The 114,385-nt window shown below is 71.4% G+C and carries 102 protein-coding genes, 2 tRNA genes and 1 pseudogene (1 of these 105 cut by a window edge); 43 read left to right on the top strand and 62 right to left on the bottom strand.

The features are described from left to right. From AQI88_RS22080 to AQI88_RS22050, 7 genes are all read right to left on the bottom strand, one after another. Positions 1–1,102, bottom strand: partial view of a cytochrome P450 family protein gene (locus AQI88_RS22080; protein ID WP_067002145.1) — the 5' portion only. It extends 197 nt beyond the left edge of the window; the window shows 1,102 of its 1,299 coding nt (coding positions 1–1,102); it begins with the start codon at positions 1,100–1,102; its stop codon lies off the left edge, out of view. 104 nt (positions 1,103–1,206) lie between these two features. Next, entirely contained in the window at positions 1,207–2,199 is a 993-nt protein-coding gene (locus tag AQI88_RS22075) for a nucleoside triphosphate pyrophosphohydrolase (RefSeq protein ID WP_067002142.1), read from the bottom strand. An 85-nt stretch (positions 2,200–2,284) separates the two neighbouring features. Further along, positions 2,285–2,941, bottom strand: a complete 657-nt coding sequence (locus AQI88_RS22070) for a SurA N-terminal domain-containing protein (RefSeq protein ID WP_067002139.1) — start codon at positions 2,939–2,941, stop codon at positions 2,285–2,287. Positions 2,942–3,090: 149 nt separating this feature from the next. Next, positions 3,091–3,918 (bottom strand): glycoside hydrolase domain-containing protein, encoded by an 828-nt coding sequence (locus AQI88_RS22065; protein WP_067002322.1) that lies wholly within the window; start codon positions 3,916–3,918, stop codon positions 3,091–3,093. A 123-nt stretch (positions 3,919–4,041) separates the two neighbouring features. Next, a complete protein-coding gene (locus AQI88_RS22060) occupies positions 4,042–5,535 on the bottom strand; it encodes a serine/threonine-protein kinase (RefSeq protein ID WP_279616561.1) in 1,494 nt (497 codons plus the stop codon). A 38-nt stretch (positions 5,536–5,573) separates the two neighbouring features. Next, positions 5,574–6,215 (bottom strand): hypothetical protein, encoded by a 642-nt coding sequence (locus tag AQI88_RS22055; RefSeq protein WP_067002133.1) that lies wholly within the window; start codon positions 6,213–6,215, stop codon positions 5,574–5,576. A gap of 151 nt (positions 6,216–6,366) precedes the next feature. Further along, positions 6,367–8,574, bottom strand: coding sequence for an N-6 DNA methylase (locus AQI88_RS22050; RefSeq protein ID WP_067002130.1), 2,208 nt, complete (start codon positions 8,572–8,574; stop codon positions 6,367–6,369). A 189-nt stretch (positions 8,575–8,763) separates the two neighbouring features. Here AQI88_RS22050 and AQI88_RS22045 point away from each other — a divergent pair, with 189 nt between their 5' ends. Together AQI88_RS22045 and AQI88_RS22040 are read left to right on the top strand one after the other, a co-directional pair. Then, the gene (locus AQI88_RS22045; RefSeq protein ID WP_067002126.1) at positions 8,764–9,429 is read left to right on the top strand and encodes an Rv1352/Rv1906c domain-containing protein; all 666 of its coding nucleotides are present in this window, start codon (positions 8,764–8,766) and stop codon (positions 9,427–9,429) included. Positions 9,430–9,579: 150 nt separating this feature from the next. Further along, a complete protein-coding gene (locus tag AQI88_RS22040; protein ID WP_067002123.1) occupies positions 9,580–10,296 on the top strand; it encodes a hypothetical protein in 717 nt (238 codons plus the stop codon). 69 nt (positions 10,297–10,365) lie between these two features. Here the strand turns inward: AQI88_RS22040 and AQI88_RS22035 are convergent, their stop codons facing one another. The 4 genes from AQI88_RS22035 to AQI88_RS22025 all read right to left on the bottom strand — a co-directional run bounded on the left by AQI88_RS22035 (position 10,366) and on the right by AQI88_RS22025 (position 13,155). Then, complete coding sequence (locus tag AQI88_RS22035; protein ID WP_208615860.1) at positions 10,366–11,109, bottom strand: N-acetyltransferase; 744 nt, start codon at positions 11,107–11,109, stop codon at positions 10,366–10,368. A gap of 43 nt (positions 11,110–11,152) precedes the next feature. Beyond that, complete coding sequence (locus tag AQI88_RS46005; RefSeq protein WP_159050374.1) at positions 11,153–11,299, bottom strand: hypothetical protein; 147 nt, start codon at positions 11,297–11,299, stop codon at positions 11,153–11,155. A 34-nt stretch (positions 11,300–11,333) separates the two neighbouring features. Continuing rightward, positions 11,334–12,053 (bottom strand): HNH endonuclease family protein, encoded by a 720-nt coding sequence (locus AQI88_RS22030; protein ID WP_067002118.1) that lies wholly within the window; start codon positions 12,051–12,053, stop codon positions 11,334–11,336. A gap of 187 nt (positions 12,054–12,240) precedes the next feature. After that, positions 12,241–13,155 carry an SCO6745 family protein gene (locus AQI88_RS22025; protein WP_067002115.1) on the bottom strand — a complete coding sequence of 305 codons (915 nt, stop codon included), beginning with the start codon at positions 13,153–13,155 and terminating at the stop codon, positions 12,241–12,243. 162 nt (positions 13,156–13,317) lie between these two features. Here AQI88_RS22025 and AQI88_RS22020 point away from each other — a divergent pair, with 162 nt between their 5' ends. Continuing rightward, positions 13,318–14,079 carry an SDR family NAD(P)-dependent oxidoreductase gene (locus AQI88_RS22020; protein WP_067002112.1) on the top strand — a complete coding sequence of 254 codons (762 nt, stop codon included), beginning with the start codon at positions 13,318–13,320 and terminating at the stop codon, positions 14,077–14,079. Positions 14,080–14,106: 27 nt separating this feature from the next. On the opposite strand, the gene AQI88_RS22015 is transcribed toward AQI88_RS22020, so the two are convergent. The 4 genes from AQI88_RS22015 to AQI88_RS22000 form a co-directional block, all read right to left on the bottom strand. Beyond that, positions 14,107–14,463: a MerR family transcriptional regulator gene (locus tag AQI88_RS22015; protein ID WP_067002109.1), complete on the bottom strand. Its 357-nt coding sequence runs from the start codon at positions 14,461–14,463 to the stop codon at positions 14,107–14,109. 22 nt (positions 14,464–14,485) lie between these two features. After that, positions 14,486–18,019 carry a transcription-repair coupling factor gene (gene mfd / locus AQI88_RS22010; RefSeq protein ID WP_067002106.1) on the bottom strand — a complete coding sequence of 1,178 codons (3,534 nt, stop codon included), beginning with the start codon at positions 18,017–18,019 and terminating at the stop codon, positions 14,486–14,488. Between the two features lie 259 nt (positions 18,020–18,278). After that, a complete protein-coding gene (locus AQI88_RS22005; RefSeq protein ID WP_067002102.1) occupies positions 18,279–20,858 on the bottom strand; it encodes an ABC transporter permease in 2,580 nt (859 codons plus the stop codon). Beyond that, complete coding sequence (locus tag AQI88_RS22000) at positions 20,855–21,643, bottom strand: ABC transporter ATP-binding protein (RefSeq protein WP_067002100.1); 789 nt, start codon at positions 21,641–21,643, stop codon at positions 20,855–20,857. Before AQI88_RS22000 ends, AQI88_RS22005 begins: the two co-directional genes overlap by 4 nt. A gap of 420 nt (positions 21,644–22,063) precedes the next feature. On the opposite strand from AQI88_RS22000, the gene AQI88_RS21995 reads away from it, so the two are divergent. The 3 genes from AQI88_RS21995 (at position 22,064) to AQI88_RS21985 (ending at position 25,808) form a co-directional block, all read left to right on the top strand. Then, a complete protein-coding gene (locus AQI88_RS21995; protein WP_067002097.1) occupies positions 22,064–23,560 on the top strand; it encodes an MFS transporter in 1,497 nt (498 codons plus the stop codon). A 191-nt stretch (positions 23,561–23,751) separates the two neighbouring features. Beyond that, on the top strand, positions 23,752–24,168 hold the full coding sequence (locus tag AQI88_RS21990; RefSeq protein WP_067002094.1) for a DUF485 domain-containing protein: 417 nt from the start codon (positions 23,752–23,754) through the stop codon (positions 24,166–24,168). Further along, positions 24,165–25,808 (top strand): sodium/solute symporter, encoded by a 1,644-nt coding sequence (locus AQI88_RS21985; RefSeq protein ID WP_067002091.1) that lies wholly within the window; start codon positions 24,165–24,167, stop codon positions 25,806–25,808. Before AQI88_RS21990 ends, AQI88_RS21985 begins: the two co-directional genes overlap by 4 nt. A gap of 18 nt (positions 25,809–25,826) precedes the next feature. On the opposite strand, the gene AQI88_RS21980 is transcribed toward AQI88_RS21985, so the two are convergent. The 5 genes and pseudogenes from AQI88_RS21980 to AQI88_RS21960 form a co-directional block, all read right to left on the bottom strand. Then, entirely contained in the window at positions 25,827–26,720 is an 894-nt protein-coding gene (locus AQI88_RS21980; RefSeq protein WP_067002088.1) for a coiled-coil domain-containing protein, read from the bottom strand. Between the two features lie 523 nt (positions 26,721–27,243). After that, positions 27,244–27,564 carry a dihydrofolate reductase family protein gene (locus tag AQI88_RS47820; RefSeq protein ID WP_079057717.1) on the bottom strand — a complete coding sequence of 107 codons (321 nt, stop codon included), beginning with the start codon at positions 27,562–27,564 and terminating at the stop codon, positions 27,244–27,246. A gap of 77 nt (positions 27,565–27,641) precedes the next feature. After that, positions 27,642–28,571, bottom strand: a pseudogene (locus tag AQI88_RS21970) (RNA polymerase subunit sigma-70); the annotation flags it as partial. A gap of 48 nt (positions 28,572–28,619) precedes the next feature. Next, on the bottom strand, positions 28,620–31,781 hold the full coding sequence (locus AQI88_RS43345; RefSeq protein WP_107118623.1) for an SUKH-4 family immunity protein: 3,162 nt from the start codon (positions 31,779–31,781) through the stop codon (positions 28,620–28,622). 8 nt (positions 31,782–31,789) lie between these two features. Next, positions 31,790–32,779, bottom strand: a complete 990-nt coding sequence (locus AQI88_RS21960; RefSeq protein ID WP_079057716.1) for an SMI1/KNR4 family protein — start codon at positions 32,777–32,779, stop codon at positions 31,790–31,792. 285 nt (positions 32,780–33,064) lie between these two features. Between AQI88_RS21960 and AQI88_RS21955 the strand changes: the two genes are divergently transcribed. Both AQI88_RS21955 and AQI88_RS21950 read left to right on the top strand, forming a co-directional pair. Next, complete coding sequence (locus AQI88_RS21955) at positions 33,065–33,580, top strand: YwqJ-related putative deaminase (protein WP_067002079.1); 516 nt, start codon at positions 33,065–33,067, stop codon at positions 33,578–33,580. Positions 33,581–33,629: 49 nt separating this feature from the next. Next, positions 33,630–34,160 (top strand): SUKH-3 domain-containing protein, encoded by a 531-nt coding sequence (locus AQI88_RS21950; RefSeq protein ID WP_067002076.1) that lies wholly within the window; start codon positions 33,630–33,632, stop codon positions 34,158–34,160. A 27-nt stretch (positions 34,161–34,187) separates the two neighbouring features. Here AQI88_RS21950 and AQI88_RS21945 read toward each other — a convergent pair whose 3' ends face one another. Then, positions 34,188–35,501 carry a sensor histidine kinase gene (locus AQI88_RS21945; protein WP_067002075.1) on the bottom strand — a complete coding sequence of 438 codons (1,314 nt, stop codon included), beginning with the start codon at positions 35,499–35,501 and terminating at the stop codon, positions 34,188–34,190. Between the two features lie 160 nt (positions 35,502–35,661). On the opposite strand from AQI88_RS21945, the gene AQI88_RS21940 reads away from it, so the two are divergent. The 8 genes from AQI88_RS21940 (at position 35,662) to AQI88_RS21905 (ending at position 42,319) form a co-directional block, all read left to right on the top strand. Next, positions 35,662–36,552, top strand: a complete 891-nt coding sequence (locus AQI88_RS21940) for a hypothetical protein (protein WP_398698542.1) — start codon at positions 35,662–35,664, stop codon at positions 36,550–36,552. Between the two features lie 6 nt (positions 36,553–36,558). Further along, positions 36,559–36,629: transfer RNA gene (locus AQI88_RS21935), tRNA-Gln, on the top strand. A gap of 124 nt (positions 36,630–36,753) precedes the next feature. Next, positions 36,754–38,202 (top strand): bifunctional UDP-N-acetylglucosamine diphosphorylase/glucosamine-1-phosphate N-acetyltransferase GlmU, encoded by a 1,449-nt coding sequence (gene glmU / locus AQI88_RS21930; protein WP_079057715.1) that lies wholly within the window; start codon positions 36,754–36,756, stop codon positions 38,200–38,202. A gap of 154 nt (positions 38,203–38,356) precedes the next feature. Further along, positions 38,357–39,337: a ribose-phosphate diphosphokinase gene (locus tag AQI88_RS21925; protein ID WP_067002066.1), complete on the top strand. Its 981-nt coding sequence runs from the start codon at positions 38,357–38,359 to the stop codon at positions 39,335–39,337. A 215-nt stretch (positions 39,338–39,552) separates the two neighbouring features. Further along, the gene (locus AQI88_RS21920) at positions 39,553–40,146 is read left to right on the top strand and encodes a 50S ribosomal protein L25/general stress protein Ctc (RefSeq protein ID WP_067002063.1); all 594 of its coding nucleotides are present in this window, start codon (positions 39,553–39,555) and stop codon (positions 40,144–40,146) included. A gap of 191 nt (positions 40,147–40,337) precedes the next feature. Beyond that, complete coding sequence (pth, locus tag AQI88_RS21915) at positions 40,338–40,943, top strand: aminoacyl-tRNA hydrolase (protein WP_067002060.1); 606 nt, start codon at positions 40,338–40,340, stop codon at positions 40,941–40,943. Between the two features lie 52 nt (positions 40,944–40,995). Further along, entirely contained in the window at positions 40,996–41,499 is a 504-nt protein-coding gene (locus tag AQI88_RS21910) for a hypothetical protein (RefSeq protein ID WP_107118622.1), read from the top strand. Between the two features lie 136 nt (positions 41,500–41,635). Then, positions 41,636–42,319 carry an LPXTG cell wall anchor domain-containing protein gene (locus tag AQI88_RS21905; protein WP_067002057.1) on the top strand — a complete coding sequence of 228 codons (684 nt, stop codon included), beginning with the start codon at positions 41,636–41,638 and terminating at the stop codon, positions 42,317–42,319. A gap of 69 nt (positions 42,320–42,388) precedes the next feature. Here AQI88_RS21905 and ppc read toward each other — a convergent pair whose 3' ends face one another. Further along, positions 42,389–45,121, bottom strand: a complete 2,733-nt coding sequence (gene ppc / locus AQI88_RS21900) for a phosphoenolpyruvate carboxylase (RefSeq protein ID WP_067002054.1) — start codon at positions 45,119–45,121, stop codon at positions 42,389–42,391. 308 nt (positions 45,122–45,429) lie between these two features. Here ppc and AQI88_RS21895 point away from each other — a divergent pair, with 308 nt between their 5' ends. The 3 genes from AQI88_RS21895 to AQI88_RS21885 are packed head-to-tail and all read left to right on the top strand — an operon-like array spanning position 45,430 to position 47,623. After that, positions 45,430–46,437, top strand: a complete 1,008-nt coding sequence (locus AQI88_RS21895) for an acyl-CoA desaturase (RefSeq protein ID WP_067002052.1) — start codon at positions 45,430–45,432, stop codon at positions 46,435–46,437. After that, positions 46,434–47,111, top strand: coding sequence for a TetR/AcrR family transcriptional regulator (locus AQI88_RS21890; RefSeq protein WP_067002049.1), 678 nt, complete (start codon positions 46,434–46,436; stop codon positions 47,109–47,111). Before AQI88_RS21895 ends, AQI88_RS21890 begins: the two co-directional genes overlap by 4 nt. Before the next feature lie 29 nt (positions 47,112–47,140). Then, positions 47,141–47,623, top strand: coding sequence for a hypothetical protein (locus AQI88_RS21885; protein WP_159050373.1), 483 nt, complete (start codon positions 47,141–47,143; stop codon positions 47,621–47,623). On the opposite strand, the gene AQI88_RS21880 is transcribed toward AQI88_RS21885, so the two are convergent. Beyond that, complete coding sequence (locus AQI88_RS21880) at positions 47,572–47,931, bottom strand: VOC family protein (RefSeq protein ID WP_067002044.1); 360 nt, start codon at positions 47,929–47,931, stop codon at positions 47,572–47,574. The genes AQI88_RS21885 and AQI88_RS21880 overlap by 52 nt on opposite strands. A gap of 2 nt (positions 47,932–47,933) precedes the next feature. Continuing rightward, entirely contained in the window at positions 47,934–48,746 is an 813-nt protein-coding gene (locus AQI88_RS21875; protein WP_067002041.1) for a trans-aconitate 2-methyltransferase, read from the bottom strand. Between the two features lie 89 nt (positions 48,747–48,835). Here AQI88_RS21875 and tamR point away from each other — a divergent pair, with 89 nt between their 5' ends. Continuing rightward, on the top strand, positions 48,836–49,333 hold the full coding sequence (gene tamR, locus AQI88_RS21870; protein ID WP_053661755.1) for a MarR family transcriptional regulator TamR: 498 nt from the start codon (positions 48,836–48,838) through the stop codon (positions 49,331–49,333). Here the strand turns inward: tamR and AQI88_RS21865 are convergent. Beyond that, positions 49,292–50,059, bottom strand: a complete 768-nt coding sequence (locus AQI88_RS21865) for a LuxR C-terminal-related transcriptional regulator (protein ID WP_067002039.1) — start codon at positions 50,057–50,059, stop codon at positions 49,292–49,294. The genes tamR and AQI88_RS21865 overlap by 42 nt on opposite strands. 263 nt (positions 50,060–50,322) lie before the next feature. Here AQI88_RS21865 and AQI88_RS21860 point away from each other — a divergent pair, with 263 nt between their 5' ends. Then, positions 50,323–50,778 carry a GNAT family N-acetyltransferase gene (locus AQI88_RS21860; protein ID WP_208615859.1) on the top strand — a complete coding sequence of 152 codons (456 nt, stop codon included), beginning with the start codon at positions 50,323–50,325 and terminating at the stop codon, positions 50,776–50,778. A 63-nt stretch (positions 50,779–50,841) separates the two neighbouring features. Here the strand turns inward: AQI88_RS21860 and AQI88_RS21855 are convergent, their stop codons facing one another. The 4 genes from AQI88_RS21855 to galT form a co-directional block, all read right to left on the bottom strand. Next, positions 50,842–51,306, bottom strand: a complete 465-nt coding sequence (locus tag AQI88_RS21855; RefSeq protein WP_067002034.1) for a hypothetical protein — start codon at positions 51,304–51,306, stop codon at positions 50,842–50,844. A 70-nt stretch (positions 51,307–51,376) separates the two neighbouring features. After that, positions 51,377–52,531 carry a galactokinase gene (galK, locus tag AQI88_RS21850; RefSeq protein WP_067002032.1) on the bottom strand — a complete coding sequence of 385 codons (1,155 nt, stop codon included), beginning with the start codon at positions 52,529–52,531 and terminating at the stop codon, positions 51,377–51,379. Next, positions 52,531–53,499 (bottom strand): UDP-glucose 4-epimerase GalE, encoded by a 969-nt coding sequence (gene galE, locus AQI88_RS21845; protein WP_067002030.1) that lies wholly within the window; start codon positions 53,497–53,499, stop codon positions 52,531–52,533. Before galE ends, galK begins: the two co-directional genes overlap by 1 nt. After that, positions 53,496–54,557 (bottom strand): galactose-1-phosphate uridylyltransferase, encoded by a 1,062-nt coding sequence (gene galT, locus AQI88_RS21840; protein WP_067002027.1) that lies wholly within the window; start codon positions 54,555–54,557, stop codon positions 53,496–53,498. The genes galE and galT overlap by 4 nt, the downstream gene beginning before the upstream one ends. A gap of 195 nt (positions 54,558–54,752) precedes the next feature. Here galT and AQI88_RS21835 point away from each other — a divergent pair, with 195 nt between their 5' ends. Both AQI88_RS21835 and AQI88_RS21830 read left to right on the top strand, forming a co-directional pair. Continuing rightward, the gene (locus AQI88_RS21835; protein ID WP_067002024.1) at positions 54,753–56,444 is read left to right on the top strand and encodes a sodium:solute symporter family protein; all 1,692 of its coding nucleotides are present in this window, start codon (positions 54,753–54,755) and stop codon (positions 56,442–56,444) included. 22 nt (positions 56,445–56,466) lie between these two features. Continuing rightward, complete coding sequence (locus AQI88_RS21830; protein ID WP_067002020.1) at positions 56,467–56,796, top strand: hypothetical protein; 330 nt, start codon at positions 56,467–56,469, stop codon at positions 56,794–56,796. 131 nt (positions 56,797–56,927) lie between these two features. On the opposite strand, the gene AQI88_RS21825 is transcribed toward AQI88_RS21830, so the two are convergent. From AQI88_RS21825 to rsmI, 11 genes are all read right to left on the bottom strand, one after another. After that, a complete protein-coding gene (locus AQI88_RS21825; protein ID WP_079057714.1) occupies positions 56,928–57,620 on the bottom strand; it encodes a helix-turn-helix transcriptional regulator in 693 nt (230 codons plus the stop codon). 225 nt (positions 57,621–57,845) lie between these two features. Then, on the bottom strand, positions 57,846–59,633 hold the full coding sequence (locus AQI88_RS21820; protein ID WP_067002014.1) for an outer membrane protein assembly factor BamB family protein: 1,788 nt from the start codon (positions 59,631–59,633) through the stop codon (positions 57,846–57,848). Between the two features lie 67 nt (positions 59,634–59,700). Further along, positions 59,701–61,428, bottom strand: coding sequence for an outer membrane protein assembly factor BamB family protein (locus AQI88_RS21815; protein WP_067002011.1), 1,728 nt, complete (start codon positions 61,426–61,428; stop codon positions 59,701–59,703). Positions 61,429–61,698: 270 nt separating this feature from the next. After that, positions 61,699–63,507: an ABC-F family ATP-binding cassette domain-containing protein gene (locus AQI88_RS21810; RefSeq protein WP_067002008.1), complete on the bottom strand. Its 1,809-nt coding sequence runs from the start codon at positions 63,505–63,507 to the stop codon at positions 61,699–61,701. A gap of 48 nt (positions 63,508–63,555) precedes the next feature. Continuing rightward, on the bottom strand, positions 63,556–64,818 hold the full coding sequence (locus tag AQI88_RS21805) for a hypothetical protein (RefSeq protein ID WP_067002004.1): 1,263 nt from the start codon (positions 64,816–64,818) through the stop codon (positions 63,556–63,558). A 288-nt stretch (positions 64,819–65,106) separates the two neighbouring features. Further along, complete coding sequence (locus AQI88_RS21800) at positions 65,107–66,018, bottom strand: 4-(cytidine 5'-diphospho)-2-C-methyl-D-erythritol kinase (protein ID WP_067002000.1); 912 nt, start codon at positions 66,016–66,018, stop codon at positions 65,107–65,109. Continuing rightward, the gene (gene rsmA, locus AQI88_RS21795) at positions 66,015–66,884 is read right to left on the bottom strand and encodes a 16S rRNA (adenine(1518)-N(6)/adenine(1519)-N(6))-dimethyltransferase RsmA (RefSeq protein ID WP_067001997.1); all 870 of its coding nucleotides are present in this window, start codon (positions 66,882–66,884) and stop codon (positions 66,015–66,017) included. Before rsmA ends, AQI88_RS21800 begins: the two co-directional genes overlap by 4 nt. Before the next feature lie 50 nt (positions 66,885–66,934). Next, positions 66,935–68,452, bottom strand: a complete 1,518-nt coding sequence (locus AQI88_RS21790; RefSeq protein WP_067001994.1) for a resuscitation-promoting factor — start codon at positions 68,450–68,452, stop codon at positions 66,935–66,937. A gap of 155 nt (positions 68,453–68,607) precedes the next feature. Next, the gene (locus AQI88_RS21785) at positions 68,608–69,549 is read right to left on the bottom strand and encodes a TatD family hydrolase (RefSeq protein ID WP_067001991.1); all 942 of its coding nucleotides are present in this window, start codon (positions 69,547–69,549) and stop codon (positions 68,608–68,610) included. A 51-nt stretch (positions 69,550–69,600) separates the two neighbouring features. After that, a complete protein-coding gene (locus tag AQI88_RS21780; RefSeq protein WP_067001989.1) occupies positions 69,601–70,029 on the bottom strand; it encodes a hypothetical protein in 429 nt (142 codons plus the stop codon). Between the two features lie 388 nt (positions 70,030–70,417). Next, positions 70,418–71,266, bottom strand: a complete 849-nt coding sequence (gene rsmI / locus AQI88_RS21775; protein WP_067001986.1) for a 16S rRNA (cytidine(1402)-2'-O)-methyltransferase — start codon at positions 71,264–71,266, stop codon at positions 70,418–70,420. Positions 71,267–71,373: 107 nt separating this feature from the next. Here rsmI and AQI88_RS21770 point away from each other — a divergent pair, with 107 nt between their 5' ends. The 3 genes from AQI88_RS21770 to AQI88_RS21760 all read left to right on the top strand — a co-directional run bounded on the left by AQI88_RS21770 (position 71,374) and on the right by AQI88_RS21760 (position 76,657). Beyond that, positions 71,374–73,122 (top strand): dolichyl-phosphate-mannose--protein mannosyltransferase, encoded by a 1,749-nt coding sequence (locus tag AQI88_RS21770; protein WP_067001983.1) that lies wholly within the window; start codon positions 71,374–71,376, stop codon positions 73,120–73,122. Positions 73,123–73,257: 135 nt separating this feature from the next. Further along, on the top strand, positions 73,258–74,892 hold the full coding sequence (locus tag AQI88_RS21765) for a penicillin-binding transpeptidase domain-containing protein (RefSeq protein ID WP_067001980.1): 1,635 nt from the start codon (positions 73,258–73,260) through the stop codon (positions 74,890–74,892). 97 nt (positions 74,893–74,989) lie between these two features. Further along, a complete protein-coding gene (locus AQI88_RS21760; RefSeq protein ID WP_067001977.1) occupies positions 74,990–76,657 on the top strand; it encodes a penicillin-binding transpeptidase domain-containing protein in 1,668 nt (555 codons plus the stop codon). Between the two features lie 19 nt (positions 76,658–76,676). Here AQI88_RS21760 and AQI88_RS21755 read toward each other — a convergent pair whose 3' ends face one another. Further along, complete coding sequence (locus AQI88_RS21755) at positions 76,677–77,015, bottom strand: SsgA family sporulation/cell division regulator (RefSeq protein WP_067001974.1); 339 nt, start codon at positions 77,013–77,015, stop codon at positions 76,677–76,679. Between the two features lie 149 nt (positions 77,016–77,164). Here AQI88_RS21755 and AQI88_RS21750 point away from each other — a divergent pair, with 149 nt between their 5' ends. From AQI88_RS21750 to AQI88_RS21725, 6 genes are all read left to right on the top strand, one after another. Further along, positions 77,165–78,217, top strand: coding sequence for an energy-coupling factor ABC transporter permease (locus tag AQI88_RS21750; protein WP_067001971.1), 1,053 nt, complete (start codon positions 77,165–77,167; stop codon positions 78,215–78,217). Position 78,218: 1 nt separating this feature from the next. After that, positions 78,219–78,980 (top strand): cobalt ECF transporter T component CbiQ, encoded by a 762-nt coding sequence (gene cbiQ / locus AQI88_RS21745; protein ID WP_067001969.1) that lies wholly within the window; start codon positions 78,219–78,221, stop codon positions 78,978–78,980. After that, positions 78,968–79,729 carry an energy-coupling factor ABC transporter ATP-binding protein gene (locus AQI88_RS21740; protein WP_067001966.1) on the top strand — a complete coding sequence of 254 codons (762 nt, stop codon included), beginning with the start codon at positions 78,968–78,970 and terminating at the stop codon, positions 79,727–79,729. Before cbiQ ends, AQI88_RS21740 begins: the two co-directional genes overlap by 13 nt. Further along, positions 79,726–80,193, top strand: coding sequence for a MarR family winged helix-turn-helix transcriptional regulator (locus AQI88_RS21735; RefSeq protein ID WP_067001965.1), 468 nt, complete (start codon positions 79,726–79,728; stop codon positions 80,191–80,193). The genes AQI88_RS21740 and AQI88_RS21735 overlap by 4 nt, the downstream gene beginning before the upstream one ends. Before the next feature lie 161 nt (positions 80,194–80,354). Beyond that, positions 80,355–80,759 carry an organic hydroperoxide resistance protein gene (locus AQI88_RS21730; RefSeq protein WP_208615867.1) on the top strand — a complete coding sequence of 135 codons (405 nt, stop codon included), beginning with the start codon at positions 80,355–80,357 and terminating at the stop codon, positions 80,757–80,759. A 74-nt stretch (positions 80,760–80,833) separates the two neighbouring features. Continuing rightward, positions 80,834–81,994, top strand: a complete 1,161-nt coding sequence (locus tag AQI88_RS21725; RefSeq protein WP_067001961.1) for a serine hydrolase domain-containing protein — start codon at positions 80,834–80,836, stop codon at positions 81,992–81,994. Positions 81,995–82,025: 31 nt separating this feature from the next. Here AQI88_RS21725 and AQI88_RS21720 read toward each other — a convergent pair whose 3' ends face one another. The 7 genes from AQI88_RS21720 to AQI88_RS21690 form a co-directional block, all read right to left on the bottom strand. Beyond that, on the bottom strand, positions 82,026–82,301 hold the full coding sequence (locus AQI88_RS21720; RefSeq protein ID WP_067002317.1) for a DUF1876 domain-containing protein: 276 nt from the start codon (positions 82,299–82,301) through the stop codon (positions 82,026–82,028). A 67-nt stretch (positions 82,302–82,368) separates the two neighbouring features. Continuing rightward, positions 82,369–83,259 (bottom strand): NAD(P)-dependent oxidoreductase, encoded by an 891-nt coding sequence (locus tag AQI88_RS21715; protein WP_067001959.1) that lies wholly within the window; start codon positions 83,257–83,259, stop codon positions 82,369–82,371. Between the two features lie 43 nt (positions 83,260–83,302). Then, complete coding sequence (locus AQI88_RS21710) at positions 83,303–84,148, bottom strand: DMT family transporter (RefSeq protein ID WP_067001957.1); 846 nt, start codon at positions 84,146–84,148, stop codon at positions 83,303–83,305. Then, positions 84,145–84,660, bottom strand: a complete 516-nt coding sequence (locus tag AQI88_RS21705; protein ID WP_067001955.1) for a YbaK/EbsC family protein — start codon at positions 84,658–84,660, stop codon at positions 84,145–84,147. The genes AQI88_RS21710 and AQI88_RS21705 overlap by 4 nt, the downstream gene beginning before the upstream one ends. 68 nt (positions 84,661–84,728) lie before the next feature. Next, positions 84,729–85,103 (bottom strand): hypothetical protein, encoded by a 375-nt coding sequence (locus AQI88_RS21700; protein WP_067001952.1) that lies wholly within the window; start codon positions 85,101–85,103, stop codon positions 84,729–84,731. Positions 85,104–85,245: 142 nt separating this feature from the next. Then, positions 85,246–87,465 carry an MMPL family transporter gene (locus tag AQI88_RS21695; RefSeq protein WP_067001949.1) on the bottom strand — a complete coding sequence of 740 codons (2,220 nt, stop codon included), beginning with the start codon at positions 87,463–87,465 and terminating at the stop codon, positions 85,246–85,248. Positions 87,466–87,578: 113 nt separating this feature from the next. Continuing rightward, positions 87,579–88,184: a TetR/AcrR family transcriptional regulator gene (locus AQI88_RS21690; RefSeq protein WP_067001946.1), complete on the bottom strand. Its 606-nt coding sequence runs from the start codon at positions 88,182–88,184 to the stop codon at positions 87,579–87,581. A 158-nt stretch (positions 88,185–88,342) separates the two neighbouring features. Here AQI88_RS21690 and AQI88_RS21685 point away from each other — a divergent pair, with 158 nt between their 5' ends. Further along, positions 88,343–91,732: a S41 family peptidase gene (locus AQI88_RS21685; protein ID WP_067001943.1), complete on the top strand. Its 3,390-nt coding sequence runs from the start codon at positions 88,343–88,345 to the stop codon at positions 91,730–91,732. 62 nt (positions 91,733–91,794) lie between these two features. Here AQI88_RS21685 and AQI88_RS21680 read toward each other — a convergent pair whose 3' ends face one another. The 4 genes from AQI88_RS21680 to AQI88_RS21665 all read right to left on the bottom strand — a co-directional run bounded on the left by AQI88_RS21680 (position 91,795) and on the right by AQI88_RS21665 (position 95,462). Next, a complete protein-coding gene (locus AQI88_RS21680; protein ID WP_067001940.1) occupies positions 91,795–92,019 on the bottom strand; it encodes a hypothetical protein in 225 nt (74 codons plus the stop codon). 94 nt (positions 92,020–92,113) lie between these two features. Continuing rightward, a complete protein-coding gene (locus AQI88_RS21675; protein WP_067001937.1) occupies positions 92,114–92,998 on the bottom strand; it encodes an SDR family oxidoreductase in 885 nt (294 codons plus the stop codon). Then, positions 92,995–93,912, bottom strand: coding sequence for an alpha/beta fold hydrolase (locus AQI88_RS21670; protein ID WP_067001935.1), 918 nt, complete (start codon positions 93,910–93,912; stop codon positions 92,995–92,997). Before AQI88_RS21670 ends, AQI88_RS21675 begins: the two co-directional genes overlap by 4 nt. Next, positions 93,909–95,462: a flavin-containing monooxygenase gene (locus AQI88_RS21665; RefSeq protein ID WP_067001932.1), complete on the bottom strand. Its 1,554-nt coding sequence runs from the start codon at positions 95,460–95,462 to the stop codon at positions 93,909–93,911. The genes AQI88_RS21670 and AQI88_RS21665 overlap by 4 nt, the downstream gene beginning before the upstream one ends. Before the next feature lie 201 nt (positions 95,463–95,663). On the opposite strand from AQI88_RS21665, the gene AQI88_RS21660 reads away from it, so the two are divergent. Then, positions 95,664–96,284 carry a MerR family transcriptional regulator gene (locus AQI88_RS21660; protein ID WP_067002315.1) on the top strand — a complete coding sequence of 207 codons (621 nt, stop codon included), beginning with the start codon at positions 95,664–95,666 and terminating at the stop codon, positions 96,282–96,284. A 19-nt stretch (positions 96,285–96,303) separates the two neighbouring features. Here AQI88_RS21660 and AQI88_RS21655 read toward each other — a convergent pair whose 3' ends face one another. Beyond that, positions 96,304–97,146, bottom strand: coding sequence for an exodeoxyribonuclease III (locus AQI88_RS21655; protein WP_208615858.1), 843 nt, complete (start codon positions 97,144–97,146; stop codon positions 96,304–96,306). A gap of 46 nt (positions 97,147–97,192) precedes the next feature. On the opposite strand from AQI88_RS21655, the gene AQI88_RS21650 reads away from it, so the two are divergent. After that, positions 97,193–97,669: a GNAT family N-acetyltransferase gene (locus AQI88_RS21650; RefSeq protein WP_208615857.1), complete on the top strand. Its 477-nt coding sequence runs from the start codon at positions 97,193–97,195 to the stop codon at positions 97,667–97,669. A gap of 48 nt (positions 97,670–97,717) precedes the next feature. Here AQI88_RS21650 and AQI88_RS21645 read toward each other — a convergent pair. The 7 genes from AQI88_RS21645 to galU form a co-directional block, all read right to left on the bottom strand. After that, positions 97,718–97,791 (bottom strand) — tRNA-Ala (locus AQI88_RS21645). Between the two features lie 93 nt (positions 97,792–97,884). Further along, the gene (gene sepX, locus AQI88_RS21640; protein ID WP_208615856.1) at positions 97,885–99,135 is read right to left on the bottom strand and encodes a divisome protein SepX/GlpR; all 1,251 of its coding nucleotides are present in this window, start codon (positions 99,133–99,135) and stop codon (positions 97,885–97,887) included. Between the two features lie 184 nt (positions 99,136–99,319). After that, positions 99,320–99,952: a GNAT family N-acetyltransferase gene (locus tag AQI88_RS21635; protein ID WP_067001923.1), complete on the bottom strand. Its 633-nt coding sequence runs from the start codon at positions 99,950–99,952 to the stop codon at positions 99,320–99,322. 20 nt (positions 99,953–99,972) lie between these two features. Further along, the gene (locus AQI88_RS21630; protein WP_067001920.1) at positions 99,973–100,473 is read right to left on the bottom strand and encodes a MogA/MoaB family molybdenum cofactor biosynthesis protein; all 501 of its coding nucleotides are present in this window, start codon (positions 100,471–100,473) and stop codon (positions 99,973–99,975) included. Then, the gene (gene moaC / locus AQI88_RS21625) at positions 100,470–100,982 is read right to left on the bottom strand and encodes a cyclic pyranopterin monophosphate synthase MoaC (protein ID WP_067001917.1); all 513 of its coding nucleotides are present in this window, start codon (positions 100,980–100,982) and stop codon (positions 100,470–100,472) included. Before moaC ends, AQI88_RS21630 begins: the two co-directional genes overlap by 4 nt. Positions 100,983–101,092: 110 nt before the next feature. Next, positions 101,093–102,415: a molybdotransferase-like divisome protein Glp gene (gene glp / locus AQI88_RS21620; RefSeq protein ID WP_067001914.1), complete on the bottom strand. Its 1,323-nt coding sequence runs from the start codon at positions 102,413–102,415 to the stop codon at positions 101,093–101,095. Next, positions 102,412–103,323, bottom strand: coding sequence for a UTP--glucose-1-phosphate uridylyltransferase GalU (gene galU, locus AQI88_RS21615; protein WP_067001912.1), 912 nt, complete (start codon positions 103,321–103,323; stop codon positions 102,412–102,414). The genes glp and galU overlap by 4 nt, the downstream gene beginning before the upstream one ends. A 133-nt stretch (positions 103,324–103,456) precedes the next feature. On the opposite strand from galU, the gene AQI88_RS21610 reads away from it, so the two are divergent. After that, entirely contained in the window at positions 103,457–104,038 is a 582-nt protein-coding gene (locus AQI88_RS21610) for a 5-formyltetrahydrofolate cyclo-ligase (protein WP_067002311.1), read from the top strand. Positions 104,039–104,123: 85 nt separating this feature from the next. On the opposite strand, the gene AQI88_RS21605 is transcribed toward AQI88_RS21610, so the two are convergent. Beyond that, positions 104,124–106,919 (bottom strand): penicillin acylase family protein, encoded by a 2,796-nt coding sequence (locus AQI88_RS21605; RefSeq protein ID WP_067001909.1) that lies wholly within the window; start codon positions 106,917–106,919, stop codon positions 104,124–104,126. Positions 106,920–107,136: 217 nt separating this feature from the next. On the opposite strand from AQI88_RS21605, the gene AQI88_RS21600 reads away from it, so the two are divergent. From AQI88_RS21600 to mscL, 6 genes are all read left to right on the top strand, one after another. Then, positions 107,137–108,693 carry a potassium/proton antiporter gene (locus AQI88_RS21600; protein WP_067001906.1) on the top strand — a complete coding sequence of 519 codons (1,557 nt, stop codon included), beginning with the start codon at positions 107,137–107,139 and terminating at the stop codon, positions 108,691–108,693. A 286-nt stretch (positions 108,694–108,979) separates the two neighbouring features. Beyond that, positions 108,980–110,275, top strand: a complete 1,296-nt coding sequence (locus AQI88_RS21595; RefSeq protein ID WP_067001904.1) for an MFS transporter — start codon at positions 108,980–108,982, stop codon at positions 110,273–110,275. 205 nt (positions 110,276–110,480) lie between these two features. Next, complete coding sequence (locus AQI88_RS43335) at positions 110,481–110,804, top strand: FmdB family zinc ribbon protein (protein ID WP_079057711.1); 324 nt, start codon at positions 110,481–110,483, stop codon at positions 110,802–110,804. A 99-nt stretch (positions 110,805–110,903) separates the two neighbouring features. Beyond that, on the top strand, positions 110,904–111,737 hold the full coding sequence (locus tag AQI88_RS21590) for an S-methyl-5'-thioadenosine phosphorylase (protein WP_067001900.1): 834 nt from the start codon (positions 110,904–110,906) through the stop codon (positions 111,735–111,737). A gap of 144 nt (positions 111,738–111,881) precedes the next feature. After that, the gene (locus AQI88_RS21585) at positions 111,882–112,463 is read left to right on the top strand and encodes a CpaB family protein (RefSeq protein WP_067001897.1); all 582 of its coding nucleotides are present in this window, start codon (positions 111,882–111,884) and stop codon (positions 112,461–112,463) included. A gap of 138 nt (positions 112,464–112,601) precedes the next feature. Next, positions 112,602–113,060, top strand: a complete 459-nt coding sequence (mscL, locus tag AQI88_RS21580) for a large conductance mechanosensitive channel protein MscL (RefSeq protein WP_067001893.1) — start codon at positions 112,602–112,604, stop codon at positions 113,058–113,060. A 19-nt stretch (positions 113,061–113,079) separates the two neighbouring features. Here mscL and AQI88_RS46700 read toward each other — a convergent pair whose 3' ends face one another. Then, complete coding sequence (locus tag AQI88_RS46700) at positions 113,080–113,256, bottom strand: hypothetical protein (RefSeq protein ID WP_167357470.1); 177 nt, start codon at positions 113,254–113,256, stop codon at positions 113,080–113,082. A gap of 114 nt (positions 113,257–113,370) precedes the next feature. On the opposite strand from AQI88_RS46700, the gene AQI88_RS21575 reads away from it, so the two are divergent. Further along, positions 113,371–114,385 (top strand): low temperature requirement protein A (locus AQI88_RS21575; RefSeq protein WP_067001889.1); only part of this gene is annotated, 1,015 nt, incomplete at its 3' end.

Genomic DNA, 114,385 nt, shown 5'->3' with positions numbered 1-114,385 from the left:
TGCCGTGGCCGTAGCCGAGGTGCTGGTTGTCCCGGCGGGACAGGTCCAGCACATCCGGATCGGCGAACCGCTGCGGGTCGCGGTCGGCGGCGGCGAGTACGACGAGCACCGGGTCCCCGGCGGCGATGTCCTGCCCGCCGATGGTGAGCGGCCGGGTGGCGAACCGCCAGGTCGCCAGCTCCACGGGACCGTCGTACCGCAGGAGTTCCTCGACACCGGTCTCCAGGAGGTCCTTGTCCCCGTCGGCCAGGGACGTCTCCAGCCGGCGCCGCTGCTCGGGGTGGGTGAGCAGGGCGTAGGTGCCGTTGCCGATGAGGTTGACGGTCGTCTCGAAGCCGGCGAAGAGGAGGATGAAGGCCATGGCGGCGGCCTCGTTCTCGGTGAGGTGCTCGCCGTGGTCGGAGGCGCGGATGAGGCCCGAGATCAGGTCCTCGCCGGGGGTGGGCTCCGCGGGCAGCGCCTCGCGCTTGCGGTGGATCAGCTCGGCGAGGTAACCGCGCATCTTCTTGACGGACCGCGCGACCCCGCCCCTCGGTCCTCCCCCGTGCCGGATCATCATGCCCGCCCAGTCCCGGAAGTCGTCCTGGTCCTCGCGCGGGACGCCGAGCAGGTCGCAGATGGCGTAGATGGGCAGCGGGAAGGCGAACTCGTGGATGAGGTCGGCCGAGCCCGTCCTCGCGAACTGGTCGATGAGGTGGTCGGTCAGCTCCTGCACCCGGGGCGCGAACTCGGCGACACGGCGGGGCGTGAACGCCTTGCTGACCAGCCGGCGCAGACGGGTGTGGTCCGGCGGGTCGATGTTGAGCAGATGCGTCATCAGCTCGGCCTTGCGCTCACCGGGGATACCTGTTTTCCCCTTGGCGTGCGCGGGCTCGTCATGATGCGCCGGGTTCTTGCTCAGCCGCTGGTCGGCAAGGGCCTGCTTGGCATCGGCGTACCGCGTGACCAGCCATGCCTCGACCCCACTGGGGAGTTCCGTCCGGTGCACGGGCGCGTGCTCGCGGAGCCAGGCGTAGGCAGGGTAGGGGTTGGCGGCGAACTCCCAGGTGAAGAGGTCGGGGGCGGGAGTGGGGGCCGTCGGGAGGTGGGGCTGGTTGGTCACTCCTTGACGGTATCCGGCTTCCCGGGAGTCCCGCCGAGGGGCCTGCGAGTGGCGGGGCCCCACGTCGGCGGCTCTGCTGTACCAGTTCTTCTGCTCCTGTACTTCTACTCCTGCTGCTCCAGGGCGATTTCGCCCTCCTTCTGCCTGATCGCATCCCGGTACACCCGGCCCGCCGCCCGCAGCGCGGTCTCCGGGTCCACTCCCTGTGCCTCGGCCCGCACCGCGAGCGCCAGCAGTTCGTAGCCGATGCCCTCGCCCTGGGGCAGGGGCACGTCCAGGTCCGCCGTGCGGGCGCGGGAGGCGAGCTTGGCGGCGAGGGCGAGGCCGGGCTGGCCCAGGGGGACGCCCTCGGTGACCGAGGTGCGCCGCTTCTCCTCGGCCTTGGTGCGCCGCCAGTGCTTCTTGACGTCCTCCGGTGTCTCGGCCTTCTCGTCGCCGAAGACGTGCGGGTGGCGGTGGATCAGCTTGGTGACGATGCCGCCGGCCACGTCGTCGATGGAGAACGGCGCATCCGGGTCCTCCTCGGCGATGCGGGAGTGGAAGACGACCTGGAGCAGGACGTCGCCCAGCTCCTCCCGCAGCTCCTCGCGGTCGCCGGCCTCGATCGCCTCGACCAGTTCGTACGCCTCCTCGATGCCGTACTTCGCCAGCCCCTGGTGGGTCTGGCGGGACGACCAGGGGCATTCGGCGCGGATGCGGTCCATGACCTGGACGAGGTCGAGGAGGCGGGCGCCGGGCAGGTCGTAGGAGGCGGGGAGCAGCTCCAGCTCGGGCATGCGGACGCGGCCGGTCCCGGCCAGGCGGGCCAGGCCGTCGGTGAGGGCAGGCTCTCCCTCGCCCGTGGCCACGACCACCACCGTCCGCCCGCCGGCGCAGGCGTCGACCAGCTCCTGAGCGGTGGGGGACGCTTCGGCCACGCCTATCCCGGCCTCACGCAGATACGGCAGCTGCGGATGCGCGCCGTCCGCGCACAGCACGGCGTCGGCGGTGCGCAGCGCCTGCCAGGCGGGCCAGGACAGCAGGCCGGGCGCGACCCGGTGGCTGGTGGTGAGCAGGACGATGCGGCCGGGGGCGGCTTCGGGACTGGTTTCGTTCACGCTCCGAACGTAACCCACGGCGCGCAGGCGGCGGCTCGGTTATCCACAGCACCGAGCGGGTCATGTGATCGTATGACCGGCCTGCCTACGCCGGCTGCTGAATCCCCGTCCCCGTCTCCGCCGTGACCTCCCGCACCCATGGCGTCTTCGCGTCCACACGGCTGCTCTTCTGCACGTCCCAGGAGCCGTAGCGCGGGTTGAGGTCGACGTGGAGTTCCGCGGAGGCCTGGGACAGGGCCTTCCAGAAGGCGGGCTGGGTGGTGTCGGTGCCGAGCTTCGCGGCGAGCTTCTGCGCCTCCAGCTGAAGGCGGAGATTGTCGTCCAGGCGTCCGGGCGCGATGCCGTACTTCTGCAGCCAGGCCGTCTGAAGCCCCTTGGCACCGCCGGTCTGCTGCTCCAGGCCCGTGCGCATCTGGAGGACCTCCTTGCGGGTGACCGAGATGCCCTCGTCCTGCGCGGCGCGGTGCAGCACCCGGTCGAGGACCATGTTGTGCAGGGTGTCGCGGGTGAGGCCGGGGGTGGAGGAGAGGACCTGCTGGTACTGGGTCTCGTCGGACACCGCGGCCCGCTGTGCCTTGCGTACCTCGTTGACCCTGGTCTCCAGCTGGGAGACGGTGATCCGCTGCCCTCCGACGACGGCCGCCGCGCCCGCGTGCGCAGCGCTTTGGCAGGCGGTGAGGAAGGGGGCCGCGGCGGCGATCGCGGCGGAGAGGACGAGCGCGGTGCGACGGCGGCGGTGCAAGGAAACCTCCAGGGGGGAGATTGTGCGACGGTGCACAAAGTCTTGCGGTGATCGATGGTAGGCAGTGGGCAGGCTGGGGCCAACCCATTCGACCAACGATTCGCATGCCCTTCGGGCACCGCCGCGTCCCTGCGGATGGGGCCGCCGGGTCAGCCGGTGATCGCCACCGGCGCGTCCCACGCGTCACGGTCGACGGTGAGCGTGACGCCGCCGTGCGACTCCTTGCTGTTGACCAGGTACTGGTGGGCCCGGCTGTGGTTCGTGAACTGGGTGGAGCCCCACGGCCAGTCCGCGGTCGTGGTGTTCTGCTTGTCCCACAGCGCGTACCAGAGGTTGCCGGGCAGGTCCGTCTTGTCGGACGCGGTGGCGATCGCCTTGGCGCTGGAGCTGGTGAAGCCGTAGTAGCCGGTGCGGTACGTCTTGGCGTGCAGGCCCTTGTCGAAGGCGCGGACGTACGTCAGCACGGCGTCGTTGCACGCCGTGTTCGTGGTGTCGTACGCCTCCATGTCGAGGTAGACCGGGCTGCCCGCCTTCATGCCGAGCGCGGAGGCCTTGGCGACGGCGTCGGAGGCGTCGGCGGCGCCGAGGGAGGCGGCGGTGGAGGCGGTCAGCTTCTCCGGGTTGGAGCCGGACTGGCAGGGCGGCTGGGCGCCGACGTAGAGCGGGATGAGCTTCCAGCCCAGGGCCGTGACGTCCGTGACCCACTTGGAGGTGAGGTTGGGCTGGTTGCAGCCGCGGTTCCTGCCCCCCACGTAGACGGCGGCCGCGCCGTAGAAGCCGGTGTGCCAGGCCTTCATCGCGGCCTCGGAGGGCGCGGTGCAGGTGTCGAAGGCGCGGCCGGTGAAGGTCTTCTGCGCGGGCCAGGTGGTGGCGGCCATGGAGGTCTGCGCGGCGATGCCGGCCCCGGCGACGACGGCCGTCCCGGCCACCGCCCAGGTGACGTACCTGCGCTTCTTCGACTGCCGATGGCCCGCCATGAAACCCCACCCCTGCTCGTACATGCCTGCGAAAAGCGAAGCGCAACCTATCCGGCGCCGCCCCTGCCTTCGGGAAACGCAATCCCCTGAAGATCACAAGAATCTCCCAGGGGACGGCAAAAACTAGCCGCGCACCTGTCCCAGCCACTGCAGGGTGCGACGGATCTCCCCGGCCAGCGGGTGACCGGGGCCCTGGAAGCGCTCCACGTCCATCAGCAGCCGCGCGAGCGTGTCGTGGGCGGCCGGGCGGTCGCCGAGGGCGAGCAGCAGGTGGCCGATGCGGCGGCGCACGTCGTGGGCGAGCTGCGGGTCGCCCGAGACGTACTGGTTCTCGTAGTACGGCAGCAGCGCGCGGTACTCGGCGAGCGCCGCCGCCGGTTCGCCGAGCTGCTCCAGGCACTGGGCGGCCTCGTAGCGGAAGCGCAGGGACTGCGGGTCGGCCTGGCCGGCCTCGGCGGCGCGTTCGTCGCCGAGGCGGCGCAGTTCGGGCAGTGCGCGCCGGTACTGGCCGTCGTCCATGAGGGTGGCCGCGTACTGCTTGCGCAGGGTGCGCACGACCGGGGAGTGCTCGCCGTGCTGTTCGGCCGCGGCGGGCAGGATCGCGCCGAGTATGTCCACGGCCTGGGTGATGCGGCCCTCGCCGAGGAGCCGCTTGACCTCGTCGACGGCGGCGGCGACATCGGGCTTCTCGGTCACCGCCGGCGCGGGTGCGACGGGGGCGGGCTGGGGCGCGGGCGTCCGCGCGCGGTCCGGCCAGGGGGCGTGCGGGCGCAGGAAGGGGCGCGTGGGGTCCAAAGGGGCCCCGGTGGGTATCCCGCGCGCGGGCAGGAGCAGCGCCAGGTCCTCGTACACCTCCTGCGCGGAGGCCGGCCGGTGCTGGGGGTCCTTGGCGAGCAGGCGCAGCACCAGCGCTTCGAGCTCCTCGGGCACCTCGGGGCGGATGCGGCGCACGGGCAGCGGGGGCTCGTACAGGTGCCGGTGCAGCACACCGAGCGCCGTCGAACCGGCGAACGGCACGTCCCCGCTGAGCAGTTCGTGCATCAGCACGCCGAGCGCGTACAGGTCGGTGTACGGGCCGACCGCGCCGCCCATCGCCTGCTCGGGCGCCATGTAGGCGGGCGAGCCGATCGGTGAGCCGGTGTGGGTGAGGCGGGTGGTGTCGGTGTCCATGACCGAGGCCACGCCCAGGTCGAGGACGGTGACCGTGCCGTCCTGCTTCACCATCACGTTGCGCGGCTTGAGGTCGCGGTGCACGATCGGCACGGCGTGCACGGCGCTCAGCACGGCGCACAGTTGGGCTGCCACCGCGACCGCCCACTGCCACGGGTAGGGGTCGTGCTCGGCGAGGTGGTCGGAGAGGTCGGCGCCGTCGACGTACTGCATGACGAGGAACAGCTCCTCGCCCTCGCTGCCCGCGTCGTGCACGGTGACCAGGCCCGGGTGGTCGACCTGCGCCGTCACCCGGCACTCGCGCACGAACCGGCGGCGCAGCTCGTCCGCCTCCTGGCCCGCCACCTTGTCGGGGCGCAGCAGCTTCACCGCCACGCGCCGGTCGAGCCGCTGGTCGTACGCCGTCCAGACCTGGCCCATGCCGCCCTGCCCGATGAGCGTGGACAGTTCGTAGCGGCCGGCGACGACCCGTCCCGTCGCCACGGTCACCGTCCGCCCTCGTGGCCGGTGTCCTGCCCGTCGTCCTGGTGGCCGTCGTGCTTGCGCAGGTAGTCGCTCAGCTCGTCCAGCTCGGCACGCACCTGGTCGATCCGGGCGGGCGCCGGGCGCTGCGGCGGCGGGGTGGCCAGCGGGGGCCGGGGCACGGGCGTGTGCGGCATCGGGGGCACGGTGGGCGGCGCCTGCACGGGCACGGGCGTCTGCGTCACGGTCGTCGCGGTGAACGGCACCGCAGGCCGCGGATAGCCGTACCCGGACAGCGCCGGACCACCCGCGTACGCCTGCCGGAGCTGCTGGAAGTGCCGGATGTCCGCAGCGAGGTAGTACACGAGCGTGCCGGCCAGGGTGCCGAGGAGCAGGGTCAGGCCCAGGTAACCACCGGAGGTGTGGATCTCGTCACCGGGCTCGCTGCCCAGCAGCACGATGCTGAGGATGTCGGCCGCCAGCACCGCCACGAACAGGCCCCAGTCCAGCGACCTGCGCGTGACCACGGCCAGCCGCAGCATCACCGCCCAGGTCAGGAAACCGATGCTGAAGACCCCGACCGCCACGAACAGCACCCGCAGGAAGGCCAGCCACGCAGGGTGCGGCGGCTGCTTCAGCGGCTGTGCGTAGCCGTGGCCTTGCATGGCTGCTCCTGATGCCTGAAATGGGCGTACGTATCCGCCCGGTGTGCTCCGCCGGGCGGACGACACCGCTCGTGCGATGGTCGCTTCGAGCATATGGCCCGGCGCGGACAAGCGGTCCGGGTTGTACCGAACCGTTGTCCGGGCCCGGCGGTCAATCCGGCGCGACGGTACCGTCGGTCAGACCGTCGTACATCCCGCGCACGAGCTGCTCCCCGAGCCGGCTCGCCTGGCGCAGCGTCCGCTCGAACTCGTCCAGTGCGCGAAAGCGCGCGCCGTAGCGCCGTTGTTCGTCGAGCGGGAGCCGGGGCAGCTGGAGGCGGCGCACGTCCAGGCGGGTCGCGGTGGACGCGTAGCTGCTGGCCTGGCGGTTGTTGGCGGTCCCCCGCAGAAACCCGGCGAGGAACCAGGGGTCGAGCGCCGCGGGATCGGGGCGCAGGAGCACAAGACTGCGCCCGAGGGCAGCGCCCCCCGTGGCGTCGTCGATCACGCGCGCCACCGAGCCGCCGCCGAGCACCGGTACGACGACGTCGCCCGGCTCGGTCAGCACAGCCTCCTCGTCGCTCTCGGGAAGCGTCCCGGAAGGTGCCGTTCCGGCGAGCACGTCATGGTCGGTGAGCACGGGCACGCGCGCGTGGCCGCCGTTTCCGCCCGTGCGCAGCACCAGCGCGCCCCCGCGCGCGAGTTCACCGACCGTGGTGAGCGGCCAGCGCGCGGGCGGCACCGGGTCGGCGGGCGGCGGGGTGAGGTCGGCGGTCAGCCGCAGCGTCGCGCCGAGGCGCTCGCGCACCGCCGCGAGCTGCTCCGCGCCGTCGGCGACGGCCGGCGGCGGCAGATGGCGGGCGGGGGCGAGGTCCACGTCGTCGTCGAGCAGCTCGATCACCGGCACGGAACGCGCCAGCCCCGGCCGCTCCGCCAGCCGCCCGGTGCGGTCGAAGGCGCGCCAGGCGTCCAGGACGGCGTCCCTGACCGCCTGCCAGTCCGGGCCGCCGCGCGCCTCGCCCGCGAACCGTCCGGTGTCGGCGAGCAGCACCTCCGGCGCTGCGGGTGTCCGGTCGGGGCGCCGCAGCACCCACACGTGCAGCGGGATGTTGTACGGCGGCGCCGCCCCGACCGGCAGTGCGACCACGGCCCGCAGCGCGCCCCGGCGCAGCAGGTCGGCGCGGATCCGGCGCCCGGAGCGGCGGGAGGCCGCGGCCGGCGGCATGAGCAGCACGGCGGTGCCCGCCTCGGCGAGCCGGGCCAGCGCATGCTGCACCCAGGCCAGCTCGGACTCGGTGCGCGCGGGAAAGCCGTACTCCCAGCGGGGGTCGTAGGCGAGTTCGTCGTGGCCCCAGTTGCGCTCGTTGAACGGCGGGTGGCACAGGACGGCGTCGGCGCGCAGCTCGGGGTAGGCGTCGCCGCGCAGGGTGTCACCCACGGCGCCGCGCACGGTGGCGCGGGCGCCCAGCGCGAGCCGCAGCGCGGTCAGTGCGGCGAGGTCGGGCGCGCTGTCCTGGGCGTACAGCTCCTGGTCGGGGTGGGTGTCGACGGCGCGCAGCAGGGCGCCGGTGCCGCAGGCCGGGTCGAGGACGGTGCGGGCGGGGCCGGCGAGGTCGGCCATGAGGCGGGCGAGTTCGGCCGGGGTGAGCGTGTACTGGCGCGGGTTGGCGTCCAGGTGCCGCCCCAGCAGGAACTCGAAGGTCTGCCGCGCCCCCAGCTCGGCGGCCAGCTCGGCCGCGCCGCGCAGGAGGGGGGCGGAGGGGAGGAGTTGGGGGCCGGTGGGGGTGTGCACCACGGGGGTGGTGTGCGCGGGGGCGTTGTGAGCGACCGGCGGGGTGTTCACAGCCGGGGGGGTGTTCACAGCGGCCGGGGTCTGAGCGGGGACCTGGGTGTGAGCTGGTGCGTCCGGGTTCACAGAAAGCGGCGCGTTCACAGTCGATGAGCCGCCCGCGGCCTTTGCGGTGTGAACACCGCGGCCGTGCAAAGCGCCGAAGCGCGGCCCGAGCACCTGGTCCAGCGCACCGGGCAGCATCGCGGCCAGCCGCTCGTCGGAACCGGCACTCACTTCGAGCCAGACGGTCGGGCGCTCGTGGATGAGCAGCAGGACACAGCCCGCGTGCACCAGCGCGGTGACCGGCCCCTCGGGATGGCCGGCGAGCTGCTGCCAGACACGTTCCCGTAGCGGCACTTCCGCGAGTTTGCCCTGCTTGCGCAGCCACGCCTCCACCTCGGCGAGCGCGAAGGACGGGCTGGTCTCGGTGCCGCCGACCGGCTTGGGGAAGTCGGCGTGGCGGCGACGCCAGTTGCTGACGGCGGCGCGGCCCACTCCGGCGAGCCGTGCGATGCCGGCTGCGGTCACCTCTGTCGCGTTGTCCTGCACCGGCCCCGCTCCCCTCGTCCCGTGTGTGCACCGAGCATACCGGCGTACACAAGATCCATGCATTCACGCTCGTGTACACAGGAGATGCTGTGAACCGTGTTGACTCGGTTCACAGCCTCTGCTCTTATTGGCCCAGCGAACGAGCGACCAGCCGGAGGGGGCGGTCGCCGGCCAGGGGAGGGTCCTGTCATGGGCATGAAGGGCAAGATCGCGCTGAGCGCCGTCGTGGGCGTCGTCGTCATCGGTGTCGTGTCCGCGAACGCCGGCAGCAGCGGCAAGGACTCTTCGGCCTCCGCCGCGCACCAGCCCGGCGGAAAGAAGGACTCGGAGGGCGCCAAGGCGGCCGAGAAGAAGAAGGCCGCCTTCGGCGGCGACGGCGACTTCCGGGTCGGCTCCGACGTCAAGCCCGGCACCTACCGCACCACCGGCAACGCCGACGACCAGTGCTCCTGGGAACGCGCCAAGGACGCCTCGGGCGAGACGGACTCGCTGCTGGCCAACGACAACGTCACCGGCACGAGTTACGTCACCGTCAAGGCCGGCGACAAGCTGTTCAAGTCGAGCGGCTGCAAGGACTGGGAGGCCGTCGACCCGAAGGCCAAGGGCACGCCCGCCTCCTCGATGGACGGCGACGGGGGCATGTTCCGGGTCGGCGCGGACATCGCGCCGGGCACCTACAGGTCGACCGGGAACGCCGACGACTCCTGCTACTGGGAGCGCACCAAGGACGCCGAGCACGGGCTCGACTCGGTCATCGCCAACGACAACGTGACCGGCACCGCCGTCGTCACCATCCGCTCAACAGACGCCTACTTCAAGACGACCGGCTGCGGCGACTGGAAGAAGACGGGCTGACCCGGCAGGCGCTCCGCCCCCGGCCGGCGCGGGATGTTGCACTCACGTCCCGCGCCCCGGCACCCGAGCCCCGCCTCCGGTGCCGCTTCGCACCCCACTGCCTCACACCTACCACCGCACACCAAGTACCGACTCCCCCAAGGAAATTCCATGCGTCTTCCGTCCCGTTTCGTCAAGGTCCTCACCGTCGCCGCGCTGCCGCTGGCCCTGGCCGCCTGCTCCACCGGTTCCTCCGACGCCACCGCGCCGGCCAAGGCGACGAAGGCCAAGGACCCCAACGCCGGCCTGATGACGGGCACCCAGCTGAAGAAGGCTCTGGCACCGGCGTCGGTCTTCCCGTCCCACCTCACCGCCGTCGCGGACGGCGCCGCCGACAGTGGCAGCGAGTTCCTCGCCCCGAGCATCCGTAACACGGCCAGGCCGGACTGCTCCAAGTTCGAGAACACCTCCTGGATCGACGTGACCGGCTTCAAGGGGGGCGTGTCGTTCGCGCAGAACGACTACGCGAACAAGGACCAGACCGAAGAGATGGTCCAGGAGATCGACGCGTTCCAGGGCACTACCGCGACGACGGTGATGAAGGAGGTGCGGAACGCCGCCATCGCGTGCCCCACGTTCACGGACACGGACGCGCACGCCAAGGTGAAGCTCTCCGGCCGCGACACCTCCGGACTCGGTGACGAGGCTTACACCATCACGCTCACCAGCCCTCGCTGGGAGAACGGCACCACCCTGGTGGCCGCCCGCGTGGGCAGCTCCATGGTCACCGTGATGTCCACGGCCGGCAGCGACAACGGCGCCGCCAACGCCACCAAGCTGGTGGGGCACGTCGTCGGCTCCCTGAAGGACGCGGCCGCCAAGTCCTGATCACCGGGACCGACGGCCGAGCCACGCCTCGCACGAGTCAGGCCGAGCACAGGTCACGCCGAGTTCGGGTCAGAGGGGGTGCCGCATCCATACGTTGGGCTCGACGTACACGGCATACCCGCGCTCCGGTTCGCAGCGGACCGGGACCAGCGCGCCGGGCACCTCGACGTCCCCCGGGGTGTCGAAGGGCAGCCCGGTCCAGCGGCGCCACTCCTCCAGGGAGGCGCCCACGGTCATGGAGGCCGGGGCGATCGAGTCGATGGTGGCGCCGGCGCGGGCGTGGACGCGCAGCCACGGGTCCTCGGGCAGGCCGTCCGGGCGGACCCGGTGGGCGTACTCGGTGATCGGGGTGTGCGGTTCACGGTGTTTGGCGTTGGGTCGGACGGGGGCGACGACCTCGCGGAAGCCGTGGGCACGGGCGTTGTCCCGCATCGCCGAGAGCATGACGGCGGACAGGCCGTGGCCCAGGGCGTGCGGGGCGATGACGACGGAGATCGCGCTGACCGTGTCGGGGCGGGTGCCGCGGCGCAGGTCGGCGAAGGCCCAGAGCAGGGTCTGGTCCCAGCCCCGGGCGGGCAGGGTGCCCCGGCCCTCGGCGGCGAGGGAGAAGGGCACGCTGAAGGCGTGCGCGACGACCTCGCCGCGCTCGTCCTCGGCGAAGAGCGCGTACTCCGGCAGTTCGGTGGGGATACGGCCGTAGTGGGCGCTGCCCACGGGGTCGTTGGTCACGAACTCGGGCCAGGTGTCGGCCATTCCGAGCACCGCCGGCAGCCGGTCGGGCCGCTCGGCGAGCGTGCTTGTCTGTACGTCCATGCTGGTCACCGTATGTGGCATGCGCATGGTCGGGACAGCGAATTCAGCCGGTCACCGGGGGCCGGTGGTACGGGTCGGAGCCGGCGAGGAGGAGGACCCGGTCGGCCTTCGGGTCGTACCCGGGCACCGGGTGGCCGTAGGCACCCTCCTGGTCCATCAGCACCGGCTTGCCCAGGCGCCGGCCGGTCACCTGGGCAAGCGGGTTCAGGGCCGATGCCCTCGGCTCACCGCGCCCGGAACCGCTCGGGGGCCTTGGTCGGATTGCCCCCTGTGGGGAGTTTCTGGTCCGGGCAGGCGGCGAGGACCTTCTTCATCGCGGCCTTCTCGGCGTCGGTGACCCACAGGCCGTACTTCTTCTTGACGGCCACCTGGGCGGCCACATAGGTGCAGCGATAGGCCGTGTTGGGCGGGACCCAGGTGGCTGTGTCCCCGTCGCCCTTGCCGCGGTTGGTGCTCGCGTCGACCGCCAGGAGGTTGAGGGGGTCGTTGGCCAGGGCTATGCGCTTGCTGGGATCCCAGTACTTGGCGCCCTTCTGCCAGGCGTCCGAGAGGGCGACGACGTGGTCGATGTCGACCTGGCTGCGGCCGCGCCGGTAGGTGATGTCCTTGCCGGAGTACGGGTCCGGCTCGAGCAGGCCGTAGGTGACCTTGCAGGTGCCGCCGGTGGTCTTCGCCGCCTTCAGGTCGCGTTTGAGTATGTCGTCGCGGGTGTCGCAGGAGTTGGAGTCGGTGTCGGCCCAGGCGGTGCCGAACCGGGCCCGGGAGTAGCCGGTTTTCGGGGCGCGGCCCTTGACGGTCAGTGAGCCGACGGCGGTCAGGGCCGCTCCCCCGCCCCCTGTTCCCGTGGGTCCGGAAGACCCCTTGGTCTGCTCGGCCGTGCAGCCGGCCACGGCGACCGATATGACGACCACGGCGGTGATCGCTCCGCCCCTCAGACGCGTCACTGTGCGTCCCCCTTGCTCACCCTGGTCCGCCCCGGCCCTGCGGGCGAATCGTTCTTGTGCCCCACGGTAACGGGCGTGCGCCGCCCGCCAGATGAGGCCTAAAGGGATGATTCGGGGCAAGCAGGGCTCGACTTGGGGCATGTGGCGCCCAGGAGGGGGAGCCCGGCGGGCGGGTTCGTGCGCCCGCTCACACCTTGCCTATGCCCAGCGTGGACTCCGAGGGCAGCAGTCCGGAGGACAGGACCGCGACCCAGTAGTCGCCGAGGAGATCGGCGAGGCGGTCGGTGGCGGCCCGGCCGAGGGCCTGCCAGGGGCCGGCGGCGAGGCGGTCGGTGTGCTCCTCGACGTCGCGGCGCAGGGCGCGGCCCGCCGGTGTGGCCGTACCGTCCGCCTCGACCAGGCCTCGGGCGGCCAGGCGGGCGCGGGCGGAGGACCACTGCGCGCTGCTCCAGCCGCGGCTCTCGAAGCGCTCGACGGACGCGGCGCCTATCGCGGCGAAGGACACCAGGGACTCGACGGGGTCGAGGTCCGCGAGGAGCAGGGCGGCTATGTGGCCGTCGCCGCGGTGTTCGCGCAGGATCGTGGCCGCCTGCCACAGCTGGAGGTGCGGGGCCTCGGGCCAGTGCAGTTCGGCGTTGGCCGCGGCGAGCGGGCGGCCCGCGGTGCCGGCCGCCTGGGCCGCGCGGCGGGCGAGGGCGGCGGCCTCGGCGAGTTCGGGGCTGTCGACGCGGTCGCCGAGGAGAGTGCGGTAGGTCCGGTCGATGCCTCGCAGGCGCGCGGCCAGTACCTCCCGCGGGCTCGCGATGTTCCACGCCGGGTCGATGTGCTCGGCGACCATGCGGGGGCTGAAGCTGTAGAAGGCGGAGGCCACCCGTTCGGCACCGGCCTCCCCCAACGGGGCGGCGCGCAGCGGGAAGTATCTCGGCCAGCGGTCCGCCGTGTCGTATCCGAGCGCGGCCGCCTGTTCGGAGACCTCGGGCGCGTAGTAGAGCAGCGCGTGGAGGGGTTCCATCAGGTGCCAGAGCCGCCGTACGCGCGCCGGTTCCACGGGCTCCCCGGCCCCTGCTCCCTCTTCCACGGCCTTGCCGACGTGCTCGGACATGACGTGCCCCTCCCCCTTGCCCGGCCCTCACTCGTGACCGCCCAGAAGCTGACACCGACCAGACTGCCCGAACCTGGTCCCGCTCGGCGGACGGTTGAAGGAGAGGCCCTGCCTCGGCGGGACTTGACCCTGACACCGGCGTCAGGGTCCGAGGATCCCGCCATGAGTGAAACCACCCGCCCGCAGGGCCCCCGTACCGTCCTCGTCACCGGCGCCGGCACCGGTATCGGCCGCGCCACCGCACGCGCGTTCGCCGCCGAGGGGGCACAGGTCGTCGCGGTCGGCCGCCGGCCCGGGCCCCTGGCCGAGACCGCCGAAGGACACCCCGGGATCACACCGCTGCCCGCCGACATCACCGCCGAGGACGGGCCCGAGACCGTCGTACGGACCGTTCTGGAGCGGTGCGGCCGTCTCGACGTGCTCGTCCACAACGCGGCGGTCGTCACCACCGATTCCCTGCGCACCTACACCCGCGACGGCGTGCGGCCGCTGCTGGAGACGAACCTGCTCGCTCCCGTCCTGCTCACACAGGCCGCACTTCCTGCGCTGGAGGAGAGCCGGGGTGTCGTGGTGAACGTGACGACCGCCGTCGGCCAGCGCGGCTGGCCCGGCAACTCGCTGTACGCGGCGGGGAAGGCGGCCCTGGAGGTGCTGACCCGCAGCTGGGCGGTCGAACTGGCGCCGCTCGGGATCCGGGTGGTCGCCGTGGCCCCGGGTGCGATCGAGACACCGATCGCCGACCACTCGGGGTACACCCCGGAGCAGCGGGCCACCATCCGCAAGTGGCAGCTCGACCACACTCCGCTCGGCCGGGTCGGCCGCCCCGAGGAGGTCGCCTGGGCCATCACCCGCCTCGCCTCCCCGCAGGCGTCGTTCGTGACCGGCGTGGTGCTGCCGGTGGACGGCGGGGCGGTGGTCGCCTGACCGTCACGTCCTGCCGGGGTCCTCGGGTCAGACCGTCTCGCCCGCCTCCCGCAGTGCCGCCACCAGCCGCTCCCGTACCGCCGTCTGTGCCGCTATCCGTGCGTCCAGGACGGCGAGCCGGTCCCGGGCGATCCGCAGGCCCTTCGCGGGGACGGGAGTGGCGGCGACGTCGCCGTCCAGGCAGGGCAGGAAGGCCCGTACGTCGTCCAGGGTCAGGCCCGCCTCCAGCAGGTGGCGGATGTTGCGGACGCGGACGGCCGTACCGGGGGCGTAGTCGCGATAGCCGTTGGCGGTGCGTGCGGAGGTGATCAGGCCCGCCTGCTCGTAGTGGCGCAGGGCGCGCGGTGTCGCCCCGGTCGCCTGCGCCAGTTCACCGATCCGCACGCCCCGCGCCCCCCGTCGTCACCTATGACCCCAGGATCGAGGCGAGGAACTCCCCGACCCAGCCCAGCAGTTCCCGGCCGACGAGCGGCTTGCCGCCCACCTTCGCTGTCTTGGGGCGTGGGACGAGCACCTGGTGCACGGCCGGCTTGATGACCGTGCCCGGGTACAGCCGCTTGACCCGCAGCTCCTGCGATTCGCGCAACTCCACCGGTGCGAAGCGGATGTTGGTGCCCTGCAGGACGATCTCGCCGACGCCGCACGCGCGCGCGAGCATCCTGAGGCCGGCCACCAGCAGCAGGTTCTCCACCGGCTCGGGCAGCTTGCCGTAGCGGTCGGTGAGTTCCTCGCGGACGGCCTTGATGTCCTCCTCGGAGTTGGCGGAGGCGATGGCCCGGTACGCCTGGAGGCGCAGGCGCTCGCCGGGCGCGTAGTCGTGCGGGACGTGCGCGTCGACGGGCAGCTCGATCTTGACCTCGAGCGGCGGCTCCTCCTCGATCTCGCCGGTCTCCAGCTGGCGCCGGTAGTCGGCGACGGCCTCGCCGACCATGCGCACGTACAGGTCGAAGCCGACGCCGGCGATGTGTCCGGACTGCTCGCCGCCGAGCAGGTTGCCGGCGCCGCGGATCTCCAGGTCCTTCATGGCCACGTACATGCCGGCGCCCATCTCGGTGTGCTGGGCGATCGTGGCGAGGCGCTCGTGGGCCGTCTCGGTCAGCGGCTTCTCCGGCGGGTACAGGAAGTAGGCGTACCCGCGCTCGCGGCCACGGCCGACGCGGCCGCGCAGCTGGTGCAGCTGGGACAGGCCGAAGGTGTCGCCGCGCTCCACGATCAGGGTGTTGGCGTTGGAGATGTCGATGCCGGACTCGACGATCGTGGTCGACACCAGGACGTCGAACTTCTTCTCCCAGAAGTCGACGACCACCTGTTCCAGGGCCGACTCCGACATCTGGCCGTGGGCGGTGGCGATGCGTGCCTCGGGGACGATCTCGCGCAGTCGCGCCGCCGCGCGGTCGATGGACTCGACCCGGTTGTGGATGTAGAAGACCTGGCCCTCGCGCAGCAGTTCGCGGCGGATGGCGGCGCCGATCTGCTTCTCCTCGTACGGCCCGACGAAGGTGAGGACCGGGTGGCGCTCCTCCGGGGGTGTGGTGATCGTGGACATCTCGCGGATGCCGGTGACCGCCATCTCCAGGGTGCGCGGGATCGGGGTCGCGGACATGGTGAGCACGTCGACGTTGGCGCGCAGCTTCTTCAGCTGTTCCTTGTGCTCGACGCCGAAGCGCTGTTCCTCGTCCACGATGACCAGGCCGAGGTCCTTGAACTTCGTCTCGGAGGAGAAGAGGCGGTGGGTGCCGATGACGACGTCCACGGCGCCCTCGTTGAGGCCTTCCAGGACGGCCTTGGCCTCGGTGTCGGTCTGGAAGCGGGACAGGGCCCGGACGTTCACCGGGAACTGCGAGTAGCGCTCGGAGAAGGTGCCGAAGTGCTGCTGCACCAGCAGGGTCGTGGGGACGAGGACGGCGACCTGTTTGCCGTCCTGTACGGCCTTGAAGGCGGCGCGGACCGCGATCTCGGTCTTGCCGTAGCCGACGTCGCCGCAGATCAGGCGGTCCATGGGGACCGACTTCTCCATGTCCTCCTTGACCTCGGCGATGGTGGTGAGCTGGTCGGGGGTCTCCGCGTACGGGAAGGCGTCCTCCAGCTCGCGCTGCCAGGGCGAGTCGCCGCCGAAGGCGTGGCCGGGGGCGGCCATGCGGGCGCTGTAGAGCTTGATCAGGTCGGCGGCGATCTCCTTGACGGCCTTCTTCGCGCGGGCCTTGGTCTTCGTCCAGTCGGCGCCGCCGAGGCGGTGCAGGGTGGGGGCCTCGCCGCCGACGTACTTGGTGATCTGTTCCAGCTGGTCGGTGGGGATGTAGAGGCGGTCGCCGGGCTGGCCGCGCTTGGCGGGGGCGTACTCCACGACGAGGTACTCGCGGGTGGCGCCCTGCACCGTGCGCTGCACCATCTCGATGTAGCGGCCGACGCCGTGCTGTTCGTGGACGATGTAGTCGCCGGGCTCCAGGGTGAGCGGGTCGATGGTCTTGCGGCGGCGGGCCGGCATGCGGGCGCCGTCCTTGCCGGCCGCCTTCTGGCCGGACAGGTCGGTCTCGGTGAGGACGGCGAGCCGGAGCGCGGGGTCCACGAAGCCGTAGTCGATCGAGCCGCAGGAGACGTGCACGACGGAGGGGCTCAGGTCGCCGAGGTCGGCGTCGAGGCGGGCCGCGATGCCCTCGCCGCCGAGTACCTCGACGGTGCGGGCGGCGGGGCCGTGGCCCTCGGTGACGTAGACCGTGCGCCAGCCGTCGGCGAGCCAGCCCTTGGTGTCGGCGAGGGCTTTCGCGGTGTCGCCGCGGTAGGTCTCGGGGGCGTGCATCCCGAATTTGAGGGTGTCTGCGTCCAGCTCTTCGTCGGCCGCGAACGGGGACACCGACCACCACATCACGTCCAGCTCGCGCGCCCGGTCGCGGACGTCGGCGATGGACCACAGGGAGGCCGCGCCGACGTCGATGGGCGCCTCGCCGCCACCCGCGGTGGCCGCCCAGGACGCCTGCAGGAACTCCTGGGAGGTGGCGACGAGGTCGGCGGCACGCGTGCGTACCCGCTCCGGGTCGCACACGACGGCCATGGCGCCCTTGGGCAGGACGTCGAGCAGCAGCTCCATGTCGTCCACCAGGACCGGTGCCAGGGACTCCATGCCCTCCACCGCGATGCCCTCGGCGATCTTGCCGAGGAGTTCGCCCAGCTCCGGGTGCTGTTCGGCGAGGGCACGCGCGCGGGCGCGCACGTCGTCCGTGAGCAGCAGTTCGCGGCAGGGCGGGGCCCACACGCCGTGTTCGGCGACTTCGAGGGAGCGCTGGTCGGCGACCTTGAAGTAGCGGATCTCCTCGACGTCGTCGCCCCAGAACTCGATGCGCAGGGGGTGTTCCTCGGTGGGCGGGAACACGTCCAGGATGCCGCCGCGTACGGCGAACTCGCCGCGCTTCTCCACGAGCTCCACGCGCGCGTAGGCGGCGGCCGCGAGGGCTTCGACGACCTCGTTCAGGTCGGCCGTCTGGCCCGTCTTCAGGGACACCGGTTCCAGGTCGCCGAGGCCCTTGACCTGCGGCTGGAGTACGGAGCGCACGGGTGCGACGACCACGGAGACCGGGCCGGTCTCGGGGTCGTCCGGGCGGGGGTGGGCGAGGCGGCGCAGGACGGCGAGGCGGCGGCCGACGGTGTCGCTGCGCGGGCTGAGGCGCTCGTGCGGGAGGGTCTCCCAGGAGGGGTACTCCACGACGCCCTCGGCGGGCAGCAGCGAGCGCAGGGCGGCGGCCAGGTCCTCGGCCTCCCGGCCCGTCGCCGTGACCGCGAGCACCGGGCGGGCGGCCTCGCGGGCGAGGGCGGCGACCGCGAAGGGGCGGGCCGCCGGGGGGCCGACCAGGTCGATGTGCATGCGGTTGCCGTCCGCGGCCGCGTTGATCGCTTCCGCGAGGGCGGGGTCCTTGACTACGGCGTCGAGCAGACCGTGCAGGCTCATGGGGGGCTTTCCGTCCAGGGGTGGGCAACGCAAAGTGCCCGACGCGGGGAGCGGCCGGGGGTGTCCAGCGTACGACGCTGCGCTTCTCGGCGCCGGGGCTGTGGATAACCTCCGCTGTGCCTTGCCCGGAGCCGTGGCTCGCCCGCCAGCCGACTCGGCCGGCCGAGAAGTGGACGCGCAAAGAGCCCGGTGCCGGGAAGTCCCAAGACTCCCCGGCACCGGGTCTTCCCCCGCAACCCCCGTATGCGGTGGCTGTTGGCTAGTCCGTCGCGATGGCGTTCAGTACGTTCATCCGGCCTGCCCGGAACGCCGGGATCAGGGCGGCGAACAGGCCCACGAAGGCCGAGCCGATGAAGACCGCGGTGATCGTCGGCCAGGGGATCTCCAGGACCTTCATGCCTTCCAGCGCGAGGAGCTTCTGGGCGGTCGCGCCCCAGCCCATGCCGAGGCCGAGGCCCAGCAGGGCGCCGAAGACGGCGATCACCACGGACTCCAGGCGGATCATGCGGCGCAGCTGGCGGCGGGAGAGGCCGATCGCCCGCATGAGGCCGATCTCGCGGGTGCGTTCGACCACCGACAGGGCGAGGGTGTTCACCACACCGAGGATCGCGACGATGATCGCGAGTGCCAGCAGGCCGTAGATCATGCTCAGCAGCTGGCCGATCTGGTCCTTCAGCGCCTTCTTGTAGTCGGTCTGGTCGCGCACGGTCAGCTCGGGGTGGTCGTCGTGCAGGGCCGCCTTCAGCGCCTTGTAGGCGGCAGCCTGCTGCCCGTCCTTGGCGGTGGCGAAGACCATCTGGTCGAGCGGCATCTTGTGCACGTACGTGGCGAGCGTGGCGAGCGAGGTGTACTTGGCGCCCTGGTCGATCACCTCGTCGCTGCTGGTGATCGCGCGGACCGTCAGGTGGGCGGTGGAGCCGTCCTTGAACGCCACGGTGATCTTCGAGCCGAGGTGGATGCCGTGGGCCTTGGCGAACTTCTCGGGGAAGGACATCGAGTCGGGCAGGTAGGCGTCCTTGAGGTTCCCGACGACGGTCTTCTTGTGCAGGTCGGTCGCGTACGTCGGGTCGGCCGCCGTGATGTCGGTGTCCTTGAGCGTCTGGCCGTCCGGGGTGGTGAAGTCGGCCTCCGTCGGCCGGTACTCGGTGACCCGCGCGAGGCCCGGCGTGGCCTTGATGACCTTGACCGCCTGCGCGGTGATGAGACCGTTCTGCGGGTTGTCCGGCTGGATGATGAAGTCGGTGCCGACCGTCTTGTCGAGCTGGTCGGTGGCGGAGGCCACCATGGAGGAGCCGACCACCGACAGGCAGGCCACCAGGGCCAGGCCGATCATCAGGGCGGCGCCGGTGGCGCCGGTGCGGCGCGGGTTGCGCAGGGCGTTGCGCTCGGCCATGCGGCCGACGGGGCCGAAGATCCGCAGTATGACCGCGCCGAGGACGCGGACGAGGCCGCCGGCGAGGAGCGGGCCGATGACGACGAACCCGATCAGGGTGAGGAGCACCCCGAGGCCCAGCCAGGACGAGCCGGCCTTGGCCTTGTCGGCGTTGGCGGCCGCGAACAGGCTCGCGGTGCCGGCGCCGGTGAGGACCAGGCCGATCAGGGCCCGGACGATGCCCGCCTTGGCGTCGGCGGGGGCGCCCGCGTCGCGCAGGGCGGCCATCGGGGAGACCTTGCCGGCGCGCCGGGCCGGCAGGTAGGCCGCCAGGACGGTGACCACAACACCGAGGAGCAGGCCGGTCACCGGGGTGGTCCAGCCGACGGTCAGGTCGTCGGTGGACAGGTGCATGCCCAGGGTGCCCATGAGCTTCATCAGTCCGACGGCGACGCCGATGCCCGCGCCGACGCCGAGCGCGGACCCGATGAAGCCGAGCAGCAGGGCCTCGACGAGCACGGACCGGTTGACCTGGCGGCGGGAGGAGCCGATGGCCCGCATCAGGCCGATCTCCCGGGTGCGCTGGGCGACCAGCATCGAGAAGGTGTTGATGATCAGGAAGATGCCGACCAGGAAGGCGATCCCGGCGAAGCCGAGCATGGCGTACTTCATGACGTCCAGGGAGCTCTTGAGGCTCTTCTGGTTGGCGTCGGCGATTTCCTTGGCGGTCTGCACCTTGTAGCCGTGGCCGAGTTCGGCGACGACGTTCTTCTTCAGCTGCGCGTCGGTGACGCCCTTGGCGGCGGTGATGTTGACGCTGGTGTACACGCCGGTCTCGCCGATCAGGGTCTGCTGGGCGGTCTTCGTGTCCAGGTAGAAGATGGCCGCGCCGGGGTTGGTGACGGTGAAGGTGGCGATGCCGGACACGCGCGCGTGGTGCGTACCGACGGCGTTGATCACACCGATGTCGTCGCCGAGCTTGAGGTGGTGCTTCTTGACGGTGTCCGCGTCGACCATGACCTGGCCGGGGCCCTTGGGCGCCGTACCGGAGGTGATCTTCATGGTGCGGGCGTCGTTGGTGTTCCAGCTGCCGACGATGGTCGGGCCGCTGCCGGAGCCGAGCTTGTCCTTCTGGGCGTCGACGACGGTCGCCGCGGTGGAGAACACCGTGCCCTCGGCCGCCTTCACGCCCTGGGCCTTGCGGATCTCACCGAGCACGGAGGCCGGCATGACCGGCGGCTTGCCGGTGCGCGAGGTGGTCTCCCCGGTGTCGGAGGCTCCCTTGGCGCTGACCTGTACGTCCGACGACGTGGCCTGGAACAGCTTGTCGAAGGTGGTGTTCATCGTGTCGGTGAACACCAGGGTGCCGCAGACGAAGGCGACCGACAGCAGCACCGCGACCGCCGACAGGGCCATGCGGCCCTTGTGCGCGAAGAAGTTGCGCATCGAGGTCTTCAGGACGGTCATGACGTACGCCCCCGGGCGTCGAAGTCCTTCATGCGGTCCAGGACCTGATCGGCCGTCGGCTGGTACATCTCGTCGACGATCCGGCCGTCGGCGAGGTAGAGCACGCGGTCCGCGTAGGAGGCGGCCACCGGGTCGTGGGTGACCATCACGATGGTCTGGCCCAGCTCGTCCACGGACCGCCGCAGGAAGCCGAGCACTTCGGCTCCCGCGCGCGAGTCGAGGTTTCCGGTGGGCTCGTCACCGAAGATGATCTCCGGGCGGGCGGCGAGGGCGCGGGCCACGGCGACGCGCTGCTGCTGGCCGCCGGAGAGCTGGGTGGGCCGGTGCTTGAGCCGTCCGGCGAGCCCGACGGTCTCCACGACCCGGTCCAGCCACGCCCGGTCCGGCTTGCGGCCCGCGATGTCCATGGGCAGCGTGATGTTCTCGAGCGCGTTCAGGGTCGGCAGCAGGTTGAACGCCTGGAAGATGAACCCGATGCGGTCCCGGCGCAGCCGGGTGAGCTTCTTGTCCTTCAGCCCGGTGATCTCGGTCTCGTCCAGGTAGATCTGACCGCCGGTCACGGTGTCGAGCCCGGCGAGGCAGTGCATCAGCGTGGACTTGCCGGACCCCGAGGGGCCCATGATCGCGGTGAACTGACCGCGGGCGATGTCCACGTCGACGTGGTCCAGGGCGACGACACGGGTCTCGCCGGACCCGTACGCCTTGACGACCTGCCGCGCCCGCGCGGCAACGGCCGTACGCCCTCCAGTGCCCCCATGCCTGGGAATGGTCACAGCCGATGTCACGGTATGTCTCCTATATCGGTCGACAGGTCTGCGGTTGCGCCCCGGTGGTCCGGTGCGTCGTCGTGGGTACTCGCCGAGTCTCGCGTGCGGCGGGTGTGCCGCGCGCTGGTGCGAAGCCCCCTCTTGGGCGGGGGAAAACCCCACCCCCGCCGGTTCGGTCAGCCGCCCCCCAGCGGCGTAAAGCCAGGTTAAGGACCGGACCGGGCCCATCTCCTCCTCCGGCGGTACGAACCCTCCCCGGTCCGTAGTACGGAGATACCCCTAGGGGTGGTCCACCGCCGGGTGGAGTGCTTCTCGGGGTCGGCTCCACCCTCCGGCCCAGCAAGGCTCCACCCTTCCGTCGCGTCAGGGTCAAGTTCCCCCTCACATGGGAAGGTGTCGTACCGGAGATAGGTGCAGGGGGCACAGGGAGGGGATCCGGTGGGGAGTACGACACCCGCGATACGCAACGGCGCCACGACGGGGCAGGGCACCCGCACCAGGGGCGCCGTCGTCGCCGCTCTGATGCTCTCGATGGCGCTGGCCGCGCTCGACGCCGCCATCGTCTCCACCGCCGTACCGCAGATCGTCGGCGACCTCGGCGGGTTCTCGGTCTTCTCCTGGCTGTTCTCCGGCTATCTGCTCGCCGTCACCGTCACGCTCCCCGTCTACGGCAAGCTGTCCGACACCTTCGGCCGCAAGCCCGTCCTGGTGGCGGGCGCGGCCGTGTTCCTGCTGGGCTCGCTGCTGTGCGCCGGGGCGTGGAACATGGCGGCGCTGATCGCGTTCCGGATCGTGCAGGGCCTGGGCGGCGGGGCGTTGCAGGGGACGGTGCAGACGCTGGCCGCCGACCTGTACCCGCTGGCCGAGCGCCCGAGGATCCAGGCCAGGCTGTCCACCGTGTGGGCGGTGTCCGCGGTGGCCGGGCCGGGGCTCGGCGGGGTGCTGGCCGCCTACGCCGGCTGGCGCTGGATCTTCCTCGTCAACCTGCCGATCGGCGCCGCCGCGCTGTGGCTGATCGTGCGTCACCTGCACGAGCCCGAACGGGAAAAGGCCGCCCGCGCGCGCGTGGACTGGGCCGGCGCGCTCGCGGTGTTCGCATGCGGCGGGGTGCTGCTGACCGCGCTGGTGCAGGGCGGGGTGGCCTGGCCGTGGCTGTCGGCGCCCTCGCTCGCGCTGCTGGGCACGGGGCTCGCGCTGGTGGGTGTGGTGGTGTGGGTCGAGCGGCGGGCGGCAGAGCCGATCATCCCGGGGTGGGTGTGGCGGCGCCGTACGATCGCGGCCGTCAATCTGGCGTTCGGCGCGCTGGGGCTGCTGATGGTGGCACCGGCGGTGTTCCTGCCGACGTACGCCCAGTCGGTGCTCGGCCTCGGCCCCGCGGCCGCCGGTCTCGTGCTGTGTGTATGGACGTTGACCTGGTCGGGGTCGGCGGCGCTCAGCCAGCACGTGTACCGGCGCATCGGCTTCCGTGACACCGCGCTGATCGGCATCGGGGCGGGCGCGCTGGTCCTGCTCGCGTTCCCGTTCCTGCCCTATCCCGGTTCCTGGTGGCAGCCGATGCTGCTGATGCTGGCGCTGGGCGGGGTGCTGGGGCTGTTCCAGCTGCCGCTGATCATCGGGGTGCAGTCCACGGTGGGCTGGTCGGAGCGGGGCACGACGACCGCCTCGGTGCTGTTCTGCCGGCAGACCGGGCAGACGGTGGGCGCCTCGCTGTTCGGCGCCGTCGCCAACGGGGTGCTGGCCGCGCGACTGGGCGGCTCGGGCGACCTGGAGTCCGTCACGCGCGCGTTGAACTCGGGTACGGCGCCGGAGGCGACGCGGCGGGCGATCGCGGACGCCGTGCACGCGGTGTACCTGGGGGCGTCATGTGCGGCGGCGCTGGCCTTCCTGGTGCTGTTGCTGCTGGCGCCGCGCAGATTCCCCGTGCTCAGGGAATGAGACATCACGATGTGGGTTAACGCGGGTAACACCCCAGGTCGGACGCCGTTTCCGCGCAGTAAGCGCATACCGACCGGCCAGTTCGGGGAAAACCCTGCGCGGGTGTGAACCCGCGAGTAGCGTGCATGGCTCCGCTCCCCACCTCCCTGCGGTCCGCCGCCACGGACCCGAGCCACGCGAGGAGCCCCGGGATGTCCTACAACCCGCCGCACCCACCGCCGTATCCCGCCCGCCCCACCTACCCCTGGCAGCCCCCGCCCCCGCAGCCGCCCCGCCCCCGGCACCAGCCGGCCCGCGCACCCATCGGGCACCACAGCGACCTCCGCCTGCTGCGCAGCGCCTACCGCTGGCAGCGGCGCACCGCCACACTCACCGCGCTCGGCTACTTCACGCTCTTCCTCGTGCTGTCCGCGTTCGCACCGCACGTCATGACGCGCACCGTCGCCGACGGCGTCCCCGCCGGCCTGCTGCTCGCCCTCCTCCAACTCCCGGTCACCTGGCTCGCGATCGCCCTGTACGAGCACACCGCGCGCCGCCACGTCGACCCGCTCGCGGACCGCATCCGCAAGGAGGCCGAACTGGACGCGAGGCGAGGAGCCACCCGATGACCGGCGCCCTCTCCGCGCACCCGGCCGGCTTCACCGCATTCAGCGGCTCGTCCCAGGCCATGTCCCTGGTCGCCTTCTGCGCCGTCGGCACCCTCACCCTGCTGCTGTGCGTGATGACCGGCCCCGACCACGACGACCTCGACGAGTTCTACACCGGCTACGGCTCCCTGTCCCCGCTGCGCAACGGCCTGGCGATCGCCGGCGACTACATCTCCGCGGCCACCGTCCTCGGCACCGGCGGGGTGATCGCCCTGTGCGGCTACGACGGTGTCGTGCTCGCCCTCAGTACGGCGCTGTCGCTGATGCTGCTGATGTTCCTGCTGGCCGAACCGCTGCGCAACGCGGGCCGGTTCACCATGGGCGACGCGCTGGCCCGCCGGCTGCCGGGCCGGAGCGTGCGGATCGCGGCCTGCGCCGTGACGATCGCCGCGCTGCTGCCGCTGATGCTGGTCCAGCTGGCCGGCACCGGGCAGCTGATGGCGTTCATCCTGGGCTTCTCCAACGAGTCGCTGAAGACCGGCTGCGTCGTGGGAGTCGGCGCACTGATGATCAGCTACGCGGCCATCGGGGGCATGAAGGGCACCGCGCTCATCCAGATCCTGAAGATCGTGATGCTGGTCGGTTCGGGCGCCGTGGTCGCCGTACTCATCCTGCGCCACTTCGACTGGGACCCGGGCGCCCTGTTCGACGCGGCGGCACGGCAGAGCGGGGCCGGGCCGGCCTTCCTGCACTCCGGACTCCAGTTCGGCAACCGCCCCGACGCCCGGCTGGACATGATCACTTCCGAGCTGACGATCGTGCTCGGCGGCGCCTGCCTGCCACACATCACCATGCGCATGTACACCGCCTCCAGCGCCCGGCAGGTGCGCCGCTCGCTGTCCTGGGCGGTGTCGATCGTGGCCCTGTTCGTGCTGGTCATCACGGTGATCGGGTTCGGCGCCACCGCCCTGGTCGGACCTGCGACGATCGCGGCGGCCGACCCGCAGGGCAACACGGCCTACCTGCTGGGCTCGCGGGCCGCCTTCGGCACCGACGTGTCGACGGCCGAGACGCTCCTGTTCACCATGGTCACCACGGCGATCTTCCTGACCTTGCTCGCCTCGGTGGCCGGGATGATCCTCGCCTGCGCCAACTCCCTTGCCCACGACGTCTTCGCCGCCCGTGTGCAGGAGATGCCGGCCCGCCGGGAGATGGCCCTGGCCCGGCTCTCGGCGCTCGCCATAGGCGTGCCGACGATCCTGCTGGCCACCCTGGTGCAGCACCACAGTCTCCAGCCCCTGATCACCCTCTCCTTCTGCCTCGGCGCCTCCGCGCTCGCACCCGCCCTGGTGTACGGCCTCTTCTGGCGCCGCTACACCCGAAGCGGCCTGTTGGGCACGCTGATCGGGGGCTCGCTGAGCGTGCTGCTGCTCATGCCGGGCACCAACCTCGTCTCCGGCTCGCCCGCCGCGGCCTTCCCGCACGCCGACTTCAACTGGTTCCCGTTCACCACGACCGGCATCGTCTCCATCCCGGCCGGCTTCTTCTTCGGCTGGCTGGGCACGGTCCTCTCGGGCCGCCGTACGGCGCAGGAACAGCGGCGCCAGTACGAGGCGGTGGAGGGGTGGATCCTGGCGGGCGCGGTCCGCAGGGGGAGATGACGCGGCCCCGGCCGGAGGCTACCGCTCTTCGAGTGCCGCTCTGCCCTGCAGCGTGATCAGGCTGTCGCGCACGTGGTCCATGTGCGCCTGCACGTCGTCCCAGGTCTCGCCGTGCTCGCGCAGCATCTCTTCCGTGTCCCGGGTGATGCGCTCCTCGCGCAGGCGGGCCTCGGCGAGGATTTCCGCGGCACGCGCGTGTGCCTCCTCGTGGCTGCGGCGTGCGGACTCCTCGGCCTCGGCATGCGCACGTTTCGCCTCGGCCAGGGAGGCCTCCGCGCGGGAGACCTGCTCGGCGTGGCGGTCCGCCAGCGCGGCCAGCTGCTCGGCCTCCTCGCGCTCGAGAGCGGCCCACTGCTCGGCGTGCTCCCGGGTCTGCTCGGCGAGCACGACGGTGGTGCGCTGCCGTACGTCGCGCAACTCGGCGAGCGCCGCCGCGCGTCCTTCCTTCGCTTCGCGCCGGCTGCCGATGCGCAGGGCGTCGACTTCGGCGTGCGCCGCAAGGAGGCACTGGCGGGCGTGTTCCTCGGCTTCCGCGCAGAGCGCGTCGGCGGCTTCCTGCGCCGCCTGACGTACGCCGAGGGCCTGGGCTTCGGCCTGCGCGACCTGCTGCTGTGTCTCGCGCCGCGCACGGTCACGGACCTCCGCCGCTTCCTCCAGCGCGAGCTGGAACAGACTCCGTGCGCTCTCCCCGAGCGTCTCGTACGCCTGGGGCGGAAGCTGCGCGACGGCCTCGCGCAGCTGCGCGGCCTCCGCCCTCATGTCCTTGGCGAGCACGGTCAGCCGCGCGGCACGCTCCCACGCGGCATCACGGTCCAGCGACAGTGCCTCCAGGTACGCGTCGACCTGATCGGGGCGGTAGCCGCGCCCCCGGACGGTCGCGAAGCCGTACGGCGTCGCCGATGCGCTGCTCACCCTGGGAACCCCTCTCCGCCGGACGTACTCGACAGCATCATTTCGCGCACATCTTGATGGATCGGATGTAAGCGCGCATAACACGACACTCCGCAGAATGTCACGGTAGGATCCCCGCGGCATGCGCACTTCGCGATCCGTACGGTCTTCGGGGCACTGCACGGGCCGCCCGGAGCACGTCCCCCTCCAGGGTGACGACCATGCTGCGGACGGGCGCCGGACGGCGCCCGGCCGGCCTCTCCTACAGGGCGAGGAAACGGACCGTCATCGCCCGGCCCTCCGGTGCCGGGTGAGGACGACCGCGCCCACCCGTTCGGCCGACAGGCACTCCAGGTCGGCGGAGGGACTCCCCGCCGGGAACAGCCGCCGGCCCTCGCCCAGGACGACCGGGGAAGGTCAGCAGCCGGTACTCGTCGACGAGACGGGCCGTCATCAAGGCGTGCACGACGGCGAGGCTCCCGGTGACGATCACATCCCGCCGCTCGGCCCGTACGGCCTGAAGGAGATCGCCCTCCAGGAGGCTCTAGTTCGACCACGCGGACACGTCGGGCGCGGTGCGCGAGGCGACCAGCTTGGGCACCGCGTTCAGCCGCGCGGCTGGGGGTCCCCCCGCTTGCGGGGGAGGATCGTCCCGCCCCGGCCACAGCCGCGCGAACAGCTCCCAGGTGGTACGGCCCAGCAGCATGACCCCCTCGTCCAGGACACGACCGAGACGGAACTTGTCCCCGGCGACCGCCTCGGGGCCGTGCCTGAAGGCCCACCCTCCGTACGAGGTGCCCGCGGAACCGTCCGGATCGGACACGATCCCGTCCAGGGTGACGAACTCGATGACGACGACGCTCATGGCGCAAGTCCCTTCACTCGGATGCTCACCGGTACCTACCGGCACCACCCGCGGGACTCATCGCTCCCACCGGAACGTCACGGGAAAAGGGCGGGCGGCGCGAACGCGGCCAGCACGCGCGGGTCCGCGAACACCACGTTGCGCGCGATGCGGCCGCCGGTGACCGTCAGCACCTGCACGGTGTGCAGCCGGTGGCCGCCACCGGGCTCCGGCGCGTAAGCGGCGAGCGCCGGTTGCGCGTTGGCCGCCACGCGCCGCACCCGCCAGCCGGTCCCGCGCAACGCGAACACCCGCTCCATGAACCGGCCGTAGTCCCGGCCGCCCCGGTACCAGAGCGGCACCGGCGGCATCTCCAGCACCGCGTCCTCGGTGAGCAGCCGCACCAGCGCCGGCACATCGGCCGCTTCGAAGGCGCGCACATACCGCTGCACCACCGCCCGCGCCTCGGGATCGTCCGGCTCGGCGACCTCGCCCGCGCCGCCCCCGCGCCCGACGGCGGCGCGCGCCCGTTGCAGCGCGCTGTTGACGGCCGCCACCGACGTCCCCAGCCGGCCCGCGACCTCGGCCGCGGAGAACTCCAGCACCTCGCGCAGCACCAGGACGGCCCGTTGCCGCGGGGGCAGCAGCTGCAGCGCCGCCACCAGCGCGAGCCGCAGGTCCGCGCGCGCCTCCACGTCGTACCGCGCCTCGGGAAACGGCTCCAGCCAGGGAACGTCGAGCGCCGGCGCGAGCGGCGCACCCGGATCCTCGCTCGGCGCACCGAGCCCCGACGGCAGCGGGCGGCGCGCGCGGCCCTGAAGTGCGGTCAGACAGACGTTGGTCGCGATCCGGTACAGCCAGGTCCGTACGGACGCCCGCGCGGGGTCGTAGCGGTCCCGGGCCTTCCACGCACGCAGCATCGTCTCCTGCGTCAGGTCCTCGGCCTCGTGGAACGAGCCCACCATGCGGTAGCAGTACGCCACCAGCTCGCCCCGGAACGGCTCGAAGTCCACCCGCCCATCCTGCCCTTCACGCGCGCGTGAAGGGCAGGATCGCTCAGGCTCCGGGGGCGCGGACTACAGCAGTCCGTCCCACATCTGCTCCAGCAGCACCGACCACCAGCTCTCCGGCGAACCGAGCGCCGCCGGGTCCAGGGCCGCCAGCTGGGACTGGAAGTCGACGGTCCAGCGGCCCGCCTGCTCCTGGTTCAGCCCGAACCGCAGCCGCCACATCCGGCCCAGCAGCGCCAGGCACCGCGCGAACTCCGGCAGCCCGGTGTTCACGAACTGCGGCGGCACCGGCGCACCGCCCGGGCCCGCCTCCACCGGCACGGCGACGATGTTCGCCGTCCCGTACTGCACACAGATCGCCCTGCCGAAGTCCGTGCCCATGACGAGGTACGAGCCCGCGTCCGAGGCCGGCTGCACCCCGCGCTCGGCCGCCAGCTCCGCCAGCGTCGGCACCGGACGGCCCGGCTGGGCCTGCGCCCAGAAGAACGGGCCCAGGTCCACCGGCAGCCCGGACACCACCAGCGTGTGCGCCACGACCGGCGGCACACCCTGCCGCGACACCGCCTGCTGCTCGAACCGGAAGATCCCCGGCCCGAACACCGCCGCCAGCTCCTGCGCGACGGCCTCCGGCGGGACCGGCGGCAGCGCCTGCACCGGCGCCAGCGGCGCCCGCACCGGCGCCGGCCGCGCAGGACCGTCCGCCACCTGGTGCAACTCGCCCTGGTGCGCCAGCAACTGCTGCATGCCCTGCTGCCGGCTCGCGTGATCCGTGCCGTACGGCGCGATGCTCGTGATCCGCGCCTGCGGCCACTGATCCCGGATCATCCGCGCGCAGTACGCGCCCGGCAGCGAGCACGACTCCAGCTCGGTGTGCAGCTCCAGCACCTGGTCCGGCGGCACGTTCATCGACCGCAGCTCGTGGAAGATCTGCCACTCCGGGTGCGGCGTACCCGGCGCCGAACGCCGGATCAGCTGCTGCTCCGAACCGTCCTGCGCGCGATAGCGCAGCACGGCCTGGTAGCCCGGGCCCACCGTCGGCTGCCCCTGCTGCGGATAGCCGTACGCCGGAGGCTGCCCCGGCAGGGGCCCGCCCGGCGGCGGCATCGCACCCGGCGGCATCGGCTGCGGGGCTCCCGGCGGCATGCCGGGAGCACCCGGGGCGGGCGGCGGCGGGGGTGCGCCCGGGCCGCCCACAGGCGGCGCGGCCAGCATGGTCTCCGCGTGGTGCACGGCCCCACGCCCACCTCCGGCAGCGCCGGGGGCACCGGGCGCTCCGGGCACACCCGGGGCGCCTGGGGGCTGCGGGGCGCCGGGGGCGCCCGACGGCTGAGGCGCGCCGGGAGCGGGAGGCATGCCCGGGGCGCCCGGAGGCTGCGGCGTGCCCGCTCCCAGCTGACTCGGGTCGGCCAGCATCGTGGCCGCGTGGTGGACGTTGCCCGGGGGCGTGCCACCGGGAGCACCCGGCGCACCAGGCGGATGGGGGGCGCCCGGAGTCTGCGCCGCCTCCGCGCCCACCGGACCACCGGGAGCGCCCGGAATGCCCGGAACGCCCTGTCCCTCAGGCCCCTCGGGCCCAAGCGCGGACACGAGCTGCGTCGGCACATACCCGCCCGGAGGCGCACCCGGCACACCAGGCGCAGGCGGCGCGGGATAGCCCGGGTGCGCGCCCGGCGCACCAGGGGCGCCCGGCGGAGGCGGCGGCGCGCCCGGCCCACCGCGCGCCTTGCGCGGCGGCGGCGCGGCCTTGCTCGTCGCGGCATCCGCGATGTCCCCGGCGTGCGGCGCGAGCGGCCGCCCGGGGCCGGCCGGAGGCTGCGGCGCGTGCGGGGCGCCGCCCGGCGCCTGCGGATAGCCGTAACCGGGAGCAGCCTGCGGACCACCCGGGGCACCCGGCGCGCCCGGACCCTGCGGATAGCCGTACGACTGGGCGCCCGGCGGAGGCGGAGGAGGCGTGCTGCCCAGCGGAGCACCCGGCGCACCAGGGGCCGCGGGCGAGGTACCGGGCGCCGGAGAGTAGACCGGCGCCCCCGGCGGAGGCGTACCAGGTGCCGCCGGACCCTGCGGGTAGCCGTACGGCGGCGCGCCCGGCGGAGGCGTGCTGCCCAACGGAACGCCCGGCGCACCAGGACCAGCAGGGGCCGCAGGCGGAGTGCCAGGCGCCGGAGAATAGACCGGCGCGCCCGGCGGAGGCGTACCAGGTGCCGCCGGACCCTGCGGGTAGCCGTACGGCGGCGCGCCCGGCGGAGGCGTGCTGCCCAACGGAGCACCCGGCGCACCAGGAGCAGCAGGCGCTCCCGGCGCGTTCGAGGCATCGAGCGCCGGCGCGACCGCCGTGGGCGGCAGCTGGCTGCCCCCCGACATCAACGCCGTCTTCGCCTCCGGAGCCGCTGCCGGCGGCCGCGGAGCCTCGCCGCCCCCCTCGCTCAACGGCGGCGCGAACACCGTCGCGGGCAGCGGCACCGAACGGTCCTCACCAGCATCCGCATTCGTGTCCGTACCGGCCCACGGCGTGGCCCCCACGGGCACCTCCGGCGCACTCGGCGCATCCTGCGCCCCACCGGGCGCGCCCACACCCGGCGCACCACCCGGCGCACCGCCCGCCCCGGCCGCCGGCCACGACGCACCGCTCCCAGCCCCACCGGCCGTACCCGCACCACCAGACCCAGCCGGCACACCCGAAGCCGCAGCATCCGCCCCCGCAGGCACCCCGGCCTGCGTCTCGGCAAGCGCCCCGCCCCCGGCGAAACCCCCACCGACCGAACCGCCAACGGCACCGGCACCGGCACCGGCACCGGAATCAGCACCGGCCGGAACCGCAGCGCCCGAGCCCTCCCCCGACCGCCGATCCGGAATGCCCAGCTTGTCCGCCGCCTCCTGCAACCACTCCGGCGGACTCAGCAGGAACGACGTCTGGTTCAGATCCACCCGCGCAGGAGCCGGCGCCGGCACCGCGTCCTCGACCTCGTCGCCCCGGCCGTACTCCTCCTCGTACCGGCGGATCACCTCACCCACCGGCAACGCCGGCCACAGCGTCGCCTCACCACTGTCCCGGGCGATCACCAGCCGCTGCCCGCCCGCATCCGAACGCGGGCCCTCCGCACGGTCCTCACCCCACACCACGAAGCCCAGCTCGAACTCCCGCACCCGCACCTCACGATGCTGGTACGCCGGGACATCCCCGTTGATCCACTCCTCGGCGCGCTCCTGCGCCTGTGCGAACGTCACCATCGCGAAGCTCACTCCCCCGCCGAAGAGACCGGAACGGCACGCGCGAAACCGCCGTCCACCATCAGGTTCGCCACCGTCTCCAACTCCGGCGGACTGCCCGCCAGCCGCGACAGGAAGGCGTCGAAATCGTCACCGCACGGCAGCAGCAGCCGCTCCACCCGCTCGGCCGGCGGCCACGACGGATCCACGTCCCGCGCATCGTCGTACGCACAGAACCACACCGAACCCAGCCGCTCGCCCTTCACCTTCACCGCGAGCAGACCGCCCTGCACAAAGCCGACGCCCAGGTAATCCTTCGTCAGATGGTCGCGCAGGCACTTGTTCACATACACCAGGTCGTTGACCGCCGCCTCGTCCCGCACCGTGAAGAACGGCTGGTCCAGCAGCAGCCCCAGCTCGGCGACGAGCGCCGTACCCACCGGCGCGCTGCCGCCCGCCGCCTTCAGGAACGAGCGATAGGCACCCGGCAACCGGTAGCCCAGGTCCTCCTCGACGCCCTGCACCTGCGACTCCGTCACCGCCACACCCGACTTCGGCAGCCCGAAGTGCGCCGGACGCGTCTCCTGCAACGGCCGCGTCCCCCGCTTGGCGTGGTCCACCCGCGTCGTCGCCACCCCACCGTGATGCCGCAGCAACGCCTTCACCTCGACCGGAACCAGCTCCAGCCGCCGCGAACCCACCACGTGATGCCACGTCCAGCCGTGCGGCGTCGCCACATCCGGCACCGTGTCCCACAACTCGTGCCCCGAAGCCGCGAGCGCCGCGTTCGCCGACACGTAGTCCGTCAGCCGCAACTCGTCGACACCGAAACCCTCCGGCGGATCGGCGATCTGAGCCGCCGCGCGCGCATACGCCGAGAAATCCGGGTAACCACGCTCGTCGACCCGTACTCCTCTCGGGTGACGTGCCGCCCGAACCGGATCCGGGAAGTGCACGACCTGCCCGGCATAGGCCGCGTTCGGCGGCGCGGCTTGCTGCCCGAGCCGACCTGTCGTCATGGCGGTTGCCCCCTGCGGCGTTCTCTCTGGCCTGAACGGCGGTGTCGATCGCGGATGACGACAGCCTATGCGGTACACGAACCCCGGTCACCGGCCCATCACATCCACCGCACCACCCACCCCTCCGATCCCGGCACCACCGCCCCCCACAACCGTGACCAGCCGTCACCCCGCCGTGACAGCCCGCCCAAACCCGGGCGTGTCGCACCGCCCCAGCTTCCCCACCAGCCACGGCATTTGGCACTCTGTGTCCTTCGGGGGACGCCCGGGGAGGGGAAGACGATCATGAATACCTTGCAGACCGGAGGTAACCATGCGCGGGCCGGTGACCCACGCATCGGCTGGAGCGGCACCGACACACCCCCCACCCCCGCCCTCCTGCACCGCCGCGACGGCATCCTGCCCACCATCGCCGCAGCCCTCTCCGTCCGCGGCGCCACCCTCACCGGCACCGCCGCCCGCAGCGACCAGCCCCCGCCCCTGCACCCCCTCGTCCAGGACTTCCTCGACACCCTCACCAGCGCCCAGCGCGACCGCTTCACCGGCCGCTGCGCCGAAACCATCCTCATCTCCCGGCACATAGCCGCCGCCGACACCACCCGCAGCAAACGCGCCGCCCGCAAACCCATGACCAACGGCGAAGGCCGCAAAGCCCTCAAAGGGGCCAAACTCACCGCCCGCCGCATACGCGAGGACGGCGACCCCCTCCACGGCAGCTTCGCCGCCCCCTGCCGCGCCTGCACCGCCCTCAGCGCCCACTTCGGCGTCCGCATCGTCGACCCGACAGCGGCCGACAGCTGAACCCCGGCACCGCCGGCACCACCCAGCAAACACGACGATCGAAGGGCAGATGCACCCCGACCGCACCTCCTCCCCCAGTCTCGACTTCGCTCGACCGGGGGGACCCCCATCGCGCTTCCCCGTACCCGTCGACGCCGCCCTGCGCGCCGCCGGCTGGCAACCCGGACGCTGGGACATAAAGCAGGCGGAAGTCTGGGCCGACACCCTGCGCGAACACACCTCACCCGCCGGACACCGGCACACCGTCTTCCCCGCCGCCGTCGAAGCCTGGGCCGAATTCGGCGGCCTCCGCATCGCACCCACCGGCCCCGGCCGCCAGATCGCCCCCGCCACCCTCCACCTCGACCCCCTGCACGGCCTCCACCTCGCCCGCACCCTCGGCGACCTCGGCCGCGCCCTCGGCACCGAGGTCTGCCCCCTCGGCGAGGAAACCGACACCGCCGCCCTCCTCGCCATCGACGCCGAAGGCCGCATCTACACCCTCGACCACACCGGCGACTGGTACGTCGGCCCCGGCATCGACCACGCCCTGGCCACCCTCATCGCCGGCATGGAACCCGCCCGCCTCACCACCGGCTGACCCCACCCGAACAACGAAAACACCGGCCTACGCCGCCGGAATCACCGCCGACACCCGGAAACCCCCCGCATCCGTCGGCCCCGACACAAACACACCACCCAGCCCCACGACCCGCTCCCGCATCCCCACCAGACCATTGCCCCCCGACGGCAACCGCACCGCCGACGCCGACGCCGGCTCGGGCGGCGGACCGTTCTCCACCTGCATCGCGATCTCCGCCCCCCGATGCGCCAGCCGCACATACGTCTTCGCACCCGCCGCATGCTTGTGGACGTTCGTCAACGCCTCCTGCACCACCCGGTACGCCGTCTGCTCCACCTCCGCCGCATACGCACGCACCTCCCCCTCGACCGACAGATCCACCGCCATCCCCGCCGCGGCCGACTGCCCGACCAACTCCTCCAGCTCCGAAAGACACGGCCCCTCCACCGCACCGTCCTCGTCCGCCACCCGAGACGCCGCCTCCGCAGCAGCCACCCCGACCGCGGCCAACGGCGCCGAAGCCGCACGCCGCCCCACGTCCTCCCCCGCCCGCAACACCCCGAGCATCTCCCGCAACTCGGTCAACGCCTGCCGCCCCATGTCCCCCACCAGCGCCGCGTTCTTCACGGCCTTCTCGGGATCCTTACGCGCAACCGCCTGCAGCGCCGCCGCATGCACCACCATCAGACTCACCCGATGAGCGACCACGTCATGCATCTCACGAGCGATCCGCGTCCGCTCCTCGTTCCGCGCCCACTCGGCCCGCTCCTCCGCCCGCTCCGCCAGCAACTGAAGCTCCCGCTCCAGACTGTCCGCCCGCTCCCGCAGACTCTCCATCAGCCGGCGCCGCGCCCCCACGTACAGCCCGAGCAGCAGCGGCGGAGCCGTCAGCCCCAACGACGTCGTGATCGAAGCGAACGGGACGAACCAGTCCCCCAGTGTCAGATCCCCCCGCGCCATGTCCTGCCGCACCCGCACGAACGTCACGATCATCGTGCCCAGCAACGTCATCCCCGCCAGCGCCACGATGATCCGGCGCGGCAACTCGCACGCCGCCAGCGTGTACAGGCCGACGATGCCCATCAGGAAGCCCATCTGGGCCGGCGTGATCGCGATCGCGACCAGCACGACGGCGATCGGCCACTTCCTGCGCACCAGCAGGACCGATCCGGCAATCAACCCGAACACGATCCCCACCGACACCGGGATCCCCGCATCCCGGGCGAACGGAACCCCCTCCGCACCGCACTCCACGGCCGACACCAGCGCGAGACTCCCGTCGAGCACCGCACTGCGCCACCTGGCCCACCACCAGGGGCCGGTCAGGGCCCTGGCATGCTCTTCCCCCGTCGTGGTCATGCCTCCAGCGTACGGGCGTCACAGGCGGCTTTTCCGGTGACTTTCACCTACTGGCCTGGACCACAGTCCGTAATCGAGCGACCCCAGAACCCACCGATATCCCTCGAACTGCTGAACCACCCCTGTTCGACGCCGGAGGCCCACATTCCGCCCGGACGGTATGCGTATGACGCATTCAGCAGGCAAGAGCGGCAAGTACGAGGACTTCGAGGGGTTGCGGGAGCGAGCGGTGGCGCTGCAGCGGGAGGGACTCAGCCGACGGCAGATCCGGGACCGCCTGCACGTCGACAACAACGACATCCTCAACCGGCTGCTCGAGGGGGAGCCGCCGCCGGAGTGGACGAAGCGGCCGAACGCCAAGGACGACCTCAGGGAGAAGGCACGGGAGCTACGACTTCAGGGCTGGACGTACGACCAGATCCAGGTCGCGTTGGGGTGCTCGAAGAGTTCGATCTCGCTGTGGGTGCGGGATCTGCCGAGGCCGGAACGTCAGAAGCGAACCCGAGAGGAAGCCTCGGCGATCGCGAAGCGGGGCTGGGAGGCCAAGCTCCAGCTGCGCGACGAGGAACGCCAGCGCACCAAACGGACAGCGGCGGCAGAGGTGGGTCAGCCGACCGACCGCGAGCTGTTTCTTGTCGGCGTGGGTCTCTATTGGGCCGAGGGAGCCAAGAGCAAGCCGTACAGCCGACGAGAGCGCGTCACCTTCGTGAACAGCGACCCGGACATGATCGCGGTCTTCCTGGCCTGGCTGAAGCTGCTCCGCGTAGACCCGAGCACCCTCAGGTTTGCCCTGCAGATCCACGAGACGGCGAACGTGGCGGCAGCCGAGAAGTTCTGGGCAGAACACGTTGGCATCGAGACGGCCGAACTACTGAAGACGACCCTCAAGAAGCACAACCCCAGCACCAACCGGAAGAACACCGACGAGAACTACTACGGGTGTCTTCGCGTCGACGTGAGGGACGGAGCCGAGTTGTACCGTCGCATCGAAGGCTGGTGGTACGGCATAGTAGGGGCTGTCACCGCAGCCGATCTCCCAAATCGGACATAGCGGTAATCCCGGGTCGTCTAAGGGCAAGACGTCAGATTTTGGTTCTGATCATGGGGGTTCGAGTCCTCCCCCGGGAGCACATGCTCAGTTCGGGTCCTGACCGATGAATCCACCGTCAGGGCCCGCACTCATATCCCCCCAACCCCACCCCGGTATCCTTCGGCTGACACCCCCACCCATCCAGAGCCGAAGGGCAACCCCGTGAGCGCCATTCGCCCGGCAGCCGTCGTCGTTCTCGCAGCGGGTGAGGGCACCCGTATGAAGTCGGCCACACCGAAGGTCCTCCACCAGATCTGCGGCCGTTCCCTGGTCGGCCATGTGCTCGCCGCCGCCGGTGAGTTGGACCCCGCGAACCTGGTCGTCGTCGTGGGCCACGCCCGCGAGCAGGTCACCGCGCACCTGGCCGAGATCGACCCGAGCGTGCGGACGGCTGTGCAGGAGCGGCAGAACGGCACCGGGCACGCCGTACGGATGGGGCTGGAGGAGCTGGGCGGGGCCGTGGACGGAACCGTGGTCGTCGTCTGCGGGGACACCCCCCTCCTCACCGGCGACACCCTCAAGCAGCTCGCCGAGACCCACCGCGCCGACGGCAACGCCGTGACCGTGCTCACCGCCGAGGTCCCCGACGCGACCGGGTACGGCCGTATCGTGCGGGACGGGGCGACGGGTGCCGTGACCGCGATCGTGGAGCACAAGGACGCCACCGACGCCCAGCGGGCGGTCCGGGAGATCAACAGCGGGGTCTTCGCCTTCGACGGGCAGCTGCTGGCGGACGCGCTGAAGAAGGTGCGGACGGACAACAGCCAGGGTGAGGAGTATCTGACCGACGTCCTCGGGATTCTGCGGGAGGCCGGGCATCGGGTCGGTGCCTCCGTGGCCGGCGACCACCGGGAGATCGCCGGTATCAACAACCGGGTCCAGCTCGCCGAGGCCCGCCGGATCCTCAACGACCGGTTGCTGACCCGCGCGATGCTCGGCGGTGTGACCGTCGTGGACCCGGCGACGACCTGGGTCGACGTCACCGTCACCTTCGAGCAGGACGCCGTCGTACACCCCGGTACGCAGCTCATCGGGTCGACGCACATCGGGGAAGGCGCCGAGGTCGGGCCGAACAGCCGGCTGAAGGACACCCGGGTGGGTGCGGGGGCGCGGGTGGACAACACGGTGTCGGACGGGGCGCGGATCGGTGCGCAGGCGTCCGTGGGGCCGTACGCGTATCTGCGGCCGGGTACCCGTCTCGGGCTCAAGTCCAAGATCGGTACGTACGTGGAGACGAAGAACGCGTCGATCGGTGAGGGGACGAAGGTTCCGCATCTGTCGTATGTGGGTGACGCGACGATCGGTGAGTATTCGAACATCGGTGCGGCGAGTGTGTTCGTGAACTACGACGGTGAGAGCAAGCACCACACGACCGTCGGGTCGCACTGCAAGACGGGTTCGGACAACATGTTTGTGGCGCCTGTCACGGTCGGGGACGGTGCTTACACCGCCGCCGGGTCCGTGATCACGAAGGATGTGCCGCCCGGTTCGCTGGCCGTGGCCCGTGGTCAGCAGCGGAATATCGAGGGTTGGGTGGCTCGGAAGCGTCCTGGGAGTGCGGCCGCGAAGGCGGCCGAGGCGGCGTCCCGGCAGGGCAAGGGCGAGGACTGACGGGAAACGGGTGCGCCAAACACGGCGTACCGTGATAAGTGCACATCCGCACGAGTGCAACCTGCACCCCTACCAGCTGATACGGCCTCTCATGCCCAGCCGAGAGGTCGCCTGAGCAGTCGGCTGGCTGAGACACCTCTGAGGAGACAGTGCTGTGACCGGGATCAAGACGACCGGCGAGAAGAAGATGATGTTCTTCTCCGGCCGCGCCCACCCCGAGCTTGCCGAGGAGGTCGCCCAGCAGCTGGGTGTCGGGGTTGTCCCGACGAAGGCCTTCGACTTCGCGAACGGTGAGATCTACGTCCGCTACCAGGAGTCGGCACGTGGTGCGGACTGCTTCGTGATCCAGAGCCACACGGCTCCGATCAACCAGTGGATCATGGAGCAGCTGATCATGATCGACGCGCTGAAGCGTGCGTCGGCGCGCTCCATCACGGTCATCGTGCCGTTCTACGGTTACGCGCGGCAGGACAAGAAGCACCGGGGTCGTGAACCGATTTCGGCGCGTCTGATCGCGGATCTGATGAAGACCGCGGGTGCGGACCGGATCCTGACGGTGGATCTGCACACGGACCAGATCCAGGGCTTCTTCGACGGTCCGGTGGACCATCTGTTCGCGCTTCCGCTGCTGGCGGACTATGTGGGCGACAAGGTGGACCGGGACAAGCTGACGGTGGTGTCGCCGGACGCGGGTCGTGTGCGGGTGGCGGACCGGTGGTGTGACCGGCTGGGTGCGCCGCTGGCGATCGTGCACAAGCGGCGGGACAAGGACGTCGCGAACCAGGTGACCGTCCACGAGGTCGTGGGTGAGGTCAAGGGCCGGGTGTGTGTGCTGGTCGATGACATGATCGACACGGGTGGCACGATCTGTGCGGCTGCGGATGCGCTGTTCGCGCACGGGGCGGAGGACGTCATCGTGACGGCGACGCACGGTGTGCTGTCGGGTCCGGCTGCGGACCGGTTGAAGAACTCGCGGGTGAGTGAGTTCGTGTTCACGAACACGCTGCCGACGCCGGGTGAGCTGAGTGCAGACCTGGACAAGATCACGGTGCTGTCGATCGCTCCGACGATCGCGAGCGCGGTGCGTGAGGTGTTCGAGGACGGCTCGGTGACCAGCCTCTTCGACGAGCAGTGAGGTTTCTGCGCTAGCGCTCACGCTCACTGTTAGTGCTCGCTGAAGATCCTTTTGGGTGCGGCCTCCCCCTCCGAGTAGACTGCTGCAGTTGCTCGGCGAGGGAGGCCGTAGTCGTGTGTGCGATTACGGCGGTCCGTTATCGACGCGCTCTTCGTAGCAGGCCGTTCGTGGCCGGGTGACCACGTCCGTTCCCAGTTCTGCGAGGAGTGATCAATATGTCCGAGGTGAAGCTCAGCGTCGAGACGCGCACCGAGTTCGGCAAGGGTGCCGCCCGTCGTATCCGTCGTGACAGCAAGGTTCCCGGTGTGCTGTACGGCCACGGTTCCGAGCCGCTGCACCTGACGCTGCCGGGCCACGACCTGCTGCTGGCGCTGCGTACGCCGAACGTCCTGATCTCCCTGGACATCGACGGCAAGACCAACGAGCTGGCGATCCCGAAGGCCGTGCAGCGCGACCCGCTGAAGGGCTTCCTGGAGCACGTCGACCTGCTGCTGGTCAAGCGCGGCGAGAAGGTCACGGTCGAGATTCCGGTGCACGCCGAGGGTGAGCTGGCTGCGGGTGGCAACCTGCTCGAGCACGTCCTGAACGCGCTGCCGGTCGAGGCCGAGGCCACGCACATCCCCGAGGCGCTCACCGTCTCCGTCGAGGGCCTGGAGGCCGGTGCCTCCGTTCTCGCCAAGGACGTCAAGCTGCCGTCCGGTGTGACCCTGGCCGTCGACGAGGACGCGGTCGTCCTTCAGGTCCTGCAGGCGCAGGCCGAGGAGGCTGCGGGCGAAGAGGCTGCGGGCGAAGAGGTCGCGGAGGCCTGAGCCTTGCTGGTTCGGCCGTAGCAGGGGTTCAGCCTGTTTGCCGGGCGCCCGGTGCTGCAGGCTGTGCCCACCCTCCCCCACTCTCGGCTTCGCTCGAGCGGGGGAACCCCCATCGCCCTGCGGAACGACTGCCCGCAGCGGTCTCAGCCGCTGCTTCCCTTGGGGGAGCAGCGGCTGTTGCATAAGGAGACATGGACGACGTGACCACCCCCGCCAACGCCCCCTGGCTCATCGTCGGGCTCGGTAATCCCGGGCCGGAGTACGCCATGAACCGGCACAACGTCGGGTTCATGGTGGCGGATCTGCTCGCGGAACGGATCGGGGGGAAGTTCAAGCGGGCGGGCAAGGCGCAGGCGCAGGTGCTGGAGGGGCGGATCGGTCCGGTCGGGCCGGCGAACCGGCGGGTGATCCTGGCGAAGCCGATGTCGTTCATGAACCTGTCCGGCGGTCCGGTGAACGCGCTGCGGGACTTCTACAAGGTGCCGGTGGCGAACATCGTCGCGGTCCATGACGAGCTGGACATCGACTACGGCACACTGCGGCTGAAGCTGGGCGGCGGTGACAACGGGCACAACGGTCTGAAGTCGATGACGAAGGCGATGGGCGCGGACTACCACCGGGTGCGGTTCGGGATCGGCCGGCCGCCGGGGCGGATGCAGGTCGCGGACTTCGTGCTGAAGGACTTCTCCTCGGCGGAGCGCAAGGAACTGGACTACTTCGCGGACCGTGCGGCGGACGCGGTGGAGTGTCTGGTGATCGAGGGTCTTGAGCGGGCGCAGGGCGCGTACAACTCCTGACTTGTCCTGCCATGCTGCCCGCCGGAGTTGACCGGCCGCCGGGGTATGGCCAATGATCCCGGCCATGCCTGCCACCGCCGCCACCGCTCGTCAGGCCTCCGTGACCGCGCTGCGGTTCGGGCGGGTCGCGACGATGGGTACGCTCGCCGCGCTGATCCTGTTCGCGGGGGTGTGGGGTTCCTGGGGGACCGCGCAGCACGTGATGCTGACCAAGGGGCGCGAGCGCGGCACGATCAGGGTGACGAGCTGTGCGGGGGACACGTGCAGTGGTCCGTTCACGCCGGTGTCCGAGGGAGCGAGGGCACGTGCGAGCGTGGACATCGCCAACTCCGTCGCGGTGCGCAAGGGGCTGACGTACGACGTGGTGGTGAAGCCGGGGACCGGTGAGGTGGTGCGGTCGGGGCCGGTGGGGATCCTGTACGCCTGGGTTCCGCTGGGTGGTGCGTTGCTGCTGGCGTCGGTGGTCGTGGCGGGCGGTCTGCGGTCGACCCGGGCCGCGTGGGTGCTGGCGGGGTCGGGGATCGCGCTGCTGACGGCTGCTTTCGTGACCCTCTGAGGGGTTGGGGCGTTCTTCACGTCTGTGGGGGGCCTGTGTGTTGCCTGTTCGTGATTGACCGGCTGCCTGGCGGGAGCGGAAGCTGTACCGCCCCCTCCACATCTTCCCCGTTCGCCACTCGAAGATGGATCACCTCATGCGTACCCTCATCCGCGCCGGCGCGCTGACCGCCGGTGTTGCGGCGGCGCTCGTGTGCGCCCCTGCCGCCCACGCCAGTGCCCCCGGTGACAACGGCACCGTCAAGATCCATGACGCCAGGACCGGCGAGGAGCTGCGCCGTAACGAGCCGCACGTGTGCAGCTTCTATCTGGACGCCTTCGGTTTCGACGGTGTGCAGCGGGTGGACTGGCACATCGAGGCCTGGGCGCCGACAGCCGCCACGAAGGGTGCCACGGTGAAGTCGGGCGCCCTCACCCTGGACACGGACGGTCACGGCCGTACCGAGGACCTGTCGCTGCCGGACGGCCATTACAAGCTGTTCTGGAACTTCGACGGTGAGAAGGGCGCGGCCAAGCACAAGGTGTTCTGGACGGACTGCGCCGCTTCGCAGGGCGGCGGGGGCGGTGCGGCGACCCCCTCCGGTTCGACGTCGCCGTCGTCGTCCGGTACGACGGCCGGGGCGTCCTCGTCGCCGTCGGGAACCCCGTCGTCGGCTCCGTCGTCGGCTCCGTCCGCTTCTCCCTCCGCCCAGGGCGGCGGCGGTGATCTCGCCGAGACCGGCAACGGTGCCCCGGTGGGTCTGCTGTCGGGCGCCGCTGCCGCGCTGGTCGGTGCGGGCGGTTATCTGGTGGCGCGGCGCCGCAGGGCCCGGCAGGGCTGAGGCGGCCCATCGCACGGGTGCCCCCGAGGTCGTACGGACCTCGGGGGCACCTTCGTGGTGATGTGGCCGTCAGCCGGTGTTGCGCAGGCCTGCTGCCACGCCGTTGACGGTGAGGAGCAGAGCGCGGGCGAGGAGCGGGTCGGGCTCGGCGCCTGCGGCCGCGGCGTCGCGCTGGCGCTTGAGCAGGGTGACCTGGAGGTAGGAGATCGGGTCCAGGTAGGCGTCGCGGACGGTGAAGGTCTGCCGGAGGGCGGGCTGGGCGTCGAGGAGTTCGCTCTCGCCGGTGACGCGCAGCACCTCGCGGACGGTCAGCTCGTGTTCGGCCTTGATGGTGGCGAAGACGTGCTTGAGGTCGTCCGGGACGAGGGTGTCCACGTAGTGCTGGGCGATCCGCAGGTCCGTCTTGGCGAGGGTCATCTCGACGTTGGACATGAAGTTGCGGAAGAAGTGCCACTGCTCGTGCATCTCGTCCAGGACGGTGTCCAGGCCCGCCTCGCGCAGGGCCTTGAGGCCGGAGCCGACGCCGAACCAGCCGGGGACGATCTGCCGGGACTGGGTCCAGCCGAACACCCACGGGATGGCGCGCAGGCCGTCCAGTCCGGCGCCGCTGTCGGGCCTGCGCGAAGGCCGCGATCCGAGGTGCAGGTCCGCGAGCTGGTCCACGGGCGTGGAGGCGAAGAAGTACGCGGGCAGGTCGGGGTCCTCGACCAGGCGGCGGTAGGCGCCGTGGGCGGCGTCGGAGACGACGTCCATGGCCGCGTCCCAGCGGGCGAGGGCCTCGTCGGACTGGCGGGGGGCGGTGTGCAGGGCGGAGGCCTGCAGGGTGGCCGCGACCGTCAGCTCCAGGTTCTCCCGGGCCAGGGACGGGATCAGGTACTTGTCGGAGATGACCTCGCCCTGCTCGGTGACCTTGATCTCGCCCTCCAGGGTGCCCCAGGGCTGGGCGAGGATGGCGTCGTGGGAGGGGCCGCCGCCGCGGCCGACGGTGCCGCCGCGGCCGTGGAAGAGGCGCAGGCGGACGCCGTAGCGGTGGGCGACGTCGCGCAGCCGGCGCTGGGCGCGGTGGATCTCCCACTGGCTGGTGGTGATGCCGCCGAACTTGGAGGAGTCGGAGTAGCCGAGCATGACCTCCTGGACGTCGCCGCGCAGCGCGACCAGGCGCCGGTAGGACGGGTCGGAGAGCATGTCCTCGAGGATGGTGTCGGCGGCGCGCAGCTCGTCGGTGGTCTCCAGCAGCGGCACGATGCCGATCCTGGCCCAGCCGGCGTGCAGGTCGAGGAGGCCGGCTTCGCGGGCGAGGACGGCGGCGGCGAAGACGTCGTCGGCGCCCTGGCACATCGAGATGATGTAGGACTCGATGACCTCGGGGCCGAAGACCTCGAGGGCGCGCTTGACGGTCCCGAAGACGCCGAGGGTCTTGGCGCCGGCCGCGTCGACGGGGGCCGGGGTCGGGGCCAGGGGCCTGCGCGAGCGCAGTTCCTTGGCGAGGAGCTTGGCCCGGTATTCGCGGGGCATGTCGGCGTAGCGCCAGGACTCCTCGCCGAGGCGGTCGAAGAGCTGGCCGAGGGCGTGGTGGTGGGCGTCGGCGTGTTCGCGGACGTCCATGGTGGCGAGCTGGAGGCCGAAGGCGGCGAGGGTGCGGATGGTGCGGCCCATGCGGCCGTCGGCGAAGAGGCCGCCGCGGTGTTCGCGCAGGGAGGTCTGGATGAGCCGCAGGTCCATCAGCAGTTCGCTGGTGCCGAGGTAGTCGCGGCCCTCCTCGTGGGGGGTGCCCTTGGCGAGGCGCTGCTTGGTGTTCTCCAGCTTCTGCCGGATGCAGGTGGCCTTGAGCCGGTAGGGCTCCTCGGAGTTGAGGCGCTTGTAGCGGGGGCTGATCTCGGGCAGCCGCTCCAGGTCGGCCTGGAGGGACTGGAGGAGTTCCTCGGTGGCGCCGGCGTAGCGGATGGAGTTGGAGAGCAGGCCGCGCAGTTCGTCGACCGTCTCCAGGGCGTCGTTGATGCCGTGCTCGTGCTGGAGGATGAGGACGTCCCAGGTGACCTGGGGGGTGACGTTGGGGTTGCCGTCGCGGTCGCCGCCGATCCAGGTGCCGAAGGTGAGGGGGCGGGTGTCGTCGGGGAGCTTGACGCCGACCCGTTCCAGTTCGGCGGTGAGGTCCTCCAGGACGTCGCCGACGGCGTCGGCGTGCAGCTCGTCCAGGTAGTAGATGGCGTTGCGGGCCTCGTCGGCGGGCTCGGGGCGTACGACACGCAGCTCGTCCGTCTGCCACACCAGGTCGATGTTCTCGGCGAGGCGGACGTCGTGGCGGCGGCGGTCGGAGTCGAGGACGGGGGTGTCCAGGAGCGCGGCGATGCGCCGGAGCTTGTTGAGGACGGACCGGCGCGCGGCCTCGGTGGGGTGTGCCGTGAACACCGGGCGAACGTTGAGGTGCTCGACGGTCTGCCTGAGGTGCTCGGGGTCGGCGTCCTTGAGGCGGTCGGCGGTGCGGGCGAGCAGGCCGCCCTCGGCGGCGCGCCGGGCGCGCAGCTCGCGGCCGCGGTGCACCTGCTCGGTGACGTTGGCCAGGTGGAAGTATGTGGAGAAGGCGCGGACCAGCTTGGCGGCGGTCTGCAGCTCGGTGCCGCGCAGCAGCTCGGCGGCGGCCTCGCCGTCCTCTCGGGTGAGGCGGCGGACCTTCTCGACCAGGTCGAGGAGTTCGGGGCCTTCCTGCCGTACGAGGGTCTCGCCGAGGAGGTCACCCAGTCGCCTGATGTCGGCGCGCAGCTCGCTGCTGGTCGTGGTGGTCTGGTCGTCGGCACTGCTCACAGGTGCGGCTCCTTGCAGTGTTGAAGCTCGTCCGGGAGGGAACCCGGGCATCCGTGCACCACGCGGCGGATGCCGCTTACGGCCGGATCGTCCGGGAAATAATCAGAGCGGACCGCGCTGTCCGACCGACTCCCAGGATAGGTGTCCACCCGGACGCGCAGGTTCTCGGGCTCTTGCCGCCGGACGATGCGCTGCCATACTTACGTCGCCGTAGGTTACGGAACCGTAGGGAGGTCCCGTTCCTGTCCCGTCCGGTCCCGCCCGCGCCGCGGCATCTGCTTCCACTCTCGACCCCACAGGGGACGCGCATGACCTCAAGTTCCGATGTGATCGAAGAAGCCCGTCAGGCCACCGACACGCTCACCCCCTCCGCCACGCTGGGCGGCGAGCAGAAGCGTTCGATCGAGCAGATCACGCTGCTCCTGTTCATCACCGTGCCGTTCCTGGCACTCGTGGCGGCCGTGCCGCTGGCCTGGGGCTGGGGGGTGAGCTGGCTCGATCTGGGCCTGCTGGTGTTCTTCTACTTCCTCGGGTGCCACGGCATCACGATCGGTTTCCACCGTTACTTCACCCATGGTTCGTTCAAGGCCAAGCGGCCCCTGCGGATCGCGCTGGCGATCATGGGTTCACTGGCGGTCGAGGGCCCGCTGGTGCGCTGGGTGGCCGACCATCGCAGGCACCACAAGTTCTCCGACGCCGAGGGCGACCCGCACTCGCCGTGGCGGTTCGGGGACACGGTCCCCGCGCTCATGAAGGGCCTGTGGTGGGCGCACATCGGCTGGATGTTCGACGAGGAGCAGACCCCGCAGGAGAAGTACGCGCCGGATCTGGTCAAGGACGGCGCCATCCGGGCGATCTCCCGCCAGTTCGTGCTGTGGACGGCGGTGTCGCTGCTGCTGCCGCCGCTGGTCGGCGGGCTGGTGACGATGTCCTGGTGGGGCGCGTTCACCGCGTTCTTCTGGGGTTCACTCGTACGGGTGGCGCTGTTGCACCATGTGACGTGGTCGATCAACTCGATCTGTCACGCGGTGGGCAAGCGTCCGTTCAAGTCGCGGGACCGTTCGGGCAACGTGTGGTGGCTCGCGGTGCTGTCCTGCGGGGAGTCCTGGCACAACCTGCACCACGCCGACCCGACCTCCGCGCGCCACGGTGTGGAGCGGGGCCAGATCGACTCCTCCGCCCGGTTCATCCGCTGGTTCGAGCTGCTGGGCTGGGCGTATGACGTGCGCTGGCCGTCACGCTCGCGTATCGATTCACGCCGTAACCCCCGGGAAGGCGGCTCCGGGCGCCGGAAGGAGACCGCCGAGGCGGCATGATTGACGCCGTGGCGACCGATTCCAGCAGCAATCCCGGCAATGACAAGCAGCGGCGGACCCGCCGGACCCGTATGACCGGTGCCGAGCGCCGCGCGCAGTTGCTGGAGATCGGTCGCACCCTCTTTGCGGCGAAGGGTTTCGAGGGCACCTCGGTGGAGGAGATCGCGGCGAAGGCCGGGGTGTCCAAGCCGGTGGTGTACGAGCACTTCGGCGGCAAGGAGGGGCTGTACGCGGTGGTGGTGGACCGCGAGATGCGCCGCCTGCTGGACATGGTCACGAGCTCGCTGACGGCCGGCCACCCCCGGGAGCTGTGCGAGCAGGCGGCCTTCGCGCTGCTCGACTACATCGAGGAGTACACGGACGGCTTCCGCATCCTGGTCCGTGACTCCCCGATCCCCCAGTCGACCGGCTCCTTCGCCTCCCTGATCTCGGACATCGCCACCCAGGTGGAGGACATCCTGGGCCGCGAGTTCAAGTCCCGCGGCTTCGACCCGAAGCTCGCCCCCCTGTATGCCCAGGCCCTGGTCGGCATGGTCGCCCTGACCGGCCAGTGGTGGCTGGACGTGCGCCGCCCGAAGAAGGCGGAAGTCGCCGCCCACCTGGTGAATCTTGCGTGGCACGGTCTGGACGGGCTTGAGCAGAAGCCGCGGTTGATAGGGCACCGGAAGGCGTAACGTCCCGGGCGACGGCGTACTATCGCGCGGTGACCAGGCAGCTCAAGGTCCGCACGAGGCGGCATCAGGCGTGGGGGACCGTCGTGTGCGGTGTGATCGCCGCCGGCTTCCTCGCTCTCGGTGTCTATCTGGGTCTTGTGGCCGTGGGGCGCCTGGGCCTGATCGGGCACCCGCTGACCATGCGGGCCGCGACCTGCTACGCGAACGTTCCGGCCACGACCTCGCGCGGCGGGGACTCGCACCCGATGCTCTCCTGCATGGGTCCTGTGGACGGGGGACGGTGGATCACGGCGACCGGCTTCTCCTCCCGTCCCCGGCCCGACGCGTCCGTGGAGGTGGCCCAGGATCCGTGGGGGTCCTGGGTGCCGGTGGACCAGGGCGGCTGGAAGCTGGGCCGCGCGCTCTCCCCGCTGATCCCGCTCGCGTTCGCGTGGGTGTTCGCCAAGTGGACGCTGATGAACTATCGGGGCTGGAGGAACTCCAGCCGGTTGCCGACCGGGTCCTCCGAGTAGAAGCGCAGGTGGCCGGGCAGGTTGTCGTCCCAGGTCACGTCCGCACCGCTCTTCGCGAGCCGGGCCGCGTACGCCTCGATGTCCGTCACCCGCAGTCCGGGGTGAGCCTTGCGCGCCGGGCGGAAGTCGGCCTCGATACCCAGATGGAGCTGCACGGCTCCCGCCCGGAACCAGCACCCGCCGCGCGCCGCCAGTACCGGCGGCTTGGGGATCTCCGTCATGCCGAGGGCGTCGACGTAGTACGCCCGCAGCTCGTCCTCGGAGCCGGGCGGTGCGGCCAGCTGGACGTGGTCGACGGCGACGAGCATCCTCATGCCTCCTTCGCAGCTACCGCGAACAGCCGCCGGAACGGCAGGACCGTGCCGTACGGCGCGCTCGGGTAGGCCTCGCGCAGCAGGTCCCGGTACTCGGTGACGAAGGCGTCGCGGGCCTCGGGATCGTCGGCGAGGGCGGTCAGGGCGGGGCGCAGGCCGGTGCCCTTGACCCAGTCCAGGACCGGGTCCTCGCCGGTCAGGACGTGGAAGTACGTCGTCTGCCACACGTCGGTCGCGCAGCCGAGGCGGGCCAGTCGGTCCAGGTAGACGCCGGGGGTGTGGACGGAGTCCGTGTGGCGCAGGACGTCGGCGAGGCGGGACTTCCAGCGCGGGGTGGCGGCGAGGTCGCGCATCAGGGCGTGCAGCGGGGCGTCGATGTTGTCCGGGACCTGGAAGGCGAAGGTGCCGCCGGGCTTCAGGGCGGCGATCCACTCGGCGAAGCGGTCGGTGTGCCCCGGCACCCAGTGGAGGGTGGCGTTGGAGACGATCAGGTCGCACGGCTCCTCGGGCGTCCAGACGCGGGCGTCGGCGTGGGCGAAGTCGAGGCGGCCGCCGCCGGCCGTGGCGCCCTCGTGGTCGACGTGGGCCTTGTCGAGCATCTCGGGCGAGTTGTCGTAGCCGGTGATGTGCGCGGTGGGCCAGCGTTCGGCGAGCAGGACGGTGACGTTGCCGGGGCCGCAGCCGAGGTCGGCGATGCGGGGGCGGTCCCCCGGGAGTGCGGGGATGCGGGCGAGCAGGTCGGTGAAGGGGCGGGCGCGGTGGCCGGCGTGGCGGAGGTACTGGGCGGGGTCCCAGCTGGGCGTCGTCATGTCCGCCACTTTCCCGCTTCATCTATCTTGATGTCAAGAGACTTGAGATCAAGAGACTTCATGTCGACACAACCACTACACTGATCTCCATGGAGGACGAGGTCGATCGGCTGGTCGCAGCGTGGCGCCGGGAGCGTCCGGACCTCGACGTGGAGCCGCTGGAAGTGCTCAGCCGGGTGAGCAGACTGGCCCGGCACCTGGACCGCGCACGTCGGCTCGCCTTTTCCGAACACCAGCTCGAACCCTGGGAGTTCGACGTGCTGACCGCGCTCAGGCGCGCGGGGACGCCGTACCAGCTCTCCCCCGGGCAGCTGCTGACGCAGACCCTGGTCACCTCGGGCACGATGACCAACCGGATCGACCGGCTCGCGAAGAAGGGCCTGGTGGAGCGGCTGCCCGACCCGAGCGACCGGCGCGGCGTGCTGGTCCGGCTGACCGACACGGGCCGGGACCGCGCGGACCAGGCACTGGCGGGCCTGCTGGAGCAGGAGCGAGCGATCCTCGCCGAGCTGTCCCGCGCCCAGCGCGCCGAACTGGCGGGGCTGCTACGCCAGTTGACCGCCCCGTTCGACAACATCCCCGGCTAGGTCCACCGGGCCCACGCCCGCCCGCCGCGCAAGGGCGACGGCGGCCAGCGTCGAGTGGACGCCCAGCTTGCCGAGGACGTTCTGCATGTGGGTGCGCACGGTGTGCGGGGACAGGTACAGCCGTTCGGCGACGGCCTTGCGGCCGAGGCCCGCGACCATGCAGCGCAGCACCTCCCGCTCGCGCGGGGTCAGCGACTCCACCAGCCGTTCGCTCTCGGTGCGGTGCTTGCGCGCGGCCGTCAGCTCCTTGAGGACGCCGGTGAGCAGCGCGGGCGGCAGATGGGTCTCGTCGCGCAGCACCCCTCGTATCACCGTCAGCAGCCGCGACAGCGAGCAGTCCTTGGCGACCCAGCCGGAGGCGCCGGCCTGCAGCGCGAGGGCCGCGCGCCGGGGGTCGTCCTTCTCGGCGAGGACCACGGTGCGCACCGCGGGCTGCGCCGAGCGGACGCCCGCGACCAGCGAGATCCCGTCGACCAGGCCCTCCTCGTTGCCCTCCTGCACGGACACGGCCGGGCGTATGCCGGGCACGTTGCCGCCCAGGTCGGCGTCGACCAGCAGGACGTCGTAGCGGCGGCCCTCGGCGGCCGCCCGCTCCATGCAGCGCAACGCGGCCGGGCCGCTGCCCGCGGCGGCGACGTCGACGTCGGGCTCGGCGGCCAGGGCCGCGGCCAGCGACTCGGCGAAGATACGGTGGTCGTCGACGACCAGGACTCGGATACGAACCACGAAACCCCCTCCCCCAGGCTCCGCACGGAGCAGGGGATAGCCAAGGTCCGGAGAACGACGACCCGCGCGGGCACGACACCTGAGGAAGGAACGCCGACCGCACGGCCGCCGCCGTTGCGGAAACTGCTACCCCCACCACAGGCGCCGTACCCGCCTGTCTCGCCCCCTGATCAGCACCGGCCCCCACCGGTGCTGCTCCTCAGAGTACGGATGGGAGCACAGAGCGGAAGCCGAATTACAGAACTGGCCGTCCGGGCACGTTTATGGTGTGCCGCATGTTTCGTATTGAGGCGGAAGTCGACAAAGCCCGGCGTGATCTGCTCCGCTCCCGGCTGCGGGACACCAACACGGCGGCGTCCCCGGTCCTGTCGGCACTGCGCGGCACCCCCGGGGAACGCGAAGTCCCCCTGCACGTCTGGGCGCTGGACTCGGCGGGAGACCTGGCCGGCGGCCTGGTCGGCCACACCTGGACGACCTGGCTGCACATCACCTACCTGTGGGTCGACGCCCGCCACCGCGGCACGGGCCTCGGCTCCCGCCTCCTCGCCGAGGCCGAGCACCTCGCCCGCACCGGCCGGGGCTGCACGGCCGCCCGGCTGGAGACCTGGGACTTCCAGGCGCCGGAGTTCTACCGCAAGCAGGGCTACGACGTGGTGTGCGTGATCCCCGACTATCCGCCGGGGATCACGGAGTTCACGCTGACGAAGCAGCTGGGGTGACCGGGACTTGGGGCCTGACCGGCGGATGCTGTCCCAGACGCTGGGTCTGGCGCGCACTTGGCACTAGTCCGACGCCGGCGGTGGCGGCGGGTAGTGCGGCCGGGGCGGGATCCGGGGCCGGGGCGGGCCCACCGGTGGCGGCGGCTGGGGTTCCAGCGAGCGCCGGGGGCGGGGTTGCGGCGGCCGGGGAGTGAGGGGCGGGGCGGGGGCCGGGGGTGGCGGCGGAGGCGGAGCCGACTGGCCGTCCGCCAGCACCGGGCCGCCCGCCCGCAGCCGCTCGATGGTCAGCTCGGCGCGACGGCGGGCCCGGGGGTCGTCGTCGCGCCGGAAGATCAGGCCGAGGCTGCGGGCGGTGCGGTACTCGACAGAGAAAATCTCGACGTTTCTGCCACCCTTGTGCTCGACGGAGACCAACTCGTACCCGAGGGCGTGCGCGATCTCCTCGGCCAGTGCCCGCTTCCCCGTGCCGAGCCGGAGTTCGACCTGCCCCCGGCCGTCGAAGCGGGACCGTATCTCGTCGGCGTCCATCCGGCCACGCCTCCCGTGAAAGACCGTCAGCCCCGCACCGGCGTGCGGGGCTGACGAGGCTAGCGGAAACTCAGACCAGCCGCCGCGCCCCCGCCGAAGGCACCGCCTCGAACACCCGCGGTGCCGTGAAGCCCGCCGCGGCGAAGGCCTCCTCGACGGCCTTCGTCAGGGTGTCGACATCCGTGGCCTCCGCCAGGACGATCGCCGAGCCGCCGAAGCCGCCGCCGGTCATCCGGGCGCCGAGGGCGCCGTTCGCGAGGGCGGTGTCCACGACCAGGTCCAGCTCCGGGCAGGAGATGCGGAAGTCGTCGCGCAGGGAGGTGTGGCCCTCGGTCAGGACCGGGCCGATGGCTCGGGTCTCGCCGGACCGGAGGAGTTCCACGACCCGCTCCACCCGCTGGTCCTCGGTGACGATGTGCCGGACGAGACGGACGACCTCCTCCTCGTCGCCGAGGCGGGCCAGGGCCGCGTCGAGTTCGCCGTAGGGGATGTCCCGGAGGGCGTCGACACCCAGCAGGGCCGCGCCCTTCTCGCAGCCCGCCCGGCGCTTGCCGTACTCGCCGCCGCTGTGGGCGTGCTTGACCTGCGTGTCGACGACCAACAGGCGCAGGCCCTCGGCCGCGAGGTCGAAGGGGATCTGCTGCTGGGACAGGTCGCGGGTGTCGAGGAAGAGCGCGTGGCCCGCCTCGCAGCAGGCCGATGCCGTCTGGTCCATGATGCCGGTCGGCGCGCCGACGTAGACGTTCTCGGCGCGCTGGCACAGGCGGGCCAGCTGCCAGCGCTGGAGGCCGAGGTCGTACAGGTCGCCCAGCGCGAGCGCGATCACGACCTCCACGGACGCCGAGGAGGACAGGCCCGCGCCGGTCGGGACCGTGGAGGAGAGGTGGATGTCGGCACCGGTGACCGAGTGCCCGGCCTCGCGCAGGGCCCAGACCACGCCCGCCGGGTAGGCCGTCCAGTTCTGGTCGCTCTGCGGTGCGAGCTCGTCCAGCCGCAGCTCCACGACCCCGCCCTCGATGTCCGCCGAGTGCAGGCGCAGGACGCCGTCGGTGCGGCGGGAGACCGCCGCCGTCGCCCGGTGCGGCAGCGCGAACGGCATCACGAAGCCGTCGTTGTAGTCGGTGTGCTCGCCGATGAGGTTGACCCGGCCCGGCGCCGCCCACACTCCCTCCGGTTCGGCCCCGTACAGCTCGGCGAAGCGCTCCCGGACCTGCTGTGCCCCCACTACTGCTCCCTTGCTGTGCTGATGTGCCGCGCGAACTCCCACGCGTCCGCGACGATCCCCGCGAGATCCGCGCGGGACGGGTTCCAGCCCAGCTTCTCGCGGGCCGTGTCCGCCGAGGCGACCAGCACCGCCGGGTCGCCGCCGCGGCGCGGGGCCACCACCTCGGGGATCGGGTGCCCGGTGACCGTGCGGACGGTCTCGATGACCTCGCGGACGGAGAAGCCGCTGCCGTTGCCGAGGTTGCAGATCAGGTGCTCGCCCGGCTGCGCGGCCGTCAGGGCCAGCAGGTGGGCCTCGGCCAGGTCCGCGACGTGGATGTAGTCGCGGATGCAGGTGCCGTCGGGGGTCGCGTAGTCGTCGCCGAAGACCGAGATCGCGTCGCGGCGGCCCTGGGCCACCTGGAGGACGAGCGGGATCAGGTGCGACTCGGGGTCGTGGCGCTCGCCGTACGCGCCGTAGGCGCCGGCCACGTTGAAGTAGCGCAGGGAGACCGCGGCCAGGCCGCGGGCGTTCGCCTCGCTGGTGATCATGTGGTCGACGGCGAGCTTGGTGGCGCCGTAGGGGTTGGTCGGCTTCGTCGGGGCGCTCTCCACGATCGGGACCCGCTCCGGCTCGCCGTAGGTGGCCGCCGTGGAGGAGAAGACCAGCTTGCGCACGCCCGCCTCGCGCATGGCGCCGAGCAGGGCCATGCTGCCGGCGACGTTGTTGTCCCAGTACTTCTCCGGCTTCACCACCGACTCGCCGACCTGCGAGGAGGCGGCGAAGTGCAGCACGCCGTCGTAGGAGGAGTCGAGCCATTTGGCGGCGTCGCGGATGTCGCCCTCGACGAAGGCGGCGCCGGCGGGCACGCCCTCACGGAAGCCGGTCGTGAGGTTGTCGAGGACGGTGACCTCGTGGCCGGCCTCCAGCAGGTGCTGGGCCACGACACTGCCGACGTAACCCGCCCCACCCGTCACCAGGTACTTCATGAACTCGCTACCTCTCGCAGTCGCTCGGCCGCGCGCTCCGGCGGCACGTCGTTGATGAACACGTTCATGCCGGACTCGGAACCCGCGAGAAACTTCAGCTTGCCGGAAGTGCGGCGGATGGTGAAAAGCTCGAGGTGGAGCGCGAAGTCGTCCCGTGTCACACCGTCGAACTCCTCCAGCGCGCCGAACGGGGCCTGGTGCCAGGCCGTGATGTACGGCGTCGGAGGCTCACCTTCGCCGAAGATCCGGTCGAAGCGCCTCAAGAGTTCCAGATAGATCTGGGGGAATTCTGTGCGTGCGGCCTCGTCGAGCGCGAGCAGGTCGGGCACCCGGCGCTTCGGGTACAGGTGGACCTCGTAGGGCCAGTGCGCCGCGTAGGGCACGAAGGCCGCCCAGTGTTCACCCTCAAGGACGACCCGCTCTCCGGCGAGTTCCCGCTCCAGGACGGCGTCGAACAGGTTCTCCCCGCCCGTCGCCTCCTTGTGGGCCGCGAGCGACCGGAGCATCAGCGCGGTGCGGGGCGTGGTGAAGGGGTAGGCGTAGATCTGACCGTGCGGGTGACCCAGAGTCACACCGATCTCCGCACCCCGGTTCTCGAAACAGAACACCTGCTCGACGGAGGGCAGATGCGACAGCTCCGACGTCCGGTCCGTCCACGCCTCCAGCACCAGGCGCGCCTGCTCCTCGGTGAGGTCGGCGAAGGACGCGTCGTGGTCGGAGGTGAAGCAGACGACCTCGCAGCGGCCGGAGTCGCCGGCCAGCGAGGGGAAGCGGTTCTCGAAGACGACGACGTCGTACGAGGAGTCCGGGATCTCGCTGAGCCGCTCGCCCTGGGTGGGGCAGAGCGGGCATTCGTCGGCCGGCGGGTGGTAGGTGCGGCCCTGGCGGTGAGAGGCGATGGCGACCTGGTCGCCGAGCAGCACATCACAGCGGACCTCGGACGTGGTGACCGTACGGTCCAGCGGGCGGCGGTCCACCGCGTCCCGCACGGTGTCGTCCCGCAGGTCGTAGTAGATCAGCTCACGACCGTCGGCCAGCCGGGTCGAGGTCTTCTTCACGCCGGACTCCTTGTTCAGCCCCGAGGGGTGTGTCCCGCACCCAATCACTCAACACAATCAAACATAACAGACCACAACCCGACAACACCCAGGACCATCACAATCAAACAAAGAACACCATCACAAGTGTTCAATTACTGAACGCGGAGGCGTAGGTTCCGCTCTGGATCAGTTCGCGCAACGAAGCGAGTACTCATGCAAACCCCCACACAAGCCCCCGCCTACTTGGCGGCGGAGCTACGACTCCCCACCAACTGGCTGGACTACACGATCCTGGCGATCTACTTCGTCGTCGTCCTCGGCATCGGCTTCGCGGCCCGCCGCTCGGTGAAGACCAGCCTCGACTTCTTCCTCTCCGGACGCTCGCTGCCCGCCTGGATCACCGGCCTCGCCTTCATCTCCGCGAACCTGGCAGCCACCGAGATCCTGGGCATGGCCGCGAACAGCGCCCAGTACGGCGCCTACACCGTGCACTGGTACTGGATCGGCGCCATCCCGGCCATGGTCTTCCTGGGCCTGGTGATGATGCCCTTCTACTACGGCAGCAAGGTCCGCTCGGTCCCCGAGTTCCTGCTGCTGCGCTTCGACAGGGGCGCTCACCTGCTCAGTTCGATCCTGTTCGCCTTCGCCGCCATCCTGATCGCCGGCGTCAACCTCTACGCCCTCGCGATCGTCGTCGAGGCCCTGCTCGGCTGGCCGCAGTGGGTGGCCATCGTGGTCGCCGGCGCCTTCGTGCTGGCGTACATCACGCTGGGCGGCCTCTCCTCGGCGATCTACAACGAGGTGCTCCAGTTCTTCGTGATCCTGGCCGCCCTCATCCCGATCACCGTCCTCGGCCTGAAGAAGGTCGGCGGCTGGGGCGGCCTGACCGACAAGCTCACGGCCACCCACGGCCACCACTTCACCACCGCCTGGGGCGGCACCGGCATCGGCAGCGCCAACCCGCTCGGCGCGAACTGGCTGACCATCGTCCTCGGCCTCGGCTTCGTCCTCTCCTTCGGCTACTGGACGACCAACTTCGCCGAGGTGCAGCGCGCCCTGTCCGCGAAGAACCTCTCCGCCGGACAGCGCACCCCGCTGATCGCCGCCTACCCGAAGATCTTCATCGTCTTCCTGGTGATGATCCCGGGCCTGGTCGCCGCCGCCGTCGTCCCGAAGATCGGCACCTCCGGTTCGGGCCTGCAGTACAACGACGCCATCCCCTACCTGATGCAGGAGCTGCTGCCCAACGGCGTGCTCGGCATCGCCGTCACCGGTCTGCTCGCCGCGTTCATGGCCGGCATGGCCGCCAACGTGTCGTCGTTCAACACGGTGTTCACCAACGACATCTGGGCGAAGTACGTCGTGCGGCACCGCGAGGACGAGTACTACGTGCGCTTCGGCCGCCTCATCACAGCGATCGGCGTGGCCGCCTCGGTCGGCACGGCGTTCCTGGCGTCCTCGTTCTCGAACATCATGAGCTACCTGCAGACGCTGTTCTCCTTCTTCAACGTGCCGATGTTCGTCGTCTTCATCGTCGGCATGTTCTGGAAGCGCGCATCCGCCAAGTCCGGCTTCTGGGGCCTGCTCGCCGGCACCGTGACGGCGATGGTCAACTACTTCGTCTTCTACAAGAAGGGCATCATCTCGATCCCCTCCGACCAGGGAGCCAACTTCGTCTCCGCGATCGCGGGCTTCGTCGCCGGCGCGGTCGTCATGGTCGCGGTGTCGCTGTTCACCAAGCCGAAGCCGGCCGAGCAGCTCCAGGGCCTGGTCTACGGCACCCGCTCCCCCGGCATGGCCGAGCCGCCCGCCGCCGGCGACGACGCCTGGTACCGCAAGCCGGCCCTGCTGGGCTGGGGCGCGGTCATCATCGCCGCCGCCTGCTACATCCCGTTCTCGTTCTGACCGCGGGAGAATTGGAAAGACCATGACCGAGAACTCCGAGCACTTCGACTTCTCCGCGTCCTCCGAGGACGAACTCCAGCGGGAAGTCACCGATCTGGAGCACAAGTCCGCGACCGCCGCCCGCATCTTCGACCTGCGCCGCATCATCGGCGGCCTGTTCGTGGTCTACGGCGTCATCGTCACGATCACCGGCATCACCGACTCCCAGGCCGCGATCGACAAGGCCCAGGGCGTCAACATCAACCTGTGGACCGGCATCGGCATGCTGCTGCTGGGCATCTTCTTCCTGGCCTGGCTCAAGCTCCGTCCTACTCCTCCGCCGGTACCTCCGGTGGAGGAGCAGTCGCAGTAGCGCCGTCCGGCTCAGGGCCGTCCGCCGGGTGCGGGTGCGTCGTGGCCGGTCGCGCCCACGCGGCGGAGCCGCATGTCGACACAGCCCCGCGCCCCTTCGGAGCGCGCCTGGCTGCGCCCACCCCGCCCCGGCTACAGCTCCGGCCCCGCTGAATTCGTCAGGGGGCCTGCCCGGTCCAGCAACCCCGTCCGCGCGGCCAGTGCCGCTGCTTCCAGGCGCGAGCCCACGCCGAGCTTCATCAGGACCCGCTGGACGTGGGTGCGGGCCGTGCTGGGGGCGATGCCCATGCCCGCCGCGATCAGCCGGGTGTCCTCGCCGTCGGCCACCCGGACCAGCACCTCCACCTCCCGCGGTGTCAGCATCTGCAACAGCCGCTGCCCCTCGTCATCGGGCTGCGCCGCCGGGTTGAGCAGCTCACCGAAGGCGCCCTGGAGCAGCTGCGGCGCCACCGCCGCCTCCCCCGCCCGGGCCTTCATGATGGCCCGCTCGACCCCCTCGATCCGCTCGTCGTGCCGCACGTACCCCGACGCGCCGGAGGCGAAGGCCGCCGCGATGCCCCGCGGGGACGGCACCGGGCCCAGCACCAGCACCGCCACCTGCGGCCGCTCCCGCTTGATCTTCACCACCGGATCGAAGGCCCCCGGCTCGGCCGGCGCAGCCGTACCCAGCAGACACACCTCCGGCGCCCGCGCGATCACCAGATCCGCCGCGCCCGCGGCCGGCGCAGCCGCAGCCAGCACCCGGTGCCCGCGCAGCTTCAGCGCCGACGCCAGCGCCTCCGCGAGCAGCCGGTGGTCGTCGACGACCATGAGCCGCACTCCCATAGAGCAACCCCCCAGTCCCCCCCATGGATGCCCCACTATGGACGCCCACCGGTCCGCAAGGACAGAGGGCCCCCCGGCACCTCGCCCTTCATGTCCCCGGAAGCTACACGCTTGTTCGACGTCGCGCTGCCCCTGTTGATGAGAAGTGCCCCGGATCGATGAAATCCGGGGCACTTCTCGGAAGTCACCCATTCGGGCGAGACCCGTGACGGCGTCGCGAGGCGGTCAGCCCTTCGTGCCGAACGCCAGCACCAGGTTCTCCGGGCCGGACGACGACATGCCCTTCCGCTTGGCGAAGACCTGCGACATGTACAGGCGGCCGTCGGCGAAGAGGATCTCCGCGTAGTCGGGCAGCATGCTGCCCTCCGCCTGCCGCACGCTCTGCGTGGACGGGTTCTCCAGCAGCTTGGTCTCCTTGAAGGACCCGCCGTCGATGCTGACGATCTGGCCGCCCTTGTTGTACGGCGGCTGCTTGTAGGCGAGCAGGTTGTTGCCGTCCATGCGCAGCGGGGAGAGCGTGTAGCCGTCCCCGGCCTCGGCGCGCTGTCCGGTCGGCTTGCCGGTGTTCAGGTCGAAGGAGACGATCTCGTTGGTCTTGCTGAACTGTCCGGAGCCGTCGTGCTCCTCGGTCGACAGGTACAGCTTGCCGTTGCCCGCGACGATCTGCCTGCAGCCCTCGACGCGGGTGATGCCGTCGCACTTGCCGCCGTAGGTGTCGCCCGGCGCGGAGATGTGGGCGAGCAGTTTGCCGGTCTTGTTGTCGATGGAGAAGTAGTCCCAGGTCCTGGTGCCGTCGCTGGAGCTGTCACCCACTTCGGCGGCCACCACCAGCGGGTCGGTGGAGACGATGGAGGCGTACTCGATGCCCGGGTCCATCGTGTACTCGGAGATCACCTTCCCGGTCTTCGGGTCGAGGGTCTGGATGAGCAGCCGCCCGTTGTCGGAGCCTCCGCAGTTGCGCACGGCGACCAGCTTGGCGCCGCCGCCGTAGCCCACGTCGTAGCAGTCGTCGCCCGGCTTCGGCAGCCACAGCGCCTTGCCCGAGTCGAGGTCGAAGGCGGCACCGCCCTGGCTGTCACCGACCGCGACGGTGTTCTGAGCGACCGTCACATTCTCGTAGCCGACCGGATAGTCACCGGACTTGACCGACTTCGTCCACAGCTTCCTGCCCGCGTCGAGATCGATCGCGGAGATCTGCGTGCACCCGGCGATCGTTTTCTTCGTGTCCCACTTCGGCTGGTAGGTGATCGCGGTCTTGCCGTCGGACGTGACGTGCCCGCTGGCCGCGCAGACCGGGCCGGGCAGCTTGATCGTCCACAGCTTGGTGCCCTTGGCCGGGTCGTAGCCGACGATCTCGGCGACGCCGCTCTTGGCGTACACCTTGTCGGTCAGCCACGAACCCGCGGTGCTGACCACATCGTCCGTGGTGGGCAGCGGGACCTGGAACAGCACACTGGCCGCGGGGTCGGCCGGCGCCTTCTCCTTGCCGCCGCCGCCCGTGCCTCCGGTGCTGCCGCCGTTCTTGCCGCCGCTGGAGGAGGCGGTGTCGTGCTTCTTGCCGTCGTCCCCGGAGGAGTTGGCGTACCAGAAGCCGCCGACGACGATCAGGGCGATGGCGACGACCGCCGCGACGACGACGAACAGCGTGGTGTTGTTCCGCCCGCCGCCGCTCTGTACCGGCTGCTGCTGCATCGGCACGGTCGGCTGGCCCGGATAGCCGTAGCCCGGCTGCGCGGGCTGCGTGTACGGGTGCTGCGGCTGGCCGCCATAGGGCGCGGCAGGCTGCTGGCCGTACGGGCTCTGCTGCCCGCCGGGGTAGCCGTAGCCGGGCTGCGGCGGCTGGGGCGGCGCGGTCTGCGGGTAGCCGTAACCGGGCTGCGGCTGCGGGGCCTGCGGGTAGCCGTAGCCGGGCTGCGGCTGCGGAGGCTGCTGCGGGCTCGGCTGGCCGAAACCAGGCTGCTGCGGAGGCTGGTTGGGCGGCTGGTTCGGCGGCGGAGGGGGCGGCTGGGTCATGACGGGCGTACCTCGGTGGAGCGCTCGGGGCCGGACGGCGGGAGGAGGACGGAAGACGGGCCGGGACTCACTTGCCGAAGGCCATCATCAGCTTCTCCTTCGAGTCGTCGTTGCCGGTCAGCCGGGTGGAGGAGATGAAGAAGCGTCCGTCGGCCCAGGCGACGGCACCGTCGAAGAAGGCGTTCTCGATCTCCGCGCTGCCCGAAGGGTTCTGCAGCAGCTTGGTCGTCGGGTGCGAGCCGCCCGCGGTGGGGATCGACACGATCTGGCCGCCGGCGTCGTACGACGGCTGCACATAGGCGATGAGCTTGCCGCCCTCGGTCTTCACCGGGGACATCGACTCGTCCGTCGGCGACTTGACGCGCCACTTCTCCTTGCCGGTGGCGAGGCTGACGGCGACGATCTCGTTGGCACCGCTCGTCGTGTTCGTGGGCAGGTAGAGCGTGTCGGCGTCGACGGCGACGCCCTGGCAGCCCTGAAGGTCGCGTTCGAGGATCGCCCAGCCACAGCGCGGGGCGAACTTCTCGTTGACCTTGACCTCCGAGCGGAACTTGCCGTCCTTGGTGAAGGTGGAGATGTTCCAGGCCTTCTTGTCCTCGTTGGTCAGATAGACCACGAGCGGATCGAGGGAGTACGTCCGCGCGACCGACCAGCCCTTCTTGACCGGCTGCGTCCACTTGACCTTGCCGGTGGCCGGGTCGAGTTCCTGGAGCTCGTCGTGCTCGTTGCTGCCGCCCGCGCCGCAGGAGGCCACCTGGACCAGCCGGCCGGTGCCACCGGCGTACGCGGCCGGGAAACAGGCCGCGCCGTACTTCTTCTTGTCGAACATCTTGCGGCCGCTGCCGAGGTCGTACGCCGTGCCCGACTCCGAACGGCCCACCATCAGCGTCTTGCCGCTGATGGTCAGCTCGACGTTGAGCGCGCTGTCGAACAGCCCGCCGTCGGCGACCTGGCCGCTCCAGCCCTTGTTGCCGGTGTCCAGGTCGATCTGCTGGAGCTGGTTGCACTTGGCACGGTCGCTGACGCCGTTCATGTACGCCACGACGACCTTGTTGTCGTCCGACTTCTGCGGGGTGACCGCGCAGATCTTCTGCGGGAACGTGATCGGGTCCCAGGCTGCGGTGCCGTTGCCGACGTTGTAGGCGAAGACCTGCTTGTACGCCGCCTTCACCGCCGTCTTGCCGGTGATCCACATGCCGGGCGCGTTCGCGCCGGAACCCGGGGCGTCGGGTGCCGACTTGTACCAGAGCACCTTCGCCTCACCGGGCTTGCGGCCGGCGTTGAGGTTCTCCGGGTCCGCGCCGCCGTTGCCGTTGCCGGGGTCGACCGGCGTGCCGGAGGAGGAGTGCTTGCCGTCGCCGCTCTTCTCGGCGACCGGCTTCTTCTTGCCGCCGCCGTCGTCGCTGGTGACCGCGTAGACGGTGCCGCCGATGACGAGCAGTGCGGCCGCCGCGGCGCCGATGATCAGCGCGGTCTTCCCCTTGGACGCCGGCTTGCCGCCGGGCGGCGTGCCGGGCGCACCCGGGTACTGCGGCTGCCCCGGGTAGCCGTATCCGGGCTGCGGAGCGTACGGGCCGGGCTGCGCGGGCTGGGCGTACGGGCCCGGCTGGGCGTAGGGGCCGGGCTGCTGGGGGTAGCCGTAACCGGGCTGGGGCTGCGGGGGCTGAGCCGGTGCCTGGGGCGGCCCCGCCGGCGGGGGCGGTGTCTGCGGGGCGCCGAATCCGCCACCCTGCGGCGGCTGGCTGGGCGGTGCTCCGAAGCCACCCTGCGGCGGCTGGTTGGGCGGCTGAGTCATCAGCGCTCTTCCCCCTCGTTCACTGATTTTTAGCCACGCCCTGAGGTTCGCTCACGGACCCAAGGTCGTACTCAGAAAGTTCTCAGACGGCTCTTTCTATCACCCGGCACCGACAGCGCACGGGCCCGCATCCGACGCTGTTCCCAAGGGAGAACCGGCCCGTGATGCCGCCGTTATGCGCCTTCACGCCCCCTTCACGCGGCGCACGCAACAGCATTGCGCGCGGCTGGTTCACGCCGCGCACGCCATGTGGTTCGCCGCGTCGGGGCGCTACGCGTCCTCCGCCAGTTCCAGCCAGCGCAGCTCCAGTTCCTCCCGCTCCCCGGCCAGGTCCCGCAACTGGGCGTCCAGTTCGGCGACCTTCGCGAAGTCGGTGGCGTTCTCGGCGATCCGGGCATGCAGCTTGGACTCCTTCTCGGAGACCTTGTCCAACTGGCGCTCGATCTTCTGGAGTTCCTTCTTGGCAGCGCGCTGGTCGGCGGCGCTCTTCTCCGTGGCGGCCCCCTTGGGCGCCGCGGCGGCGGTCTGCGCGGCGACCGCCTCCTCCATGCGCCGGCGCCGCTCCAGGTACTCGTCGATGCCGCGCGGCAGCATCCGCAGGGTGCCGTCGCCGAGGAGGGCGAACACCCGGTCCGTGGTGCGCTCCACGAAGAACCGGTCGTGGGAGATCACGATCATCGAGCCGGGCCAGCCGTCGAGGACGTCCTCGAGCTGGGTGAGGGTCTCGATGTCGAGGTCGTTGGTGGGCTCGTCCAGGAAGAGGACGTTCGGCTCGTCCATGAGGAGGCGCAGCAGCTGCAGGCGCCGCCGCTCGCCACCCGACAGGTCACCGACCGGCGTCCACTGCTTCTCCTTGTTGAAGCCGAACGTCTCGCACAGCTGTCCGGCGGTCATCTCGCGCCCCTTGCCGAGGTCGACGCGCTCACGGACCTGCTGCACGGCCTCCAGGACCCGCAGGGCGGGGTCGAGTTCGGCGACCTCCTGGGAGAGGTAGGCGAGCTTGACGGTCTTGCCGACGGCGACGCGCCCGCCGGCGGGCTGCGCCTCGCCCCCCGTCCGCGCCGCCTGGGCCATGGCCCGCAGCAGGGAGGTCTTGCCGGCGCCGTTGACGCCGACCAGGCCGATGCGGTCGCCGGGGCCGAGCTGCCAGGTGACGTGCTCGAGCAGCACCTTGGGGCCGGCCTGCACGGTGACGTTCTCGAGGTCGAAGACCGTCTTGCCGAGGCGGGAGGAGGCGAACTTCATCAGCTCGCTGCTGTCCCGGGGCGGCGGCACATCCGCGATCAGCTCGTTGGCGGCCTCGACCCGGAAGCGCGGCTTGGAGGTGCGCGCGGGCGCCCCGCGCCGCAGCCAGGCCAGTTCCTTCCTGATCAGGTTCTGGCGCTTGGCCTCTTCGGTGGCGGCGATCCGCTCGCGCTCCGCGCGCGCGAAGACGTAGTCGGAGTAGCCGCCCTCGTACTCGTACACGTCGCCGCGCTGCACGTCCCACATGCGGGTGCAGACCTGGTCGAGGAACCACCGGTCGTGCGTCACGCACACCAGCGCCGAGCGCCGGCCGCGCAGGTGCTCGGCGAGCCAGGCGATGCCCTCGACGTCGAGGTGGTTGGTGGGCTCGTCGAGGACGATGAGGTCCTGGTCCTCGATGAGCAGCTTGGCGAGCGCGATCCGGCGCCGCTCGCCACCGGACAGCGGCCCGATGACGGTGTCCAGGCCCTTGGGGAAGCCCGGCAGGTCGAGCCCGCCGAACAGTCCGGTCAGCACGTCCCGGACCTTGGCGTTGCCGGCCCACTCGTGGTCGGCCATGTCGCCGATGACCTCGTGCCGGACGGTGGCGGCGGGGTCGAGGGAGTCGTGCTGGGTGAGCACGCCGAGCGTCAGCCCGCCGGAGTGGGTGACGCGTCCGGTGTCCGCCTCCTCCAGCTTGGCGAGCATCCGGATGAGGGTGGTCTTGCCGTCGCCGTTGCGGCCCACCACGCCGATCCGATCGCCCTCGGACACGCCGAGCGAGACGCCGTCCAGCAGGGCCCGGGTGCCGTACACCTTGCTGACGTTCTCGACATTGACCAGGTTGACGGCCATTTCACTCCTGCCCCGGGGGATGGATCGACCCTCCAGGGTAGTCGGAGGTCAGCCGTCGCTTCCGCGCTCCTCCTGGCGACGCCGGTAGTGCCAGACCGCCGTCAGCGGCAGCGACTCGTGCGCGTACTCCCCTTCCGCTTCCAAAGGACCGATCCGGCGTTCGGCCTCCACGCAGCGCGGATCGTCGCGCGAGGCCAGCCCCGCGACCGCGTAGGCACGCGTGCGCTGCCGCTCGTCACGGGTGAGTTCCAGCAACACGTCCGCGATCTCCGGCTCGGTGCCCCGGTAGTGCGCGAGCCAGTAGCACGTCCTGCCTCGTACGTCGGCGTCCGGGTCGCGCGCCAGGGCGAGCACCGCGGCCAGGCTCTCGGGGCCGAGCCGGTCCGTGCCGGCGTCCAGCAGGTCCGGTGTCCAGGAGCGGACCCGTGGATCCGGATGCGCGGCGTACGACAGGCCGACCGCCTCTGCCTCGGGGCCGTCGGCCCAGGTCAGCGCGTTGAGCAGGACCTGAAGCACCTCCACGTCCCGCTCCCGTTCGGCCCAGGGGACAAGCTCCTTCGCCCGGTCCGCGAACGGCTGGCGGCCTCGCGCCAGGTCTCCGATGATCAGGGAGAGCAGCACATCGGCGGCGAAGAGACGGTTCAGCGGGTCGGGGTCGCGGCTCAGGCCTTCGGCCGCGGTCCAGGTCTCCTCGTCCACCCGGCAGCCGAGTGCGGACACCGACTGCGACCACACCACGTGGTCCCGGTCCGGGTACGCCAGGGCACGCCGGAGCAGCTCCGCGAAGGGCGTGCGCAGCCGGAGCTTCGCCTCCAGGGCCGTGAGGATCGCCAGGTGCCCGTCGCGCAGCGTCAGCCCGCCGAGGGTGAGCTGCTCGTACCAGCAGCCGGTCTCGTCCTCCAGCCTGGTCCGCTCGACCGGGCCCGGCAGGCCGGTCCGGCGCCGCAGGTCGGCCTCCGGGCCGGTCCGCGCCCGGAGGCGGGCACGGGCCAGCAGTTCCTCGCGCACCGGGCCGGGGCGGACTGCCACATCGGGGAAGACGGCCCAGGTCAGCCACAGCGAGCCGCCGTCCATCGCCCGCAGCAACGGGGTCGTGCCGTCGGGCAGCCGGCGCAGCGGGTCGGCCCCGGCCGTCACCAGGGCCTCGGCGACCGGCTGGTCGTACGCTGCGACAGCCAGGCACAGCACCGGGACGCCCTCGCTCTGGTCGCGCGTGTCCGGATCGGCCCCGGCCTCCAGCAGCTCCCGGACCTGCTCGACGTCCCCTCGCCGTACGGCCGCGACGAGCCGGCCCCCGTCCCCAGCACCCATGCGCCTGCCCCCTTCGTCCGTTTCCCGGCGGATCCGGCCGAAGGAGCTCAGGCCTGCCCGGCGGATCGTGCCGGAACGCCGGGCCCGGCACGCCTCCCCGACTGTCTCAAGGGCGCGGGGGCACCTCCAGCGGCGTTGTCGTCGGTTGCCGACTCCCCACGCTCGGCTTCGCTCGCGCGGGGGCACCCCCATGGCCCCGCTCACCTGTGCTGATGAGGCAGCGTTGACCGGAGCCGGCCTGATCCGCCGGGCAGGCCCGGTGCGGACCCCACCGCCGGGGCGGCCGGACTACCGGGCGGCCGAGTGGCCCATCACCGTGGCGCCCGGGACCGGCCCCTGTGCCGTACGCACCGTCCGGCAGGTCCCCGATGCCGACAGCGCCTGAGCCGCCTTCTGCGCCGACTCGGCGTCGCGTGTGAGGAACGCCGTCGTCGGGCCCGATCCCGAGACCAGCGCGGCGAGGGCACCGGCCCCGCGCCCCACGGCCAGGGTGTCGGCGAGCTCGGGGAAGAGGGACAGCGCGGCGGGCTGCAGGTCGTTGGAGACGGCGCCGGCGAGCGCCTCGGGGTCGCCCTTGGCGAGGGCGTCGAGGAGATCCTCGCAGGCCACGGGCTCGGGGATGTCGAGGCCCTCGCCGAGCCGGTCGAACTCGCGGAAGACGGCCGGGGTCGAAAGACCGCGCTCGGCCATCGCGAACACCCAGTGGAAGGTGCCGCCGACCTCGAGGGCGGTCAGCTGCTCGCCGCGCCCGGTGCCGAGCGCCGCGCCCCCGACCAGGCTGAAGGGGACGTCGCTGCCCAGTTCGGCGCAGATGGCGAGGAGTTCGGCACGGGAGGCGCCGGCGCTCCACAGCGTGTTGCAGGCGAACAGGGCGGCGGCGCCGTCCGCGCTGCCGCCCGCCATGCCGCCGGCGACCGGGATGTCCTTGGCGATGTGGATGTGCACGGCCGGCTCGATGCCCCGGCGCCCGGCGAGCGCGACGGCCGCGCGCGCGGCGAGGTTGGTGCCGTCCAGCGGGACCTGAGCGGCGTCCGGCCCCTCGCAGGTGACGCGCAGCTCGTCCGCCGGGCTGACGGTGACCTCGTCGTACAGGCCGACGGCGAGGAAGACGTTGGCGAGGTCGTGGAACCCGTCGGGGCGGGCGGCGCCCACCGCGAGCTGGACGTTGACCTTCGCCGGCACCCGTACCGTGACGCTCACTCGCCCGTCTCCCTGTGTTCCGCGATGCGGGCGAACTCCTCCACCGTCAGTGACTCCCCGCGCGCCTGCGGGGATACCCCGGCCGCGACCAGGGCCGCCTCGGCGGCCGCCGCGGACCCGGCCCAGCCGGCGAGCGCCGCCCGCAGGGTCTTGCGGCGCTGTGCGAACGCGGCGTCGACGACCGCGAAGACCTCCTTCCTGGAGGCCGTGGTCTTGAGCGGCTCGGCCCGCCGGACGAGCGAGACCAGCCCGCTGTCGACGTTGGGCGCGGGCCAGAAGACGTTGCGGCCGATGGCCCCGGCCCGCTTCACGTGGGCGTACCAGTTGGCCTTCACGGACGGCACGCCGTACACCTTGTTGCCGGGCACGGCGGCGAGCCGGTCGGCGACCTCGGACTGGACCATCACGAGCGTCCGCTCGATGCTCGGGAAGGTCTCGAGCATGTGCAGCAGCACCGGTACGGCCACGTTGTAGGGCAGGTTGGCCACCAGGGCCGTCGGGCCCGGTCCGGGCAGCTCCGTCACGTGCATGGCGTCGGAATGGACCAGCGCGAACCGGTCGGCGCGCTCCGGCATGCGGGCGGCGATGGTCGCGGGCAGCGCGCCGGCCAGCACGTCGTCGATCTCGACGGCGGTGACCCGGTCGGCGGCCTCCAGCAGCGCGAGGGTGAGCGAGCCGAGCCCCGGGCCGACCTCGACGACCACGTCGTCGGGGCGGACCTCGGCGGTGCGGACGATACGGCGGACCGTGTTCGCGTCGATCACGAAGTTCTGGCCGCGCTGCTTGGTCGGGCGGACACCGAGTGCTGCCGCGAGCTCGCGGATGTCGGCCGGTCCGAGAAGGGCGTCGGGGGTGGGGCTGGTCACGGGACAAGGGTACGGGGCTGCCGGCGGCCCCTCGTCCGGCTCCCCGGCGCTCACGGGTGCAGTCGCGCCCCGCAGTGCGGCCAGGGACTCGCGCCGCGGCGCACGTACAGCTTCTTCGCGCGGAAGGTCTGCTCCTCCGCCGTCGCGTCCTGCGGACGTCCGTTGCCGCCGAGGCTGTGCCAGGTGCCCGCGTCGAACTGGTAGAGCCCGCCGTACGTCCCCGAGGGGTCGACGGCGCCCGGGCGGCCGCCGGACTCGCAGGTGGCGAGGCCGTGCCAGTTGAGGTGGTCGGCGCCCTGCACGGACTTCGGCCGGGGCTTGGTGCCCACCTTCACCACCTGCTTGCTCGGCTTGCGCACCACCTCGGACTTCTCCTTGCGCGGCTTCTCCTGGACGCCGTTGACGGTGCGCAGCAGGTAGGTGATCCGCCGCAGCCCGGGCTGCCCGGGCCATTCGATGACCTCGGTGCCCTTGAAGAGGGTGGGGTCCTCGGTCCGCTCCACCGCGAACGGGATCGACTCCTCGCGCACCTCTGTGACACCGGTCACCCGCAGTACGGTCACCGTCTGCCCGTCACGCGGGAAGCTGTCGGGCGGGACCGAGGTGGTGTCCTGCCGGCGCAGGGTGATGCCGGCCTCCTCGACGGCCTCGCGGACGGTGGCCGCGTTGGTGCGGATGGTGCGGGTGCGGCCGTCCGCCATGACCGTGACGGAACGCTCGGTGCGTACGTCGAGAGCGAGTCCGGCGCGGCCGATGCCCTGGGAGCGCGCGGCCGACAGATACGCGCCGTCCGGACGCACCCCCAGCTCTCTGAGCGCCCCGTCCACCGTGCGCGCCGTCGTCCACACCTCGCGGCGCTCACCGTCCAGCGTGAGCCGTACGGGGCGCCCGTAGCGCACCGCGACCTGGTCGCCGCTGGCGAGCGCCGCGCCGGGGTCGGGCGCGACCAGGTCGTGCGTCCCTACGTGTAGGTCCTCGGCGGCCAGCAGTTCCGACACGTCGTCGCTGAAGGTGTGCAAGGTGCGCTGCTTGCCGTCGACGCTCAGCTCGATCGTCTTGTCCTTGGCGACAAAGGCGGTGGTGCCGCCGGCGAGGAAGGCGACGACCAGCGCCTGCGGCAGCAGGCGGCGCACGGCGGACTCCGGGCGCTCGGCGGCGCGCGCCCTGCGCCGGCCCGTGGCCCGCCTGCTCGTCCTGGGGCGCACACGCAGCTCGTGCACCCCGTCACCCGCCGCGCTCACGTCGTCGTAGAACGCGCTCTCCTCTTCTTCATGGAGCGCGCCCCCGCCGTCGTCCTCGAACGGGCTCCCGCTCTGCCGCGGCAGCACCGGCTCGCTCACGCGCGCATACCCCGGCGTCCGCGTCGGCAGCTGCGCCGGCGCGGGCGCCTGCATCTCGTACGCGGGCCGGTAGGTGTCGTCGTACGCCGTCCCGTACGCGACCCCGTAGCCGAGGGTCTCCGTGTCGTGCACACCGGGCCACACATCGTCGCGCGCACCGCCGGGCACGCCGTCCGGCGCACTGTAGGGGCCGTACGCCTCATACGTCTCGTACTGCGACTTGCTCACGCCGACACGCTCCAGAGGGCCAGAGGGGTCCGGATCGGGCCCCCAGAACCTAGCGGAGCCCCGGTCACTCTCCAAAGCGGCACGACTACGTACGGTTGCGAACCGGATCACCGGAGCCCTGGCGGCGTTACCAGTCAGTTACGATCTGTGCACTGTCAGTAATCGAAGGCGCGGGCCGTGTTCGCGCCCAGGGCCGTCGCCAGCGCGTCCTCGTCCATGCCGCGCACGGCGGCCATCGCGCGCACTGTGACCGGAACGAGATACGGCGCGTTGGGCCGTCCGCGGTACGGCGCCGGGGTCAGGAAGGGCGCGTCGGTCTCCACGAGGACCAGTTCCAGCGGGGCGACGGCGAGGGCGTCGCGCAGGTTCTGGGCGTTCTTGAAGGTGACGTTGCCGGCGAAGGACATGAAGTAGCCCTCGCGGGCGCAGACCGCGGCCATCTCGGCGTCACCGGAGTAGCAGTGGAAGACGGTGCGCTCGGGGGCGCCCTCTTCCTTCAGGACGCGCAGGACGTCGGCGTGGGCGTCGCGGTCGTGGATGACGAGGGCCTTGCCGTGCCGCTTGGCGATCTCGATGTGGGCGCGGAAGGACCGCTCCTGGGCGGCCTTGCCCTCGGGGCCGGTGCGGAAGTAGTCGAGGCCGGTCTCGCCGACGCCCCTGACCTGGGGCAGGGCGGCGAGCCGGTCGATCTCGGCGAGGGCCTCGTCCAGCGCGGCATCGCCGCCCGGCACGCGGGCGCCCTGCCTCGACCAGCCGTCGGGGTCGCCGTGGACGATGCGCGGGGCCTCGTTGGGGTGCAGGGCGACGGTCGCGTGGACGCTCTCGTACGCGGCGGCCGTCTCGGCGGCCCACTGCGAGCCCTTGATGTCGCAGCCGACCTGGACGACCGTCGTCACGCCCACCGACGCGGCCTTGGCAAGGCCTTCCTCGACCGTGCCGGACTGCATGTCGAGGTGGGTGTGGGAGTCGGCGACGGGCACCCGGAGAGGCGCCGGGAGCGGCGGTGCCGTGTTCTTGTCGTTCTTGTCGCTCTGGTCGCTCTGGTCGCTCTGGTCGTTCTTGTCGCTCTGGTCGGCGCGGCCGGCGTTCGAAGGCATGCCCCGATCCTACGAAAGGGGCATGCCCGGCCGGCCCGGCCGACGAGGGGATCAGCTCGCCTTGCGATGGAACGGGTGCAGGAGATCGGACAGGTGCCAGTGGTGGCCCTTGGCCTCGCCGTCATCGCCGCCCGCGCCCTGCTCGTCCGGCACCGCGGACACCTCCACGGGCCCCGCGGGCGGCCCGCTGTGGCGGTCGCGCTCGGCCGCGCCGCGCACCGAGGCGACCTGACCCGCGCGCATGATCCGCACGACGTGGCCGTCGCAGTTCTGGCACGCGGGCCGGCTCAGCGGGGACGGCACGATGCGCCCGTCGGTCACGTACTGGACGAACTCGTGGCCGTCGGCGTCGGTGTGGTGCTCTATCTCGTACGACTGCTCCCAGCCGTGCCCGCAGCGCATGCAGGCGAACGCATATGACTCGTGAACGACGGCTGTGGCCGTACCCCGCAGGCCGCTCTGCCCTGTGATCTCACTCATGCCAGCTCCTCTTGTCCGCTGGACAAGCGCCCCCGCACGGGATTCCCCCCGGAATCCCCTGGGGCGAGGGACGGGTGCGTCCCTTTGACCAGTGGACGCCTCCACCGGACCGAATGCATCCGGCCTGTCGAGTGTTGGAGGCGATTTGGACTTCGCTTGCCAAATCGGCCTCGGCAGTGGGGGCTGGTCTTTGCTTTTCGCGCCACCCTTTTGCCCTGCCATGGGGCGCGCGCTCAGTCGAGGAGCGCCGTGCTCAGAAGGCGCATTTCCGCAGGCCACCGGGGTGAGCGCGCCCCCGAAGGGGCGCGGGGAACTGCGCGACCAGCCACAGAAGACCGGCAGCCCGCAACGAACCGAAACCCGTCGGCGCTACCCGGACAATCTCGCTTCAATCACCGGCACGCTTAGCTGCAACCACGGCGTCAAAAACAACCCTCTTCGGCAACCCGGCCTCCACCGCCACCGCGGCAATCGCCTCCTTGCGCCGCTCGCCCGCCTCCTCGCGGACCCGCACCCGCCGCACCAGCTCCTCGGCGTCGAGTTCCTCGGGGCCGGTCTCGGGGGCGCCCTCCACGACGACGGTGATCTCCCCGCGAACGCCTTCGGCGGCCCACCGCGCCAGCTCGGCGAGCGGACCCCGGCGTACCTCCTCGTACGTCTTGGTCAGCTCGCGGCAGACGGCGGCCCGCCGCTCGGCGCCGAAGACCTCGGCCATGGCGGCGAGGGTGTCGTCGAGCCGGTGCGGGGCCTCGAAGTAGACGAGCGTGCGCCGCTCACCGGCGACCTCCCGCAGCCGGGACAGCCGCTCCCCCGCCTTGCGCGGCAGGAAGCCCTCGAAGCAGAACCGGTCGACGGGCAGCCCGGACAGCGCGAGGGCGGTGAGCACGGCGGACGGCCCGGGGACGGCGGTGACCCGGATGTCCTTCTCCACGGCCGCCGCGACCAGCCGGTAGCCGGGGTCGGAGACCGACGGCATCCCCGCGTCCGTCACCAGCAGCACCCGCGCGCCGCCGAGCAGTTCCTCGACCAGCTCGGGCGTGCGGGCGGCCTCGTTGCCCTCGAAGTACGACACCACTCGGCCCTTGGGCGTCACGCCGAGCGCCTGGGTCAGCCGGCGCAGCCGCCGGGTGTCCTCGGCGGCGACGACGTCGGCCCCCGCCAGCTCCTCGGCCAGCCGGGGCGGCGCGTCCGCGATGTCGCCGATGGGGGTACCTGCAAGGACAAGGGTTCCAGTCACGCCCCCATCCTCCCAGGGCTCTGCGGGACCCGGGAAAACGACCGCATCCCCCGACCCGTACCGGCCATGCACGGGACTCACACAGAACGGTTCCCTACGATGGCGCGGTGACCAGTACCGCGTCCTCCACGGACCTCCGGCAGGGCCAGGCACCGCACGACCAGCGGCCGTCGTGGCAGCAGCGGCTGCGCCGATTCGGGTACACGCCTGCCCAGGACGCGCCCGCGGGCGACGTACGCGACCGGCTGGTGCCGCCGTATGCCGAGCCGAGCCCGCGCCTGTGGGGGACGCTGGGCGTGCCGCCGGTCCTCACGGAGCGCATCAGCCGCTGGTCGGGCTGGGGCGGTCCGCTGCTGGTGACGCTGATGGCGGGCCTGATGCGGTTCTGGAACCTGGGCAGCCCGCGTGCGGTGATATTCGACGAGACGTACTACGCCAAGGACGCCTGGGCGCTCGTCCACCGCGGTTTCGAGGTCAACTGGGACAAGAACGCCAACGACCAGATCCTGCACATGCACGGGCACCTCGCCGTGCCCACGGACGCGGCCTACGTCGTGCACCCGCCGGTCGGCAAGTACGTCATCGGCCTCGGCGAGCTGATGTTCGGGTTCAACCCGTTCGGCTGGCGGTTCATGACGGCGCTGCTGGGGACGCTCTCCGTGCTGCTGCTGTGCCGGATCGGCCGCCGGATGTTCCGCTCGACGTTCCTCGGCTGTCTGGCGGGCGCGCTGATGGCGGTGGACGGGCTGCACTTCGTGATGAGCCGGACCTCGCTGCTCGACGGCGTGCTGATGTTCTTCGTGGTCGCGGCGTTCGGCTGCCTGGTCGTCGACCGGGACCGGTCCCGGCAGCGGCTGGCTGCCGCGCTCCCTGTGGGCCCGGACGGCCGGGTCCGCCCGGACGAGCACGTCGGCGACACCTTCCGCTTCGGCCGGCGGCCCTGGCGCTGGACGGCCGGGCTGATGCTGGGCCTGGCCATCGGCACGAAGTGGAACGGCCTGTACATCCTGGCCGCGTTCTGCGTCATGGCGGTCCTGTGGGACGCCGGCGCCCGCAAGGTGGCCGGAGCCCGGCACCCGTACCAGGCGGCCCTCAAGTACGACACCGGTATCGCCTTCCTCGCGACGGTCCCGGTGGCGATCGGCGTCTACCTGGTCTCCTGGACCGGCTGGATCCTTTCCCCGGCCGACGGCACCGGCGGCTACTTCCGCAACTGGGCGGCGACCGACGGCAGGGGCGGCAACTGGACCTTCCTGCCGGACTGGCTGCGCAGCCTGTGGCACTACGAGCACGAGGTCTACAAGTTCCACATCGGGCTGTCGTCCCCGCACACCTACCAGTCCAATCCGTGGAGCTGGATCGTGCTGGGCCGCCCGGTGTCGTACTTCTACGAGTCCCCCTCCCCCGGCGCCGACGGCTGCCCGGCCGATGCCGGCCAGAAGTGCGCCCGGGAGGTGCTGGCCATCGGCACGCCGCTGCTGTGGTGGGCGGCCTGCTTCGCGATCCTGTACGTGCTGTGGCGTTGGCTGCTGCGCCGCGACTGGCGGGCCGGTGCCATCGCCTGCGGGATCGCGGCCGGTTACCTGCCCTGGTTCATGTACCAGGAGCGGACGATCTTCCTGTTCTACGCGGTCGTCTTCCTGCCGTTCCTGTGCCTGGCGGTGGCGATGCTGATCGGCGCGATCGTCGGCCCACCGGGCTCCAGCGACACCCGCCGGGTGATCGGCGCGTCGGCCGCGGGCGTGCTGGTACTGCTCATCGCCTGGAACTTCATCTACTTCTGGCCGCTGTACACGGGCACGGCGATCCCGATCGACTCGTGGCGGTCGCGGATGTGGCTGGACACGTGGGTCTGAGTCACGGTTTCGACAACACCGGTCACAGAAGGCGCACAACCGCATACAGTTTCCCCGCGACCTGTTTTTGAACGCGTTCAGTAGACCGTGATCGCGCGACAGGTCCTCACGGGGAAACGGGGAGGGGTGCGCGCGATGCGCAGCGGAGTGAAGGCCGCGGTCATAGGCAGCGTGTGTGCGGTGATGCTGGGCGGTGCGGGTTACGGCGCCTACAACATCGTGTCCGCGCTCGGTGGCGACGGGGGGACGGCGGCCCCCGCAGCGGTGAAGACCGGGCCGCCCAGCGGTGCCGAGGTGAAGGAGGCGACGGGGAAGTTCTTCGCCGCCTGGGAGAAGGGCGACGCCTCCGCGGCGGCGTCGTACACGAACTTCCCTCAGGCCGCCGGGCAGTTGCTGACGGCGTACGCGGGCGATGCACACATCACCAAGGTGCACATCACGCCCGGTACGGCCACCGGCGCCACCGTGCCTTTCACGGTCAAGGCAACGGTGTCGTACGACGGCAGGACCCGACCGCTCGCCTACCGGAGCACGTTGACCGTGGTCCGTGGCGAGACCTCGCACCGCCCGCTGGTCGACTGGCAGCCCTCCGTCGTCCACCCGCAGCTGCGCAAGGGAGACACGCTGGCGACCGGCGAGTCGGCGGCTGCGGAGATCGAGGCCGTGGACCGGAACGGACAGGTGCTGACCAAGAAGAAGTACCCCTCCCTCGGCCCGGTCCTGGACGAGTTGCGCAAGCGCTACGGCGACAAGACGGGCGGCCGGCCCGGCATGGAGCTGGTAATACGCCACGAAGGCGCGACGCAGGACCAGGGCGCGGCCGACACCACCCTCCTCACCCTCGCCAAGGGCAGGCCGGGCAAGCTGCACACGACGCTCAGCGCGAGCGCGCAGGCCGCGGCCGAGGCCGCCGTACAGAAGTACGGCGATTCGTCCGTCGTGGCCGTGAAGCCCAGCACGGGCGAGATCCTGGCTGTCGCCAACCATCGGACCGACGGCTACAACGCGGCCTTCCTGGGTGAACGTCCCCCTGGCTCCACCATGAAGATCATCAGCGCGGCGGCTCTCATCGACAGCGGCCTGACCACCGCGAACGGCCCGGCGCCCTGTCCGCCGTCCGCCGTCTCCGAGAGCCAGACGTTCCACAACCTCAAGGGCCTGGCCCCTGACTACCACGCCACCCTCTCCGAGAGCTTCGCCCGCTCCTGCAACACGGCGTTCGTGAAGTTCGCGGACGACGTGAAGGCGGAGACCCTCACCAAGGAGGCCCAGGACCGGTTCGGGCTCGGGCGCAACGACTGGAAAGTCGGTGTGCCGTCCTTCGACGGCAGGGTCCCCGTCGCCGGCGGGCCCGACACGGCGGCCGCCCTGATCGGCCAGGGCCAGGTCCAGATGAGCCCGCTGAACATGGCCTCGGTGACGGCGACCGCGATGACCGGCGCCTTCCGGCAGCCGGTCATCGTGCCGCTGAGCCTGGACCACCGCGAACCCGCACGCGCGCGTGGGCTGGCGCAGAGCACGGTCCGGCAGCTGCGCGCCATGATGAACCGCACCGCCCGCAGCGGCACCGCGGCCCAGGTCATGTCCGGGCTCGGCGGGGACATCGGCGCGAAGACCGGCTCGGCCGAGGTCGACGGGCATGCGAAGTCCGACAGTTGGTTCGCCGGGTACCGCGACGACGTCGCCGCCGCCGCGCTGAGCCAGGGCGGCGGGCACGGCATCGACGCGGCCGGACCGATTGTCGCAACCGTGCTACGGAGTGCCGGCTGACATCACCCGCAAAGGTGGGGACTTTAGTCTGGTCGCCGTCGTTGGGGAGTGTGAGGGCTGCGGGGACCCTGGGGAAGGCGCGGAGGGAACTGAGGCTGTGGGCAAGAGAAGACGCGTCGCCGAGCGACGGAAGACCGGACCCGCCGTGGTCGGCGGGATGATCGCCGTGGTCATCGGCGGCGCGGCGTTCGGCGTCTACGCGTTGTACGACGGCGGACCGGGAACCGACGAGGCGGCGGCCGCCACGGCCGACCACAAGGCCGTCAAGACCGGCCCGCTGTCCGCGGCCGAGGTGCGGACGGCCTCCACGCGCTTCCTCACCGCCTGGCAGCAGGGCCGGGTCACCGAGGCGGCGGCCGCCACCGACGACCCGTCCGCCGCCACCACGCTGCTCTCCGGGTACACCAAGGACGCCCGTCTGAAGGGCGTCACCGTCACGGCCGGGAAGGCCACGGGCGCCAAGGTGCCGTTCTCCGTCAAGGGAACGGTGTCGTACAAGAGCCTCACCAAGCCGCTCGCGTACGACAGTTCGCTCACCGTCGTGCGGCGGGGGAGCGACGGCAAGCCGCTGGTCCAGTGGCACGCCCAGGTCGTCCACCCCGACCTGAAGGACGGCGACACGCTCGTCACCGGCGAGTCGGGCACCCCGCCGGTCAAGGCGCTCGACCGGAGCGGCGGGGAACTGACGGCCGCCAAGTACCCCTCGCTGGGCGTGGTACTGGACGGCCTGCGCGAGAAGTACGGCAAGACGGCGGGCGGCAAGGCGGGCGTGGAGCTGCGCGTGGTGCGCGGCAAGGCCTCGCAGGCGGCCAAGCTCTCCGACAAGACGCTGGTGGAGCTGAGCAAGGGCACGCCGGGCACGGTGAAGACCACCCTGAACCCCACCCTCCAGGCGGCTGCCGAGCAGCAGGTGGCCAAGCAGGCGCGGGCATCGGTGGTCGTGATGCGCCCGTCGACCGGCGAGATCCTCGCGGTCGCCAACACGAACCACGGCTTCAACGTGGCCTTCCAGGGCTCCCTGGCGCCCGGCTCCACGATGAAGATCGTGACGTCCACGATGCTGTTCGAGAAGGGGCTCGTCACCCCGGACGCGTCGCACCCCTGCCCCAAGAAGTACAAGCTCGCCGGCTGGACGTTCCACAACGACGCCGACTCCGAGATCAAGAAGGGCACGTTCAAGCTGAGCTTCGGGGCCTCCTGCAACAACGCCTTCATCAACTTCGCGCCGAAGCTGTCCGACAGCGACCTGACGAAGGAGGCCCAGCAGGTCTACGGCCTCGGCATGAACAACTGGGCCATCGGCGTCCCGTCGTTCGACGGCTCCGTCCCGGTGCAGAGCGGCGCGCAGATGGGCGCCTCGCTGATCGGGCAGGGCGGGGTGCGCATGAACCCGCTGAACATGGCGTCGGTGGCGGCCACGGTGGAGTCGGGCGTCTTCCGCCAGCCGTACCTGGTGTCCCCCACGGTGGACGACCGCACGCCGGCCAAGGCCTCGCGCACCATGTCGTCCAAGACGCAGGCCCAGCTGAAGGAAGTCATGCAGTACACGGCGGCGTACGGCACAGCGGCCAAGGCGATGGCGGGCATGAGCGGGGACTACGGCGCGAAGACCGGTTCGGCCGAGGTCGACGGACAGAAGAAGCCCAACGGCTGGTTCACCGCCTACCGGGGCGACCTGGTGGCCGCGGGCGTGGTCCAGGCGGGCGGGCACGGCGGTGACACGGCCGGGCCGATCGTCGCGACGCTGCTGAGGATGGGCGGCTGAGCGGCCGGCCCCGCAGACGTCAGCCGCGCACCGGCTCGGCGGTGTAGGTCCGGCGCAGGAACCTCAGCAGCGCCTTGGACTCGAACTGCACCACCTCCACGCCGTGCGCGGAGTGGAACTCCACCACGGCCTGGACGCGCCCGCACGGCCACACCCGTACGTCGCCGCTCTCCGCCGGCGCCGACAGTCCCCGTTCGAGCAGCGCGCGCGAGAAGGTCCACTCGTGCGGTCCGGGCAGGCCGACCCGGACCGCCCGTGGATCGGTGTCGGGGTCGTACCGCAGCACTACGGGTACGGCCCCCGGGTCCTCCTCGTCCGTGACGATGTGGGCGCGCGCGTACTGCTCGACTACAGACATCGGATCGCCCTCTCACGCTCTGTGACCCATACGAAGGCCACGCATCCGCTTTCCATCCAATGTCCCACATTTTCCGGTTCATGCCCGGCGAGAGGGTGAGACCGAGTCTCTCTTGCAATAGGTTCGCAACAAGGCTCTAAAATCGTACGGTGCATGTACCTGACGGATTCATCGACGCCCCCACCTCCGCGGTCACCGGAGTGGTCGCCGCCGGCGCCCTCGCGGTGAGCCTGCGCGGCGCCCGCCGCGAACTCGACGAGCGGACGGCCCCGCTGGCCGGCCTCGTGGCGGCGTTCATCTTCGCCGTCCAGATGCTCAACTTCCCGGTCGCGGCAGGGACCAGCGGCCATCTGCTGGGCGGTGCGCTCGCCGCGATCCTCGTCGGCCCGTACACAGGCGTGCTGTGCGTGTCGGTGGTGCTGCTCATGCAGGGCGTGCTGTTCGCGGACGGCGGGCTGACCGCGCTCGGCGTGAACATCACGGACATGGCGATCGTCACCACGGTCGTGTCGTACGCCGTCTTCCGCGTGCTGCTCGCCGTACTGCCCCGAGGACGCCGCTCGGTGACCGTCGCCTCCTTCGTCGCCGCGCTGGTCTCGGTGCCGGCCGCCGCCGTGGCCTTCACGCTCATCTACGCGGCCGGCGGCACCACCGACGTCGCCATCGGCAAGGTGGCGACCGCGATGATCGGCGTCCATGTCCTGATCGGCATCGGCGAGGCCGTGATCACCGCGCTCACAGTGGGTGCCGTCGTCGCCGTGCGCCCGGACCTGGTGCACGGCGCGCGGGGCTTGCAGCAGCGGCTCAAGTTGCGGGTGGACGGCGCACTGGTGGACGCCCCGGCGCCCACGGCGCCCGTGGCGGCGCGCACCTCGCGGCGCACGCTGTGGGTGACCGGCCTCGTCGCCTCCCTCGTGCTCGCCGGGTTCGTCAGCTTCTACGCCTCCGCGAACCCCGACGGCCTGGAGAAGGTCGCGCACGACAAGGGCATCGACAAGAACGCCCGCAAGCACGCGGCGTCCGACTCCCCGCTCGCCGACTACGGCGTGAAGGACGTCTCCGACGCCCGGCTGTCCGGCGGCCTCGCGGGCGTGATCGGCGTCGGTGTGACGGTCGTCGCGGGCAGTGCGGTGTTCTGGGCGGTGCGCCGGCGCCGCACGGCTGACGCGTCCCCCGCCTCGACCCTGAACACGGGCGTCTGACGTGGGGGCCGGGCACGCTCACAGGCTCTACCGGCACGGGCACTCGCCCGTGCACGCCCTTCCGCCGCACACCAAGCTCGCCGCCGCCTTCGCGTTCGTGGTGGTCGTGGTGTCGACTCCGCGCGAGGCGATGTGGGCGTTCGCGGTGTACGCCGTCCTGCTCGCGTATGTCGCCCGCCACGCGCGCGTGCCCGCTCCTTTCCTGCTCAAACGGCTGCTGATCGAGGTGCCGTTCGTGGCCTTCGCGGTGCTCATGCCGTTCGTGGCGGAGGGCGAGCGGGTGCACGTGCTCGGCCTCTCGCTGAGCCTCAACGGACTCTGGGGCGCCTGGAACGTGCTCGCCAAGGGCACGCTCGGCGTCGCCGTCTCCGTGCTGCTGGCCGCCACCACCGAGCTGCGCGAACTGCTGCTCGGGCTGCAGCGGTTGAAGCTGCCGCCGCTGCTCGTGCAGATCGCCTCCTTCATGATCCGCTACGGCGACGTCATCACCGACGAGATGCGCCGGATGCGGATCGCGCGGGAGTCGCGCGGGTTCGAGGCACGGGGCGTGCGGCACTGGGGCGTGCTCGCCAAGTCCGCCGGCGCGCTGTTCATCCGCTCCTACGAGCGCGGGGAGCGCGTGCACCTGGCCATGGTGAGCCGGGGGTACGCCGGTTCGATGCCGGTCATCGACGAGGTGACCGCGTCCCGCGCGCAGTGGTCGTACGCCCTCGCGCTCCCCTGTACCGCCCTCGTCGTCTGTCTGCTGGGATGGGCCCTGTGAGTACTGCTTCGCTCGAGGTCTCCGGCCTCGCCTTCGCCTACCCCGACGGCCATCAGGCCCTGTTCGGCGTGGACTTCTCGATCGGGCGCGGCGAACGGGTCGCGCTGCTCGGCCCGAACGGCGCCGGCAAGACCACCCTCGTCCTGCATCTGAACGGCATCCTGGGCGGCGGCACCGGCACCGTGACCGTGGCCGGGCTGCCGGTCGGCAAGCGGCACATGGCCGCGATCCGGCAGAAGGTCGGCATCGTCTTCCAGGACCCGGACGACCAGCTGTTCATGCCGACCGTGCGCGAGGACGTGGCGTTCGGCCCGGCGGCGTCCGGGATCAAGGGGGCCGCGCTGGAGGAGCGGGTGCGCACGGCCCTGGAGCGGGTCGGCATGGCGGACTTCGCCGACCGTCCGCCACACCACCTCTCCTTCGGCCAGCGCCGCCGGGTCGCCGTCGCCACCGTGCTCGCGATGGAGCCGGAGATCCTGGTCCTGGACGAGCCGTCCTCCAACCTCGACCCGGCCTCCCGGCGCGAACTCGCCGACATCCTGCGCTCCCTGGACGTGACGGTCCTGATGGTCACGCACGACCTGCCGTACGCGCTGGAGCTGTGCCCGCGCTCGCTGATCCTCAGCGACGGCGTGATCGCGGCGGACGGCCCGACCGGGGAGCTGCTCTGCGACGACACGCTGATGCGGGCGCACCGACTGGAGCTGCCGTTCGGCTTCGACCCGAAGTCCGTGACAATGGGCGCGTGACGAACGAGGAACCCGCCGCCGAAGGCTCGCTGCTGCTGGACGACCAGCTGTGCTTCGCGCTGTACGCCGCACAGCGCGCCGTGACCGCCGCGTACCGGCCGCTCCTCGACGAGCTCGGGCTCACCTACCCGCAGTACCTCGTGCTGCTGGTCCTCTGGGAGCGGGGCGAGACCACTGTGAAGGAGCTGGCGAGCGCCCTGCGCCTGGACTACGGCACCGTCTCGCCGCTGCTGAAGCGCCTGGAGGGGGCGGGGCTGCTGCGCCGGGAGCGCGCGGCGGACGACGAGCGCTCGGTGCTCGTCGCGTGCACCGGGCGCGGGGAACAGCTCAGGGAGCGCGCAGCGCGCGTACCCGGCGCGCTGCTCACGACCACGGGCCTGGGCCCGCAGGAGGTCGCGCGGTTGCGTGAGGAGTTGTGGAACCTCACCGAGCGCGCCGACGCGGCGGCGGCCGACCGCCGCTGATCTCGCGTTACCCGCGGTTGCCACCCCCTGGTGGCACAGGCCGACGTACCGGCCAGTACCTTGTGCACGATGTACTTGTGCGCCACTTGTTCCGGGGGAGGCCAACCTTGACCGACGTCACCGCAGTCGACACCGGTGTCGACACCCGCCCGACGAAGATCATGTACGTCGCCGAGGCCACCGCCCACGGCGGCCGGGACGGCTATGTCACCAGCCAGGACGGCCAGATCCAGCTGAAGGTCGCGATGCCGCCCGAGCTGGGCGGGGACGGCAACGGCACCAACCCGGAGCAGCTGTTCGCGGCCGGCTACAGCTCCTGCTTCCACAACGCGCTGATCCTCGTCGGCAACCGCGCGGGCTACGACCTGACCGGTTCCACGGTCGCGGCGAAGGTCGGCATCGGCCCGAACAAGCACCGCGGCTACGGCCTCGCGGTCGCCCTCAGCGTCTCCCTCCCCGTTCTCGACCCGGACCTCGCGGCGAAGCTGGTGGACGCGGCGCACGAGGTGTGCCCGTACTCGAACGCCACCCGAGGCAACATCGACGTAACGATCCTCCTCGGCTAGCGCAACAAAGGAATCCCAGGCCGACAGTGGGTGTTGCAGCCACAGTCAAAGGTGAGCCGAGGGGATGAGCGGGCGTGGACGTGAACGGCGTGGTGGCCGAGGGCTTCGAGCCGGTCAGGGAGGCGTTCGCAGCGAACTTCGCGCTGCTCGGGGAGCGCGGCGCGGCCGTCACCGTGTACCGGGACGGGCACAAGGTCGTCGACCTCTGGGGCGGCACCAGGGACGTGGACGGTCCGGCCCCCTGGGAGCCCGGCACCGCGCAGATCGTCCGCTCCGCGACCAAGGGCGTCGCCGCCGCCATACTCCTGCTGCTGCATCAGCGCGGCGAGCTGGACCTGGACGCCCCGGTGGGCGCGTACTGGCCGGAGTACAAGGCGGCCGGCAAGGAACACACGCTCGTGCGGCACCTGCTCGCGCACCGCGCCGGCGTGCCGGTGCTGGACCGCCCGCTGACGCCCGAGGAGGCCTGCGACCCGGACCTCGGCGCGGCGGCCGTCGCCGCACAGGCGCCCGCGTGGGAGCCTGGCACGGACCACGGCTACCACGCGCAGACCTACAGCTGGCTCACCGGTGAGCTGGTCCGGCGGATCACCGGGCGGCCGATCGGCGAGTGGATCGCCGACGAGATCGCCGCACCCGTGGGCGCCGGCCTGTGGCTCGGCCTGCCCGAAGCGGAGCACGCGCGCGTGGGCCGCGTCGGCCCCGTGGAGGAACCCCAGCAGTCCGGCACGCTCAGGACTCGCCCCAAGCGGGCGGTCTCCGAGGCCTACGCCGACCCCGGCTCCCTCACCCGCCGCGCCTTCGCCGCGATCACCCCGCTCCCGGACGAGAACGCGCCCGCCTACCGCGCGGCCACCCTGCCCGCCTCCAACGGCATAGCCACCGCCGACGGCCTGGCCCGCTTCTACGCCTCGCTCATCGGCGGCGTGGACGGCGGAACGCGCCTGTTCACCCCGCAGACCATGGAACTGGCCCGCGCCGAGCAGTCCGCCGGGCCGGACCGCGTCCTCGTCGTCGGGACCCGCTTCGGCCTCGGCTACATGCTGCACGGCAGCGCGTCCCCGCTGCTCTCCCCCGGCTCCTTCGGCCACCCGGGCCGGGGCGGCGCCCTGGCGTTCGCCGACCCGGAGACGGGCATCGCCTTCGGCTACGTCACCAACGGGTTCAGGAAGAGCGTGACGGCGGACCCGAGGGCGCAGGCACTGGTGCGGGCGGTGCGCACGGCGCTCGAGTAGGGCGCGCGCGACACCGCGCGCGCCCCCGGCGTCACACGTTGATCGGATGCGAGATCCGCCCCGACTCCGCGTCGATCTCCCCATGGGCCTTGGTCAGCAACTGCATGGCCAGTTCGTTGAGGGCGCGGGCGCCCGCTATCTCCTCGCCGACCCTGGGCTGGTTCGCGTCGACCCGGTGCCGGCTCGCATGCCCGTGCGCCTTCACCTCGGTGCCGTCGGGCAAGCGCACCAAGGCGACCGCGCGTGTCTGTGTGTCGTCTTCCTGGAACTCCAGCTCGACGTGCCATCCCACAGCGGTGTGCATCATGTCGACCACCTCCGGAAAACCGCTGATTCCAGGGTGCTCCCGCGCGCGGGGAACGTCACGTCGGGGCTCAGTCGCCGGACTTCTCGTCGAAGCTCGCGAAGTAGGCGGCGGCCATGTCCTCGTCGGCGTGCCCCTGGGCGGCGGCCCGGGCGAACCGTTCGGCGGCCGCCTCGGCGACGTCGAGCCGTACGCCGCCGCGTTCGCCCGCCTCCAGGATGAGCCGGGCGTCCTTCTCGGCGGTGGCCACGGCGAACGACGCCGGGGTCAGCCGCTGATCGAGCACGAGAGCGGACTTGGCCCGCAGGTACCCCATGTCGAGCGGTCCACCCTCGATGAGATCGAAGAAGCCCTGCGGGTCGACGCCGAGGGCCTTGGAGAGGGCCAGCACCTCACCGGCCGCCGCGGTGGCGGCGAGCACCCAGCTGTTGGCGACCAGCTTCAGCCGGCTGGCGCTGCCCGCGGACCCGTCCTCGCCGGTCCACACGGTCTTGGCGCCGACCGCGTCGAAGACGGGCGTGACCGCCTCACGGCCCTCCTCGGGCCCGGCGGCCAGCACGGTCAGCTGACCGGTCTCGGCGGGCTGACGGGTACCGAGGACGGGGGCGTCGTAGAAGACGAGCCCGTGCTCGCGGGCGAACGCCGCCAGGTCGGCGACCAGCTCGGTCCCCGCCGTGGTGCACTGCGCCCACACGGTGCCCGGACGCAGCGCCGGGGCGGCCTCGCGCATCACGTCCAGGACGGTGTTGCCGTCGTACAGCATGGTCAGCACGACATCGGCGCCCTCGACGGCCTCGGCGGCGGTGCCGGCGACATGGGCCCCGTCCGCGGCGAGCGGTTCCGCCTTCTCCCGGGTCCGATTCCAGGCACGGACGGCGAGCCCCGCCCGGCACAGGTTGCGCGCCATGGCGGCGCCCATGATGCCGGTGCCCAGGACGGTGACGGTCGTTTTGTCGGTCATTGCGGCTCCCTCGTACGGTTCATGACGGTTCAATCTCATCGTGCTACCCGGCATGCAGCATCAACCCGATCCCCACGACCAGCAGGCCCGCCGCCGCGATCCGGGGCGCCCCGAACCGCTCCTTGAAGAACAGTGCCCCGATGGCCGCGCCGACGATGATCGAGGACTCGCGCAGGGCGGCGACGGGGGCGAGTGCGGCACGGGTCTGGGCCCACAGGACGAGCGCGTACGCGGCGACGGACAGGGCGGCGCCGAGGAGGCCCAGGGCGGCGTACGGCCGCAGTTGCCGGACGGTGCCGCCGCGCACGCGTGCGTACATGTACGCCGGGATGACGACGCCCTGGACGGCCATCAGCCAGGCGATGTAGCCGAGCGGGGAGTGGGCGGCGCGGACGCCCATGCCGTCGATCACCGTGTACACGGCGATCGACAGACCGGTCGCCAGGGCAGCGCCGATCGCAGCCCAGGCGGGACGGTGCCCGCGCAGCCCCCACAGGCTCACCCCGGTGAGGCCGACGCAGGACACGGCGATGCCGGCGGCCGCCCAGCCGCCGGGCACCTCGTGCGCGAACACCGCCGCCAGCACGGTCACCACGAGCGGCGCGCTGCCGCGCGCGATGGGGTACGCCTGCCCGAAGTCGCCCAGCCGGAACGAGGTCATCAGCAGCGCCATGTAGACGATGTGCACGCACGCGGAGGCGAACAGGTACGGCCAGGCGGGCCCCGCCGGGAACGCCACGAACGGCGCCAGCGCGAGCCCGATCAGCAGCCCGCCGCCCGAGATCAGCGTGAACCCGACCAGCTTGTCGGTGATCCGGTGCGCGATGGCGTTCCAGCTGGCGTGCGTGACCGCGGCGAGCAGTACGGCCGCGGTGACCAGCGGCGTCACGCGCTCTGCTCGCGCACGTCCACCAGCGCGGCACCCGCGTGGGCGACCAGCTCCTTGGGCTCGATCGGGAAGACGGTGTACGGCGTCCCGGCCGCCGCCCACACCACGTCGTGCGCGAGCAGCGAGCGGTCGGCGAGGACCCGGGTACGGGTACGGTGCCCGAAGGGCGGCACGCCGCCGATGGCGTACCCGGTGGTCTCCCGTACGACGTCCGCCTTGGCCCGGGTGACCTGCTCGGCCCCCAGCTCCTCCCGCACCCGCTCCACGTCCACGCGCGAGGCCCCGTCCATCAGCACCAGCACCGGCACCCCGTCGGTGGCGAAGATCAGCGACTTGCAGATCTGGCTCAGCTCACACCCGATCGCAGCGGCGGCCTCGGCAGCGGTCCGGGTGGCCTCCGGGAAGCGCCGGGTCCGGGCGAGGAGTTCTTCCAGTCCGAGCGCGCGGAGGGCTTCGGCGAAACGGGGGTGAGCTCCGGGTTCTTCGGCGTCAGTGGCGGCTGTCGTCGTCATGACGGGCACGCTACGTCATCGCCCGAGCTGCACTCACGGGGTTTTCATCCGCCCACGCCCGGTGCGGGTCAGCCGAGCCGGACCCACGTCCACAGCGCGAAGCCCGTCGGCACCGGGCAGGCCAGGAGACCCAGCAGGAGCAGGCGGGTGAGGGGCTTGAGGCGGCGGATGCCGGGCGCGAAGGCCAGCGCGACCAGGACGGCGGCGGCACCGACGACGGTCAGGACGTAGGGCAGCAGAGAACCCCGGATCTCCGCCCAGGACATGCCGTCCGCCAGGCCCCACAGAGCCACCATGCCGAAGAGGAACGTCAGCCAGCCGAGCGAGGCGAGGGTGAGCGTCCAGAGCAGGACGGCCAGCAGTCCCACCGTCACCTCGCCACGGCTCTGCCTCGGCGCGGGCTGCGGGGGGCCGTACAGGTTCGCGTACGTCTCGGGATTCATGACCACGATCCTCCGCTCGTGGCCGCCGCTGCGGCATGAGCGCGGATACTCAGCGCGTGATCCGCGGGTACTCACAAAAGAGGCCGGTGAGGGCGCCCCGTCCCCACGGATCCCTCACCGGCGGTCTTTCACTGGCGGTACGTCAGACGCGTACCAGTTCCCGTTCCTCGTCGGGGTCGGCGTTCCTGCGGTCCTCGGCCGTGCGCAGGCCCTCGCCCTCGACGTCGACGTTGGGCAGGGCGCGGTCCAGCCACCTGGGCAGCCACCAGGCCTTCTTGCCGAGCAGCGCGAGCACCGCCGGGACGATGGTCATGCGGACGATGAACGCGTCGAAGAAGACGGCGACGGCGAGGCCGAAGCCGATCATCTTGATCATCGACTCGCTGGAGCCGATGAAGCCGGAGAACACGGCGATCATGATGATCGCGGCGGCCGTGACGACCCGTGCGCTGTACTTGAAGCCGGTCACGACGGCCTGGGTGGGCTTCTCGCCGTGGACGTACGCCTCCCGCATGCGGGTCACGAGGAACACCTCGTAGTCCATGGCGAGACCGAAGACCACGCCGACCATGAAGATCGGCATCATCGACATGATCGGGCCGGTCTGCTCGACGTTGAACAGGCTGGACAGCCAGCCCCACTGGAAGACCGCGACCACGGCGCCGAGGGCCGCCAGCACGCTGAGCAGGAAGCCGAGGGCCGCCTTCAGCGGGACGAGGATCGAGCGGAAGACCACGATCAGGAGGAGGAAGGCCAGGCCGACGACCAGGGCGAGGTACGGCAGCAGGGCGTCGTTCAGCTTCTGCGAGAAGTCGATGTTCATCGCCGTCGAGCCGGTGACCAGCACCTTCGCGTCGGTCGCGGAGGTGATGCCCTCGCCCTTGTCGCGGATGGCGTGGACCAGGTCCTCGGTGGTGGTCGAGGACGGCTTGGAGTCCGGGATGACGGTGATCGTCGCGGTGTCGCCTGCCTTGTTGGACATGGCCGGAGTGACCGTGACGACGTCCTTCAGGCCCTTGATCTCGTCGCCGACCTTGGTGAAGGCCGCCTTCGGGTTGTCGCTGCCCTTGGCGTCGACCACGACCATCAGGGGGCCGTTGAAGCCCGGTCCGAAGCCCTCGGACAGGAGGTCGTAGGCGCGGCGCTGGGTGGTGGAGACCGGCTGGGAGCCGTCGTCCGGCAGGCCGAGTTCGAGGGAGGCGGCCGGGACCGCCGCCGCGCCGAGGCCGATCACGCCGAGCAGGAGGACGGCGACCGGGCGCCGCACAACGAAGCTCGCCCAGCGGGTGCCCATGTTGGGGCGGTCCGCCTGCTTGGGCTTACGGCCGCCGCCGAGCAGCTTGCTCTTCTCGCCGGCCGGCTTGATCCTGCGGCCCGCGTAGCCGAGCAGCGCCGGGATCAGGGTGAGGGCGATGAGGACCGCGATGGCGACGGTACCCGCGGCCGCGACGCCCATCTTGGTCAGCATCGGGATGTCGACCACGGACAGGCCGACCAGGGCGATGACGACGGTCAGGCCCGCGAAGACCACCGCCGAGCCGGCCGTACCGACGGCCCGTCCGGCCGCTTCCTCGCGCTCGCGGCCCTCGGCCAGTTCGGCGCGGTAGCGGGAGACGATGAAGAGGGCGTAGTCGATGCCGACGGCGAGGCCGATCATCGATGCCAGGGTGGAGGTGGTCGTGCCCAGGTCCAGGGCGTTCGCGAGCGCGGTGATCGTGGAGACACCGATGCCGACGCCGATGATCGCGGTCAGCAGCGGGAATCCGGCCGCGAGCAGCGAGCCGAAGGTGATGACGAGGACGACCGCGGCGACCGCGATGCCGATGACCTCGCTATTGCCGGTCTCGGGGGTCGCGTTCAGTGCGTCACCGCCGACCTCGACCTTGAGCCCGGCGTCCCGCGCGTCCTGCGCGGCCTTCTTCAGCGCGTCGCGGGAGGAGTCCTCCAGCTCCATGCCGGAGACCTTGTACTTCACCGAGGCGTAGGCGATCGTGCCGTCCTTGCTGACGGCGTGCCCGGTGTAGGGGTCGGCGACGGAGGCGACCTCGGAGCCGCTCTGCAGCTCCTTGACCGTCTTGTTCACGGCCGCCTTGTTGTCCGCGTCCGTCATCTTCTCGCCGCCCGGCGCCTTGAAGACGACCCGCGCGGTCGCGCCGTCGGCGCTCATCCCGGGGAAGCGCTGTTCCAGCAGGTCGAAGGCCTTCTGGGCCTCGGTGCCGGGGATGGAGAACGACGAGTTGCCGGCGGCCGGCGCGGAGGCGGCGCCCACCCCGGCGAGGGTGAGCAGCGCCACCCATATGAGGGCGACGAAGTGCCGTCGCCGGAAGGCGAGCCGGCCGAGTTTGTACAGGAACGTGGCCACGAGGGCGTCTCCCGGTCAGGTCGTTGGGTTCATCTGGGCAGGGGCGATCAGCCCGACGACGTGAGCGGTGACGTCAGGTGGTGGGCTTGCTGGGGAGAGTGATCAGGGGTTGATCAGGAGGTGGTGATGCCGAGGGCGGGGAGGACCACGGCGTCGATGTACGAAAGGAGGAAGGCCTGGGTCGGCGGCTGCTCGTCGATCAGCGTGCGGGCGGCGAACCCACCGATCATCATGTGCATCACGTAGTCGAGCGCCGGGTTGTCCGCACGGACCTCACCCCGGTCGATCGCCCGTTGCAGCAGGCGGCGGAACTCCGCCATCTCCGGCTCGATCAGATGGTCCCGGAACGCCCGCAGGAGGTCCGGATTGCCGTGGATCGCCATGGCCAGCCCCCGCATCAGCGCGGAGTTCTGCTCCATCTGGCAGTCGTCCGAACGCAGTGTGAGAGCGTGCAGGTCACCCTTGAGCGATCCGGTGTCGAGCTCGCCGAGGCCGAGGCCGCCCGGCTTGTTGTGCCGCACGGCCTTCGCCACCAGCTCGGCCTTGCCGCCCCACTGGCGGTAGAGCGTGGCCTTGCTGGACCGGGTGCGGGCGGCCACGGCGTCCATGGTGAGGGCGTCGTAGCCGACTTCCCGGAGCAGGTCGAGCACGGCCTCGTACAACTCGGCCTCACGCTCGGGCGTGATCCGACTGCGACGCGCGGTGGCGACCCCAGTCATCTGCCTCACCCTTCCTGCTCCGAACGACACGGTTTCGTACGTGTATGAAAGATACCGCAGGCACAATGCGAAACGAAACTGTTTCGTACGTGTCCTGGGTCACGACTGTCGGTTCCGCATAAGTTGCTGGGTCCCCGCCCCCGGAAAAGCATGGGGAGGTGAGCTATCTCCGCCTTCCCCACCTCAGCGGCGACCTGCTGTGCTTCGTGGCCGAGGACGACCTCTGGCTGTCCGCCCTCGACGCCCCGGGCCGCGCCTGGCGGCTCACGGTGGACCGCACGAAGGCCGGCCCTCCCCGCTTCTCCCCCGACGGCCGCCACATCGCGTACACGACCTGGCGCAGCCTCGTGCCCGAGATCCACCTCGTCGGCGTCGACGGCGGACCCGCGCGGCAGCTGACGTACTGGGGCAGCACCGACACCCGGGTGCGCGGCTGGACGCCCCCCGACGAGGAAGGAAGGAGTGACATCCTCGCCGTCGCCTCCCACGGTGAACCCTTCTCCTACTTCACCTGGGCCTACAAGGTCGTCCCGGACGGCGACCCCGGCCGCAAGCTGCCCTGGGGCCCGGTCTCCGACATCCAGGTCGCCGACATCGACCAGGTGCACATGACCCTGCTGCTCACCGGCACCCCACCGCACGAACCGGCCAGCTGGAAGCGGTACCGGGGCGGCGCCATGGGCCGGCTGTGGCTGCACGGGAAGCGGCTGCTGCCGGACCTCGGCGGGCACCTGGACGCCCCCATGTTCGTCGCCGGCCGGATCGCCTTCCTCTCCGACCACGAGGGCGTCGGAAACCTCTACTCCTGCGCGTACGACGGCTCCGACCTGCGCCGCCACACCGACCACGACGCCTTCTACGCCCGGCACGCCGCCAGCGACGGCACCCGGGTGGTCTACCAGTGCGCGGGCGATCTGTGGCTGGTGGACGACCTCGCCCCCGGAGCCGTACCGCGCAGACTCGACATCCGGCTCGGCGGCCCGCGCGCGGGGCGCCGTAAGTACCAGGTGCCGGCCGCCCAGCACGTGGACGGCATCTCCGTGGACGAGACCGGCCGGGCCAGCGCCGTGGTGGTCCGCGGCAGCCTGCACTGGCTCACGCACCGGGACGGCCCGGCGCGCACGATCACGGACACGCCCGGCGTCCGGGTCCGGCTCCCGGAGATGCTCGGCTCGACCGGGCAGGTGGCGTATGTGACGGACGCCGAGGGCGAGGACGCCATCGAGATCGCCCAGCTGCCCCGCGCCACCGGCGACCGCGCCCCGCGCCGCCTGGCCTCCGGGGAGCTGGGGCGGGTGCTGGAGATGGTCTGCGACCCGCTGGGCGAACGGCTGGCCATCGCGTCGCACGACGGACGGCTGCTGCTGATCGATACGACGGACGTGACGGAGGAGACGGAGCAGACGGAGCAGACGGAGAAAGAGGGCGGGGAGGGTGCGGGCGGGGAGGGCACCGAGGGATCGAGCGGCGAAACCGCCGAAAGCACGAACGGCCGGGCCACCGACGGCTCGAACGGTGAAGTCACCGAGCTGATCCGGTCCGTCAACGGCCCCGTCCGCGATCTCGCCTTCTCCCCGGACGGCTCCTGGCTCGCCTGGTCCCACCCCGGCATCGGCCGCTCGCTGCGGCAGATCAAGCTGGCCCGCATCAAGGACCGGCTCATCGTGGACGTCACCAACGGCCGCTTCGAGGACGAGAACCCCGTCTTCACCCGTGACGGCCGCTACCTCGCCTTCCTCTCCTGGCGCGGCTTCGACCCGGTGTACGACGTCCACACCGGCGACCTGTCCTTCCCGCTGGGCTGCCGCCCGTACCTGGTCCCGCTCTCCTCGGCGACCCCCTCCCCCTTCGCCCTGAACCCCGAGGGCCGCCCGGCCGCGGGCGGGCTCGATCCCGTGGAGGACGAGGAGACCGGCGAGGGTTCCGCGGTGACCGTGGAGGTGGAGGGCCTGGAGAACCGGGTGACGCCGTTCCCGGTCATCGCCTCCAAGTACTCGGCGCTGTACCCGGTGGCGGGCGGCGGCCTGGTCTGGCTGCGCTGGCCCATCTCCGGCGCGCTCGGCGAGACCTTCGTCAACCCGGCCGACATCAGCGGACGGCCGACGCTGGAGTACTTCAACATCACCAAGGCGAAGAAGTCCGAACTCGTCGGCCACCTCGACTGGTTCGCGGTGAGCGGGGACGGCACCCGGCTCGTGGTGGTGGACGAGGGCGACCTGCGGGCGGTGCCGTCGACCGAGTCCGGCGACAGTGACACCACCGTGTGGATCGACCTGCGCCGCATCCTGCACCAGGTGGACCCGGCCGCCGAATGGCGCCAGTCCTACGAGGAGGCCGGCCGCCTGATCCGCGCCTACTTCTGGGAGCCGGGCATGTGCGGCATCGACTGGGACGCGGTGCTCGACCAGTACCGCCCGCTGGTCGAACGGGTCGCCTCCCCGGACGAGTTCGCGGATCTGCTGCGCGAGGTCCTGGGCGAGCTGGGCACCTCGCACGCCTACGTCACCGCCGCCCGCCGCGACGAGGGCCCGCCCCACTACCAGCGCTGGCAGGGCCTGCTCGGCGCCACCTTCGTCCACCGGGACGGGGGCTGGACGGTCAAGCGCATCCTGCCCGGCGACTCGTCCGACTCCAAGGCACGCTCACCGCTGGCCGGTACGGGCATCCGGGACGGCGCCGTCCTGACCCACGTGGACGGCCGGCCGGTCGATCCGGTGGCGGGACCGTATCCGCTGCTCGCCGGCTCGGGCGGTACGACCGTGGAGCTGACCTTCACCCCGGCTCCGACGACGGAGGGCGAGGCGGGGCGGGCCGCTCGGCGGGTCGCCGTCGTCCCGCTCATCGACGAACGGCCGCTGCGCTACCAGGACTGGGTCGCCAAACGCCGGCAGGTCGTGCGGGAGCTGAGCGGCGGCAAGTGCGGCTACCTGCACATCCCCGACATGGGCGGCTCGGGCTGGGCTCAGTTCAACCGGGACCTGCGCATGGAGGTGTCCCGGCCCGCGCTGATCGTGGACGTGCGCGGCAACGCGGGCGGCCACATCAGCGAACTCGTCATCGAGAAGCTGACCCGGATCATCCTGGGCTGGGACCTGACCCGCAACGCGCAGCCGGTGTCGTACACCTCGAACGCGCCCCGGGGCCCGGTGGTGGCCCTGGCGGACGAGGCGACCTCCTCCGACGGCGACATGATCACCGCGGCCTTCAAGCTGCTGAAACTCGGGCCGGTCGTCGGGCAGCGCACCTGGGGCGGAGTCGTCGGCATGACGGGACGGCACCGCCTCGGCGACGGCACGGTGATCACGGTGCCGATGAACGCCGCCTGGTTCGACGCCTACGGATGGTCCGTGGAGAACCACGGCGTCGCCCCCGACCTGGAGATCCTGCGCACCCCCCTGGACTGGGCCGAAGGCCGCCACGCCCAGCTGGACGACGCGGTCCAACTGGCCCTGGACCTGCTGGAGACCACCCCCGCGGCGATCCCCCCGGACTACACGGACGTACCCACACACTCGAGACCGAAGCTGCCGCCGAGGGCAGGCCGATAGCGAAGCGGGGTGCCCGGGAAACACCGGGCACCCCGCTTCGGAGGTGAAGCCGAGCGCAGCAACTACACGTCGTAGTCCTGGTCGAAGCGGTCCTGCATCTCCTGCTCCGTGTCCTGGGCGTCACGGTAGTTCGGACGACCGCGCTCCGGCTGCTGGCCCTGGGCCTGCTGGCCGCGCTGCTGCTGACCCTGCTTCTGGCCCTGCTTCTGCTGGCCGCGCTGCTGCTGGCCCTGCTGCTGACCCTGCTGCTGGCCGCGCTGCTGGCCGGACTTGTCCTTCATACCCATGTGGGTTCACTCCTGTAGTGAGTGATGGTGGGGGGGTGGCCCCTTGGTGGGGCCTCGACCAGATTCACACGGGGGAACACAGGGCGCATTTCGATCAGTTACGGTGCGTAGCCCGCGCCTCTTCGTCGGCCGCCCCACCTGCGCCGACGAGTCCGGAGCGCATCCCCTGCAAGCGGGGCGCGAACCGCTTCATCTCACGCTGCCCGACGGTTCCGATGAGCGCCGGCAGGTATCCGCGCACCCCCTGCATGCCGCGCAGCCACCACTGGGCGTACACATGCGCCGAGCGCCGCTCGATCCCGGCGACGATCCGGTCCACCGCGGGGCCCAGCGGGTACGTCTTGTTCGCCGGCCACAGCAGCCGCTGCCGCAGCTCCCGCATGACCTCGTCCTGGTCGGCGCCGCGCACCATGTCGGTGTCGGTCCAGGACAGGTACGCGACGCCGACGCGTACGCCCTGGTAGCCGACCTCGGCGCGCAGACTGTGCGCGTACGCCTCCACGCCCGACTTGGAGGCGCAGTACGCCGTCATCATCGGTGCCGGGGTGATCGCGGCGAGCGAGGCCACCTGGAGCAGGTAGCCGCGGCTCTCCACGAGCACCGGCAGGAACGCGCGGGCCGTCACCGCCGAACCGATCAGGTTCACCTCGATCACGCGCCGCCAGGCCTGCGGATCGGAGTCGACGAACGGGCCCCCGCTCGCCACGCCGGCGTTGGCGACCACGATGTCGACCTTCCCGAACCGCTCCTTCACCTCCTGCGCCACCCGGCTCATCGCCTCGTGGTCGGTGACGTCGGCGTACCAGTGCGCGCTGTCGCTGTGCAGCCGCTCGGACACCGCCTTGAGCGCCTCCTCCTCCAGGCCGACGAGCGCCACCTTCGCGCCGCGCGCGGAGAGCTTGCGCGCGAGCAACTCGCCGACGCCGCGCGCCGCTCCGGTGACGACGGCGACCTGACCTTCGAGGCTGACCCTGCTCATGCGCTCTCCTTGGCAGTGACGTAGGTGGTGACGAGTTCCCGGATCTTGCCGGTCACCAGCTCCGGGGCCTCGATCGGGGTCATGTGGCCGACGCCCGTGAGTTCGGTGAGGCCGATGCAGTGGGGCAGCGCGGCGACCAGCGCGCGGGCGTGCACGGGGGGTGTGAGCCGATCGGACGCGCCGTGCACCACTTCGGTGGGCGCGTGCAACTCACGTACGCCGTGGTCGAGGTCGAGCGCCGCGAGCACGGCGGCCCAGGCGTGGCGTACCGCGCGCGGGCAGGCGTGCACGATCCGCGCGCACGCCTCCACCATGTGCGGGGCGGAACCGGCGCCCATGGTGCCGTACTTGAGGATGCGCTTCGCGACCGGCGTGACCGGGCCGAGGGGAGCGCGCGAGCCGAGAATGCGCCCGGTGATCCAGGTGCGCACGCGCCCGGCGCGCAACGGCACCACGCGCGCCTCGGCAACCAGCCGGGAGCTGCCCGTGCTGCACAGCAGGACGGCGGCGGCGTGTTCGCGGAAGCGGGGGCGTGTGGAGGCGGCCATGATTGTCATGCCGCCCATCGAGTGCCCGACGATCAGGGCCCTCTCCCCGCGCGCGAGGGTCTGCGCGAGGACCGCTTCGAGGTCGTCCGCCAGCGCGCTGGTGGTGCACGCGGGGCTTGCGGGACTGCGCCCGTGCCCCCTCTGGTCGTACGCGATCACCCGGTGGTCGGTGGCCAACTCCCGTATCTGTGCCGCCCAGAAGGCGGTCGAGCAGGTCCAGCCGTGGGAGAGGACGACGGGGGGCGCGTTCTCGGGCCCGTGCACTTCGACATGCAACCGGGCGCCGTCGGCGGAGACGACGGTGAGTTCGCGGGCGGGGGCGAGTGGGGCGTAGGGGCCAAAGGCCACGGAGGCGATACGGCTCACGCGGCAGCCTCGCTCTTCTTCTCGGCGGGCGACTCGGCGAGCGACGCCTTCGGCTTCTCCTCGGCCTTCCGGATCACCTCGGCCTTCCGGATCACCTCGTACTCCGCCAGGTCCACCCGCCGGGTCGCCCGCCGGAACTCCGCCGTCGTACCGGGCCAGATGGTGGTGTTGCGGCCGCTCGCGTCGAGGTACCAGCTGGTGCAGCCGCCGGTGTTCCACACGGTCCGCTTCATGCGTTCCTGGACCTTGTGGTTCCAGGCCTCCACCGCGGCGGGCCGGGCGTCGAGGGCGGTGCGGCCCCCGAGGACGTCGAGCTGGCGCAGATAGTCGGCCATGTAGTTCAGCTGGGACTCGATCATGAGGATCATGGAGGAGTTCCCGAGCCCGGTGTTGGGCCCGATGATCGTCAGCCAGTTCGGGAATCCGGCGGCCGAGGCGCCGCGCAGCGCCTGCATGCCGTTCTTCCAGGACTCGGCGAGGGTGATGCCGTCCGCGCCGACCACGCGCTCGGCGATCGGCAGGTCCGTGACGTGGAAGCCCGTACCGAAGATGATCGCGTCGACCTCGGCCTCGCTGCCGTCGGCGGCGACCACGGTCGACCCGCGGATCTCGCCGAGCCCGCTCGCGACGACGTCCACGTTCGGCCGGGTCAGCGCCGGGTAGTACGCGCTGGACAGCAGGATCCGCTTGCAGCCGATGCGGTAGTCGGGGGTGAGCTTGGCGCGCAGGGCCGGGTCCTTGACGGCGCGGGCGATGTTGCGCTTGGCGAGCTGCTCGACCAGGCCGAGCTCGTCGGGGTGCTTGGTGAAGGCCTGCACCTGGAGTTCCCTGAGGCCCCACAGCAGCCCGCGCCTGAGCCGGGTGGAGAAGGGCAGCGCCCGGTGCAGCCGGCGCTCGACGTCGCTGATGGCGCGGTCCACGCGCGGCATCACCCAGGCCGGGGTGCGCTGGAAGAGCGTGAGCCGGCCGACCTCGCGCTGGATGGCGGGCACGATCTGGATGGCGGAGGCGCCGGTGCCCACCACGGCGACGCGCTTGCCGCGCAGGTCGTAGTCGTGGTCCCAGCGGGCCGAATGGAACACCTTGCCCGGGAAGGACGCGAGCCCCGGTATCTCGGGGACCTTGGGGTCGGACAGCGGCCCGGTGGCGGAGACCACGACGTCGGCGGAGAGCGACCCGCGGGCGGTCTCGATGTTCCACCGCAGACGCTCGGCGTCCCAGGTCATCATCTTCACTTCGGAGTCGAAGCGCAGGTGCGGCCGCAGCCCGAAGACGTCGGCGACGTGCTCCAGGTAGGCGCGGATGTGCTGCTGCCCGGAGAAGGTGCGCGGCCAGTCGGGGTTGGGCGCGAAGGAGAAGGAGTACAGGTGGGAGGGGACGTCACAGGCGCACCCGGGGTAACTGTTGTCCCGCCAGGTGCCGCCGACGCTGTCGGCCCGCTCCAGGACGACGAAGTCGGTGATCCCCTCCCGGCGCAGCCGCACGGCGGCCCCCAGCCCGCCGAACCCGGACCCGATCACCGCCACTCGTACATGCTCGTGCTCGGCCATCCCGAAGCCTCCACGCATCACCTTGGACTCTGCCAGTGAACACTGGCGCAATGGGACTGTAGAGCAGCTCCGTACCGAGCGGTAGGGGGCGGAGGAGGGAAAGTTACCGGCGGTACAACATAGGCTGCGGGCGTGGCAGACGACGGCGAACACAAGGGTGAGCAGGGAAGCGGGCAGATCGGCGCACCACGCGAGTACCGCATGGAGGAGCTGGCCCGCCTGGCCGGCATCACCGTGCGCACGCTGCGCTTCTACCGCGAGCGCAAGCTGATCCCACCGCCCCGCCGAGAGGGCCGTATCGCCTGGTACGACGACCACCATCTGGCCCGCCTGCGCACGATCTCGGCCCTGCTGGAGCGCGGCCACACCCTCAGCGGCATCGCGGAACTCGCCGAGGCCCTCGACCAGGGCCGCGATGTCGCCGACCTGCTCGGCGTGGACACCCCCACCGAGGAGGAGCCGGTCCGTCTCACCCCCGAGGAGCTCGCCGCCCGCTTCGAGGGCGAGGTCACCCCCGAGAACCTCGCCGCCGCCATGGACCTGGGCTACCTCGGCACCGACGGGGACGAGATCGTCCACATCAGCCGCCGTCTGCTGGACGTCTCCTCCGCCCTGGTCCGCGAGGGCATCCCGCTCGCGGAGGTCCTGGCGGCCGCGGGGCGCGTCCGTGAACACGCCGACGCCCTTGCCGAGCTCTTCACCGGCCTGATCCTGCGCCACGCCCCCGAGGAGGACCTCCACCGTCTGCGCCCGCTCGCCCGCAGCGTGGTGGAGGCGGAACTGTCCCTGGCCCTGGACCGGCGGCAGAGCAAGCGGGCCTGAGCGGCGGCCCCGCGCGGCCCTACAGGTCGTAGACGACGGTCACCGGCGCGTGGTCGGACCACCGCTCGGCATGCGTGGCCGCACGCTCCACGTGGCCCTTGACCGCCTTGGCCGCGAGGCCCGGGGTGGCGACGTGGTAGTCGATGCGCCAGCCCGAGTCGTTGTCGAAGGCCCGCCCGCGGTACGACCACCAGGTGTACGGTCCCTCGGCGTCCGGGTGCAGGGAGCGGACGACGTCGACGTAACCGCCCTCCTCGGCGGCGAACACCTTGCCGAGCCACTCCCGCTCCTCGGGCAGGAAGCCGGAGTTCTTGGTGTTGCCACGCCAGTTCTTGAGGTCGGCCTGCCGGTGGGCGATGTTCCAGTCGCCGCAGACGACCACCTGGCGCCCGTCGGCGGCGGCCCGCTCGCGCAGGCCCTCGAGGTGGACGAGGAACTCGCCCATGAAGCGGATCTTCTCGTCCTGGCGTTCGGTGCCGACCTCGCCGGAGGGCAGATAGAGGGAGGCGACGGTGACGCCGGGCAGGTCGGCCTCGACGTAGCGTCCGCTGCCGTCGAACTCGGCCGATCCGAAGCCGACCCGGACCCGGTCGGGCTCGCGCCGCGTGTACAGGGAGACGCCCGCGCGCCCCTTGGCGGCGGCGGGGGCGTGCACGACGTGCCAGCCGTCGGGCTCCCGGACCTCCTCGGGCAGCTGGTGCGGCTCGGCGCGCACCTCCTGCAGGCAGACGACGTCCGCCGAGGTCCGGGCGAGCCACTCCACGAAGCCCTTCTTGGCAGCGGCACGCAGCCCGTTCACATTCACCGAGGTCACAGTCAGCACCAGGGCACGATACCGGCACACTGGTCGGAGCCCGGCCATCCCATCACCCGCACGGAAGTGCCTGCATAGAAGTACGATGCCCAGCATGAATATACGCCGTGTCCGTTTCGACCACCCCGATGCCGTCAAGCTCAACGACGAGGTCCAGGCCGAATACCACCTGCGCTACGGCGACGGCGGCGACGCCACGGCCCTCGACGCCGCCGACTTCGACCCGCCCCGGGGTGTGTACCTGATCGCGTACGACGAGCAGGACCGCCCGGTGGCCACGGGCGGCTGGCGCAGCCAGGACCGCAACGAGGAGGGCAACGAGGACGGCGACGCCGAACTCAAGCGCATGTTCGTCGTCGCGCAGCTGCGCGGCCGCGGCCTCGCCCGCCGCATGCTCACGGCCCTGGAGGAGGACGCCCGCACGGCCGGCCGCGCCCGCATGGTCCTGGAGACCGGCACCAAGCAGCCGGAGGCCATCGCCCTCTACACGTCGAGCGGCTACGAGCCCTGCACGAAGTTCGGCTACTACCGCCACTACGAGGAGAGCCGCTGCTACGCGAAGGAGCTGTAGACACGATGAAGCCCCAGTCGGCTTTGCCGACTGGGGCTTCATGATGCGTGGACCTGAGGGGATTTGAACCCCTGGCCCCCTCGATGCGAACGAGGTGCGCTACCGGACTGCGCCACAGGCCCTTGCAACGAGTGAAACTCTAGCATCCCCGTCGGGGTGCTTGGAAATCCGTTCCCTGACTGGTCAGGGCGGGCTTCCAAGGAGAGTGACGGCCGTCACTCGTTGGCCGCGCGCGGGCGGTCGCCGTCCTCGTACTGGTCGAAGAGCGGCGTGCGTCCGCGCTCGCGGGCCCGGCGCGCGGAGGCCGCGCGGCGTGCGTCGCTGCGGTCGTCCGCCGGCCGGTCCTCGCAGGCCGGCGCGGACTCGCCTGCCTCGGCCTCCGGTGCGTGGCTCGCCTCGTGCTCCGGCGCGACGGAGCTGGAACGCGCCGAACTCCAGGTGTCGGGCGCCCCCAGGTCCACGTCGGAGGTGGCCCGCGGTGCGACCGGCGCGGTCACATAGGTGGGCAGCGGCACCGGCACCGGGTCCCAGCTGTCTCCTTGCCCGGGCCGCCGCTGCCGTTCGCGCTGCTGGTCGACCCACTCGGCGTGGTCGGTCTGCTCGACGAGGGCGCGACGGTCCGCGGCCAGCGCGGAGAGGCCGGTGCCGGTCTCGGCTTCTGAGGCCCCCTCCGGTTCGTCGGCGCCGGGGCCCGCGTCCTGGGGGGCGCGTCGGCGCGGCTGGCGCTCACGCAGCCGCTGGGCCGCGGCCTCGGCCTGCCGGCGGTCCATGTGGTAGGCGAAGCGGCGGCGCTCCTGGGAACGCAGGTAGGCGATGTACGCGCTGAGCATGACGGCGGGGACGGCGGGTGCCCACAGGAAGGCGAGACCGCCGACGGCGGCGACGATCGCGCCGAGCGTGAAGGCGAGGAAGAGGAGCACGGTCGTGCGCCGACGGCGCGCGAGCGCCTTCGAGCGCTGGGCACGCGCCGCGGCCGCCTGCGCCGAGGGTGTGCGCCGCGCGGCCGGCCCACGCTTCTGCGCGGGCACGGATGCCTGCGCCGACGCGGAGCCGGACGGGCGCGCGGACGCCCCGGTGGAGTGATGTGCGGGCGCGGAGGGGGACTTGGGCGCCGGAATGACGGCCTTCTCGCGCGCCGGCTCCGCCCGCCCGGGCGCCTCCGGCTCGGCCTCCGCACGCACCTGACGGCGCGTCGGAGGCATGGCGAAGGCCCGGACGTCCACCGAGTCGGTGACGGCGTCCGGATCACTGGCGTCCGGCTCCCCCTCCTGGGCGGAGCGCGCCCGCAGGTCCCTGGCGTACCGGCGCTCCATCCCCGCCCGTCCGGACAGCAGCCGGATGGCGGTGCTGAAGCGTTCCGTCGGACGGGCCTCGTTCAGCTCGTCCTGCCTACGGAGCCACATCGGCACCAAGTAGGCGGCCCAGGCCCCGACAATGACTGCGTAGATGAGGCCGCTGCTGCTCACGCCTCACACGGTAGAGGGGTTTGCGTGAGGCCATCTGCCAATTGGGCCGGTGTGTCGCACGATCTGGCTGATATTTCCAGCTTTTTTTGCGACCGATGCGATCAGCGGACCGTCGGAGCCGCCAATTCCACGCACCGAGACGGTCATCAGCCGATCAATTTCGAACACTTATTCAATTTCGGGGCTAGACAGGATTCCCCGGAGTGTTCTCCTGCGTGTGCCGCGTCTGCCGGGAGCGTGCCCGCTGCCAGCGCCCGAGCAACCCCTCGGGCACTTCTTCCGCCGTGAGCGCGAAGACGAGGTGGTCGCGCCAGGCTCCGTCGATGTGCAGATAACGCGGCCGCAGCCCCTCCTCGCGGAATCCGAGTTTCTCCACGACCCGGCGGCTGGGCCGGTTCTCGGGGCGAATGCAGACCTCGATGCGGTGCAGCCCGACGGTGCGGAAACAGTGGTCCACCACGAGCGCGACGGCCGTCGGCATCACCCCGCGCCCGGCCACCGACTCGTCCACCCAGTAGCCGACGTGCCCCGAGCACATCGACCCCCAGGTGATCCCGGCGACCGTCAACTGGCCGACGAGCCGCCCCTGGTACTCGATGACGAACGGCAGCATCCGGCCCGCGTTGGCCTCGGACCGCAAGTGCCGGACCATCTGGCGGTAGGTCGGCCGGTGCGTGATCGGCCCGCTCGGCGTGGGCGGCGGAATGGTCGCCTCCCAGGGGCGCAGCCAGTCCCGGTTGCGCCGGTTCACCTCACGCCAGGCCCGCTGGTCGCGCAGCTTTATCGGCCGGAGGACGACGTCTCCGTCCGCCAGCACGACGGGCCAGGAAGGGCTGTTCAGCTCACACCCCCGCTACTGGGTCTGGGATGGTCCCCGCCACGGATCTGGTCGACGGCGTGGACCAGCAGGGGTTCCAGGACGGCGAGGCCGTCCCGCACCCCGCCGGTGGAACCCGGCAGATTGACGACCAGGGTCCGCCCCGCCACCCCGGCCAGGCCCCGGGACAGCGCCGCGGTCGGCACCTTCTCCCGTCCGAACGCCCGGATCGCCTCCGCGATGCCCGGCACCTCGTAGTCGATCACCCGGCGGGTCGCCTCCGGGGTGCGGTCGGTGGGCGAGATCCCGGTGCCCCCGGTGGTGACGACGAGGTCGTACCCGGCGTCCACGCCCGCGCGCAGGGCCGCTTCCACGGGGTCGCCGTCGGGGACGACCCGGGGGCCGTCGACGGCGAAGCCGAAGCGCTCCAGGCCGTCGGCGATCAGGGGGCCGCCCTTGTCCTCGTAGACCCCTGCGGCGGCCCTGTTGGAGGCGGTGACCACCAGAGCGCGGTAGGTCATGCCCGGCTCCAGTCGCCCGACTTGCCGCCCGTCTTCTCCTCCACGCGTACGTCCGTGATGACCGCTCCCTTGTCGACCGCCTTCACCATGTCGATCACGGTGAGCGCGGCGACCGTCACCGCGGTGAGGGCCTCCATCTCGACACCCGTGCGGTCCGTCGTCTTCACGGTGGCCCGGATCTCCACGGCGTCGTCCGCGACCGACAGATCCAGTTTCACACCGGACACCGACAACGGGTGGCACAGCGGGATCAGCTCCGGGGTGCGCTTGGCACCCATGATGCCCGCGATGCGCGCGGTGGCCAGGGCGTCTCCCTTGGGGACCCCCTCACCGCGCAGCAGCTCGACCACCCGGGGTGACACGAGGACCCGGCCGCTCGCGCGGGCGGTGCGCGCGGTCACGTCCTTTCCGGATACGTCGACCATGCGGGCCGCGCCCGCCTCGTCGATGTGCGTCAGTCGGTCCTGCGCGGAGGATCCGGGGGTCTCCCCGCGGAAAGGCTCAGTCATGCTGTGTGGCGCTCCCGGTCCGGGCCCGTCGCAGTGCGGAGCACGGGCCTGTTGTGCGCGACACGGTACCGCCAAGTCGGCAAACGCACCGGGGCAGGACCCCTGCGCGGTCAGCCGAGCAGCACGACCTCCACCTCCGTGCCGGGCTCGACGGACTCCACGTCCTCCGGTACGACGATCAGCGCGTCGGCGTGCGCCAGCGCCGCGATCAGGTGGGAGCCGGCGCCGCCCACAGGGGTCACCTCGCCGTCGGCGTACGTACCGCGCAGGAACTGCCGGCGCCCCTTGGGTGAGCGGAGCGCCTTGTGTGCCTTCAGGGTGGCCCGGGCGCTGGGCCGGTGGACGTCTTCGAGGCCCATCAGGGTGCGGATCGCGGGGCGGACGAACAGCTCGAAGGAGACGTACGACGACACGGGGTTGCCGGGCAGGGCCAGCAGGGGCGTGTGGTCGGGGCCGATGGAGCCGAAGCCCTGGGGCTTGCCGGGCTGCATGGCGAGCTTGCGGAACTCGACGCCGCTGCCCGCCTCGTCCTCGTCGCCGGCGTAGGACAGCGCCTCCTTGACGACGTCGTACGCCCCCACGCTCACCCCGCCCGTGGTCACCAGCAGGTCGGCGCGGATGAGCTGGTCCTCGATGGTGGACCGGAGGGTGTCCGCGTCGTCGGCGACGGCGCCGACCCGGTAGGCGATGGCGCCCGCGTCCCGCGCCGCCGCGGTGAGGGCGAAGCTGTTGGAGTCGTAGATCTGGCCGCTGCCCAGTTCCTCGCCGGGCTGGACGAGTTCGCTGCCCGTGGACAGGACGACCACGCGCGGGCGCGGGCGCACGCGAACCGTGCCCCGGCCGATCGCGGCGAGCAGTGCGATCTGCGGCGGGCCGAGGATCGTCCCGGCCTCCAGGGCGCGGTCGCCGGCCTTCACGTCGCTGCCCTTGGCGCGCACGTGCGCGCGTGCCTCGGCGGGGCGGTGTACGCGTACGTGCCCCTCGGCGCCCTCGGGGGCCAGGCTGCGCGCCCGCATCCCGCTCACGGGTCCCTCGCCGAGCCCGCCGTCGGTCCACTCGACGGGGACGACGGCCTCGGCGCCCGGCGGCAGCGGCGCGCCGGTCATGATGCGGGCCGCCTGGCCGGGCCCGACCCGGACGAGGCCGGCCGAGCCCGCCGCCACGTCCCCGACGACCTCGAGGACGGCCGGGAACTCCTCGCCGGCGCCCGCGACGTCCGCGACCCGCACCGCGTACCCGTCCATGGAGCTGTTGTCGAACGGCGGCAGGGAGACCGGCACCGTGATGTCCTCGACCAGGACGCAGCCCTGGGCGTCGAGCAGCTGCAGCTCGATGGGTTCGAGGGGACGGACGGTGGTGAGGATGTCCTCCAGGTGCTCGTCCACCGACCACAGGTGGTCCGGGCCGGCGGGACGGGTCGCGGCGCTGCTCAACGTTGCTGCATCTCCTCGGCTACGTAACTGCGAAGCCAGGTCCTGAAGTCCGGGCCCAGGTCTTCACGTTCGCACGCCAGTCTGACAATGGCACGCAGGTAGTCGCCACGGTCGCCGGTGTCATAGCGGCGGCCCGTGAAGACGACGCCGTGCACGGGACCGCCGACCTTCTCGTCCTGGGCGAGCTGCTGGAGGGCGTCAGTGAGCTGGATCTCGCCGCCCCGGCCCGGCTCGGTCTTGCGCAGTATGTCGAAGATGTGCGGGTCGAGGACGTACCGGCCGATGATCGCGTAGCTCGACGGGGCGTCCGCCGGGTCCGGCTTCTCGACCAGGCCGGTCACCTTGACCACGTCGCCGTCGGCGGTGGCCTCCACCGCCGCGCAGCCGTAGAGGTGGATCTGCTCGGGCGCGACCTCCATGAGGGCGATCACGCTGCCGCCGTGCCGCTCCTGGACCTCGATCATGCGCTGGAGCAGCGGGTCGCGGGGGTCGATCAGGTCGTCGCCGAGGAGGACGGCGAAGGGCTCGTGGCCGACGTGCGGGGCGGCGCACAGCACGGCGTGGCCGAGGCCCCTGGGGTCGCCCTGGCGCACATAGTGCATGGTGGCCAGGTCGCTGGACTCCTGCACCTTCGCGAGCCGGTCGGCGTCACCCTTCTTCTGGAGCGCCGATTCGAGCTCGTAGTTGCGGTCGAAGTGGTCCTCCAGGGGACGCTTGTTGCGTCCGGTGATCATGAGGACGTCATCGAGCCCCGCCGACACGGCCTCCTCGACCACGTACTGGATCGCGGGCTTGTCCACGACCGGCAGCATCTCCTTGGGAGTGGCTTTGGTGGCCGGCAGGAACCGGGTACCGAGGCCTGCTGCGGGAATGACAGCCTTGCTGATCCTGGGGTGCGACTGAGTCATGCCCGCAACCTTATCCGGTGCCTTCATAGGGAATCTGGGGCTCCGGTTCAATGGCCCTCATATGAGCGCATTAAGAAGGGTGCAGGAGCGACCTGTGGAACACGACGGACGCACGGACGAGCGTGACAAGCGAATGTTGCGGCGCGAGTTCCTCGCGGTGAGGAACAGGTTGACGGAGGATGTCGTCCGGGAGGCGGGCGGCACACTGGCCGAGCGCGCCCTTGAGCTGCCCGAACTGGCGCGTGCGCACACGGTGGCGGCATACGTCTCCGTCGGGAGGGAGCCCGGCACGCTCGTCCTGCTGGACGCGCTGCGCGCGCGGGGCATGCACGTCCTGCTCCCCGCGCTCCTGCCCGACAACGACCTGGACTGGGGCGAGTATGCCGGTCCGGACTCGCTCGCACGGGTCCAACATGGCGGGAAAATGGCCCTGTTCGAGCCCTCCGGCGAACGCCTCGGCCCGGACGCCGTGACCGGCGCGGACGTCGTCCTGCTGCCCGGGCTGGCGGTGGACGCGCGCGGGATGCGCCTGGGGCGCGGCGGAGGGTCGTACGACCGCGTGCTCGCGCGTCTGGAGAGCGCGGGTGCGCGCCCCGCGCTCGTGGTGCTCCTGTACGACGCGGAAGTCGTCGCGCGCGTCCCGGCGGAGGCGCACGACCGGCCCGTGCACGCGGTGGTGACACCGTCGGGCGTGCGCCGCTTCGCGGGCACCTGAGACAGAGCCGGGTCCCCCGGTCCTCATGCGAGAGGGCCCTCCACGCGCGCGTGGAGGGCCCTCTCGTCGGCCTGTCGTCAGCAGCTCACGGCTTGAGGACGAGGGTGTCGCTCGTACTCTTGTCGACCGCCTTGTCCGAGAACGACCAGGGCAGCAGCTCGCCCTTGGCCCACTTGTCCGTCTGGTCGGTGTAGTGGGCGCTGTAGGCGTGTCCGGAGGCTCCGCTCAGGTTGATCCACCTGGACTTGTCGAGGTCGGCGAGGTTGACCACCATCCGCATGGACGGCACCCAGACGACGCTGTAGCCGCCGGCGGCGTTCCAGCCGGTCGCGTTGACGGTGGCCTCGCCGCCGCTGAGCTTCCAGGGCCCGCGGTTGAGGATGTACTGGAGGAACTTGGGGCCCTCGGTGCCGAGGGTCTGGTTCTTCAGGAACAGGCGGTGCAGCCGGCCCCAGCTCCAGGTGTCGATGTCCTTGCCGAGCTTGGCGGTCAGCTCCCAGCGGGCGTCGATCATGGCGCGGGCGAACAGCTGGTCCCGGTTGTTCGCCTCGGGGCGGGTGAGGAACTTGGGCGTCTTCCACCAGTCGCTGTCCGGCTTGTCCATCAGCTTGCGCACGACCTCGAACCAGCGGTCGCCGCCGTCCGGCTGCGCCTGGTCGGCGTCGCGCCGGCCGCACTCGCGCACCTTGCTGTCGTCGTCCACCGGACCGGTGCTGTCGGTCTTCTCGACCCACAGGCACTGGCCCTTGACGCGCACTTCCTTGGGGAGCTTGTTACCGAAGGCGAGCTTGAGGACGTTGCGCCACACGGCGTTGAAGTAGGCGGCCGCAGCGGAGTCGGCCTCCTGGGTGTAGTCCCAGCCCTCCAGCAGCTTCTGGGCGTCGCGGACGTCCTTGTCCTTGAGGTTGATCTTCAGCAGCTTGGGCACCAGGAGCTTGGCGATCTCGCTGCTGTTGTCCAGCTGCATCTGGCGCATGTCCTCGGGGGAGATCTTGCCGCCGTCCTTGATCTTGGACTCGATCAGGTCGGTGATGCGCTGGCTGCGGGTGCCGTAGCCCCAGTCCGTGGTGAGCGTGTACGGGTACTTGGCCTTGTCGACCACGGCCTGGTTGGCGGTGACGATGTAGCCGCGGGCGGGATCGTACTCGTAGGGCAGCTCGTCCTGCTTGATGAAGCCGGTCCAGCGGTACTTCGAGTTCCATCCCGGCACCGGGATGGAACCGTCGGTGGCCGAGGAGCGGGTGGGGATCTTGCCGGGCAGCGTGTAGCCGATGTGGTTGTCGGTGTCGGCGTAGATCAGGTTCTGCGAGGGCACGTCGAACAGGGCGGCGGCGGCGCGGAAGCCGCTCCAGTCGGACGCCCTGTCGATGGCGAACACGGCGTCCATGGAGGTGCCCGGGTCGAGCGCGGTCCACCTCAGGGCGATGCCGTAGCCGTCGCCGCGGTCGGGCGCGGCGGTGTTCACGGCGGCCTTCTTGCCGACCTGGACGAGTTCGTCGTCGCGGTCGGACAGCAGCGGCATACCGTCGGCGGTCTGGCGTACGACGATCGTCTTGGACTCGCCGCCGGCGACCTTGATGGTCTCCTCGCGGGACTTGAAGGGCCGGACCTTGCCGTCGTACAGGTAGCCGCTGCCGCTGAGCTTCTCCAGGTACAGGTCGGTGACGTCGACGCCGGAGTTGGTCATGCCCCAGGCGATGTCGGCGTTGTGGCCGATGACCACACCGGGCATGCCGGCGAAGGTGTAGCCGGTGACGTCGTACTGGCACTTGCTGGAGACGCTGCGGCAGTGCAGGCCCATCTGGTACCAGACGGACGGCAGCGACGCCGACAGGTGCGGGTCGTTGGCGAGCAGCGGCTTCTTGGTGATCGTGTACTTCCCGGAGACGACCCAGGAGTTGGAGCCGATGCCCTGGCCGTTCACTCCGACGGCGGTGGGCACGTCGTCCAGGACGTTGTAGAGACCCGCCAGCTGGCTCGTGAGGGCCGAACCGGTCGTGGACGAGGCGGAGGAGCCGGTCGCGCCCGTCGTGCGCGTCGCACCCGTCGCGCCTGCCGTACCCGTCGTGCCCTGAGAGGCGCCTGTGACGCCGCCCTGCCGGAAGGCCTTGGTGACGTCGTCGTACTGGCCTTCCTGGACGATCGGCTTGTTGTGGCTGTAGGGGTACTCCGGGTACAGGTCCTGGATCTGCTGCGGGCCCAGGCGGCTGGTCATCAGCGCGCGGTCGATCTCGTCCTGCATGTTGCCGCGCAGGTCCCAGGCCATCGCCTTCAGCCAGGAGACGGAGTCGACCGGGGTCCACTGCGCGGGCTTGTAGTCGTTGGTGAAGCTCAGGGCCGCGTACTCCAGGGAGATGTCCTTGCCGTCCTTGCCCTGGAGGTAGGCGTTGACTCCCTTGGCGTACGCCTGGAGGTACTTCTTCGTGGAGGCCGACAGCTTGGTGTCGTACTCCTCCTTGGCGATCCGGTCCCAGCCGAGGGTGCGCAGGAACTCGTCGTTCTTGACCTGGCCCTTGCCGAACATCTCGGACAGGCGCCCGGAGGTCATGTGGCGGCGCACGTCCATCTCGTAGAACCGGTCCTGCGCCTGGACGAAGCCCTGCGCCATGAACAGGTCCTCGTCGGACGAGGCGTAGATCTGCGGGATGCCGTTGCCGTCCCGCTTCACGTCGACGGGCCCCGACAGGCCGTCGAGCGTGATCGAACCCTTGGTCTGCGGGAAGGAGGCGCGGACGGTGCTGATCGACCAGTACGCCCCGTAGGCGACGCCACCGATGATGGCCAGGACGAGCACCAGCACGATAAGGCGGGCTTTGCGCCCCTTCTTCCTGCCGGACTTGCCGGGCTTGTCACCCGTTGTGGCGGTGGTGTTGGGGGGCATCGCTGTCCTTGCTGTCCTAACGCGAGCGGCAGGTCGGGCTGTGACTTTGAATGAGCGCTGGAGCAACCATAGGCGCAGGGCCCCGAACCACTTGACGCGGAGTCGGGAACAGGCGCGCACGGACGTTCGATCTTGCCTCGACGAGTGTCAAGAAAGCGTCAAGAGTTAGGTAAGGTAACGAAGTACTTGGGTGCGGTGCGCCGCAGCCTCGGGTCTTGTGTACGGGAGCACGCGCGCGTGGCGCGCGTGTCAAGGAAGGGAACCGCCGCTGACTGTCCACCACCTCGACCAGCTCCTGCTCGTCTGCTCCCTGGTCCTGCTCGTCGCCGTCGCGGCGGTCCGGATCTCCTCGCGCAGCGGGCTCCCCAGCCTGCTCGTCTACCTGGGGATCGGCGTCCTCATGGGCCAGGACGGCATCGGGAACATCCACTTCAACAATGCCGAGCTGACCCAGGTCATCGGGTACGCGGCCCTGGTCGTGATCCTCGCCGAGGGCGGTCTGGGCACGAAGTGGAAAGAGATCCGGCCGGCCCTGCCGTCCGCCTCCGTGCTGGCGCTGGCAGGGGTCGCGATCAGCGTCGGCGTCACGGCCGCGGGCGCGCACTACCTGATCGGGCTGGAGTGGCGGCAGGCGCTCATCATCGGCGCGGTGGTCTCCTCGACGGACGCGGCGGCGGTCTTCTCGGTCCTGCGTAAAATCCCCCTCCCCGCGCGCGTGACGGGCACGCTGGAGGCGGAGTCCGGTTTCAACGACGCCCCGGTGGTCATCCTGGTCGTCGCCTTCAGCACGGCCGGACCGGTCGAGCACTGGTACGTCCTGGTGGGCGAGATAGCCCTGGAACTGGCCATCGGCGCGGCCATAGGCCTCGCGGTGGGCTGGTTCGGCTCCTGGGGCCTCAGGCACGTCGCCCTGCCGGCCTCCGGCCTCTACCCGATCGCCGTGCTCGCGATCGCCGTCACGGCGTACGCCGCCGGCGCGCTGGCACACGGCAGCGGCTTCCTCGCCGTCTACCTGGCGTCGATGACACTCGGCAACGCGAAGCTGCCCCACTGGCCCGCCACCCGCGGCTTCGCCGATGGGCTCGGCTGGATCGCCCAGATCGGCATGTTCGTCCTGCTCGGCCTGCTCGTCACGCCGCACGAGCTGGGCGACGACGTCTGGCCGGGCCTGGTCATCGGCCTGGTGCTGACCATGGCCGCCCGCCCGCTCAGCGTGGTGCTCAGCCTGGCGCCGTTCCGGGTGCCGTGGGCGGAGCAGGCGCTGATGTCGTGGGCGGGGCTGCGCGGCGCCGTGCCGATCATCCTGGCGACCATCCCCATGGTGAACGGCGTCGAGGGCAGCCGCCGGATCTTCAACATCGTCTTCGTGCTGGTCGTCGTGTACACCCTCATCCAGGGGCCGACCCTGCCCTGGCTGGCGCGCACGCTGCGCCTCGGCGAGCAGGGCGAGGCGTCCGACCTCGGCATCGAGTCGGCGCCCCTGGAGCGGCTGCGCGGCCACCTGCTGTCCATCTCGATCCCCGAGGGCTCGCGGATGCACGGCGTCGAGGTCAACGAGCTGCGGCTGCCGCCCGGTGCCGCCGTCACCCTCGTCGTCCGGGATGGAAAATCGTTTGTTCCGCTGCCCACGACGGTGCTGCGGCGCGGAGACGAACTCCTCGTGGTCGCCACCGACCCCGTGCGCGACGCGGCGGAACGACGCCTGCGCGCGGTCGCCCACGGCGGCAAGCTGGCCGGCTGGCTGGGCACGAACGGGGCGGGCGCGGGACGCTGAGCGCGGTGCGGGCGTTAAGGGCGAGTTTCGTACCGTTCACACCTTCGCCAATCCCAGGTGAACACGCACCATGGTGCTCATTTTCACAGGCACACCAGCCCTTGATCCCTGTAACATAAAGGCACACCTGATCGAACCAACTCTGTCTGACGCAGAGCTGGCGCGACCGTATGGCGGCCGGAACCCCCTTGGCAGTGGCACCGGTATCTACCGCAGTTCCGCGCAAGAGGACAGCTCTCGGCGCCCCCGCACGGGCGCGCTACCAGGCGGTAGAAAGGCACGGGCCGTGGCGTCCACGGTCACCACCGAGTCGGCAAAGAACTCGCCGGCGTCGTCCCGCCCGGGATACGGACAGCTGCTGCGCACCCGCGGCGCCTGGACGTTCCTGCTCCCCGGCTTCGCGGCACGCCAGCCGTTCGCGATGCTCACCATCTCGATCGTGCTGCTCGTGCAGCACACCACCGGCTCCTACGGCGCCGCGGGTGCCGCCGCGGCCGCCACCGGTGTGTCCATGGCACTGTTCGCGCCGTACAGCGGCCGGCTCGCCGACCGCTACGGGCAACGCGCCGTCCTGATCCCTGGCGTCCTGGTACACACGCTGTCGGGCCTGTCCCTGACGGCGCTCGCGCTGGCACACGCGCCCTTGTGGGCGCTGTTCGTGGCGGCCGTCCCGACCGGCGCCTCGGTGCCGCAGGTCGGCCCCATGGTCCGCGCACGCTGGGGCGTGAAGCTCCAGGGCTCGCCCCTGATGACCACGGCGGCGGCGTTCGAGTCCGTGACGGACGAGCTGACCTTCGTCTTCGGCCCCCTGCTGGCGACCGCGCTGTGCACCGCCGTGTCCCCGTCCGCGGGCCTGGTGACGGAGGCTGCGCTGACGCTCGTCGGCGGTCTGCTGTTCGCCGCGCAGAAGAGCACGCAGCCGCCGGTGACCGGCGAGAGCGGGCACGCGCGCGTGCAGCACGCCTCCGCGCTGCGCGTCCCGGGTGTACGGGTGCTGGTCGTGACCTTCCTCGGCATCGGATCGGTCTTCGGCGGTATGCAGGTGTCGCTGGCGGCGTTCACCGAGTCGATCGGCGAGCCCGGGATGAACGGCGTCCTGTACGGCGTCTTCGCCGCGGGCAACATGCTCTCCGGCATCGTCTGCGGCGCCATCGCCTGGAAGGTCGCCCCGCAGCGACGCCTGGTCATCGGCTACACGGGGCTCGCACTGGCCGCCTCCGCGCTGTGGACGGCGCACTCCGTACTGCTGCTGGCCGCTCTCGGCCTGCTGGTCGGCATGTGCATCGCGCCGGCCCTGATCACCGGCTACACGCTGGTCGAGAGCCTGGTCCCGGCCGGTGCCCGTACCGAGGCGTTCACCTGGCTGACCGGTGCCGTGGCCCTCGGCCAGGCGGCGGCCGTCACGGTCGCCGGCCAGCTGGAGGACCGCCTGTGGGACGGGGCGGGATTCCTGGTGCCGATGGCCGGTACGGTGCTGGCGCTGGCGACCCTGACGGCGCTGCGCTCGCGGCTGGTGCCGCCGCGCGCGACCAAGATGGTCACGCGCGGCGCGGCCCATCGCGATCCCGTCGCGATCGGTTAGATGTGACGTGTCGAACAAGACCCAGGAATACGTCACTGTGACTCCGCCGCCAAGCGGCTTCTCACTTGGGCACGAGACCTTCATGACGGTCAAGCCCTGACCACTGCCCGTGGGCAGGTGACGTACGTTACTCCGTTCGCTGGCCGCACGGGTTAATATGGACGATCGTTAGCACTCATCGAGTGAGAGTGCCAGGAGGAAGACAGTGCCCACCTACCAGTACCAGTGCACCGAGTGCGGCGAGGGCCTTGAGGCGGTGCAGAAGTTCAGCGATGACGCCTTGACCGAGTGCCCCAGCTGCAGTGGCCGCCTGAAGAAGGTGTTCTCCGCGGTCGGCATTGTCTTCAAGGGCTCCGGCTTCTACCGCAACGACTCCCGCGGCTCCACGTCGAGCAGCAGCCCGGCGTCGAAGTCGTCCGGTGCTTCGTCGTCCAGCTCTTCGTCGACCGACTCGAAGTCGTCCTCGTCGGCGTCCTCGCCGTCGTCGTCCTCGTCGGCGTCCGGCTCCACCAGCAGCTCTGCCGCCTGAGATCTCGCTCCTGGGCCCTGTCGTCGTGCGACGGCAGGGCCTTCGGCGTACCCGGGACCGGCTCCCCCGGGGGGTTCGCAGCCAGCTAATGTGCTCGTCATGGTGAACGCAGAGATCGGCGTAATCGGCGGCTCGGGCTTCTACTCGTTCCTCGAGAACGTGACCGAGGTCCAGGTGGACACGCCGTACGGGCAGCCCAGCGACTCCCTCTTCCTCGGCGAGATCGCCGGCCGGCGGGTCGCCTTCCTGCCCCGGCACGGCCGCGGCCACCATCTGCCCCCGCACCGCATCAACTACCGCGCCAACCTGTGGGCCCTGCGCTCGGTCGGTGTCCGGCAGGTCCTCGGTCCGTGCGCGGTGGGCGGGCTGCGCCCCGAGTACGGCCCGGGCACCCTGCTCGTACCGGACCAGCTGGTGGACCGTACGAAGTCCAGGGCGCAGACGTACTTCGACGGACTGCCGCTGCCCGACGGCACGGTGCCCAACGTGGTGCATGTGTCCATGGCCGACCCGTACTGCCCCGCGGGGCGCGCCGCCGCGCTGAAGGCGGCCCGCGGACGGGGCTGGGAGCCGGTGGACGGCGGCACGCTGGTCGTGATCGAGGGACCGCGCTTCTCGACCCGCGCCGAATCGTTGTGGCACCAGGCGCAGGGCTGGTCGGTGGTGGGCATGACCGGCCATCCCGAGGCGGCGCTCGCCCGTGAACTCGAGCTGTGCTACACGTCCCTGTCCCTGGTCACCGACCTGGACGCCGGCGCCGAGACCGGCGAGGGCGTCTCGCACGACGAGGTGCTGCAGGTGTTCGCGGCCAATGTGGACCGGCTGCGGGGTGTGCTGTTCGACGCGGTGGCGGCGCTGCCGGAGACCGGAGCGCGGGACTGCCTGTGCGTGAACGCGCTCGGCGGGATGGATCCGGGCTTCGAGCTGTCGTAACGCGGAGGCGGGCGCCCGGAACTCCTCGTTCGCGTGAGCAAGTTGTCCACAACCGGCCAGTAGTACACCGGCTCCGGCGGACTTCGGCGCGAGGCGTCATCGTGGCATCGCAAGCCGATTCCCTCGTCGCAGGCGGTGATCCCCATGCCCTTGACCTCGTCGTCACCGACCCCTTCCGCGCCGTTCCCGCCTCCCCTCCGCCTCCCGCGCCCGCTGGGCACCGATGCGCCCGCGACCTGCGAGATCCCGCACTTCGCACCGGTGCGCGTGCGCGGCGGGCGCTATCAGCTGCAACGGCTCGTGCGGCATCGCAGGCGGGCCCTGGCGGCCGGGCTCGCCGTGACGGCGGCCGCGCTCGTGGCAGCCGGGCCGCGGGCCGCGCCGGAACCGCATCGCGCCGATCGCGCCCGCGGGCACCCGGTTGCGGAGCCTGTACGCCGGCATGGTCCGGTGGATGTGGTCACGGCGCCGGTGCGGATCGCCGATGCCGCCACCGTCCGGCTGCTGCGGCCCGGCGACCGGGTCGACGTCATCGCCGCCGAGGATCCGTCGGCCGGGGGCGGCGCCCGGGTGCTCGCGCACGGGGTGCGGGTGACGAAGGTGCCGGAGCCCCTGGAGGGGACGGCCGAGAGCGGGGCGCTGGTCGTACTGTCGGTGCCGCGCGCCACGGCGGCGGGGCTCGTCGGCGCGAGCGCCACGGCACGGCTGGCGGTGACCCTGTGCTGAGCCGTCTCGGCCGCTTCCTCGGTCGCCCGCTGTCCAGCCCCTCGATCGAGCCGCGGCACTGGACACGATGCCCTCACCGTGCCGTAGGTTGCGGAGCGTTTCGTTCCACACCCTGTGCAGACGAGGAGAGTCCCCGAGGTGAGCACGAAGAAGGAACCGAGTATCTGGCAAGGCTTCAAGGCCTTCCTGATGCGCGGGAACGTCGTCGATCTGGCAGTCGCGGTAGTCATCGGCGCCGCCTTCACGAACATCGTCAGCTCGGTGGTGAAGGGGATCATCAACCCGCTGGTGGGCGCGATCGGCACACAGAACCTGGACAACTACAGCTCGTGCCTGAGCTCCAAGTGCCAGGGGACCCAGGGCATCCGGCTGATGTGGGGCTCCGTCCTCGGCGCGACGCTGACCTTCCTGATCACGGCGACGGTGGTGTACTTCCTGATGGTCCTGCCGATGGCGAAGTTCCTGGCGCGCCAGGAGGCCCGCAGGAAGGCCCGCGAGGGCACGCACGAGATCATCGAGGTGACCGAGCTGGAGGTCCTCAAGGAGATCCGCGACGCGCTGGTCGCGCAGCGTGGGTCGGGGCACGACGAGCGCTAGCGGCGCTCCTGCGGGCGGCTCAGAGGTGGTGGGGCGGCTTCTCGTCGAGGAAGCGCTTCAGGTCGGCGGCGCTGCCGCCGTCCCCGCGCTCGCCCCACCCGCGGTCGGTGTCGTCCGAGGACTGCTGGTTCAGCGGATCGTCGAAGACCAGCGCGGCCTTCGGGTCGCGCGGCTCGGATGCGGGGGCGGTGGTCATGCCCCAAGGGTACGGCCCCGGCCGGGGCCGGCGCCCGAGCGCGCCCTCGGCCCCTTGTGCGCTTGTGAACCCCTCCGCGAGATATCGGCGCGGTTTTCTGCTGTCCTGGGAAGCATGACGTCGAGTTCCGCTCCGGCGCCTGCTTCCCCGGGCGCACAGCACTCCCAGGGGCCCCTGCGGCGGCTCACCGCGCGCGGGCGCGACGAGGCGCACCGGGTCTCCTCCCCGCTAGAGCTCTTCTTCGACCTGTGCTTCGTCGTGGCCATCGCGCAGGCGGGCGTGCAGCTCGTGCACGCCGTGACCGAGGGCCACGCGGGCAGCGGGATCCTGAACTACGCGATGGTGTTCTTCGCCATCTGGTGGGCCTGGATGAACTTCACCTGGTTCGCCTCCGCGTACGACAACGACGACGCGCTCTACCGGCTCGTCACCCTCGTACAGATCGCCGGCGTGCTGGTGCTGGCCGCGGGAGTCTCCCGGGCGTTCGACCACCACGACTACCTGGTGGTCTGGCTCGGCTATCTGATCATGCGGCTGGCGATGGTCGCACAGTGGCTGAGAGTGGCGAGGTCCGCCGAGGGTGCGGAGAGAACCACGGCGCTCAGATACGCCGGCGGTGTGCTGTTGTGCCAGGTGGGCTGGCTGGGGCTGGTGGTGCTGCCCGGGCCCGCCCGGCCGTGGGTGTTCCTGGTGATGGTGATCGCGGAGCTGTGCGTGCCGGTGTACGCGGAGAAGGGGCATCAGACGTCCTGGCATCCGCACCACATCGCCGAGCGGTACGGCCTGTTCACGATCATCGTGCTCGGGGAGACCGTCGCCGCGGCCACGGTCGCCGTGAAGTCGGGGGTGGACGAGCACGACGCGCTGGGCCAGCTGCTGCCGATCGCGGCGGGTGGCCTGCTGATCGTCTTCTCCGCGTGGTGGATCTACTTCGTGGTGCCCATCCACGGCCATCTGCGCTCCAACGATCAGGCGTTCCTGTGGGGTTACGGCCACTACCTGATCTTCGCCTCGGCCGCCGCGATCGGCGCCGGGCTGGAGGTGGCGGTGGAGCAGGCCGTCGGCAAGGCCCCTGTCTCGACGCTGTCGGCGTCGGCGGCCGTGACCCTGCCGACGGCGCTGTACCTGC

This window comes from Streptomyces cellostaticus (genome assembly GCF_001513965.1).
Classification (GTDB): domain Bacteria; phylum Actinomycetota; class Actinomycetes; order Streptomycetales; family Streptomycetaceae; genus Streptomyces; species Streptomyces cellostaticus.
Note: the sequence above shows the minus strand (reverse complement) of the source record. Positions and strands in the feature narration are given on the sequence as shown.

Bases quoted from the DNA above. Each gene is read 5' to 3' on its own strand.
- AQI88_RS22065 (WP_067002322.1), bottom strand. From the start codon at position 3,918: ATGGCGGGCCATCGGCAGTCGAAGAAGCGCAGGTACGTCACCTGGGCG.
- AQI88_RS22055 (WP_067002133.1), bottom strand. From the start codon at position 6,215: ATGCAAGGCCACGGCTACGCACAGCCGCTGAAGCAGCCGCCGCACCCT.
- AQI88_RS22045 (WP_067002126.1), top strand. From the start codon at position 8,764: ATGGGCATGAAGGGCAAGATCGCGCTGAGCGCCGTCGTGGGCGTCGTC.
- AQI88_RS22040 (WP_067002123.1), top strand. From the start codon at position 9,580: ATGCGTCTTCCGTCCCGTTTCGTCAAGGTCCTCACCGTCGCCGCGCTG.
- AQI88_RS22035 (WP_208615860.1), bottom strand. From the start codon at position 11,109: ATGGACGTACAGACAAGCACGCTCGCCGAGCGGCCCGACCGGCTGCCG.
- AQI88_RS22025 (WP_067002115.1), bottom strand. From the start codon at position 13,155: ATGTCCGAGCACGTCGGCAAGGCCGTGGAAGAGGGAGCAGGGGCCGGG.
- AQI88_RS22020 (WP_067002112.1), top strand. From the start codon at position 13,318: ATGAGTGAAACCACCCGCCCGCAGGGCCCCCGTACCGTCCTCGTCACC.
- mfd (WP_067002106.1), bottom strand. From the start codon at position 18,019: ATGAGCCTGCACGGTCTGCTCGACGCCGTAGTCAAGGACCCCGCCCTC.
- AQI88_RS22005 (WP_067002102.1), bottom strand. From the start codon at position 20,858: ATGACCGTCCTGAAGACCTCGATGCGCAACTTCTTCGCGCACAAGGGC.
- AQI88_RS21990 (WP_067002094.1), top strand. From the start codon at position 23,752: ATGTCCTACAACCCGCCGCACCCACCGCCGTATCCCGCCCGCCCCACC.
- AQI88_RS21985 (WP_067002091.1), top strand. From the start codon at position 24,165: ATGACCGGCGCCCTCTCCGCGCACCCGGCCGGCTTCACCGCATTCAGC.
- AQI88_RS47820 (WP_079057717.1), bottom strand. From the start codon at position 27,564: ATGAGCGTCGTCGTCATCGAGTTCGTCACCCTGGACGGGATCGTGTCC.
- AQI88_RS43345 (WP_107118623.1), bottom strand. From the start codon at position 31,781: ATGGTGACGTTCGCACAGGCGCAGGAGCGCGCCGAGGAGTGGATCAAC.
- AQI88_RS21960 (WP_079057716.1), bottom strand. From the start codon at position 32,779: ATGACGACAGGTCGGCTCGGGCAGCAAGCCGCGCCGCCGAACGCGGCC.
- AQI88_RS21955 (WP_067002079.1), top strand. From the start codon at position 33,065: ATGAATACCTTGCAGACCGGAGGTAACCATGCGCGGGCCGGTGACCCA.
- AQI88_RS21950 (WP_067002076.1), top strand. From the start codon at position 33,630: ATGCACCCCGACCGCACCTCCTCCCCCAGTCTCGACTTCGCTCGACCG.
- AQI88_RS21945 (WP_067002075.1), bottom strand. From the start codon at position 35,501: ATGACCACGACGGGGGAAGAGCATGCCAGGGCCCTGACCGGCCCCTGG.
- AQI88_RS21940 (WP_398698542.1), top strand. From the start codon at position 35,662: ATGCGTATGACGCATTCAGCAGGCAAGAGCGGCAAGTACGAGGACTTC.
- AQI88_RS21920 (WP_067002063.1), top strand. From the start codon at position 39,553: ATGTCCGAGGTGAAGCTCAGCGTCGAGACGCGCACCGAGTTCGGCAAG.
- pth (WP_067002060.1), top strand. From the start codon at position 40,338: ATGGACGACGTGACCACCCCCGCCAACGCCCCCTGGCTCATCGTCGGG.
- AQI88_RS21910 (WP_107118622.1), top strand. From the start codon at position 40,996: ATGATCCCGGCCATGCCTGCCACCGCCGCCACCGCTCGTCAGGCCTCC.
- AQI88_RS21905 (WP_067002057.1), top strand. From the start codon at position 41,636: ATGCGTACCCTCATCCGCGCCGGCGCGCTGACCGCCGGTGTTGCGGCG.
- AQI88_RS21895 (WP_067002052.1), top strand. From the start codon at position 45,430: ATGACCTCAAGTTCCGATGTGATCGAAGAAGCCCGTCAGGCCACCGAC.
- AQI88_RS21890 (WP_067002049.1), top strand. From the start codon at position 46,434: ATGATTGACGCCGTGGCGACCGATTCCAGCAGCAATCCCGGCAATGAC.
- AQI88_RS21880 (WP_067002044.1), bottom strand. From the start codon at position 47,931: ATGCTCGTCGCCGTCGACCACGTCCAGCTGGCCGCACCGCCCGGCTCC.
- AQI88_RS21875 (WP_067002041.1), bottom strand. From the start codon at position 48,746: ATGACGACGCCCAGCTGGGACCCCGCCCAGTACCTCCGCCACGCCGGC.
- tamR (WP_053661755.1), top strand. From the start codon at position 48,836: ATGGAGGACGAGGTCGATCGGCTGGTCGCAGCGTGGCGCCGGGAGCGT.
- AQI88_RS21860 (WP_208615859.1), top strand. From the start codon at position 50,323: ATGGTGTGCCGCATGTTTCGTATTGAGGCGGAAGTCGACAAAGCCCGG.
- AQI88_RS21855 (WP_067002034.1), bottom strand. From the start codon at position 51,306: ATGGACGCCGACGAGATACGGTCCCGCTTCGACGGCCGGGGGCAGGTC.
- galE (WP_067002030.1), bottom strand. From the start codon at position 53,499: ATGAAGTACCTGGTGACGGGTGGGGCGGGTTACGTCGGCAGTGTCGTG.
- AQI88_RS21835 (WP_067002024.1), top strand. From the start codon at position 54,753: ATGCAAACCCCCACACAAGCCCCCGCCTACTTGGCGGCGGAGCTACGA.
- AQI88_RS21830 (WP_067002020.1), top strand. From the start codon at position 56,467: ATGACCGAGAACTCCGAGCACTTCGACTTCTCCGCGTCCTCCGAGGAC.
- AQI88_RS21825 (WP_079057714.1), bottom strand. From the start codon at position 57,620: ATGGGAGTGCGGCTCATGGTCGTCGACGACCACCGGCTGCTCGCGGAG.
- AQI88_RS21820 (WP_067002014.1), bottom strand. From the start codon at position 59,633: ATGACCCAGCCGCCCCCTCCGCCGCCGAACCAGCCGCCCAACCAGCCT.
- AQI88_RS21815 (WP_067002011.1), bottom strand. From the start codon at position 61,428: ATGACTCAGCCGCCCAACCAGCCGCCGCAGGGTGGCTTCGGAGCACCG.
- AQI88_RS21810 (WP_067002008.1), bottom strand. From the start codon at position 63,507: ATGGCCGTCAACCTGGTCAATGTCGAGAACGTCAGCAAGGTGTACGGC.
- AQI88_RS21805 (WP_067002004.1), bottom strand. From the start codon at position 64,818: ATGGGTGCTGGGGACGGGGGCCGGCTCGTCGCGGCCGTACGGCGAGGG.
- AQI88_RS21785 (WP_067001991.1), bottom strand. From the start codon at position 69,549: ATGCCTTCGAACGCCGGCCGCGCCGACCAGAGCGACAAGAACGACCAG.
- AQI88_RS21780 (WP_067001989.1), bottom strand. From the start codon at position 70,029: ATGAGTGAGATCACAGGGCAGAGCGGCCTGCGGGGTACGGCCACAGCC.
- AQI88_RS21765 (WP_067001980.1), top strand. From the start codon at position 73,258: ATGCGCAGCGGAGTGAAGGCCGCGGTCATAGGCAGCGTGTGTGCGGTG.
- AQI88_RS21755 (WP_067001974.1), bottom strand. From the start codon at position 77,015: ATGTCTGTAGTCGAGCAGTACGCGCGCGCCCACATCGTCACGGACGAG.
- AQI88_RS21740 (WP_067001966.1), top strand. From the start codon at position 78,968: ATGGGCCCTGTGAGTACTGCTTCGCTCGAGGTCTCCGGCCTCGCCTTC.
- AQI88_RS21730 (WP_208615867.1), top strand. From the start codon at position 80,355: ATGTACGTCGCCGAGGCCACCGCCCACGGCGGCCGGGACGGCTATGTC.
- AQI88_RS21720 (WP_067002317.1), bottom strand. From the start codon at position 82,301: ATGATGCACACCGCTGTGGGATGGCACGTCGAGCTGGAGTTCCAGGAA.
- AQI88_RS21715 (WP_067001959.1), bottom strand. From the start codon at position 83,259: ATGACCGACAAAACGACCGTCACCGTCCTGGGCACCGGCATCATGGGC.
- AQI88_RS21705 (WP_067001955.1), bottom strand. From the start codon at position 84,660: ATGACGACGACAGCCGCCACTGACGCCGAAGAACCCGGAGCTCACCCC.
- AQI88_RS21700 (WP_067001952.1), bottom strand. From the start codon at position 85,103: ATGAATCCCGAGACGTACGCGAACCTGTACGGCCCCCCGCAGCCCGCG.
- AQI88_RS21690 (WP_067001946.1), bottom strand. From the start codon at position 88,184: ATGACTGGGGTCGCCACCGCGCGTCGCAGTCGGATCACGCCCGAGCGT.
- AQI88_RS21680 (WP_067001940.1), bottom strand. From the start codon at position 92,019: ATGGGTATGAAGGACAAGTCCGGCCAGCAGCGCGGCCAGCAGCAGGGT.
- AQI88_RS21675 (WP_067001937.1), bottom strand. From the start codon at position 92,998: ATGAGCAGGGTCAGCCTCGAAGGTCAGGTCGCCGTCGTCACCGGAGCG.
- AQI88_RS21665 (WP_067001932.1), bottom strand. From the start codon at position 95,462: ATGGCCGAGCACGAGCATGTACGAGTGGCGGTGATCGGGTCCGGGTTC.
- AQI88_RS21660 (WP_067002315.1), top strand. From the start codon at position 95,664: ATGGAGGAGCTGGCCCGCCTGGCCGGCATCACCGTGCGCACGCTGCGC.
- AQI88_RS21655 (WP_208615858.1), bottom strand. From the start codon at position 97,146: ATGGCCGGGCTCCGACCAGTGTGCCGGTATCGTGCCCTGGTGCTGACT.
- AQI88_RS21650 (WP_208615857.1), top strand. From the start codon at position 97,193: ATGAATATACGCCGTGTCCGTTTCGACCACCCCGATGCCGTCAAGCTC.
- AQI88_RS21630 (WP_067001920.1), bottom strand. From the start codon at position 100,473: ATGACCTACCGCGCTCTGGTGGTCACCGCCTCCAACAGGGCCGCCGCA.
- moaC (WP_067001917.1), bottom strand. From the start codon at position 100,982: ATGACTGAGCCTTTCCGCGGGGAGACCCCCGGATCCTCCGCGCAGGAC.
- galU (WP_067001912.1), bottom strand. From the start codon at position 103,323: ATGACTCAGTCGCACCCCAGGATCAGCAAGGCTGTCATTCCCGCAGCA.
- AQI88_RS21610 (WP_067002311.1), top strand. From the start codon at position 103,457: ATGTTGCGGCGCGAGTTCCTCGCGGTGAGGAACAGGTTGACGGAGGAT.
- AQI88_RS21605 (WP_067001909.1), bottom strand. From the start codon at position 106,919: ATGCCCCCCAACACCACCGCCACAACGGGTGACAAGCCCGGCAAGTCC.
- AQI88_RS21590 (WP_067001900.1), top strand. From the start codon at position 110,904: ATGGTGAACGCAGAGATCGGCGTAATCGGCGGCTCGGGCTTCTACTCG.
- AQI88_RS21585 (WP_067001897.1), top strand. From the start codon at position 111,882: ATGCCCTTGACCTCGTCGTCACCGACCCCTTCCGCGCCGTTCCCGCCT.
- AQI88_RS46700 (WP_167357470.1), bottom strand. From the start codon at position 113,256: ATGACCACCGCCCCCGCATCCGAGCCGCGCGACCCGAAGGCCGCGCTG.